Genomic DNA, 113,648 nt, shown 5'->3' with positions numbered 1-113,648 from the left:
CCCCCGGGCTCAGTGGCTGCTGGGCGGCGGCCTGGTTCTGCGCGCCGATCTCCAGGGCCAGGCGCACACCGGGTAGGCTGTTGAGCATGTCCAGCTCCGGATCATGGCTGGCCTCACTCAGCTGCGCCGGGGCGGCGCTGCCGACCAGCGCCGTCGGCAGCGGGGTCGCCGGCAGTGCTTCGTCCGGTGCCTCGGCGCCGGTACCGGTCGCCAGCGTCGTCTCGCCCGCCTCCTCGACCGGCAGCTGGCCGCTCAGGGCCATCAGCAGCAAGGGATCGACGGCGCCCTCCTCGCCCTCGGCCAGCTCGTCGTCCGGCAAGGCCTTGCCGCTATCGGCAACCGCCGACGCCTCGGCAGCCGCCTCGGCAGCCGCCGGCTCATCCGGCTTGCCGCTGTCGCTGCGCTCCTGGCCGGCCTTGGCGCCGGCCTCCTTGCGCTCCGCGGTCTTGCTCTGGCGCTCCTTGGCGTACACCTCGGCAAAGCTGGAAGCCTCGCTCTTGGCGGGCTCCGGCGCAGCATTCGGTGTTTTGGCCACGGCCGCCTTGGGCCTGACTTCGGGGGCGCTCTGCAGCAGGAAATCCGGTGCAACGGACATGGGTACTCTCCGTTCTGGTTGGGTCGTACGGAGATATAGCAAGCACCGGGCCAGGTTCACGAGAAGGTCTATGAGGCGACCGGGCAGCCTGCTAGCGGTAGCGCTGGCGCTCGGCGCGAAACAGGATACGCACGATGGCGAACTCGCGCTCGATCTGCTCGATCAGGGCCGGAGCCTCGTCCAGCCGCTCGCGCCGTGCCGCTTCCTCGAGCTGCTTGCACAGGCCGGCCAGCTGGGCGGCGCCCATGTTGCTGCAGCTGCCCTTGAAGCTGTGCGCCGCCAGGCGCAGCGCCTGGGCATCGGCGGCCTGCCGGGCCTGCTGCAAACCACGCAGGCGCTCGCTCGAGTCGGCCAGGAAGGTATCCAGCAGCACAGGGTATTCGTCCTCCATGACGTCCTGTAGCGTTAGCAGCACATTGCTATCGAGGTGGAGATCAGACACCTGTTCACTCCTTGATCAAGAGCCCCGATTATGCCTGAGCGGGCCAGCAGAACTCCACGCTTACGCTGCGCCCGTCCGGCGACCACTGGCAATCCCGGGACAGCTGGCGGACCAGGCTGAGGCCGCGCCCGCTGAGGCGGTCGAGCCGCTGTGGCGAACCCAGGGCGCCGCTGACATCGAAGCCGCTGCCACTGTCCTCGATGCGCACCCGCAACACCCCGCCATCGGCCCGTGGCTGCAACTCCAGATGAAAGCGCACATAGCCCTCGGCGAGCCCGGCCAGGCGCGCGCTGCGCTCCCGGTAGTAGCAGGCAAAGCCTTCGGCGTCGCACTTGAGCGAGGAGTCCAGGCCCAGCACGCCATGCTCCAGGGCGTTGGAGTAGAGCTCGGCGAGCACCGTATACAAGGCGCCGCCCTGGGCCCGCAGGCCCTGCACCTCGAGCAGCAGCTGCAGCAGGAAGGGCAGAGGATTGAAGCGCTTGAGGGTTGGCGCGCGGAATTCGAAGCTGGCCGACCAATCCAGCGGGCTGTTCAGGCCGCTGTCGGAGAAGGCCAGCGGCGGGCGGCTGAGCTGCCCCTCCTCGACCAGGCCGACTTCGATCATGCTGACGTCGTCCTGCGCCGCCCCGCGGAACGCCGCCAGCGCCTGCTGGATCTCGTCGAACAGCTGCGCCGGCGGACAATGGCCGTCGAAGATGGCCTGCAGGCGCTGCTCGCCGAACATCTGCCCGCCGCTGTCGCAGGTTTCCAGCACACCGTCGGAGAACAGGAACAGCCGGTCGCCGAGGCCCAGCGGGTGCACTTCGTAGCGGTCGTCGAAACTGGCCGGCTCCAGCACGCCGAGCGGCAAGTGCCGGGAAACCAGGGCGGTGCGCGTACCCGTGGCGGCATCCAGCAGGTAGCCGTCGGGCAAGCCGCCGGTCCACACCTCCACCACCCGCCGCTGGAAGCTGAGGTTGAGTACCGTGGCGCAGCAGAACACCCCCACCGGCAGGATGCGTTTGAGCTTGGCGTTCATCTCGCGGAGGATTTCCGCCAGGGAAAAGCCCTTGGCCGTCATGCCGTAGAACACCTCGGCCAGCGGCATGGCGCCGATGGCCGCCGGCAGGCCGTGGCCGGTGAAGTCGCCGAGCAGGATATGCATGCCGCCCGAGGGCTTGAACGCGGCCAGCAGCAGGTCGCCATTGAACAGGGCGAAGGGCGATTGCAGGTAGCGGATATTCGGCGCGTTGAGGCAGCCGGAGTGCGCCACCTTGTCGAACACCGCCTTGGCCACCCGCTGTTCGGTGAGCAGGTGTTCGTTGTGCTTGGCGATCAGGTCGCGCTGCTGCATGACGGTGTCCTGCAGGCGGCGCAGGCGATCCATGGCGCGGATCTTGGCTTCGAGAATGGTCCGGTTGTAGGGCTTGGCGAGAAAGTCGTCGCCCGCCTCCAGGCAGCGCACCAGCGCATCGCTCTCGGTCAGCGAGGTGAGGAAGATGATCGGTACCAGCGCCTCGCCGGCGCACGCCTTGATCCGCCGCGCTGCCTCGAAGCCATCCATTACCGGCATCAGTGCATCCATCAGCACCAGCTGCGGGCGCTCCTGTTCGAACAGCATGACCGCCTCCAGCCCGTTGCTGGCGGTCAGCACGCGATGGCCCTGACGGTTGACGATGGTGGACAGCAGCATGCGGTCCGCGGCGTTGTCCTCGGCGATCAGGATGGACAAGCGCGTCGGCATGGGGGCTCAGCCGATCTGGAACAACTGTTCGAAGTTGGAAATGGAGAGGATCTTGCGCACATCCGGGTTGCAGTTGACCAGGTTGATGCGCGCGTGGTCGCCACCGGCATGGTCGCGCAGCAGCAGGAGCATGCCCAGCGCCGAGCTGTCCAGATAGGTGGCGCCCTTGAGATCGACCACATAGCGTTTGGGCGTCATGTTCACCCGCTCATAGGCGTCGCGAAACTCCTGGTGCGCAGAAAAATCGAAACGCCCCTGAATCTGAATGGTCAGTTCCTGTCCGTCATCCGAGGGCAGTACGCTGATGGTCATGAAGCACTCCTTATTTTTTATACGTGCCGTGCTGCGACAGATTTAGCACTCGACGTCACAGGCGGCAACCGCGATCACGACTGATCACGCACAGGCAGGCGCTGGGCCAGCTCGTCGAGCAATTTCTGCTCGCGTTTGTCTTCAGCCAGGCGCGCCTCGTCGAGGTAGCGCTGCACCAGCTTGCGCAGGCCTTCCAGACGAGCATAGCGCTGTTGCCAGAGACTGCGCGCCTTGCCCAGATTTTCGCGGTGCCAGTTGACGCTCTGCTGCTGCTGGCCGATGGCGGTTTCCAGCTGCGAGAGAAACCGCTGGTAGTTCATCAGCCACTGCCCGGACACGCCCTGGCGGCCTTCGCTGAGCCACTGCTGCTGGTAATCGCCGCGGTAACGTTCGAGCTCGCCGAGCTGCGCCTCGGCCTTGCCCAGCAGGCCCTGGCAGTGGCCGAGCTGGCGCGCCGCCTCGCGCTCGGCGCGCTCGGCCATCTCGATCACCGGCGCCAGGCGCGCGGCGCGACTATTGGCCATGGCTTAGGCGCCGGGCGCCGAGGGGTTGAACACCTGAGCCAGTTGCGCGGCACTGGCCGCCAGGCCTTCGCTTTCCTGCAGGCCCTGGCGCAGATAGCGGGCCATGGCCGGCTGGCGGGCGATGGCCAGGTCGGTGTCGGCATCGCCCCCCGGCACATAGGCGCCGACGCTGATCAGGTCGCGGCTCTGCTGGTAGCGCGACCACAGCTGCTTGAAGCGCTGGGCCTGGCGCATATGCTCGGGGCTGACCACCTGCGGCATGACCCGGCTGATCGAGGCCTCGATGTCGATGGCCGGGTAATGCCCCTCCTCGGCCAGCCGGCGCGACAGCACGAAGTGACCGTCGAGCACCCCGCGCGCGGCGTCGGCGATCGGGTCCTGCTGGTCGTCGCCCTCGCTCAATACGGTGTAGAAGGCGGTGATCGAACCGCCACCGGCCTCGGCATTGCCGGCGCGCTCCACCAGCCGCGGCAGGCGGGCGAACACCGAGGGCGGGTAGCCCTTGGTCGCCGGCGGCTCGCCGATGGCCAGGGCGATCTCGCGCTGGGCCTGGGCGAAACGGGTCAGCGAATCCATCAGCAGCAGGACGTTCTTGCCCTTGTCGCGGAAGTATTCGGCGATGCGCGTGCAGTACATGGCCGCCCGCAGGCGCATCAGCGGCGCGTCGTCGGCCGGCGAGGCGACCACCACCGAGCGTTTGATGCCCTCCTCGCCGAGGATCTCGTCGATGAATTCCTTGACCTCGCGGCCACGCTCGCCGATCAGCCCGACCACGATGATCTCGGCCTCGGTGAAGCGGGTCATCATGCCCAGCAGCACCGACTTGCCCACGCCGGTGCCGGCGAACAGGCCCAGGCGCTGGCCGCGGCCGACTGTGAGCAGGCCGTTGATCGAGCGGATGCCGACATCCAGCGGTACGCTGATCGGGTGGCGTTTGAGCGGGTTGATGGTCGGCCCGTCCATCGGCACCCAGTCCTCGGCCTTCATCCCGCCCTTGCCGTCCAAGGCGCGACCGGCGCCGTCCAGCACGCGGCCGAGCATCGACATGCCCATCGGCAGGCGCCCGGTATCCGGCAGCGGCACCACCCGCGCGCCGGGGGCGATGCCGGTGAGGCTGCCGACCGGCATCAGGTAGATCTTGCCGGCGGAGAAGCCCATGACTTCGGCCTCGACTTGCACCGGGTGGTAACTGTCATCGTTGATCACCAGGCAGCGGCTGCCCAGCGCCGCGCGCAGGCCTTCGGCCTCCAGGGTGAGGCCGACCATGCGCAGCAGGCGGCCCTCGACCACCGGCTGGCTGGGCAGCGCGACAGCCTCGTGATAGCCGGCCAGGCGCTTGGCGAAGCTGGTGCGTTCAAGACGCATCGGGCGCTTCCAGATCGACGTGGATATCCGCCTCGGGCGGGCTGGTCATCTGCGTGCGCTGCTGCTCGAACAGCTGCTTGAGGGCCAGCGCCAGGCGCGTCTCGATGCTCGCGTCGATGCGGCTGTACTCGCTCTCGACCCGGCAACCGCCGGGCTGCAGCGACTCGTCTTCGAGAATCCGCCAGCTTTCCTCATGGCGTTCGCGCAGGGCCTTGACCAGCTCGAAATCCTGCGGATTGATGTGGATGCGGATATTGCTGGCGCCCATCGGCAACAGCTTGAGGGCCTCGCGCAGCACGCTGCGGATCTGGCTGGAATCGCTGCTCAGTTCGCGCTGGATCACCTGGCGGGTCATCTGGCCGACCAGGTTGACCAGGGCCAGCTCCAGCTCCCGGTCCTGGTTGGCGATCGGCTCCAGCAACTGGCCCATCAGCTGTTCCAGGCTCTGCACCTTGAGTGCCAGGGCCGCGTCGGCCTCCTGCTTGGCCCTGAGCTGGCCGGCATGGAAGCCGTCCTTCTCGCCGGCGGCGAAACCCTCGTTGTAGGCATCCTGGCGGATCGCCTCGAGTTCATCGAGCGTCAGCGGTTTGACTTCTTCGAGGGCGACCTCCTCGACCTGCACCGGCGCTTCCGGTGCGACGGCCACTGCCGGTTCCGGCTCGGCGACCGGCGCCACCTCGGGATCGAAGCTGGGCAAGGCCCAGCGGTCGAAGCCAGCGACATCCTTGGCGCGAATCAGCTCGCTGGGCGCATCCTTGGGAACCATGCTGCTATCCGCCTTAGATCATCGCCTCGCCGCCCGCGCCGCCGAGAACGATCTCGCCGGATTCGGCCATGCGACGAGCGATGGTGAGAATTTCCTTCTGCGCGGTCTCGACGTCGCTGACGCGAACCGGCCCCTTGGCGTCCAGGTCGTCGCGCAGCAGCTCGGCGGCGCGCTTGGACATGTTCTTGAAGACTTTTTCCTTGATCGCCTCGTCGGCGCCCTTGAGCGCCAGCACCAGCACGTCGGAGGACACCTCGCGCATCAGCGCCTGGATGCCCTTGTCGTCGACGTCGGCGAGGTTGTCGAAGACGAACATCAGGTCCTCGATCTGGCTCGACAGGTCCTCGTCCACCTCGCGGATCGAGTCCATCAGCTGGCCTTCGATCGAGCTGTCGAGGAAGTTCATGATATCGGCGGCACGCTTGACCCCGCCGAGGTTGGCGCGGGTGGTGCTGGCGCTGCCGGAGAACTGTTTCTCGAGGATCTGGTTGAGTTCCTTGAGTGCCGCCGGCTGCACGGTATTGAGCGAAGACACGCGCAGGACGATGTCCAGGCGCACCTTGTGGTCGAAGTGGCCGAGCACTTCGCCGGCCTGGTCGGGGTCGAGGTAGGCGACCACGATGGCCTGGATCTGCGGGTGCTCGTAGCGGATCACGTCGGCTACGGCGCGCGGCTCCATCCACTTCAGGCTGTCCAGGCCGCTGGTGCTGCCGCCGAGGAGGATGCGGTCGATCAGGTTGCCGGCCTTGTCCTCGCCCAGGGCCTGGGTGAGCATCTTGCGGATGTAGCCGTCGGCGCCGACGCCCAGACTGGTCTGGTCGCCGACGATGTCGACGAACTCGCTCATCACGCCCTCGACCTGTTCGCGCTGGACATTGCGCATGCCGGCCATGGCCACGCCGACCCGCTGCACTTCCTTGGGCCCGAGATGGCGCAGCACCTGCGCGGCATCGGTCTCGCCGAGGGACAGCAGGAGAATGGCGGCCTTGTCGACCTTGTTCAGCTTGGCTGAAGTGCGATTATCACTCATCGGCGTTGATCCACTCTTTCACCACCTGGGCCACGCGGCCCGGATCTTCTGCCACCAGGCTCTTGATGGCGTTCAGTTGCGCATCATACCCCTCGGACGGGCTGGGCAGCAGGATGCTTTGCGGGCCGCCGAGGCTCACCCGGTCGGCCGACAGCTCGCCATCCAGGCCGCCCATGTCGCCGAGGTCGACGTCGCCGGCACGACCGCCCCCGGAACCGCCCTTGCCGGCGGTGGTGATGTTGTTGAGTACCGGACGCAGCACGCCGAACACCAGCACCAGGATGAACAGCACGCCCAGCACCTGCTTGACCACATCCCAGAACCAGGGCTGCGAATAGAACGGAATCTCGATGGTTTCCTCGCCGATGTCGGCGACGAAGGCGGTATTGATCACGCTGACGCTGTCGCCGCGGCTGGCGTCGAAGCCCACGGCGTCCTGCACCAGGCGGGTGAAGCGCGCCAGTTCCTCGGCGCCCCAGGGCGTGCGGGTGACCTCGCCGGTCTCGGCGTTGGTGCTGACCTTGTCGTCCAGCACCACGGCCACCGACAGGCGCTTGAGGCGGCCCTGCTGCTGCTTGGTGTAGCTGATCGAACGATCCAGCTCGAAGTTGCGGGTGGACTGCTCGCGCTTGTCGGCCGGGTACGGCGCCAGCATCGGCAGACCGGTGGCCGGGTCCATGACCTGCTGGCCATTGGCATCCAGCAGCGGCTGCCCGGCGGCGATCGGCCCGGCCGGGCCGGCCTGGGCCGGCGCCGCCTGCTGCGGAGCGGCAGCCGCGCCCGGCGGCTGGTTGCTCAGGGCGCCCGGCACGCCTTGCGGCGGCAGGCTGCTGGAGCGCTGCTCGTTGACCTGCTGCTCGCTGCGCAGCGCCGGCTGGTCCGGGTTGAACATTTCCGAGGTCGATTCGACGGCGCTGAAGTCGACATCGGCGGAGACTTCCGCCTTGTAGCGGCCATTGCCCAGCACCGGCTGCAGGATGTTGTGCACGCGCTGGGTGAACAGGCTTTCCATGCGCCGGCTGTAGTCGAACTGCTTGCCGGCCATGCTCAGCTCGGACATTTCCTGCTGGTCGGAGAGCAGGTTGCCCTTCTGGTCGACCACGGTGATCTGCGACTTGGTCAGCTCCGGCACGCTGGTGGCGACCAGATTGACGATGGCCATCACCTGGCTCGGTTCCAGGGCGCGGCCCGGATACAGCTCGACCAGCACCGAGGCGCTGGGCTTGCGCTCGTCGCGAACGAACACCGAGCTCTTCGGGATGGCCAGGTGCACGCGGGCGGCCTTGACGTTGTTCAGGCTGGAGATGGTGCGTGCCAGCTCGCCTTCCAGGCCGCGGCGGTAGCGGGTGGCCTCCATGAACTGGCTGGTGCCCAGGCCCTGTTCCTGGTCGAGGATCTCGAAGCCGACGTTGCCGTCGCGCGGCGTCACGCCGGCGCTGGCCAGTTTCATCTGCGCGCGGCCGTAGTCTTCCGACTTGACCAGCAGGGCGCCGGAATTCGGTTCGATGGTGTAGGCGATATCGGCGGCGGCCAGAGCCTCGACCACCTGATTGGTGTCCATGCCCGCCAGGCTGCCGTACAGCGGCCGGTAGTCCGGCTGCTGCGACCAGAGCACCACGGCGAAGCCGATCGCCACGCTGGCGGCCAGGCCGACCAGCAGGCCGATCTGCCGCAGCATGGACATGTCGGAGAGGTTTTCCAGAAACGACAAGCCGAACAGCGGTTTCTTCGTTTCGGCCGCCGAGGTGGTGGCGGGTACGTTTGCAGCGACTGCTTCAGCCATGACTCAACTCCACCCCGTTAGACCGGCATCTGCATGATGTCTTGGTAGGCCTGGACCAGCTTGTTGCGCACCTGGGTCATGGCCTGAAAGGAGACGCTGGCCTTCTGCGAGGCGATCATCACATCGGTGATGTCGACGCCGCCCTGGCCCATCTCGAAGGCGTTGGCCAGCTGCGTCGAGGCCTGCTGGGTCTCGTTCACCTTGCCCACGGCCTGGCCGAGCATGTCGGCGAAGCTGGGCGCTCCCGGCTCCGCCACGCTGGCGACAGGCGGCTTCTGCTTGGCCATGGCCTCCATCTGCATGGAGCGCATTTCCAACATCAGGCGATTGAACTCGACACCTTGACTCATGATCGTTCTCCGACGGCCGCGGTTTTTTGACGCTACGCGGCTCTGTACAGAGGTACTAGCAACAAGGGTGCCAAAAAACGCAGGCCCGCACAGGGCGGGCCAAAGAGAGGGCTAGCGTGTGGCGTTCAGACCGTAGGATGGGTTAGCCGCAGGCGTAACCCATCAATCTGCCCGATGGCTATCGCTTCGCTCAACCCATCCTACGGGCTCCGCCGAGATCAACTGGCGAACAGGTAAGCCTCGACATCCATGCCGGCATCGCGCATCTGCGCGAGCTTGTAGCGCAGGGTGCGCGGGCTGATGCCCAGGCGCTCGGCGGCCTCCTTGCGGCGGCCACGCTCGGAACGCAGGGTGTCGATGATCACCTGGAACTCGCGGCGGCGCAGGTCCTCGCCCAGGGCGCCCCCCGCCTCCACCGGCGCAGCCGGCGATTCGACGGCCGCTACCGGCGGCGGCACCAGGCTCAAGGGCTGGGGCGCAGCCGGGGCCACGGCCATGCCGATCGGTGCGGTCAGGCACAGGTCCTGGGGCTGGATCAGCCCGCCCTGCTGCAGGATCAGCGCACGCTGGATGGCGTTATCCAGTTCGCGCACGTTGCCCGGCCAGCCGTGACCCACCAGCGCGGCGCGAGCCTGGGGCGAGAGCTGCACGGCGGCGTGATTCATTTTTTTGACGTGCTTGGCCAGCAGGCGCTCGGCCAGCGGCAGAATATCGGCGGGACGTTCACGCAGCGCACGCCAGGCCAGCGGGAACACCGACAGGCGATAGTAGAGGTCCTCGCGGAAACGCCCGGCCGCCACTTCGCCGGCCAGGTCGCGGTTGGTGGTGGCCAGCACGCGGATATCCAGGCTGATCGGCTTGCGCGCGCCGACCCGCTCCACCTCGCGCTCCTGCAGCACGCGCAGGAGCTTGGCCTGCAGGGCCATGGGCATCTCGGAGATCTCGTCGAGGAGGATGGTGCCGCCCTCGGCCAGTTCGAACTTGCCCGGCTGGGCGGCAATCGCCCCGGTGAACGCGCCTTTCTCGTGGCCGAACAGGGTGGCCTCGAGCATGTTGTCCGGAATCGCCGCGCAGTTGATCGCGATGAACGGCTTGCCGGCCCGCGGCGACTGCTGGTGGATATAGCGCGCCAGCACCTCCTTGCCGGTACCCGACTCGCCGGAAATCAACACGGTGGAATCGCTGCGCGCCACCCGCGCGGCCAGCTCCAGCAGCTGCAGGCTGGCCGGTTCGCAGGCCACCGGGCCGTCCTGCTCGGCCGCGCCGAGGCGGCCGAGAGCGTGGCGGGCCACCAGATCGAGCAGGGCCCTGGGCTCGAACGGCTTGACCAGGTAATCGGCGGCGCCCTGACGGATCGCATCCACGGCCCGCTCCACGGCGCCGTAGGCGGTCATCAGCAGCACCGGCAGCTGCGGGTAGCGCGAACGGATCAGCCCGAGCAACTGATGGCCATCCATGCCCGGCATGTTGACGTCGCTGACCACCAGACTGAAGGCCTCCTCGGTCAGCGCCAGCAGCGCGTCCTCGGCACACTCCACCGCACGCAACTCGTGCCCGCCGAGCAGCAGGGTGTCGGCCAGTGCCTCACGCAGGGCGCGGTCGTCTTCGACCAGCAGAATCTTGGCAGTCATGGCGTTACTCCTGATTAACCGATGGCACCGCGGGAAGCAGCGGCAGAACGAGGGTGGCGCAGGTGCCGCGGCCGACGCGCGAGCGCAGCTGCAGTTCGCCCTGGTGGGCGCGCGCCACCGCCTGGACCACGGCGAGGCCGAGGCCGGTGCCGGTGGTCTTGGTGGTGAAGAAAGGCTCGCCGAGGCGCGCCAGGGTATCCGGGGCGATGCCCTGGCCGTTGTCGCTGACGCACAGGCGCAGGCTGTTGCCGCGCGCATACAGATGGACCTTCAGGCGCGCCTCGCGACCGGCGGCCTGGATCGAGTTCTCGATCAGGTTGAGCACGGTGCCGACCAGGGTGTCGCGGTTGCACAGCAGCTCGCCGCCGCGGGCATCGCACTGCCAGCGCACGTTCAGGCCCTGTACATGCGACTCGGCCGCGCTGCGCAGCGCATCGAACAGCGCCGCCGGGGCGAGGCGATCCGGCAGGGGCAGCTCGCCCCGGGCAAACACCAGCATGTCGCGCACCTGGTGCTCCAGCTCATGCAGGCGCTCCTTCAGGCGCCCGGCGAAACGCTGCTGCTGCTCCAGCGGCAGCGCCTGTTCGGCCAGGTGACTGGCATACAGCAGGGCCGCCGACAGCGGCGTGCGGATCTGGTGGGCCAGCGAGGCGACCATGCGTCCCAGGGCCGACAGGCGCTCATGGCGCGACAGCTGATCCTGCAGGCGACGGGTTTCCGTCAGGTCGGTGAGCAATACCAGCTGCCCCGGCTCACCATGCAGCGAACGGGTGGCGATGGACAGCCGACGGCCATCCTTGAGGGAAATTTCATGGCCGTCATCCTCGCGCGGGGCAAAACTGCGCTGGATGACTTCGCGCCAGAGCATGCCGACCAGCGGCTTGACCAGCAGGTTGCGCGCCACCGGATTGGCTTCGCGCACCACGCCCTGGCCATCGATGACGATGACGCCGCCCGGCAGCAGGTCGAGCAGGCTCTGCAGGCGATGGGCCAGGCGCTCCTTCTCCGCCAGCTCCTGCATGCGCTGGGCGCTGACCAGCGCCAGCTGGCCCTTGAGCTCGGTGACCCGGGCCTCGAGCATGCTGTAGGAGGCCGTGAGCTGGGTCGACATCTGGTTGAACAGCTCAAACGCCTGCTCCAGACTCGCGCGGCTGGCTGGCTCGACGGGTGCCGGGGCTACGGATTGCGGGATTTGCGGCTGTTGGGCGGCCTGGCTCATGCTCTTCTCTCACTGGGCAGACCGTCAGCAGACGGTCAGTCAGAAGAGTCTTAGCAATACCCGTGCCTAAAAAAATAACGCTATTAATCAATCACTTAAAAAATAAAGCCGGAGCTAGCGTCAAAGCTCCGGCTCGGTTTGCCAGCAAGCTGGCTCCTACAGACGCAGTGTTCACTTGTAGGAGCCAGCTTGCTGGCGAAAGGGCCGTCAAGACGGTTACAACCAGACGGCATCCCACAGCGGATAGTCCCCAACCCGCCTCACCAGCCCGGCACGCAACGGGTTGGCTATCACATACCGAGCCACCGCCTGAATATCTTCATCGCGGCGCAATGCATGATCGTGGAAACCTTTCTGCCATAACCTGCCCTGCCCGCCACAGGCTCTATTGATCGCAATCGCGCTGCGCGAATTGAGCTGTCGCATGAGCTTATCGAGGGACAACTGCTGAAGTTCGATCAGCCAGTGCAAATGATCGGGCATGATCACCCAGGCCAAGGAATTCACTCTTCCATCGTCATGCAACAAACGCATTTCGCGGACCAGCAGGCGCCCCAGGCGCCAGTCTGCAAATACAGGAACTCGGTTTTGCGTGACACTGCTCAGGAGATAAATTCGACCGGCTTCGGAATACCGTCCCTTGCGCAGCGCGTGGCTGCCGGGAGGTTGATGCATGGACTCCATTCCAGGCTCTCCTTGCCCAACAATCGCCAGCAAGCTGGCTCCTACAGACGCAATGTTCACTTGTAGGAGCCAGCTTGCTGGCGAAAAGGCTCACCCTCAGTCTTCCTGGGCTTCATCCTCACGGCGGCTCATGCCGTACTTGCGCATTTTCTCGACCAGCGTGGTGCGGCGAATGCGCAGGCGTTCGGCGGCTCGCGCCACTACCCCGCCGGCATCATCCAGCGCCTGCTGAATCAGGCCCTGTTCCAGGTTGCCCAGGTAGTCCTTGAGGTCCAGGCCTTCCGGCGGCAGCATGGCGGCGGTAGACACCCCCGGCAGCCCGGCACCGATGGCGGCGCGCTCCTCGAACTCCTCGCGCAGGCTGGTTGCCAGCTGCTCGTCCTCGTCATCGACATGGCGGAACTTCTTCGGCAGCTCGCCCACGCCGATCACCCCGTAGGGATGCATGATCGCCATGCGCTCGACCAGGTTGGCCAGTTCGCGCACGTTGCCCGGCCAGTCATGCCGGCACAGCGACATGATCGAGGCCGAGTTGAAGCGGATGGAACCGCGCTTCTCGAACTCCATGCGCGAAATCAGCTCGTTCATCAGCAGCGGGATGTCTTCCACCCGCTCGCGCAGCGGCGCCATCTCGATGGGGAAGACGTTGAGGCGGTAGTAGAGGTCTTCACGGAAAGTCCCCTCCTCGATCATCTTCTCCAGGTCCTTGTGGGTGGCGGCGATGATGCGCACGTCGGCGCTCTGCGTCTTGTTGCTGCCGACGCGCTCGAAGGTGCGCTCCTGCAGCACGCGCAGCAGCTTGACCTGCATCGGCAACGGCATGTCGCCGATCTCGTCGAGGAACAGGGTGCCACCATTTGCCAACTCGAAACGCCCGGCCCGGCTGGTGATGGCGCCGGTGAACGCGCCCTTCTCGTGGCCGAACAGTTCGCTTTCCAGCAGCTCGGCCGGAATCGCACCACAGTTGACCGGCACGAACGGCGCCTCGCGACGCCGGGAGTGGTAATGCAGGTTGCGCGCGACCACTTCCTTGCCGGTGCCGGACTCGCCGAGGATCAGCACGCTGGCCTCGGTGTCGGCGACCTGCTGCATCATCTGCCGCACGTGATGGATGGCGCGGCTGGTGCCGACCAGGCTGCGGAACAGGTTGGGCTCGCGCTGGCGACCGCGCTCGCGCGCCTGGTCGTACATCTCGCGGTAGACCTGGGCACGGTGCAGGGAATCGAGCAGCTTGTTGTAGCTGGCCGGCATTTCCAGGCTGGCCAGCACGCGACGGCGCAGGTCTTCCGGCCAGTCCGCCGGCGCCGCTTCGCCGATCAGCAGCAACGGCAGGTTTTCATCCCAGGCCGTCAGCTGCTTGAGCAGCTCCAGGGCCCCACCCTTGACCGCCACATCGCCGAGCAGCACGCACAGCACGCTGCGACTGGAGTCCAGCGGCGCCACGGTTTCGCGCCAGCCGGCGCTGTCGCAGGAGAGGTGTTCTTCGCCGAGGAAATTGAGGATGACCGCCAAATCGCGGCGGCGCTCGCTGTTGTCGTCAATCAGCAGAATCTTGGTTTCACGCCACATCTTGTTAGGTTCTGACTCGCGAGCTGGAAATGAAATTGCCTGCCACTGCAGCAGGCAACACCGGCAATTGGCCACTAGTAAAGTCAAAAACAAGGCGCGAGTCAATTTAATGACGTGATTTTTCTTGCGTATTCGCGAGGAAAATCAGAATGAAGGGCAAAAACGCGTTCGACTCGGGTCGCCGAAGTCGAACTCAGGTGAACAGTTGGTAGACCTTGGCGCCCTGCTGCGACTGGTTCAGCTGCACCAGCTCACCGGCCAGGCGGCGTTGCTCGGCCTGGCACATGGTCACCAGCTCTCGATAGAGGTCGAGCAATTCCTGCATGCGTTCACGCAGCACGCCTTCATCGCGTACGGCCTCGACCATGGCGTCGTCGACGGCCTGCCGGCACTGTGCATCCAGCTCGCCGATGGCCGCCCAGTCCTGCCGGGCCAGGGCATCGCGCAGGGCACTGCCGGTGGCTTCCAGACGTTGTACGGATGAACTCATGAGATTCCCCTCTCGGCTGACGATATGCATCAGTGACTGATGGCATCCCAACCGGATTTCACATTACGCAGCAGGCCGGCCACTTCATCGATCAGCGCCACATCATTGTCCCGATTGGCCTTGAGCAGGCGGGACACCATGTACTCATAGAGTCGATCCAGGTTTTCCGCGATTTCGCCACCCTTGGCAAGGTCCAGCCCGCCGCGCAGGCCGCCAATGATGCCAATCGCCTTGCTGATCGACTCGCCCTTGCTCGCCACTTGGCCGTACTGCATGGCGCCCTTGGCCTGGGCCAGGCGAGTCAAACCACCCTCCATCAACATCTGGATCAGACGATGCGGGGTGGCATCGCTAACTTGGGCATTGGTATTGACGTTCTGATACTGCTTGAGGGCTGCCATTGCGTTCATGATTGCTCCGCTAAGTCATTGCCTGGATACAGTATTTGTATCGGCAGCGGCCGGCGAAGCTTTAACCCATTACGCGCCGTTTGCGGGCTCCACTTCGGGACCGATGGCCTCCCAGGCCTCGCGTATCCGCGACAACAGGCCAATCACCTCATCGAGACTGCGCGGCGTACTTTCCAATGCAACCCCTGCCAGTCGGCGCACCATGTAGTCGTACAGTGCATCGAGATTTTCTGCGATTTCGCCGCCCTGCTCCTTGTCGAGACTGGCCTGCAGCACGCCGAGAATGGTCAGACTGGAGCTGACTGCAAGCCCGCGAACCTCGACATTGCCCCCCTGCTGCGCCTGCCGCGCCAGAGTCAGGCGATTGTAGGCCCCCTCCAGCAAGAGCCGCACGGTTTGATAAGGGGAAACCTCCTGGCTAGTGGTCACCTGCTTATAGGTATCGATCGGCTTCTTGGTCATTGATTAGGAATCCTTCTTCACCACGCCAGGCAAACTGCCCAGCGCCTGGGTTAAGCGTTCGCCGGTCTGGTTCAGCTGGCCGACCAGCGAATCCATGGCCTGGAACTGCGCATACAGGCGTGCCTGCACCTGCTCGATCCGGCGACCCAAAGCCTCGCGCTGTTCGCCAACCGCCTTCAAGGTGCCCTGCAAGCCATCCATACGCTGCTGCAGGATGCCGCCGCTTTTGACGTAACCATCGATCTTGTCATTGAGGCGGCTCATCAAGCCCTTCTCGCCAAGGAGGTAACTGGCCACCGCCTCATAATTGTCGCTCAGGGCCGTGGTGAGCTTGCTGTCATCGATCTTCAGCGTGCCATCTTTCTGCGTGGTCACACCCAGCTCGGCCAAGACGCGAATGCTATCCTGACCGGCATATTCGACCAGCTCGCCGCGCAAGCCAGACAGCACCGAGCGCACCGAGGAATCGCCGACCAGACCACCTACCACAGGTGCCTTGCCCACACCGACCGGCGTCACGGCGGTCAGTTCATTGCTGGTGGTTATCAGTTTGTTATAGGTATCAACGAATTTCTTGATGCCCGAGGTCACGGCCGACTTGTCGATCGCCACCGTGACCTTGGTGTTTACCCCTACTTCCGCCTTGAGCAGGCTAAGGGTCACGCCGGAAATGGCATCGCTGACGCTATTGCTGCTGGAGCTCAGGGCAATGCCATCAATCTCGAGTTCCGCGTTCTTGGCCTGACTGATAAAGCCCGCACCGCTGCCCGCCGAAGCTAGCTCACCGACTCCGACAGCAACATTCAGCGTGCTCAGGTCAATGCTGGCGCCTGCGCTCATGCTAGTCGCCTCCAGCGCCACCGTCTGGCCTGCGCCCGTCCTGTCGGAGCTGAGCACCAGCCGCGCTGTGCCCGTTTGCGGATTGTTGACCACGGTCGCCGCAACACCTTTGCTGGCAACCTTGGCATTGATGGCTTCGGCCACATCCTGCAGCGTGGCGCCCTGGGCGATATCAACCACGCCGAGGCTGGTACCACCCAGCGCAACCGTCAGCTGGCCGGCATCGAACGTGGCGCTCGCCGCCCCCGCGACGGCGGCACTGGCCACCTTGCTGCTACTGGCCAGATTCTTGACCTGCACCTGGTAGCTGCCCGCCACGGCATCCTTGCTGGCCGTGGCACTCAGGCGCGAGCTGTCGGCAGAACTGGCACTGCGTTTCTGGAACAGGCTGGCGTCATTCAGGCCCTTGAGCGCCGTTTGCAGTTCACTGAGCGCACCCTTGAGCTGACCCAGCGCAGAAAACTTGGTAGTGGTGGTCTTTTCCAGGCGCGCCAGCTGTGCTTCCTTCGGCGCTTTCTGGGCGTTGACCATCGCCCCGACAATGCTGTCGATATCGATGCCCGAACCTAATCCGGAAATACCTGCCATGACCCTCACCTCACCAATAGATTGACGCCTAAGCACCTGGATGCTTCAGCAGTCAAGAATCGTGCCGCACGCGCGGCAGAACCTCAGAGCCTGTTCAAAGCCTCGCGAGCTAGAGTCAGGCAAGGCGCTACGTTAGTAACAGCCTGCGACTGGTCAAAACGCCGAGGAAGCAGAGTTTACGAGATGTAAATGAGCATGACTCGTTTCACTCGCCCTTCGGGTCGCGCTAAAGCGCGCTAGCGGCAAGCCGCTTTCTGATCCCGATTTCAACGCAGCCTGGCCGACGCGCAGCAGCGCTTTGAACAGGTTCTCAGGCTTCAGCCCTGAACAACAGGCTGCGCACCTCATCCAGGCTTTCGGCCAGTTTCAGCGCTTCTTCAGTCGGCATCTGACGAATGACATCCCCGGACTGGCTATCGGTAACCTTGACCACCACGCGCCCTGACGAGTCGTCTACCTGGAAGTTCAGGTTGCGCCTGACCGACTGAACGAAATCCTGAATGCTGGAGACCGCATGCTCAACCTGACCACGCGAAGGCACGGGCTGTTCGGCCTCGACCTGTTCGGCTTCGGCCTGAGCCGCCACGGCAGGGCGTTCGTTCTCGACCGACGGCAGATGAAGCACGCCCCCGGACGATGAATTTTTGACAGAACCGACTTCCATAATGGCTTACCTCTGATGGCAAGACGGGGGGAAGCGCCCAGCGCTCCCCCCCGCAGTCTAACGCAGACCTTGAGCCGTTACTGCAGGAGGCTGAGTACCGCCTGCGGCAGCTGGTTGGCCTGGGCCAGGATGGCGGTACCTGCCTGTTGCAGGATCTGGTTCTTGCTCAACTCCGAAGTCTCGGCAGCGTAGTCGGTATCGCGAATCCGGCTACGGGCAGCAGAGGCGTTCTCGGCGATGTTCTGCAGGTTGGAGATGGTGTTCTCGAAACGGTTCTGCACCGCACCGAGATCGGCGCGCTGGGAATCGATCTGCTGCAGAGCATCGTCAATCACCAGCACGGCTTCCTGAGCCCCAGCAGCATCAGTGATATCGATCTTACCCACAGTATTGCTAGTCGACGCTGTTGAATTACCAGTGACAGTGGCAAAGGCTGCACCAGTAGCAGTGCCCGCGGCGAAGGTGATGGAAGTGAGGGCGTTAGTCGTAGGGGTAGTGGCATCACCTTTACTGACCACCTGATAAGCCCCAGCAGAATCCTTGTGCACACCCACGCCCAAGTTGGCGTCGTTGATCGCGGCAGCCAGCTTGTCAGTGATATCGGCCGTCGTATCAGTAGTTTTCAGCGCAACATCCAGAACCACGTTAGCGGTACTGCCCGAAAAATCGAGAGTCAGAGTTGCGGTACCAGAGGCAGTGGCTACCGCGGTGGCGCTACCAAAGACGGTCTCGAAGAAGTTGCCCTTGAGCGACTCGGTGCTCGCCTCAGCGACGCTCACGCTGATGCTTTCGTTGGCTGCAGCGCCGACCTGGAAACTGGTCGTACCGAAAGAGCCATCCAGCAGTTTGCGACCACCAAAGGTGGTGGTATTGCTGATACGATCCAGTTCTTTCTTCAGCTGACCCACTTCATCGTTGAGCGCCTTGCGTTCGCTGGTGCTGTTGGAGCCGTTGGCCGACTGCAGGGACAGATCACGCATGCGTTGCAGGATGTTGGTCGACTGCTGCAGCGCGCCTTCAGCGGTTTGCGCCAGGGAGATGCCATCGTTGGCGTTGCGCACGCCAATCCCCAGGCCGTTGACCTGGCTGGTCAGGCGGTTGGAAATCTGCAGGCCAGCGGCATCGTCCTTGGCGCTGTTGATGCGGAAGCCGGTGGAAAGACGCTGCATGGAGGTATCCAGCGCCCTGGCAGAACCATTCAGGTTGCGCTGGGTGTTCAGAGAAGCAACGTTGGTATTGACGGTAAGAGCCATGGTGTTTGCCTCCAATAGGCGGGTACTAATAAGAAAACTGGGTTTCGCGAGCACTTGGGCGGTCAGCCTTGCTCAGGCACCCAGTTATTTCGCATTCAAGATTTATATCGGCGGCAACCATGCAAGCTTTAGGGGGGAATTAGAGAAATTTACTGAGCCTTTGTTTTTGGCATTTTACTCATGCCCAATCAGCCCACCCTCCGCCAAGATGAACCTATATCGGCCGCCGTGGACAAGATTTGAAGGAGATAAACGGCTGACCCGATCAATGGCGGGCCAGTCGTTTCACGTGAACCGGTCGGTGAAAACCTGCGTACCGATACTGAGATAAACCGGCTTCACAGCTGACGACTGCAGGTGCCCTGGCACGACACCTAGAGGCCCGGTAGCCAGGCCTTATGCCAGTCCTCCAGATTCGAACCTTCAAGCATCCAGCCCTCAAGCACCTGGGCACGCAATTCATCGCCAGCCTTTGCCGTGGCATCCAGATCGCTGAGATGCATACGGATCGCGTCAACCCAGTCGCGGAAGCGATTCTTGACTCTCGTCACCGGCAGCCCTCCCTGATAACAACGTACATCGCTGCTTATCACCGGGAAGCCACACGCGCCGTACTCCAACAGGCGCAGATTGCTCTTGCACTCATTGAACAGGTTCTGCTCCAGCGGGGCCAAGGCAAGGTCAAGGTTCAAGCTGGCCAATTTCGCCGGATACGAGTTGATCGCAACACCTGCATGAATTTCTTTGACGTAGGGGCGGATCTTCTCTGGGCATATGCCAAAGAAAACCCAATCGACTTCGTTGGCCAACTCGATGACCACATCGGCAATCAGCTCAAGATCCCCGGCATGGCCTAGGCCACCCGCCCAGCCAACTCGCGGCCGTGTGGACACTCTGCGTTCAGCCTGCAACCCTAGCCACCAGTGTGTCGGCAGGCAGTTTTCAACGACGCGAATTTCGCCGTGCATGTCGGCAAATGCCTCGGCCAACGCCTCAGTAGACACCACGAACCTGTCGACACAGGCGAGCCCGCGCCGCATGGACTTGAGAATATCCTTGGGCATGTGCTGCCTGTGGGCATTCTTGAGCGGCAGATTGGGTAGGTAGTCATCCAGTTCGTAGACTTTGAAGGCCCGCGAAAACGCTTTCATTCTGCGCATCGCCTCCAATCTCTGCTCGCCGATTTGCCGCTGCAAAATCACCACATCAGGATCGAAGCGCTCCAGCTCGGTCACCGGCAGCAAACCCGCAGTGACTATGCCCTCAATCAACCCTGCATCCTGCTGAGCCTTCAAGGGCTGCATCACTCGATAATGACCACAGCCAAATCGATCCGCAGGGTGCGCCAGCACTGTTGGCACAGGCTTCCACCCTTGCAGAGGACGCCAAGCCAATTGCCAATCGGCCAACAAGAAGCTTTTCCCCGAATTCAAGCCAAAGCCTGGGTTGTAGGCAGGATCGCGCGCCAGCTGAGGTAGCCAACGGGCATACATCGCGTCTTCCTCTTCCGCGGTGGGGTCTGGCAAGAGGGGGGCGTCCATCAGCAACTGCGCACGTGGCGTCCACACGTTCAGATAACCCGCCTGCCGCAACCTGAGGCACAGATCGACATCTGCCCAGCGCGATAGCAGGTGACTCTCATCGAACCCCCCCGACTCAATGAAGAGCTCCCTACGCAGCATCAGGCATTCGGCGCTGAGCGCTGAGTAGTTCTGCTCGACATGCAGGCGCTGCATATAGCCCGGCTCGTCGTGCCCTAACCCTTCAAAAGCACGCCCGGCCGGACCATCCAAGCCGAGCAGCAAACCAGCATGGTGAATCTTGCCATCGGCTGATAACAGCTTGCACCCGACCGCTCCAACCTCCGGACGCAACGCGTGATTGAGCAATTGCTGCAGCCAATCCCGCTCCAGAATGCCCCCGCCTGCCCCCAGCCACAGCAGCAGACCGCCACGCGCCTGCAGCGCAGCCTGGTTACACAGGGCTTCACGAGATACCTCGCTGCCAAAGCGCACAACCCGAATACGCTCGCTGCCCATCTGTTCAACAGCAGCCAACCAATTACAGACATCCACGACATCGTTACCGTGATCCAGCAGCATCACTTCGTAATGGGGATAGGCCGTATTTTCCAGCAAGGTATCCATGCACCGCTGGATCTGTGCCAGTTGCCCCTTGACTACAATGAGGATGCTTACCAGCGGTTGCTGCACATGCCCATAATCCAGCTGGTAGCAGCCAGGAATGCGAGCGCCCAGATGGGGCTGCTCGTAACCTCGCGCACGCAGATGCCGTTCGATCACTGCGCGCTCGTCTGCGCTGTCGCGCATTTTCAGGACATCGCTCGCCAAGAGCGGCTCACTGATATGCCCAATCCCTGCCAACCCCTGCTGTTCGATCAGGCGCAGCTGATACTCCAGCTCGAAGGCCTGGCCGAAGCCATCGGCGAAACCGCCCTGAGCTTGCAGCGACGCACAGCGGAACAGCCAGTGGCGGGACATACTGGCCGGGAAGCTGAGCAAAAGGTCGAGATTGAGATCCGGTCGCAGAGCGAGCCCCAACTCTCCGTCGTCCTGGCGCATCACTTCATCGGCATATACGGCCAGGCAGGACTCTGGCGCATCACCCAGATCCAGTGCCGCGATCAACAGGCCGCTGGCGGTGAACTCGACACCCGCCTCGACCAGTAGGATCCAGTCTGCCTGCAGATCGGCGATGGCTCGATTGAGACAGGCCACCCACTCACCTTCAGCGGACCTGTCACTGACACCTGCGGAGGTTGGTGAAGTGACAACCCTCACAACCATATTGCGATAAAGATTGGTGGTTTCCAGGCTAGCCAGGGTTAGCTCGACGGCCGCTTGCTCGCCCTCGCGCTCTACCAGCAAAATCGCGATGTGCGGTCCGCCGCCCAGCGCCTCGAGACGCTGTTCGATCAGCACCTGTTGCGCGTTGCTCGGTCGGCGCGCCTCCAGCCAGTCGGAGAGCGACACGCCGCCCAGACCACTGGCTCGCTGGATGGCCGCCAGCACGTCCACTGATTTGAATACGCGCGCCTTCAGATGAGTGATAGGGGCTACACGCACGAACCTGCTATCCCGCTCTGCCAAGAACCAGCCAAGCTCGCGAATGGAGCGACGGAAATCGGCATGTCCCTGGTCACCAATACCGAGCTGATCCCGACCGACCTGACTGAACTGATCCTGCGACACTCGGAAACTGGTCAGCGGCTTGGACAGGAAAGCCAGATTGCCCCGCTGCAGCAGCTTCGCGTACAGGGCCAGGTCACCCACCCAATGAATCAAGCAGCCATTGAGCGACATCAACTGGCCACCAATCTCCAGCAGATCGGCGCGGCGAGCCATTACGCAACTGGGCTCACCAATGAAGTTAATCGTGTACTCGGCGAGGAACGACACCAGTTCAGGGCCGTCGACAAGCACATTGTCGGAAAACGGGAAGCAGGTCGCCAGAATGTTTGGTAAAAGCTGGCCTTCGGCGTCGATGCGCTGGCGGCGCGAGGAGGCCATGGCGACGCTAGGATCGCTCTCCATTACGGCGACCAGCTCCGCAACGCAGTCGGGTTGCAGCACATCATCATCGTGCAGGAACTTGATGTACTTGCCGCGCGCCAGCTGGATGCCTTTCGCGGTGCTGCCATGCTCGCCCAAGCGGATTTCGTTCTTAAAATAACGAATCGGGAAGGATGCCAAGGCCTGTTTCTGCTCGGCCATTTCCGCGAACTGCCCACCGGCACTGTCATCACAGATGATCAGCTCCAAGGCTGGATAAGTCTGACCGAGTACGCTATCGAGTGCCTGCTCGAAATACCGGAACTTGTATACCGGCATAATGATGCTGACCAGGGGAGATCCACTACTCATACGAAAAACGTCTTCCTGTCGGGTTAAATGCCAGCGGACACCTAACGAAAAAAGAAACACCCATACCACAGCCGCAGGCGAAAGCTACGCAGAAATTAAGAAGCAACCACAAGCGAAGCGGAGAAATCGGCGCCTCGGGACAGTAACCGCACCGTTCTCCCGCACACCTGCATCCACTCCTTCAAGGCGGCCCACTCTCCCTCTTCCCAATTTGGATAAACAGCACTATCCCGCCAGTCGCAAAGCTCATCGAAGACGACCACCGTTCCGGGAATGATCAGGTGGTCGAGCGACTTCAGAACATAGATTGCGGAGGAGTACAGATCGGCATCGATATGGATAAGAGCAAGCGGCTCAGCATGCGAACTGAGCCATACCGGTAGCGACTCATCAAAAAATCCTGGATGAACCCTGACATTCCCGCCGTCGAACCTAGGCAACCTTCCGGTGGAAAAATGGCCTGTTTCATAGGTGGAACTCGACGATCTGATCCAGGGCTCGGGAAGACCGCGGAACGAGTCGAATCCATGGAAGCGTCGGTAGGGCTGATTTTCCGACATGGCCCGCAGGCTCCCGCCCTGGAAGACACCGAACTCTGTCACGTCCCCGGGCAAGGCCGCGCAACGCAAGCTCCAGAGCAGATTCTCTCGGTCATCGGCATGGCACTCCGGAAGCGCCCGGAAAGCGTCGATCGTCAGCGAGTGGCCACCCCATACCTTCCCCGGTATGGGACGCAAGTCCGGATTGGGACTCCAGTTCAACTCGGGAATATCGCCGTTGAAGTTCTGAGCCGGTCCTATCTCCACAGGGAAATAGCAGCTCAGCGCTTCGATATCCCCCGCATCCATCCTCAGGCGAGGCAAGACAGCACAGGCCTTTCTGACAATGACCGAGATGTTGTAGCCATAGCGCTTGATGACTGCATCACGGCAATCGAAGCCGGCGAGGATGAGGTTGTAGATCACCAGGCCGGCATTCCATATGGAAACATGGCCACCAACGATATTAGGTTTGGCCGGCGGTACAGTAATCGCCAACACTCCACCTGTTTTCAGCACCCGATAAATCTTTTTCAGAAACAGCTGAACGTTCAGCTGATGCTCCAGAACATGAGAGCACCAGATCATATCGAACGGCTCGCAGAAATCGTAATCACAAAATTCGCCGTGAATATCCGCGTCCCCCCAATGTCCGCTGGAGTCGATCGTCACAACTGACTTCAGAGCCTCCCGGAACACTCGAGCATGCAACCCCTCCCCGGATCCAATATCCAAAACTGTCTGGAACTGATATTTCTTCAAGACGAAGTCCAAGGCCTCATCGGCCAGAAAAACACCATCCACTTGACCACCCTCCAACCGTTTCGGCCTGAATATCACACCGGATGACGCCTGCCGAAAACCAGGATTAACCTTCCAAGGCTTTTAAGCGACTGCGCAGAGCCCCCCCCCTGCCCGCTCGAAAGCCTCGCAAGGTATCTGTCGCTCCCACGTCATAACTTTCGAGTAGTCCCACCACTGATCCAGCACCTCTCGCGCATGGTGATGGGCTAAAGGCGTCAGCATGCCGAGACGTGGCGACGTACGTTCGGGAGTCAAAATCTGGTGCCAGAAGGACGGAGAAACCCAGGTGTGGTAATGCACCTGTTGATAGTGGTCCAGCTCCATACGTTTCTGGCTTGCGAGGGGCACGAAAGGCTTGAACAGGGTATGGGCTGTCTTGTCAAACCAAGCCGCCTCCTGGAGCAGGCCGGAAGATATCCCCAGCAACTCGATGTCCTCTTCCGCACTAAGTATCTGGTAAGCGTTCTGGTGACAGGGCATCACTGGCTGCCCGGTGATGCCCGCCAATGCCGCCCTTTCCTCTTCGGCAAAACCACCAGCCAAAGGATGGGCCTTGTGCAGCAGCGGACGCCCTCTGACGAGTTCACGGATATGCTCGGCGAACTCACCACAGCGATGCGAGTTGCCATCAGGCGACAGCAGCGAGGCGTCATAGGGAGCCTGTCCAATGAAAACCAGGCACTCACCTAGCGAGAAGTCGAAGCGCCGCGCCTCCTCCAGACGCACCATTTGCATACGAACATTGGCTGCCAACTGCGAAGCCTCCAGGCGCAGTTCCTCGTCGATCACTACCGTTTCCGAGATGCGCCGGTAGTACTCTGGGTTCGATGCACGCAAGGCAACGTACAGATCGCGGCCAAAGCGCAGGGGGGATACGCGAATGTCCATAAAAGGAATCCCCATCTCCACACACAGATCGGTCAGCCAAGGTGGCATCTCGAAGGACAGCACGAGATCACAGTCTGGAAGGTGCTCGAGCAGGTAGCTCCGAGCACTTTCCGGAATCTGGTGAAAGGACCGAACCCAGTCGTACCCTGCGTCGGTGACCAAGCGTCGGAAGGTCTCGACATCGAAGCCTGGCAACAGGCTATGAGTTCTCTTGCCGCCGGGAGGAAAACCTATGCGGATGCCACAGCCCTGCAGGATGGGCTCCCGGACGAGGTCGAAGAACCCCTCGGGAAACGTTCGGGTACCGCGCAGCAGATCCGGTAAGAGAATGATTTTCGCGGTCACCTCATCCACCTGCAGCCGTTGGCCAGTCGACATAGAGGATTGTGTCGTAGAAAAACATCGAGTAATGCCTCAGGCGCAAACTGGCGCCAGGGCCAATCTGGTCGATGACGGCGACGATATCGAGAAGATCCAGAGCATGGTGGTAGCAAGTAATCGCCATGCGCGGGCGGCAGCGCCCGATCAGTTGAGCGCCACCACGAAGCACATTGGCTTCGTGACCTTCAACATCCATCTTCAGCAACGTCACGTCGTCGAGTACGTCGTCCAGCCGGATAGAAGGCACCTGGATATCGCCACCCTTCTCTGCGCGACTTCCCATGGTGCCCTTGGCCGCAAACGACAGAAAGCCATCAGTGTCGGAAACAGCCTGATGGTGCAGGACGAGCCCTTGCGCTGATGCATCACCCAACACGTCCTGCATGGCCTTGAAGTTTGCCGGGTCGGGTTCGAAGGCATGGATCGAGGCAAATTCATGGCGAACTGCAGCCATGAATTTCTTCACGGTGTCACCATCATAGGCGCCGACATCCACGTAATGCTCGTCAGTACGCAACTGGATGGGATGCTCGCCTCCACGATACAGGGAGAAATATTCCTGCTCCCCCGAGCACAGCACGTCCAGCAGGGACGCCCGGTTGCCGTCCATGCGCATACGCATGATCGCATCCAGCGTACGGCGGCTCAGGTCGTCCTCGAATCGCTCTCGCAGCGTCGCAAATTCGGCCTGATGCGCAAGTGTCTGAGAGCGGGTCACTGCACCGATCTGGTAAACCAGAGGAATGTCCAACAGATAGAGGAGTTCCGGAAGATCTACACACTCGCACTGAGCCGAAACGGCTATTTGCTGGAAGGTCAGCCAAGTTGGCAGGGAATAGGCGCAGTTCACCACGACCCCTCCCTTATAAGGATGTCCTTCCCTCAACTGCGCCAGTAGGATTACATCGTCGAAACCATAGGCCTCAGCCTTGTTTGCGAACAATACGTCATCGACGGCGATCAACCGGACCGACGGAATCCGTCGGGTCAGTTCAGCCACGACCAGAGGCCTGTAGATGCCCCCCAGGTAGGAACTGGGCGCCAGCAACAACACACTTCCGGCGCGTTTGCAGCACTCAAAGAAATCCGCCCTCTCGGGGCTCGTCATGATGGACACTAGCAAAACCCTCAATTGCTCAGGATACGTGCCCCTTCGGGCATCAGTCGGTCGTAAAAAGAGCGGTTCGGAAGAAACTCAGGAAGCACGCCGGGCAGAAACCATTCGCAATACCTTCCGATCTTCGTTCCTGCCAACGTTACGCTGCCGCTCCCCAGCGTGCTGCCGACGCCGATTTCCGTGCCTCCTCCCAACAACACTCCGGAATCCAGAGTGACGCAGCTTCCGAGACGACTGCCCGTCTCGATGACAACCTGCCTACTCAACCAGCTTCCCGTGCCCAGGCTGCACCGATCGGCCAGATTGCATCCCGGCCCGACGTAGACATTACCCAGCAGCCGGACATCGGCACTGACGATGGCCCGGGGCGAAACGATATTCAGAAGCCCGTAACCAGCCAGCCGTACCTCAGCGATCAGCTTGTGGCGAGCGAAATTGACGGCTCTCTCGTCCAGCGCAACGAAAACCTCGGTCTCGGACGCGACGTGACGCTCGAACAACGGGCTCAGATCGAAGTTATAGCGATCGGGAGAATGCAGCTCGATCCGCCGGCAATCCAGACCACTTTCGCGAGCCGTCGCATACGCCTGCCCAAGCGCCCTTCCTTCCCCTATAACGAGCAGGCGCTTCATTCGGTCACCTCCAGAACATGAGCCCGATACCATAGGTGCTGCTGCACCAGGTGCTCTTCATAATCGCCATGCATGAAGGACGCAGAATGTGCGCCGAGCCCGTCCTGCAGCCGCTCCAGCACACGCGTATCCTCAGCGATCACGGCCCGCTCGCCACGAATCAGGGTGCTGAGCAAGGCGGTGAAATCCGTGCGTACATCCTTGCGCCGGGCGCTCATCATCCAGAGGTGATAGTCGGTCTCTCCCGGCGATACCGGGTCGTACTGCTGCAGCAGAAAATGTTCGCCGCGAACGCTGCAGAAATTGACGTTCGGGTAGATGAACCAGTTGTAGTAGATGTGCTCGTCGCGATACGGCTCGCAAAGTTCGCTGAACCAACTTTTGTAAGGTTTGATAGGGGCGCGCGTCGGATAGCTGAGAGAACTGAGCGCAGGCGCTTCAGCCCTGGAGAGCAGCCCCTTCACCACGGATGGCGCCTCCGGCTCGGCGATGAGGGCCTTTACCGGCGACTCCATGACCGGCAGGAAGGTCTTGGGATGAACGAAAGGCACATGGTTGTAATCTTTCACGTTCTCCATGTTCAGCTTCCAGTTGTATCGCACCCGATGACAGCTGTAGATGATCTGCGAATCCAAATACAGAGACGCTTCGCGTAGCTGCTCAAGGTATTCGGGAGAGAATTGCTCGGGCAGCGGCAATGGTTGCTCAGCGAAGTTTATGAACAGCAACTGCCCCACCTCTTCGATATGCAGCTTGCGCAGGCAGATCTTTTCTCTTTCGGCGGCGGTGAACTGGTACAGGCCATGATTGGGTAAACCACGCAGTTCGCCCTCCACGCCGAAGGACCAGGCGTGATAAGGGCATACCATGGGGCGCTTTCCAGACGCCTCGGTCTGGATGACCGACAACCGATGGGGGCACTGGTTGATGAAGGCGCGTACTCCGGCCTCGGTGCGCTGCACCAGGATGGGGATGCCTGCAACCTTACGAGTGAAGAACTGGTTACGCTCTCGGACCATCGAGGTGAATCCCACGAAGATCCAGAGTCGGCCGAAGAGATAACGTTTTTCCTTCACTAGCGTATCGGGACTCGTGTAATGCTCGGCGTCCAGGACATGACGTGACATAAGTGACACTCTTGTAAAAAGAAGCGGAAAGGGGTTGGGGTTATCGGTGAAACACCACACGAGCGGGGTTACCCACCACCGTTGCGCCTGGCGGCACGTCCTTGAAGACCACAGCCCCCATCCCAACCACCGCTCCCTCGCCGATGGTCACGCCACGGGATATCATCGCGCCAGAGTTGATGACCGCTCCTTTTTCCACATTGACGTGACCGGCCAGCAGGCAACGTGGAGCGATGTGCACGAAGTCGCCGATCACAACGTCATGCCCCAGCATCGTTTGCTGATCGATGAAGCTGTACGAGCCGATCCGGCAATCGACACCACTGCTGACGTCATAGCCAAAAAAGGTCGAGCCATAGCTGGTTCGCGCCCCCAACTCGGTACGAGTACGCACAGAGATGAACTGCGCCCCCTTCTCCAGCAGCGGCAGGACTTGACGCTCGCGGCTTGAAGGATCGCCAACAGCCGCGACGAATATATGTCCCGACTGCGGTTCGAAGCTGTCCGGGTAGCCAAGCCAGGGGTAATACAGAACTTCCGGAACGACCTCCGGGCCACGCTCGTCTAGAAAACCCGCGATGACCCAGTCAATGCCATGACTCCGATCCACCTGAAGTTGGGCTAATGCCTGCCGCCCAAGGCCTCCTGCGCCGAGAATGACTACCTGCTTCATGCCTCACCTCAAGTAATGGTCAGCCCGCCGTCCATGACTAGCGTCGTACCTGTGACCCAGCGGCTAGCGTCGGACAGCATGAAAATGGCGGCATTGGCGACATCCTCGGGTTTACCGAAACCGAGCGGATAGTTGTTCCGTTCCGCTTCCATGGACCCGATGACCTTGGCCGTCGCCTCCAACAAAGGGGTTTCGACCAGGGCCGGCGATAGGCAATTGACGCGAATCCGGCGTTTGACCACTTCCATGGCCAGGCAGCGGGACATGGCGACCAAGGCGGCCTTGGAACCCGAATAGGCGCCGACTCCCGCCACGCCGATATGCGCTGCGATCGAGGCGATGAAAAGGATCGAACCGCCGCCCCCCACCAGATTCCGCTTCAGCAGCGCCTGAGTCAGCAGCATCGGAGCCTCAACGTTGATGGTCTGGACTTCGCGCAGATGCCCCTCGCTCATCATTCGCACCGGGCAGAGCCGCGAGATGCCGGCGCTATGCACGATGCCATTGATCTCGTTGCCAAGGGCAGCGACCAGTTCGGCGCGCTGCTCGGCGACAGTAAGATCGGCTTGGACCGACAGGTGTGGCAGATCGGAAATCGTCCGCAGCGCATCTAGGGCCAGCGTCAGGCGGTCCCGATCACGGCCGGTGACGACCAGTTCGGCGCCCATACGTGCGCAGCTCTGGGCGATTGCCAGCCCGAGGCCTGACGACGCCCCAGTGACCAGGATTCGTCTGCCGGACAGGTTGAATGGATTGAAACGGGTTTCATCGCTCACTTGCGTCATTCCAGGCTCATTGCGTTTCAGGGCTCAGGACTCGATCAGATCCGGAAATTTCGCCCCCTCGATATCGACCAGGCAGGTTCCCCATGACAGGCCGATGCCGAAGCCGGAGAGCAGCACGCGCTTGCGGCCAGCCTCCAGTTCCTTGTTGATTCGTGCGGTCATAGTCACCGGCAGCGAAGCACCACTGGTATTGCCAAAATCGCGCAGGGTCGACGGAACCTTTTCCACGGGCAGGCCGAGCTTCTTGCGAATGGTCTCGTTAATCATGCGGTTGGCCTGGTGGAAGATGAAGTAATCCACCTCATCCTTCTCCACGCCCGCATGCTCGAGGAGTTTTTCCACCGCCGGAGGCACTCGCTGGGTCGAGAAGCTGAGTACCGCCGGTCCGTCGAGCCGCAGGTCCAGTGCAGAGTGCCAATGGTCATCCTCATCGTCACGAAACGGAATCAAGTGCTGCATACCGACCGGCTCACGATGGCCGCCCACCGGCAGGATGATCGCTTTGTAGCCGCTACCGTCGCTGTTCAGGTCGAAGTACATCGGCGGAGCCCCCTCGCAGAACTCCAGCGCCGTCGCCGTTCCCGCATCGGAGAAGATCGGATCGTTGAGGGTGGCGCTCCGATCACCTACCAAAAGCAGCCCCTTCTTGACACCACCGGCAGTGATCATCGAGCCCAGCAGGTTGAGACCGAACGGGTAGGCTGAACACCCTAGATTGACGTCGAACGCCACCGTGGCATGGGGAAGTCCAAGGCGGTCCTGCAGGATGATCGCGGTAGCCGGGATCGGGTAGTCGGGGGACTGAGTGACGACAATCAGCGCATCGATTTCTTCGCGTTTCCACTCCAGACTTTCAAGCAGGCGCTCAGCGGCGTCGAAAGCCAGGTCGGAAAAGCATTGCCACTCAGGAGCCATGCGCCGCGTCTCGATGCCGATATTACGCACCAGGCGCTCGCGCTCGGAGCGAATTTGCGGCTTGCAGTCGGTCAGATTGGAAACGATGCGTTTGGGCACGCAGGTGGCCATGCCTGCAAAACGTACGTTATGGAGAGTGGAAGTCGGCATGATTACAATCCGAGCAGCTGGTAAAGATCGCCTACGGTGGTGACCTTCTCCAGGTCATCGCCGGTGATGACCTTGCCGTACTCCATGTCGAACATAACGATAACGCCGAGAGCTGCCAGCGAGTCCCACTCGGGCAACTCCCGCAGTACCGAACCCATGGTCACTTCGACAGGCTCCTGAAAATCCGTGGCAGACAGAAAATCGTCAATAAACTTCTCTTGAGCACTCATTTCTTATTTACCTTTCAAAACCCATGAAATGCATATTCAAGATATGCACCAACTCATCTCGATCGCCCGCTGACCACCGCTACCACTCTCGATGCGTCCGGGTATTCATCAAACTTGCGGCGGAAATCAGCCCCGCAATCCTTTCCACATCCTGCCTGCCCAGACCGGGATAGATCGGCAGACACAACACCTGCTCCGTGACAGCGCGCGCCACTGGCAGATTGGCCGGCTTGGCGGACGGCCGCCCATGGTACATGGGGAAGTCGCTGATCAACGGGTAGAAATAGCGACGTACCAGAATACCGTTGTCACGGAGGTAGTGATGTAACTCATCCCGAGACAGCGGGAAAGCCTCGCCGACGAGGATAGGGAAATAGGCATGATTGGCGAAAGCCTGGTAGCCGCACTCCAGACAGCACACGCCGGACACTCCCGCCAGAAGCTCACGATAGTGGCGATCGATACTTCTGCGCTGCTCTAAGGCACGGTCGATATGCTTGAGCTGCAGAAGCCCGAATGCAGCGCTGACCTCATTCATCTTGCCGTTGATGCCTGGCATCACCACGGTCACTTCATCGGCGAAACCAAAATTCTTCAAATGGTTAATGCGCTGCAGGGTCATCTCGTCTGGGCAGATGACCGCCCCACCTTCAAAGGTGTTGAACACCTTGGTGGCGTGAAAGCTGAGAATGCTGAGATCACCATGGCGCAAGATGCTGCCACCCTCATCCTTTACACCAAACGCGTGGGCGGCATCGTAGATCACCCGTAGCCCATAGGTGTCGGCAATACGTTGAATCGCATCCACCGCGCAGGGATTACCATAACAATGCACAGGCATGATTGCCGTGGTCCGCGGCGTGATGGCCGCCTCGACCTTCGCCGGGTCGAGATTCAGCGTGTGTGAATCGATGTCAACAAATACCGGTTCAAGGCCACTCCAGAGCAAGGAATGACTAGTAGCGACAAAGGAATAAGGAGTCGTTATCACCTCGCCGGTAATACGCAAGGCCTGTAGGGCGGCTACCAAGGCCAAGGTGCCGTTGGCGAACAACGCGACATGCTGAACTCCAAGGTACTCACAAAGTGCCTGCTCCAATGCTTGGTGCATTGTTCCGCAGTTGGTGAGGATGCGGCTCTTCCATATCTCTTCCAGATAGGGAATAAACTCCTCCAGGGGTGGAAGCAGAGGACTAGTGACCGGAATGGGCTTATCGCTCATGGCAAGGCCGGCATTGGCTGCTCCGTGTGGATGAAGGTGGCATCTTTATGGATGCCACAAAATGGGCGCATTTCATCCTCAAGGCCCCCTTGTAGATATTTCTGCGAATATCACATTGAAAACCATCATTACTCCGAAGACTACAGCACAGAGAACCTCTTCAAGCCGGACAAATACCGACTGTACCAGACACGGACGCCAAACTTCCGGCAACACCCCGCCCCCATCCAACGCAACCTTACCTCAGCTGGTTGAACAGGTTGAGGTTGCTGATCTTCACGTAACTCTGCTGGGCCGCTTCCAGGATGATCGACTGGAACGACAGGCGCGACAGCGCCTCGGCGTAGTCCAGCTCACGCAGGTCGGCCTGCACCGCCTTGTTGACCAGGCTGACTTCTTCGTTGTCGGTCTGCGACGACTCGATCACGTTCAGCCTGGCGCCGATCTCGCCGCGCCCGGCATCCACGGTGGTCATGCCATGATCGAGGTTGGACAGCGCTACGGCGACGGCATCGCGAATGGCCCGGTTGCCGGCCGGGGTATCCACCGTGGTTTCCAGGGTCATGCGCAGGGCCTTGACCGTTTCCAGGATGCCTTGCTTCTGCTGGGTCGGGTCCAGGGTGAATTCGAAGGTTTCGCTGCCGACGGGCGTGCCGTCGAACATCACGCTCACGCCGCGGAACACCAGCTGATCCGAGCTGTTAGGATCGTCATCCAGCTGACCGTTGGCCAACACATTGGGATCGACGAAGGGCGGCCCAGACACAGGAAAAGCCGGTGGGGCCGCCAGGTCGTACACCACATAGTCGGTGGCCGAGGTGAAATGAACACCGATGCCGGCATCCGGGAAGTTGTTTGGCGGCGCAGCGGAAAACGCCACTTCGTCCTGCACCAGCGGCGCGGAGGCGGTCAGGGTCGAGCCCGGCGGCAGCGCTGGCAGCGGCGCCGGTGGCGCCACGGCGAGGCCATCCAGGCGCCCGGCATTGATGATGTTCTCGAACAGTTTCTTGCCGTTGTCGTTGATCGGCAGGCTCAGCGAACTGGCGATCTGCAGTTCACGCTGGCCTTCGTCGCCGACATAGCTGTAGTTGCCCGCGGCATCGCGGACGAACGGCTGGGTCTTGCCCTGGAAGCCGGAGAACAGGTATTCACCACGGGCATTGCGCGAGTTGAACAGGGCGAAGAGTTCATCCTCGCGTTCACGCAGCTCCAAGGCGACGGACTGGCGATCGCCCTGACTGAGCGCACCATCACCGGCCTGCACAGCCAGCTCGCGCACGCGCTGGAGAATATTGTTGACCGCGTTGAGGGTGGACTCTTCCTGGGTCAGGCTGTTGGTGGCCGCCGTCAGGTTGTCCGCGTACTGGGTTAGCACGTTCTGCTGCTGTTCGAGCTGCAGCAGGCGCACCGAAGCGACGGGGTCGTCCGCCGGGGTGAGGATGCGGTTGCCGGTGCTGATCTGTTCCTGGGTGCGGGTGACGTTGCCGTAGTTGCGCTGCAGGCCTTGCACGCCGTTGTTGAATGCCTGGACGGTGGAAATGCGCATGCTTGAGCCTCTTGCTGCAACCGGCGAGCCCCGGTGGGTTCTGTAGGGTGCGCCGTGCGCACCAGACGGTTCATCGGTGCGCACGGCGCACCCTACGACTTATCAGAATGTGTTGATCAAGGTATCGAACAGACTGCGCGCAACTTGAATGATCTGCGCCGAGGCCTGGTAGTACTGTTCGAACTTGATCAGGTTGGCCGCCTCTTCATCCAGGTTAACTGCTGATAGCGAATCGCGATTATCGGTAGCCTGTTTGAGGATCGCGCCCGTGGCTTCGCTGTCCAGCCGAGTCTGGGCGGTCAGGGTGCCCACCCGTTCGACCAGATCGCCGTAGCCATCGGTCAGGCTGGTGCCGGTCGGGATGGTCGAAACGCTAGGGTCGACGCCAACGATCTGCGCACTCTGCAGATCGACCAGCTTGAGCGCATTGCGGTTGTCCGACACACCATTTTGATTGAAGTCGAGAGTGAAGGTATCACCGTTCTGCGGGACGCCGCTGAGAGTGAAGTCAAAGGTATAGGTGCCATCGCTGACCCGCAAAGTGTTCTGCTGACCGGGGACTATTGTGATGGGGCCGGCCGGTACAAAGTCAGCGCCAGAGCCCGAGCCGGCGATACTCAGTTGGTTGGTAGTCGCATCGAAGGTCAGCGTCAGACCATTACTGCCGAAGAAGCCCGCCGCGCCGTCCAGTGCAGCAATGGAAATAGGACTGGGAATGGGGCCGAGAGCATTGGTCAAGCCTGGCTGGCCGATTACGCCGGTACCACGGTTGTTCAACGTCGCCTCGGCCTTGGCTGGCGCGGCGAAAGCCAGTTGATCAGGCTGATCGAGCACCGTTTCAATGTCGGTAGCGCCACGGCGTGTCGGCTCCAGCATGAAACGATCGCCCGCCGCGGGCAGGCTGTCGAGGGTGATATTGAAGCCCTGGTCAATCAGATCGCCCTGAGCATCCGTATAGGTAAAATTCAAGGTCAGCGGGTAAGAGCCGGGCAAAGTGGGATCAGTTGCGAGCGGACTCGTGGTAACACCAATGGATGCGCCATCACTCAAACGCCGGGCGCTGTAGCTGGTGCCATTGAACTCCAGACGGTAATCGCTGGCCGTGAGCAGGCGGGTATCGGTAATGGTCAGCGCAGCATCGGCATTGGAAATATTGTCGGCATAAGGCCGCACACGCAGGTCAGCGAGTTGCGGATCATTGAAATCACCGAACAGCGCCGTGCCGACCTGCCCCTTGAGATCGAGGCCCTGCCCTAACTGCTCGTTGACCTCCGAGTTGAGCGCCAAAGCAAGGCGCCCCAGTGAGTTGAGAGTGGCATCCAGGGCCTCTCCCCGGTAGCGAATCAAACCTCCCAGCTCACCGCCGACCAGTTGCGTGGTCACGTTCTGGCGCGAGTTGCCGCTAACGAACTGGACCTCGAAACGCGTCGGGTCAGAAGTGCCGGGCACTGCTTCAAGGCGATTGACCTGGCTGCCCACGACCAGCGGCTGGCCACTGCCGACGAACAGATTGAAGGTATTGTCGTCCTGGGACACCACGGTGACGCCGATATACTCGGACAGCTGGCGAATCGACTCTTCACGGGCGTCGAGCAGGTCGTTCGGTGCATTGCCATTGGCGGCGGCCACGGCAATGGCCTCGTTGAGCTGGCCGATGCCGCTGGCCAGACGGTTGATCTGGTCGGTGACCGCCACCATCTGCTTGTTGATGAACTCATTCTGGTCGGCCAGGCGGTCGTAGACGGTATTGAACCGGCGCGCCAACCCCTCTGCCTCGGACAGCACCAGCTGCCGTGCGGGAATATTGGCGGGGTCCTCGGCGGCTGTCTGCAACGAGGAAAAGAACTTCTGCAGCGTAGGCGTGATACCGGTGGTGGAGCCGGCCAGCAGCGCATCGAGCTGATCGATCTGGCTCTTGTAAGCCTCGACATCGCCGCTGAGCGCGGTCGAGCTGCGCAACTGAGCCGTGAGAAACTCGCTGTAGCTGCGGCGAACGTCGGTCAGCGTGGTGCCCGAACCTATGTAGCCGGCGCCGCTGAACTGCGGGATGCGCGTGGCCTGCACCGTGTCCTGGCGGGAAAAGCCGGGGGTGTTGACGTTGCTGATGTTGTGGCCGGTGACCGCCAGCGAGGTCTTGTTCGCCGCCAGCCCGGACAGGCCAATATTCAGTAGGTCAGCCATATCTCAGTCTCAGGTCCTGGTGGTCGCGACGTCGACGGACGCTACCGCCTGGTAGGTCTGCATCTTGCGGGCGATCTGGGCAATCTTGCGGGCGTACTGCGGGTCGGTGGCATAACCGGCCTCCTGCAGTTCGCGCACGAAGCGTTCCGGGTTGTCGGTTGCGGCCAGCGCATCCTGATAGCGGCCGTTGCCCTGCAGGAAGCTCACGTAGTCGTTGAAGCTCTGCTGGTAGGAGTCGTAGGCGCGGAACGACGCCGCCTCCTTGACCGCCTCGCCGCCCTTGTACTCGGTGGTCAGCACCCGCGCCGACTCGCCCTGCCAGGTGCCATGGTTCTTGATGCCGAACAGGTTGTGGCTGCTGGAGCCATCCTGCTGGCGAATGATCGACTTGCCCCAGCCGGTTTCCAGGGCGGCCTGGGCCACCAGGTAACGGGCATCGACGCCGATCTTCTGCGCCGCCTGCTCGGCCATCGGCAGCATGGTGGCGATGAATTCCTCCGCCGACTGGAACGCCGACTTGCCCGGCGCCAGCGGCGGCTGGGCCAGGCGCCGACCGCTGAGGGCATCGCTGTCTTGCAGGTTCAGCGCCTGGCGCTCGTCGCTCTTGGCGACCTTGTTCGGCAACCAGTCGGCAGCCGCCAGCGGCTGCGTGTCAGCCTCGCTGCCGGCCGGCACGATGCCCGCCAGCAGGCGATCGGTGAGTTTGCCCGGCAGGCTCAGGCGGCGCTGGTTGAGCAACTTGGAGTCGTCACGCACGCTCCCCGCCTCGTCCTTGAAGCCTTGCGGGAGGGCCGCGACGGCGACTTGCTCGGCTACCTTGGCAAACGGATTGGGCCGCTCGCTGGGTCCTTTCAGCTTCGACAGCTGGCGCTCCAGCACATCGGCCAGGCCGATGCCGCCGCCACTCTTGGACAGGGTCACGGCCAGCTGCTGGTCGTGCATGTCCTGGTAGGTCTTGCTCTCGTTGCTGTTCATGAAGTTGCCTTCGGCGAATACCGCGTTCGCCGAGCGCATGGCCTTCATCATCTCGTTGAGGAACAGCGACTCGAACTCCTGCGCCACCTTCTTGATGTTGCCGTCGCTGTCGCCGTTGACCTTGAACTGGTTGAGCCGGTTCAGGTCGGTGTAGGCACCGCTGTCGAAGGGCTTGCCGCCGCCGAGGCCGGCTGAAAGTCGGGAATCCATGGCCGCCTCCGTCAGATCACGATCAGGTCAGCCTGCAGGGCGCCGGCTTGCTTGAGCGCCTCCAGGATGGCCATCAGGTCGGAAGGGGCGGCGCCGACCTGGTTCACCGCGCGGACGATTTCATCCAGGGTGGTGCCGGGGCCGAACTTGAACATCGGCTTGGCCTCCTGCACCGCATCGATCTTGGAGTTCGGCACCACCGCGGTCTGCCCGCCGGAGAAGGCTTCCGGCTGGCTGACGATCGGGTCTTCGGTGATGGTCACGGTCAGGCTGCCGTGGGTCACCGCGGCCGGCTGCACGCGTACGTTCTGGCCGATGACGATGGTGCCGGTGCGCGAGTTGATGATGACCTTGGCCACCGCCTGCCCCGCCTCGACTTCGATGTTTTCCAGCACCGACAGGTAATCGACGCGCTGGTTCGGGTCCAGCGGCGCGCTGACGCGGATCGAGCCGCCGTCGATGGCCTGGGCCACGCCCGGGCCGAGCAGGCCGTTGAGCTGGTCGACGATGTTCTTCGCCGTGGTGAAGTCCGGGCGGTTGAGGTTGAGGGTCAGGCTGTTGCCCTGCTCGAAACCGCTCGGCACCGGCCGTTCCACCGTGGCCCCGGCCGGGATGCGCCCGGCCGACGGCACGTTGACGGTGATCCGCGAGCCATCGGCGCCGCCGGCATCGAAGCCGCCAACCACCAGGTTGCCCTGGGCCACGGCATAGACGTTGCCGTCTATGCCCTTCAGCGGCGCCAGCAGCAAGCTGCCGCCGCGCAGGCTCTTGGCGTTGCCGATCGAGGAAATGGTCACGTCGATGGTCTGCCCCGGCTTGGCGAACGGCGGCAGCTCGGCGTGGATGGACACCGCCGCGACGTTCTTCAGCTGTACGTTGCCGCCACCGGGCGGCACCTTGATGCCGAACTGGGCCAGCATGTTGTTGAAGGTCTGCAGGGTGAACGGGGTCTGCGTGGTCTGGTCGCCGGTGCCGTTGAGGCCGACCACCAGGCCGTAGCCGATCAGCTGGTTGCTGCGCACGCCCTGGATGCTGGCCAGATCCTTCAGGCGTTCGGCCTGCACGGTGCCGGCGGCGAGCAGCAGGCAGATGACGGAAATCAGTCGCTTCATGATCGATACCTGGTCAGAACGGGAACAGCGGGCTCATGAAGAAACGGTCGAACCACCCTGGCTGGCTGGCATCGGCGAAGGCGCCGGTACCGGAATAGGTGATGCGCGCATTGGCCACCCGGGTCGAGGACACGGTGTTGTCGGTGGCGATGTCGTCGGCGCGGACCAGGCCGGCGATGCGCACCAGCTCGTCGCCGGTGTTGAGGGTCAGCCACTTCTCGCCGCGCACGGAGAGGATGCCGTTGGGCAGCACTTCGGCGACGGTCACGGTGATCGAACCGGACAGGCTGTTGCTCTGGTCCGCGGCGCTGTCGCCTTCGGTTTCGCGGCTGCCGCTGTACGCTGCATCCAGGCTCAGCTTGGCCGCATCGAGAGGATTCAGGTCGCTGTCAGGGTTGTCCACCGACACGCCGCCGCCGAACAGCGAGGTCAGGCCGATATTGGCGCTGCTGTCCTTGGCCATCTTCGAGCCGGCCGACTTGCTCGCCTGGGTCCGCTCGCTGAGGCTAATGGTGATGATGTCGCCCACCCGATAGGCCTTGCGGTCGTCGTACAGGTTGGTTTCGAAACCGGCCTGGTAGATGGCGCCGTTGCTCTGCGCAGCCGGCAGCGGAGTGCGCGGCAGCACCGGAGCGTAGTAGGGATCGTCCGGCTTCGGCGGTGGCGACACGCAGCCGCCCAGGGCGGCAGCGCTCAGCACGGTAAGAAGAGTCATCAGCCGGTTCATAACCACTACCTCACGGCGTTCTTGTTGCTTCAGGCGCTTGCCGGGCCAGGCCCGGCACGCGTGTTAAAGATTCTGGGTAATAAAGGACAGCATCTGGTCAGCAGTGGAGATGACCTTGGAGTTCATCTCGTAGGCGCGCTGGGTGGTGATCATGTTCACCAGCTCCTCGACCACGCTGACGTTGGAGTTTTCCAGGGTGTTCTGCAGGGTGGTGCCGAGGCCGGTCAGGCCCGGGGTGCCGACCTGGGGTGCGCCGCTGGCTGCGGTTTCCAGGAACAGGTTGTTGCCGATGGCCTGCAGGCCCGCCGGGTTGACGAAGTCGGCGGTCTGGATGTTGCCGACCACTTGCGGCGTCGGGTTGCCGACGGTGGTCACCGAAGCGGTGCCGTCCTCGCCGACGGTAAAGGTCTGTACCTCGGCCGGCAGGACAATGGCCGGCTCCAGAGCAAAGCCCTGGCTGGTGACGACCTGGCCATCGGAATCCAGATGGAAGCTGCCGTCACGGGTGTAGGAGACGGTGCCGTCCGGCAGCAGGACCTGGAAGAAGCCACGGCCGTTGATGGCCAGGTCGAGCGGCTGTTCGGTGGTCTGCAGGCTGCCCTGGGTGTGGATCTTCTGCGTGCCGGCAATCCGCACACCGGTACCCAGCTGCAGGCCGGTGGGCAGCTCGCTGTCCTGGCTGGACTGGCCGCCGGGTTGACGGCGGATCTGGTACAGCAGGTCCTCGAACTCGGCACGATCGCGCTTGAACCCGGTGGTCGAGACGTTCGCCAGGTTGTTGGAAATGGTGGTCAGGTTCATGTCCTGCGCGGACAGGCCGGTTTTGCTGACCCAGAGTGCCGGAAGCATAGTGTTCTCCTCGAGCGCCGGTTTTACGGCGCTTCGCGTTGGTAATTAGCTGAGTTGCATGACCCGTGCCATGGCCGTAGCGCCGTCCTCGGCGGTACGCATCATCTTCACGTGCAGTTCGAACTGGCGGGACAGCGAGAGCATGGCGGTCATCTCTTCGACGGCATTGACGTTGCTCGCCTCGAGGAAGCCGGAAGTCAGGCGCACATTGGCATCGGCCAGCTGCGGCTGGGTGGCGTCCTTGACCCGGATCAGGCCATCGACGCCCTTCTCCAGGGTCTTCGGGTCCGGGTTGACCAGCTTGATGCGGTCGACTTCGGCCATCACGTTCGGCGCCTCGCCGAGGGCGCGAATGCTGATGGTGCCGTCCTGACCGATCTCCACCTTCTGCTCCGGCGGCACGGCAATCGGCCCGCCGTTGCCCAGTACCGGCAAACCGTTGCCGGTGCGCAGCTGGCCGAGGGCATCGATCTGCAGGCTGCCGGTGCGCACATAGGCTTCGCTGCCATCGGCCGACTGCACGGCAATCCAGCCCTGGCCATCGACCGCCACGTCCAGGTCGCGCCCGGTTTCCTGCAGGGTGCCCGGCGTGAAGTCGGTGCCCGGGCGCTCGGTCATCGCATACACGCGCGCCGGAAAGCTGTCGCCGAACACCGGCATCGAACGCGCCTGCTCGAAGTCGCGATGAAAGCCGGTAGTGGAAATGTTGGCCAGGTTGTTGGCATGGGCACGCTGCGCCATGGTGTTCTGGCTGGCGCCCGTCATGGCAACGTAGAGCATCTTGTCCATGTTCTTCTCCGAGGGTCGGCGATTGCCGCTCGCAACTTCAATGCAAGCTACTCAGCAAACGCCGTGCCACTCTTCATAAAAAACAACAAGCTATTGATTTTATTAGTTTTAAATAAAAGAAAAGACTCCCGAAGGAGCCTTTGCAGGAACACAGCGGCGATGGCTTGCCGGCGGCGGCAAGCCATCGCCTGAGGGCGGCGAATCAGCGCAGGTTGATGATGGTCTGAGTGATCGCGCTCTCGGTCTCGATGGTCTTAGCGTTGGCCTGGTAGTTGCGCTGGGCCACGATCAGGTTCACCAGCTGGTCCGAAAGCTCGACGTTGGAGTCTTCCAGAGCGCCGGACTGCAGGGCACCGAGGGTGCCGGAGCGCGGCGTACCAACGACCGGCTCGCCGGACTGGAAGGACTGCACCCAGGCCGTCTTGCCCACCGGCGTCAGACCTTGCACGTTGGCGAAATTGGCCAGCACCACCTGCCCTTGCACGGTGGACTGGCCATTGGTGTAGCGAGCAAAGATCACCCCGGTATCGTCGATCTCCAGTCCGGAGAGCTGGCCAGTGGTGTAGCCGTTCTGGCTGACGCTGCTGACGGCAAAAGAACTGGCGTTCTGGGTCGTACCGCGCGGGTCGAAGGTGATGTCATCGGCACTGCCCAGGGCGCCGTTCCAGACGAAACCGGTGAGCGAGGCGCCAGTGGTGTCGACTGTCGCCGGGATCCAGCCACTATTGGGCACCGCCGGATCTCCGGAAACGAAAGTAATTTCATTGGTTAGCGGGTCGATCGAATAGCCGCCTCCGGCTGGGGGTACAGCCGGCACAGCAGTCGGATAGCCCGCCGAGTCGGTAATGCTGCTCAGCTGTCCCGAAGTATCAAAAGCGACGTTGAAGGACATCGGTGTATTGGCCGGATCCTGCGGGTTGAGTGGGTTAAGACCGTCGACCAGAACGTGCATGACCCAGCTGTTCTGCCCGCCGGAGGCCGCCGTCGCATCGTCCTTGACGAAGTACTGGGTCATCACATGGGAGTTGCCCTGGCTGTCATAGATGTTCAGCGAGGTCGACGAGTTGTAGGTCAGCGGATCGCTCGGATCGAAACTCGGTCCCGGAGTTGGAGGAGGGCCAGGAAGAGCAGCCGAAGTACCTGCATTAGCCGGGCGTATATTGGTCGAGTTGAGGTTGAACACCTGGGAAATCGACGAAGTCGCCTGGGGCTGCTGACTGGCGGTCTGGATCCGCAGATCATCCACCACGCCATTCTGCAGGTTGCCGCTGGCATCCACGGTGTAGCCCTGCAGGCGGTAACCGAAGTTGTTGACCATGTAGCCGTCGCGGTCGGTGCCGAAATAGCCGGCACGGGTATAGCTGACCTCGCCATTGTTGCTGGTCTGGAAGAATCCGTTGCCGTTGATCGCCAGATCCAAGGCGTTCTGTGTGTAGTTGATATTGCCCTGGTTGAACAGTTGCGACACATCGCCCAGCAATACACCACTGCCCTGCGGATTGGAGCCGCTGCCAAGCACCGAAGCCGCATAGACATCGGCGAACTCCGCCCGCGACTGTTTGAAACCTGCCGTGCCGGCGTTGGCAATGTTGTTGCCGGTGACGTTGAGATCACTGGTGGCCGCGCGCAGACCGCTGAGACCGATATTGAAACCCATGGAAGACTCCTTTGCCGTTACTGCCGGCGCTTAAAATCTATGCGTTATTGACCAATGACCTGCACCTGAGACAGCGGCACGCTGCCCAGGCCGGCGAGGTTGAGTGTCAGCTCACCGCCGTTCTGGCCGAGGGTGACGCTGTCGACGTTGGCCGGCAGCAGGGTGTAGAGGCCCTTGGTACCATCGGCGTAGCTGGCCTGTGCTTCGAACTTGTAGGCGCCGGGCGGCAAGACTTTGCCGCTGGCATCCTTGCCGTCCCACATGAAGCTGATATTGCCGGCCGCCTGCTGCCCCAGGTTGACGCGGTTCACCGCGGCCCCCGTGCTGTCGTAGATGTTGACGTAGACGTTACTGCTGCTCTCCGGCAAGACCAGATTGCCTTTGAACGTCTCGCTGGTATCCACCACCGCCTTCTCGGTCGGTACTATCACCTTGTGCCCGACCAGGGAGGAGGCCTGCAGGGCCTGCGAGGACTGATAGCCGGACAGCAGCGAGCCCATGCTGCCGTTGAGTTTCTCGATGCCCTCGACCTGGCTGAACTGCGCCAACTGGGCAATGAACTCGCCGTTACCCTGGGGCTCCAGCGGATTCTGGTTGTTCAGCTGGGCCACCAGCAGGTTGAGGAACTCGTTCTTGCCCAGTTCCTTGTTCTGGGTGTTGTCCTGCTTGAGCTGGTATTGATCCAGTGCCGCTGCACCGGTTGCGCCTATGCTGCTCATCCTTTATCCCCTTCTGCGGCTCACTGACCCAGGGTCAGTACGCGCTGCATCATCTGCTTGGCGGTGTTCATCATTTCCACGTTGGTCTGGAAGGCGCGACTGGCAGAAATCATGTCGGCCATTTCCTCGACCACGTTGACGTTCGGGTAGTACACGTAGCCCTTCTCATCGGCTGCCGGATGGTTCGGCTCGTAGCGCGGCATCAGGCTGCTCTGGTCCTCGACGATGCCCAGTACCTGCACCCCGCGCCCGGCCTCGTCCTGGTCGGCGAACAGCGAGCCACGATCGCCCTGCATGCTCGACTCGAACATGGTGGCGAACACCGGGTGGCGCGCGCGGTAGGTCTGGTTGATGCTGGAAGACACCGTCTCGGCGTTGGCGATGTTGCTGGAGATGGTGTTCAGGCGAGTGCTCTGGGCGCTCATGCCGGTTCCGGCAATATTGAAAACACTGGCGAGTGACATGCTAGGTATCTCCCTTATTCGCCGCGCAGGGCGCTGACCAGCCCTTTGAATTTGCTGTTGAGCAGGGTGAAGCTGGCCTGGAACTGCACCGCGTTCTCGGCGTAGTTGGACTGTTCCTGCTGGATGTCGACGGTGTTCTGGTCGATGGACGGGTGGAACGGGGTACGGAAGCGCAGCGCCGGATCGGCCAGCTGGATGCCTTCGGCGGCGATGTGCTGGCTATCGGTGCGCTGCAGGCCGACCGGCTGGCGCGCGCCCTTGGCGCTCTGCTCGGCCAGCACCGCGGCGAAATCCAGATCGCGCGCCTGGTAGTTCGGCGTGTCGGCGTTGGCGATATTGCTGGCCAGCACTTCGGCACGCTGAGCGCGAAAGCCGAGGGCCTTTTCGTGGATGCCGAGTGCGTTGTCGAAGCTGATGCTCATGACCTTGAACCTTTGCCGTTGGGCGATCTGGTGGTGCCGTGCCAGATATACAGCAAAGGCTATGCCAATTTTATTTATCGTTATTTTTCAATGACTTACTAATATTTTTCCGGCGATAAAGGCGGCAAGCGGCAAAGCTTTTCCGCTCCCGGCAGGGCAAGCGGCAAAGCCCGGCAAGGCTGGTTGCCGCCGCAAACGAAAACGGGAGGCCATTGGCCTCCCGTTTGCTGGAGCGTTGCACGTGCCCTACTTCACCTTGTAGATGATCCCCGGGCTGCACTGCACCATCTGATACAGATCCGGCAGCGCGTTGAGCGCCTCGGACGCACCGAGGAACAGGTAGCCCCCCGGCTTCAGCGTGGCATGGATACGCGTGAGGATGTCCTTCTTCACCTCGGCGGAGAAATAGATCAGCACGTTGCGGCAGAACACGATGTCGAACTTGCCCAGGCTGGCATAGCTGTCGAGCAGGTTGAGGGCGCGAAACTCGACGCGGCTCTTGATCGGCGCCTTGATCGCCCAGCGCCCCGGGCCCTTGGGGTCGAAATAGCGCTGCAGGCGCTCCTGCGACAACCCGCGGCCCATGGCCAGGCTGTCGTACTCGCCGGACTTGCAGTTGGCCAGCATCGACGGGGAAAGGTCGGTGGCAACGATCTGCACCCCCGCCTTCAACTGTCCCAGGTTGGTCTTTTCGAACTCATCAATGGCCATCGACAGCGAATAGGGCTCCTGCCCCGAAGAGCAGGCCGCCGACCAGATGCGCAGGCGCTGGTTCGGCGCCGCCTTGATCATCTCGGGCAGCACCTTGTTCTTCAGCACCTCGAAGGGGTAGGTGTCGCGAAACCACAGGGTTTCGTTGGTGGTCATCGCATCGACCACCTGCTCGCGCAGGCCGCCGCGCGGCTGCGCCTGCATCTTCTGCACGAGCTCACCGAGGGACTTGATGCCTTGTTGTTCCATCAACTTGTTGAGGCGGCTGGAAACCAGGTACTGCTTGTTGCTGCCCAATAAAATGCCGCAGGCCTTTTCCAGAAAGGTCCGGAACTGCTCGAAATCCAAATTACCTGAAGACACTAATGCCGCCTCACCATGCATAAAAATCCCTGAAGGCCCGCGCCTCAGTTGCCGTCCGCACTGCGGATTCGCTCCACCACGCGGGAAGCCAGGTCATCCGGGCGGAACTTCGCCAGGAAATCGTCCGCACCGACCTTCTTCACCATCGCCTGGTTGAACACCCCGGACAGCGAAGTATGCAGAATCACATGCAGTTTCTGCATCCGCGGATCCGAACGAATTTCCGCGGTGAGCGTATAGCCGTCCATCTCCGGCATCTCGATATCGGAAATCAGCATGAGGAATTCCTCGGCCGGCTGCCTGCCCTCCTCCACCATCTTGTGCAGGTAGTCGTAGGCCTGGCGGCCATCGTTCAGCGCCACCACCTCGACCCCGACGCTCTCCAGGCAGCGGGTGACCTGCTTGCGCGCAACCGAGGAGTCGTCGCAGATCAGCACCCGCTTGGACACCGCCCTGGCCTGGGTCTCGACATCCACCACCCCTTCGGAAATCGCCTCCGACATGGGCGCCACCTCGGCGAGGATCTTCTCCACGTCGATGATTTCCACCAACTGCTGGTCCAGCCGGGTCACTGCGGTCAGGTAGTGATCGCGCCCGGTACCCTTGGGTGGCGGATGGATATCCGCCCAGTTCATGTTGACGATGCGCTCGACCGAGCGCACCAGAAAGCCCTGAACCTTGGTGTTGTATTCGGTAATGATGACGAAGCTGTTCTTCAGGTCATCCAGCCCTCTGCGGCCGGTGGCCAGGGACAGATCGAGAATCGGAATGGTGCCGCCACGGATGTTGGCCACCCCACGCACCACCGGACTCGACTTGGGCATGATGGTGAGCTTGGGGCACTGCAGCACCTCCTTCACCTTGAACACGTTGATGCCATACAGCTGCGGCCCGTCGAGACGGAACAGCAGCAACTCCAGGCGGTTCTGCCCGACTAACTGGGTACGCTGGTTAACCGAGTCCAATACTCCGGCCATGCCCAGACTCCTTTTATTGTGTGTTACCTGGCGTTCCGCTCTAGCGTAGCAGGCGGCACGGGCCTTGCTTTGCACAGAGCATGAACGCAATAACGACGCTTTTCCGACACCGGATGGCAAAACGCCGCAAACTGGCTGGTGTTTTACCTGCTTTATGCCTAGCCGGCTACAGCTCGCTGCATGGCGCAGCGACAACCTTGCCCGAAGAACTTATCGGCGCCACCGAAGGCTTTCTTGAGTTCACCGTGGAAGACTATTTGCAGCGCAGCGAGATCCAGGCGCGCTACGAGATCCGCGTGAACCCGCTCGACCCACGCCTGCGCCTGGCCGCCTGCGACAGCGACCTGAGCCAGGCACTGGAAAGCCCCGCCCAGCCGGTCGGCCGGGTAACCGTGCGAGTCAGCTGCGAAGGCAGCACGCCCTGGACGATATTCGTGCCGGCCCAGGTCCGCCTGTTTCGCGAAATCGTCGTGGCCACCCGCCCGCTCAAGCGCGAGGCTGTACTGGGGCCGGCCGACGTCGCGCTGATCGAGCAGGATGTCGGCCCGCTGAGCCGCGGCTACCTGACCAGCGCCGAGCAGGCCATCGGCAAAAAACTGACGCGCCCCCTGCAAACCGACCAGGTTCTGACTCCATCCAGCCTGCAGCTGGCCGAATCGATCCGCCGCGGCGACCAGGTGGTGATCAGTGCGCGCAGCGGCGCCATCAACGTGCGGATGCCCGGCGAGGCCTTGTCCGACGGGGTTCTCGGACAACAGATCAGCGTCCGCAACCTGCGCTCGCAGCGTGTGATCCGCGCCCGGGTGGTCGGCCCGGGGCAGGTCGAGGTGGAGATGTAGGCATGATTCTTGTAGCGCAATGCGCTGACGATTTCCTACACTGTTAAACAACGCACACTTGTGCGCCCTAAAGTTTTGACGAATCCGGCCGAAAAGCTTTGTAAGCGTCCAGATACCGTCACGAGGTTAGAACCATGGTCATCGACTTCAACCGGCTGAACAACGCCGCCAACCCCGCCAATTCGGGGCGGGCCGGCAGCACCCAGTCCAGCGGCCGCAACGAAGCCGTCAGCAGCAATCCGCCTGCGGCTCAGCCGAGCGCCGAGCAACAAGCCGGCGCCGCCAAGAGCGGCGAATCCGTGCAGCTGAGCCGTGAAGCGCAGCAACTGCAGAAAGTCGCCGACAAACTGCGCGACCTGCCCACCGTGGACAAAGAACGGGTAGCCAAGCTCAAGCAGGCGATTGCCGACGGCAGCTACCAGGTCGACAGCCAGCGCGTTGCCGGCAAACTGCTCGACTTCGAATCCCAGCGCTAGTCTCAGGGCTGCGCTGGGGAGACTGGACGCCCAATCCCCAGAGCCAGCGATGCACGACACCAATCTGCTTCAACTCGTCAGTGAAGATATCGGCACCGCCCAGCAGCTGCTTGAGCTGATCGACGCCGAATACCAGGCCCTGGGCCAGCGCGACCTGCCGCGCCTGCAAGAGATCCTGGCGCAGAAACTGCCCCTGCTCAGCCTGCTCGACCAGCACGGCAACGCACGCAGCCGCCTGCTCGCCGAACAGCAACTGAGCAACGACCGCGCCGGCCTGCAGGCCCTGGCCGCGCGCCTGGCCGACGGCGAAACCCTGCTGGCGCGCAGCGACAAACTGAGCGAACTGCTCGCCAGTTGCCGCACCGCCAACCTGCGCAATGGCCGGGTGATCCGCGCCAACCAGGCCTCGCTGACCAGCGTACTGGGCATTCTGCGCGGCGGCGAAACCCCGGGGCTCTATGACAGCCGTGGCGGGGCCGCTAGAATCGCCCAGCAACGCCCGCTCAGCCAAGCCTGAACCCACGATTCAGCACGGCAGGACATACAGGCCATATGCCAGTATCCTAATGCCGCAAGACCTTGTGCCTGGAGATTCTTGGACCGTGTCCAACCCATTCGTCGACGAAGGTGGCCCGCAACCGCCCAAGGTGCTCAGCGCACCGCTGGAAGTGTTCGCCAACCTGCGCCAACTGCAGCAAAACCACGACCCGCTGGTCATCACGTTCAAGGAGCGCAGCCAGCGCTTTCAAAGCTACCTGGTCGAGGTCAATCGCGAGCGTGGCGTGCTGGCCTTCGATGAATTGATCCCCAACGACGGCGAGCGTTTCATCAAGGCCGGCGAACCCTTCCGGGTCGAAGCCTTCCATGAAGGGGTGCGGATTGCCTGGGAGTGCGAGGACCCGATCCAGATCGGCGAACTGCAAGGCGCGCGCTGCTACTGGAGCCACCTGCCGGAGCAGGTCCTCTACCACCAGCGGCGCAATGCCTTTCGCGCCCAGCTGCAGCTGGCCCAGCTGATCGGCGTCGAACTGTCCGGCAGCAAGCTGAGCCCCGCACTGAAAGGCCAGATGCTGGATATCTCGGCAACCGGCTGCAAGCTGCGCATCCCGGGCGACGTCACTGCCCGCCTGCAGCCCGGTCAGGTCTACGAAGGCCTGCGCCTGCAGCTGCCGTTCGGCGCTATGACCGTCTCGGCCGAGCTGCGCCACCTCTATTACGAGGAAAAGACCGCGGCGAGCTTCCTCGGCATGCGCTTCTACCGCATGAGCGGCCTGGAACAACGCCAGGTAGAGCGCTTCGTCTACCAGCTGCAACGCGAAGCCCGGCGCAACGACGACTAGCGCCGCCCGCCAGGGTGGCCAGGCAACGGGCCGGCCGCTTGAAATATCAAGCAGGCCGCCCCGGCCTAGCGCAGGAAATGCGCCACCTGTTCGGGCTCGAACGGCCAGTCCAGCTCGGCGCCATTGTCGCAGCGACGCAACACCGGGATGCGCAGGCCATAGGCCTCCACCCACTCCTCGCGCTCGGCTATATCGACCAGCTCGACCAGCAGGCCGTGCTCGACGAAAGGCATCAGCAGCCCCTCCGCCACCTCGCACAGGTGGCAGCCGAGGGTGCCGAGCAATTGGCATTCGGGAAGCATGACGGGCCTCTCTGGCTGGATTCAGAGAGGCAGTTTACACCGCCTTTCGGCTGGCTTGCCGATCCGCGACCGGCGCCAGCAGGCCTTGCAGGCCGTCGAGCAGGCGGGCATTGAGCACCCGGGCCTTGCCCAGCAGGGGTTCGTCGAACCGCTCGTCGAGGCTGAAGCCACCCTGCAGCAGCTGCTCGAGAGTGCCTCTGGCGTCGTCCGCCAGAAGATCGACGCTGCGCAGCGCCTCGAGCAGCCCCTGGGCATAGTCGGTCAGCGCCGGGTTGACCGCGCTGGCGGCCTGGCCGCCCTGCTCCGCCACCGCGCCGTAGGCATCGGTGGCCTGGCGCACACTGGTCTGGGTCAGACGCAGGGACATCGAGGCCAGCTGCGAACCGTCCATGTCCAGCTGCATGGCACGCTCGAAAGCGCCACCCAGGTCGCCGGCATAGAAGGCACTGGACAGCTCCTGCACCTGACCGAACAGATCCTCCAGCGCCGCCAGCTCCTCCTCGTCCAGCTCACCGGCCACCGCCACCTGCCAGGCGCCAATCTGCAGGCTGCCGGAGCGGCTGCTGGCGATCAGCGCCGAGCCGCTGCCGTTGCTGGCCGCGGCCACGCCGCTCTGCGACCAGCTGGCCGAGGCCTGGGCGATGGAGATGCGCAGGCGGTCGCCGTCGCGGGTCGTGACCTGCATCTCGAAGGTTTCCGCCCGGGCGGCAAACCGCTCGCTGTAGGTGGCCACGGCAGCCGAGCCGGCAAGCGGAGCCTTGGGCGCCAGGCCGCCCTGCAAGCCGTTCAGGCCGTCCTGGATCTTGTCGTAGGTGCTGTCGATATCCTCGGCCACCTTGCCTTGCAGCAGGCCCAGGCCGTCGAGGATCTTGCGCGCCTCGGCGAAGCCCCTTTCCACGCCCTCACGGGCCTGCTCGAGCAGCCCCTGCAGCTTTTCCGGAGCCGCACCGGCGGCCGCTTCGCCCTGCAGGCGCTGCTCGATGAAGCCGAGAACGCGCTCGGCGACCTTGTCCGGGCTGAACGCTTCGCGCGCGCCCTGCAGCGCCCCGGGCTCCAACCCCAGGCGTTCGGCCAGGCGATTGGCCAGGGCCTGCTGCGCATCGGCAGCAGCGCGCGAACCGGCCAGGTTGTGCAACGGCGCAGTACGGGACAGCGAGGGCGACAGGGAAGCCAGAGGGTTCATGGCGGTATACCAAGGCAGGATATCCATCGGGTTGGCGGCCACGCCGGTGAAAACTTGAAACCCGCGCGACCAACGGCCAAGCGGTTGCCCTGGATCAAGCCGCACGCATTGCGCATGGACGGCGGCCGACAGCTTGGGCATGCTCGCGCGCAGTCATAAGGAGAAATGCCTTGTTCACCGACCTGCTGATCATTCTCGCCAGCTCGCTCGTGGTCATTGCCCTGTTCCGGCGCCTGCGCCTGCCACCGGTACTGGGCTACCTGTGCGTCGGCCTGCTGGTGGGCCCCAGCGCCCTGAACTGGATCGGCTCGTCCGAGGACCTGCCGCACCTGGCCGAACTCGGCGTGGTGTTTCTGCTGTTCACCCTCGGCCTGGAGTTCTCCCTGCCGCGCATGCTCGCCCTGCGCCGCACCGTGTTCGGCCTCGGCAGTGCCCAGGTGGCGCTCTGCGGCAGCCTGCTGGGCGGCGCCCTGTACCTGTTCGGCCTGCCGCCGGCCAGCGCCATCCTGCTGGGAATAGGTCTGGCGTTGTCGTCCACGGCGATCGTTGGCAAGGAGCTGAGCAGCCTCGGCGAGGTATTCAGCCCCCACGGGCAGAACGCCATTGGCGTGCTGATCTTCCAGGACCTGGTTGCCGTGCTTCTGCTGACCCTGATTCCGACCATCGCCGGCGGCGGCGACGAGCCCTGGTACTGGGCCCTGCCGCAGACCCTGGGCAAGACCCTCATCCTCTTCGCCGGCCTGCTGCTGGCCAGCCGCTGGCTGTTGCCGCGCCTGTTCCACGAAGTAGCCGAGTCGCACTCGCCGGAACTGTTCGTCATGCTGGCGCTGGTCATCGTCCTGCTCACGGCCTGGCTGACCCACCTGCTCGGCCTGTCCATGGCCCTGGGTGCCTTCCTCGCCGGCATGCTCCTGGGCGAGAGCCACTATCGCCACCAGATCGAAGCCGATATCCGGCCGTTTCGCGACATTCTCCTCGGCCTGTTCTTCGTCAGCGTCGGCATGCTGATCGACCTGCGCCTGTTCAACGAGCATGGCTGGACCATTCTCGCTGCCACCTCCCTGTTGCTGGGCCTCAAGGGGCTGGCGGTGGCCATCCTGGTGAAACTGCGCGGCGACAGTGGCGAAACGGCCTGGCGCAGCGGCCTGGCGCTGGCCCAGGCCGGGGAATTCTTCTTCGCCCTGGTCACCCTGATGAGCCAGGTCAAGCTGCTCGACGGCGAACTGGGCAGCCTGCTGCTGACCGCCGCATTCTGCTCCATGGCCCTGACCCCGCCCCTGATGCGCGGCGCGCCCTGGCTGGCCCAGCGCCTGCGCCGCGGGCCTAACCAGCAGAGCAGCCTGGAGGAGATCGCCAGCTGCAGCGCGCAACTCAGTGGCCATGTGGTGATCTGCGGCTACGGCCGGGTCGGCCAGTCGATCGCCCGCCTGCTGCAGCGCGAGCAGCTGCCCTTCATCGCCCTGGATGACGACCCGGTGCGGGTCGAGGAAGCCAATGCCGGCGAGGAAAACGTGCACTACGGCGACTCGCGGCGGCGCGACCTGCTGGAAGCCGTCGGCGTTGCCCGCGCCCGCCTGCTGGTGGTGGCGGTGGACAAGGCCGATGCGGCCCTGGCGATTGTCGAGCAGGTACGCCTGCAATGCGCCGATCTACCGATTCTGGTACGCACCCGCGACGACAGTCGCCTGGCCGCGCTGCAGGCCGCGGGCGCCACCGAGGTGGTGCCGGAAGTGCTGGAGTCGAGTCTGATGCTGGCCTCCCATGCCCTGATCCTGCTGGGCGTGAGCGAGCGCCGGGTGCACATGCACATGGACGAGGTGCGCCGCAGCCGCTACCGCCTGCTGCATGGCTTCTACCATGGCGCCCAGAGCAATCTGCTGGATGCCCAGGGCCAGCCGCGCGTGCTCCTGCATGCGGTGAACCTGCCGCCCGAGGCCTACGCCTGCGGCCAGCGCCTGAACAGCCTGATGCTGGAAGACCTTCGCCTGGAAGTGCAGGCGGTGCGCCGCGACGGCAACAGTCTGCCGCTGGAGAGCAATCCGCAATTGCAGGAAGGCGACGCCGTGCTGCTCTCCGGCCAGTTGCAGGCGGTCGAGGCCGGCGAGGCCAAGCTGCTCAGCGGGCTGGACTAAGCCCGAGCCGCGCCGTTCAGCAGCAGCTCGGCCGCCGCCTTGGCTTCCAGCGCCTGGTTCGCCGGGCCCTGCAGGTGCGCCATGCTCAGCGCGCCCTCAAGGAGAAACTGCAGCTGGTTGGCCAGCGGCTGCGGCTGTGCCAGCCCCAGGCCCCGCAGCAGTTCGAGGAAATGCGCCGCAAAGTCCGCCTTCAGCGCCGCGGCCTGGCGGTGGATCGGGTGCTCGCGATCCTGGAACTCGGCGGCCGCATTGATGAAGCCGCAACCGCAGAAGTCGGCCTGGTGGATCAAGCCATGCAGGCCATCGAAAGTGGCCAGCAGCGCCTGGCGCGGAGGCAGTGCCTGGCGCAGGGCCTGCAACTGGTCGAGCAGTACCTGCTGGCGCGCCGCCAGTACCGCCAGGATCAGCTCGTCCTTCGAGCGGAAATGCTTGTACAGGGTCATCTTCGCCACCCCGGACTCGGCCAGGATGCGGTCGATGCCGGTGGCGTGATAGCCGACGCGATAGAACAGTTCCTGCGCGGTCTGGATCAGTTGCTCACGTTTACTCGAGGCCACGGGGCACTTCCTCCGGCGTGAAAAGATAATGCTGGAAATATACAGACCTGTCTGCCTATTATCCAGGCCAGACTGCAGACAATGCACCGCCCCCACCCATACTGCAAGGAGCCCCGTCATGCGCAGCGCAGCCGCCATTCTTCTCAGTGTTCTTCTGCCCCTGCTGAGCCTGCCAAGCCAGGCCGCCGGCCTGCGCTTCACCCTGGTCAAGACCGCCGAGACCGAAACCCGCGACGCCTTCACCATCGAGGACGGTGCCTGGAGCGAGAAGGTCATCGCCAACCACGTCGCCGTGCTGATCGAACACCATGCCGCCACCCTGCTGCTCGACACCTCCCTGGGCCGCCAGGTGGATCAGCAGTTCGAGGCGCAAATGCCCTGGTACGACAAGCCGCTGCTGCGCTACGGCCCGGTCACGCCGGTGCGTGACCAGATCGAGCGCGACGGCATCCGCGTCGACCGCATCCTCCTCAGCCACGCGCACTGGGACCACGCCTCGGGGCTGGCCGACTTCCCCGAGGTGCCGGTGTGGGCGCCCTACGAGGAAATCGAGTTCAGCCGCATCGCCACCCCGCCGGCCCTGCTGCCCAGCCAGTTCAAGCACCCGATCAAGTGGGTGCCCTTCACCTTCGCCAATCAGCCGTTCCTCGGCTTCGAGCAGAGCCACGACCTGTTCGGCGACGGCAGCCTGGTGCTGGTGCCGCTGTTCGGCCACACCCCGGGCTCGGTCGGCCTGTTCCTCACCCTGGACGACGGCCGGCGCTTCTTCTTCACCGGTGACGCCAGCTGGCGCCTGGAGGGCTTCACCGGACCCCGGGAAAAGTTCTGGATCAGCCGGAACATGGTCGACAACGACCGCGAAGCGACCCGCGCGCAACTGGACAAGGTCCATCAGTTGCTGCAGCGCGAGCCCGGCTTGATCGTGGTGCCGGCCCATGACGAGGCGGTGCAGCGCCAGCTCGGCTACTACCCGCACTGGGTCGAGTAATCCGACCAAGGTCTAAAGGCCGTAGCCGTTACGAAATGTTTTAGTCGCCTCGCTGTAACAGGGTGGTCATCCGCCCTGCCACCACCAGCCGAGGAAACAACAACAATGAGCAAGACCCTTCTCGCCCGCGCCGTGGCCCTCGCCACCCTGGGCACCAGCCTCACTCTGCCCGGCCTGGCCCATGCTGCCTTTCTCGAAGACAGCAAAGCCAGCCTGGAAATGCGCAACTTCTATATGAACCGCGACTTCCGCCAGGAAGGCGGCAACCCGAGCAACGGCCACGCCAAGGCCGAAGAGTGGGCCCAGGGCTTCCTGCTGCGCTACGAGTCGGGCTTTACCGAAGGCACCGTCGGCGTCGGCGTCGACGCCATCGGCACCCTCGGCCTGCAGCTGGACTCCGGCCGCGGCACCAGCGGCACCGGCCTGCTGCAGCTCGATCGCGATACCGGCGAAGCCCAGGACAGCTACGGCGACCTCGGCGTGACCGCGAAATTCCGCGTGTCCAAGAGCGTGCTCAAGGCCGGAACCCTGATGCCCAAGCTGCCGGTGGTCATGTCCAACGACTCGCGCCTGCTGCCGCAGAGCTTCCAGGGCGGCTCGCTGAACTCCATGGAGATCGACGGCCTGACCTTCGACGGCGGCCAGCTGAGCCGGGTCAACCAGCGCGACTCCTCCGACCACGAGGTCATGACCCTGACCTCCAGCAGCAATGCGGCGCGCGGCTTCACCGGGCACACCGGGGTCACCAGCGACGAGTTCAACTTCGCCGGCGCCAGCTACAAATGGAACGACCAGCTGACCACCAGCTACCACTACGGCAACCTCGACCAGTTCTACGACCAGCACTACCTCAACGCCGTGCACGTACTGCCGCTGGGCGACAAGCAGAGCCTGAAGAGCGATATCCGTTACGCCCGCTCCACCGACGATGGCCAGACCAACGTCGACAACAACGCCTTCGGCGCCATGTTCACCTACGGCCTGGGCGGCCACGCCTTCGGCCTGGGCTACCAGAAGATGAGCGGCGACACCGGCTTCGCCTACATCAACGGCACCGATGCGTTCCTGGTCAACTTCGTGCAGATCGGCGACTTCGCCTTCAAGGACGAGAAGTCCTGGCAGGCGCGCTACGACTACAACTTCGCCGCCCTGGGCATCCCCGGCCTGACCTTCATGACCCGCTACATCACCGGCGACAACGTCGACCGTGGCGCGAACAAGTCCGAAGGCGAGGAATGGGAACGCAACACCGACATCGCCTATGTGTTCCAGGATGGCCCGCTGAAGAACCTCGGCGTGAAGCTGCGCAACGCCACCGTGCGTTCCAACTTCGGTAACGACCTGGACGAGAACCGCCTGATCGTCAGCTACACCCTGCCGATCTGGTAAGCCGCCGCGCCCTCCCGCACAAACGGCTTCGGCCGCCAACCCGGGAACAACCAAAAAGCCAGCCAAATCAGGACGCATGAAAACGCCCAGATTGCAGGCCACAGCAACGCCCCGGCTGGCTCGGGGCGTTGCTGTTTCCGGGTACTGAAATGAGCCGAGTGCCGATCATCTGTTTGCGTGGCAGCCACCGGCCCGCCGCGCACTGGATGCAGCCCATAAACGACAATGCCCGTATCGATCGATACGGGCATTGCCTTCGGTTCGGCCGCAACGACCAGGTTTCACACAGCCTGACTTGGCGGGACTGCTTCGTTCAGCCGAGGATCAATCCTCGCGGTAGCGGCGCAGCTTCAGGGCCTTGCCGGCGACGCGGGTGTCCTTGAGCTTGCCGAGCAGGCGGTCGAGACCTTCTTCCGGCAGTTCGATCAGACTGAAGGTCTCGCGGATCTGGATGCGACCGATGGCTTCGCGGGCCAGGCCACCTTCGTTGAGGATCGCGCCGAGCAGGTTCTTCGCGGCGATGCCGTCGCGAGTGCCCAGGGCGGTACGGCAACGGGCACGGCCTTCGGCCAGCGGCACCGGGGCACGACGCTCACGCGGAGCGAAATCGCCGCCGCGCTCGCCATCACGCTCGCGACGCTCGCGCGGGGCACTGACGGTCGGCACCAGCGGCTGCTCGCGCTCGACGTCGGCCAGGTTCAGCGACTGGCCATTGGTGGCCTTGCGCAGCAGGGCCGCAGCCAGGGCACGCGGGCTGCAGCCGATATCGGCGATCAGACGGTCGAGCAGCTCGCCATGACTGGCTTCGGCATCAGCCACCAGCGGCGCCAGGCTGTTGGTCAGCTTCTTGATGCGCGCATCCAGTACCTGCTGGGCATTCGGCAGGCGCACTTCGGCAACTTTCTGCCCGGTCACGCGCTCGATCACCTGCAGCATGCGGCGCTCGCGCGGGGTGACCAGCAGCAGCGCACGACCAACGCGCCCGGCACGACCGGTACGACCGATACGGTGCACGTAGGACTCCGGGTCGTACGGCATGTCGACGTTGAGTACGTGGGTGATGCGCGGCACGTCGATACCACGGGCGGCCACGTCGGTGGCAACCACGATGTCCAGACGGCCGTCTTTCAGCGACTCGATGACGCGCTCGCGCTGGTTCTGCGCGATGTCACCGTTCAGTGCGGCCACCTTGTAGCCCTTGGCTTCCAGCGCGGAGGCCAGGTCCAGGGTGGCTTGCTTGGTACGCACGAAAGCGATCAGGGCGTCGAATTCCTCGACTTCCAGCAGGCGCGAAACGGCCTGGACCTTCTGGTCGGCATGCACCATCAGGTGCGCCTGCTCGATCAGCGAGACGGTCTGGGTCTTGGCGGCGATCTTGATGTGCTTCGGTTCGCGCAGGTGCTTCTCGGCGATGGTGCGGATCGAGGCCGGCAGGGTCGCGGAGAACAGCACGCTCTGGCGGCTGGCCGGCATGGCCTGGAAGATCACTTCCAGGTCATCCATGAAGCCGAGCTTGAGCATTTCGTCGGCTTCGTCGAGCACCAGGTGGCTGATGGTCGACAGCAGCTGGTCGTTGCGGCTCAGGTGGTCGACCAGGCGACCGGGAGTGGCGACGATGACCTGGGCACCCATGCGGATGGCCTTGAGCTGCGGGCCCATAGGCGCGCCGCCGTAGACGGCGACCACGTTCAGGCCGGGCATCTGCTTGGAATAGGTTTCGAATGCGGTGGCCACCTGCAGGGCCAGCTCGCGGGTCGGCGCGAGGATCAGCGCCTGCAGTTCACGCTTGGCCGGGTCGATCTTCGACAGGATCGGCAGGGCGAACGCTGCAGTCTTGCCGGTACCGGTCTGCGCCTGGCCGATCATGTCGTGGCCGGCGAGGATCACCGGGATCGCCTGGGATTGAATCGGGGACGGCTCTTCGTAGCCCACCGCGGTCAGCGCAGCGAGAATAGAAGGATGAAGGCCGAGTTCGGCGAAAGTGCCGGTTACTTCCTGGGTCATGGGTCTGCCTCTAGGTGCATCCGCAAAGACCCAAGTTCCAAAGCTGCACATGCCATGTAGGACCCGAAGGTCACCCTGGCAGCCGTGTAGGCGGGGATTTGCGAAAACTAAATGGATGAAACGTCAAGGATAGTCCGCTATGCGGACAAGCTGCCGAAGCAAGCGCTTCGTGAGTTTTACTACCTGAACGACGGCCAAGTTTGGCCGGGCGCGAATCATACAGGAAAAGCTGTCTACGTGGCAGATTTTTTACAAAACCGGCCCGCACCTTGCTAGCGATAACGCGCCAGACCCGGACGACGCCTGGCCATTGCACAGGCCGCTAAGCCGCGGCGACGCATGCTCCGTAGGGTACGCCGTGCGCACCAATGATCCTGTGCGGGGCCGTGGTGCGCACGGCGCACCCTACGAATCGCTTACCGCACCCCATCAACTGGCCGGGCGCAGCACGTCGATCAGCGGCTGCAGCGAATAGCCCAGGCGCGGCGCCAGCTCGGCGGCGCGGGCCGAGAGCAGTTCGGGCTGCAGTTCCTGCTCCAGATCGGCCGGCACCAGCAGGATGACGTTGCCCTCCTTAACCGGAATCTCCCAGTAATGGCGGTGGTAGAGGCCGCGCAGCAGTGCCGCGCCGAGCGGCTTGCCGTCGTCGGTACCCCACTGATTGATCACCAGCCAGCCGCCCGGGTTGAGCTTGGCCTGGCAGTTTTCCAGGAACTTCCAGGCCAGGTGACCGACCGCCGGACCGGTATCGGTGTACAGGTCGAGGAAGATCAGGTCAGCCGACTCGGCGCTGTCGAGCAGCTCCAGGGCATCGCCGATGCGGATGGTCAGGCGCGGATCGTCGGCCAGGCCGAGGTATTCCATGGCCAGGCGCGGCACGTCCGGGCGCAGCTCGATCACCTCGACATCGTCCAGGCTCAGGAAGCTCAGGCAGGCCTGGGTCAGGTTGCCGGCGCCCAAGCCGAGGAACAGCGCAGTCTCCGCTGCCTCATGGCACAGCGCACCGAGCAGCATGGCGCGGGTGTAGTCATATTCCAGCCACTTCGGGTCGCGAGTGAACACGCAGCTCTGCTCAATCGCATCGCCGAATTCGAGGAAACGGTAATCGCCGACTTCCAGCACCCGGACCAGGCCGAATTGATCCTGCACCTCGGCCAGCACCCGTTCTTCACGCAAATCACTCATTCACTCTGCCCCTGGCGAAACTGCCCTGGTGTCATGCTGCTCCAGCGGCGGAAGGCCTTGGCGAAAGCACTCTCATCGGAAAAACCCAGACGCTCGGCCACCTCGCTCAAGCGTGGCGACTCGCGCAACAACTGTTCGGCCATCTGGTACAGCACCTGCTCGCGCAGCAACTTGAACGTGGTGCCCTCCTCGGCCAGCTTGCGGTTGAGGTGGCGCCCGCTCAGCGCCAACTGTTCGGCGACGCGCTCCTTGCCCCAGCGCGGATGCTGGCGCAGCAACTGCTGCACGCGCACCGCCAGGCTCTGCGTACCCAGGCGCTCGAGCAAGCTGTCGGCGAGGCCGCGCAGGTGCTCGCGCATCAGGGCATTGGCCTGGATCAGCGGCACCCGCAGGTCGGCCTCGGCAAACAGCAGCGCATTGTCCGCGGCCTCGAATTGCAGCGGGCAATCCAGCAGCCCGGCATAGCTGGCGAGCTCGCCGCGGGCGGCGTGGCTGAAGCTCAGCTGCAACGAGCCCAGCTTGTTGCCGGCGATCCAGCGCGTCATGTGCAGCAGGCTGGCCAGCACCGCCTCGACCCGCTCCTCGCGGCGTACCTGGTAATGCGGCTGGTAGACCAAGCGTACCTGCCCGGGAACCCGCTGCAGGCTGAACTCGCCGCCCTCGCCGACTATCGGGTAGTACTCGAGCAGGGCTTCCAGCGCCTCGCCCACCGTTTCGCAGCTCATCAGCAAGGCGCCGACCATGTCCAGATGGCCGACCTGCAGGGCGCAGCCCAGGCGCAGGCCGATCAACGGATCGCTGGAGGCGCTACAGAAGGCCTCCCACAGGGCGTCCTGGCGCGCCAGCGGAATGCGCGCCTCGCCACCCAGCGCGCGCAGCTCGGCCGGCAGCGGCAAGGCCAGGCGCTCGGCGGCCTGGAGGATGGCCTGGGCGTAATGCACGGTGACGGAAGGGGTGCTGCTCATGGTCCTGAATTAACCGGGAAAGGTCCTGATTGAGCCGTTACGGCCTGCGCGGGGGTGCATATGCTCACGGAATAACTACAGAAAGACAATCGAGACGCCTTGCATGCACGCCATTATCGGAGCCGGCCCCATGGGGCTGGCGGCTGCCCGTCAGCTACAACGCCATGCTATCCCCTTTGTCGGCTTCGAGTTGCACAGCGATGTCGGCGGCCTGTGGGATATCAGCAACCCGCACAGCACCATGTACGAGTCGGCGCACCTGATCTCGTCCAAGGGCACCACCGCCTTCGCCGAATTCCCCATGCCCGCCGCGGTGCCGCACTACCCGCGGCACCAGCAGATCGGCCAGTACTTTCGCGACTACGCCGAACACTTCGGCCTGCGCCAGCACTACCAGTTCAACACCCGCGTGCTCAAGCTGGAGCGTCTCAACCAGGGCTGGCGTCTGCTCAGTGAATGCGCCGGCGTGCAGCGCGAATGGCAGTTCGACGGCGTGCTGATCGCCAATGGCACCCTGCACACCCCCAACCAGCCGGTTCTGCCCGGTCCGTTCGCCGGCGAGCTGCTGCACTCCTCGGCCTACAAGTCGGCGGAGGTCTTCGCCGGCAAGCGCGTGCTGGTGGTCGGCTGCGGCAACTCGGCCTGCGACATCGCCGTGGATGCCGTGCACCGCGCCGTCTCGGTCGACCTCTCGGTACGCCGCGGCTACCACTTCCTGCCCAAGTTCATCCTCGGCAAGCCCACCGACACCTTCGGCGGCGCGATCAAGCTGCCGCGCCGGCTCAAGCAGCTGGTCGATGGCCTGCTGGTCCGCGTCCTGCTCGGCAAGCCCTCGCAATACGGCCTGCCCGATCCGGACTACCGCCTGTACGAGTCGCACCCGGTGATGAACTCGCTGGTGCTGCACCATATCGGCCATGGCGATATCCAGCCGCGCGGCGATATCCGCAAGGTCGACGGCCATAGCGTGACCTTTACCGATGGCAGACAGGCCGACTACGACCTGATCCTCCAGGCCACCGGCTACAAGCTCGACTACCCGTTCATCGACCGTGCCGAGCTGAACTGGCCCCAGGGCGCCGGCGCGCCGCAGCTGTACCTCAACGTGTTCCACCCGCAGCACCGCGACCTGTTCATGCTCGGCATGATCGAAGCCTCCGGCCTCGGCTGGCAGGGCCGCGCCGAACAGGCGGAACTGGTCGCCCTGGTGATCCGCCAGCAGCTCGACGGCCATGCCTTGGCCGCGCGCTTCCACCAGCAGGTGCAGCAACGCTTCGCCCAGCGTCTGGACGGCGGCTACGCCTACCTGCCGCTGGAACGCATGGCCTACTACGTGCACAAGGACAGCTACCGCGCCGCGCTCAAGGCCCATAGCGCCGAGCTGCGCGCCGGCCTCGCGCCGCAGATACTCAGCAACAGTACGGCGCCACTGGCGCGGGAGGTCTGAGATGGGCGAGGTACAGATCCAGTTCGACCCCTCCAGCCTGATCCTGATCAACGTCATTCTGGCGGTGATGATGTTCGGCGTTTCCCTCGACCTGCGCGCCGAGGACTTCCGCCGCATCGTGCGCGAGCCCAAGGCACCGCTGATCGGCCTGCTGGCGCAGTTTCTGCTGCTGCCGGCACTGACCTGCCTGGTCTGCTGGGCGCTGCGCGTGGAGCCGCAACTGGCCCTGGGCATGATGCTGGTGGCGGCCTGCCCCGGTGGCAGCTTCTCCAACATCATGACCTGGATGGCCCGTGGCAACGTGGCGGTTTCGGTGAGCATGACCGCCGTTTCCAGCCTGGCGGCCAGCGTGCTCACGCCGCTCAACTTCACCTTCTATGCCTGGCTCAACCCGCACACCCGCGCCCTGCTCACCGAAATCTCGATCCAGCCCCTGAGCCTGCTGCTGATGGTGTTGCTGGTGCTGGGCGTGCCCCTGGTGCTGGGCATGATGATCGGCCGGCGCTTCCCCCTGCTCACCCTCAAGGTGGAAAAGCCACTGCGCATCTTCGCTCTGCTGGTGATGCTGGTGTTCGTCGGCCTGGCCTTCAGCCGCAACTTCGAACAGTTCCTTGAACACTTCCACCTGTTCTTCTGGCTGGTGGTGGCGCACAACGCCCTGGCCCTGCTGATCGGCTATGGCAGTGCAGGCCTGGCAGGCCTGCCGGTCGCCGACCGCCGCGCCATCACCCTGGAGGTCGGCATCCAGAATTCGGCCCTGGGCCTGGTGATCATCTTCACCTTCTTCCCCCAGGCCAGCGGCATGCTGCTGATCGCCGCGTTCTGGGGCTGCTGGCACCTGGTCTCGGGCCTCACCCTGGCCTGGCTGTGGTCACGTCGCACGGAACTGCCGGCATCCGCCCAGGAGGCCACACCATGAGCGTGGTGCTGATCACTGGCGCCGCCAGCGGCCTGGGCTGGGCCTTGGCCCGTGCCTGCCATGCCCGTGGCGACCAGCTGCTGCTCACCGATATCGACGCCAACGGCCTGGCCGCACGGGTTGCCGAACTGGGTGAGGCGCGAGTCCTGGGCATCGCCGGCGACATCTGCGATCCCGAGTTGCACCGCGCACTGCTCCAGGCTTGTCGCGAGCACTTCGGTCGCCTCGATGTGCTGCTCAACAACGCCGGCATCACCCATCGCTCGCCCACCGTGCAGACCGACCCGGCGGTATTCCGCAAGGTCATGGCGGTGGACTACCACGCACCGCTGGAACTGACCCTGAGCGCCCTGCCGCTGCTGTGCGAGAGCCGTGGCCAGGTCGCCGCCATCGGCTCCATGGCCGGCTGGATGCCGGTGCTCGGCCGCGCCGGCTACTGCGCGGCAAAGAGCGCCCTGAGCCAGGCCTTCGAAGTGCTGCGCGCGGAGATCGCGCGTGACGGCCTCCATCTGCTGATGGTCTACCCGAGCTTCCTCGACACCCCCATCGACCGCAACGCCCTGGGCGCCGACGGCAAGCCGGCCGGCCACGCGCGCTCGACCATAGGCCGGATCCGTGGTGCCGACTGGATGGCCGGGGAAATCCTCAAGGGCCTGGAGCAGCGTCGGGAGCGCCTGTTCCCCGACCGCGGCAGCTGGCTGGCCAGCCTGCTCTGGCGCCTGGCGCCGAGCCTGTACTACCGCAAGATGAGCCAGCGCTTCGCCGGGGAGATGGGTTGATGGCCTTCGCTCCCTACGCCCTAGGCGCCTTTATCCTGCTGGCCTACACCTTGGAAGCCATCACCGGCTTCGGCAGCATCGTTATCGCCTTATCGCTGGGTGCATTGCTGCTGCCGATCGACCAGTTGCTGCCGGTGCTGGTGCCGCTGAACATCTGCATGACCGGCTACCTGGTCAGCCGCCACTGGCGCATGATCGACCGCCGCCTGCTGCTCGGCACCATCCTGCCCGGCATGGTCGCCGGCACCCTGCTCGGCTACTGGCTGCTGCCCTGGCTGGACACCCAGGCGCTCAAGGTCGGCTTCGGCGCCCTGGTGCTGTGGTTCGCCGGCCGCGAGCTGTGGCGCCTGCGCCATGCCAGCGCGATGCCGGTACGGCCGACCTGGCTGACCCGCATCATCACCCTGGGCGCCGGCATCAGCCACGGCCTGTTCGCTTCCGGCGGCCCGCTGCTGGTCTACGGCCTGGCCGGCACCGCGCTGGACAAGGCACGCCTGCGCGCCACCCTGGTGACGGTGTGGTTCGCCCTCAACAGCCTGCTGACCATCGCCTTCCTGCTCGACGGCCGCCTGCTGCCGGCACTGCCACAGGTGGCGACCTACGCCCCGCTGCTGCTGCTCGGCGTATGGCTGGGCGAGCGCCTGCACCGCCGCTTCGACGAGCGCCATTTCCGTATTGCCATCTATTGCCTGTTGCTGATCACCGGCACCCTGCTGCTGTCGCCCTGGAGCCTGCTATGAGCTATGACATCATCATCAAGAACGGCCTGTATTTCGACGGCAGCGGCGCGCCCGGCGCACTGCGCCATATCGGCATCAAGGCCGGGCGCATCGATGCGGTCAGCCTCAGCCCGCTGGATGAAAACGGCTGCCCCGAAGTTCTCGACGCCGCCGGCAAATGGGTGACCCCCGGCTTCCTGGAAATCCACTCGCACTACGATGCCGAAGTGATCGCCGCGCCAGCGCTGAAGGAATCGGTGCGCCACGGCGTGACCAGCGTGACTATCGGCTCCTGCTCGATCAGCATGGTGCTGGCCGATGCCGAGGACTGCTCCGACCTGTTCACCCGCGTCGAGGCGGTACCGCGCGAGTACGTGCTGCCGATCCTGCAACAGAAGAAGACCTGGCGCGACGCCGCCGGCTACCGCGCCTTCTACGACCAGCACCCGCTGGGGCCGAACGTCAGCTCCTTCCTCGGTCACTCCGAACTGCGCGTGGCGGTAATGGGTCTGGAGCGTGCCACCCGCAAGATCAAACCGAGCGAAGCCGAGCTGCAGCGCATGGAGCAGCTGCTGGAAGAGGCGCTGGACGCCGGCTGCATCGGCCTGTCGGTGATGACCACCAAACTGGACAAGATGGACGGCGACCGCGCCTGGTCCAGCCCGCTGCCCTCGACCTTCGCCAGCTGGAGCGAGTTCTCCCGCCTGTTCGCCGTGCTGCGTCGGCGCGGCGCGGTGCTGCAGGGCGCGCCGGACGCGGTAACCAAGGTCAACGTGTTCGCCTTCCTGTATCAGGCCCATGGCTGGCTGCGCAAGCCGCTCAAATGCACCATGCTCACCGCCCTGGACCTCAAGTCGCAGCCGCTGCTGCACCGTTTCACCCGTCTCTCCGGCTGGCTGGCGAACAAAGTGCTGCGCGGGCATTTCCGCTGGCAGACCCTGCCGGCGCCCTTCACCCTGCGCCTGGAAGGGCTCAACGTGAACGCCTTCGAGGAGTTCGGCGCCGGCGAGATCCTGCGCAATATCAAGGATCCGGACCAGCTGTACGCCAAGGTCAAGGAGCCGGAGTTCCGCGCCCTGTTCAAGCAGCAGGTCAAGGCCATCCTCACCAAGGGCCTGTGGCACCGCGACTTCTCCGACTGCTGGGTAACCGAGTGCCCGGACCCCAGCCTGGTCGGGCAGAACTTCAAGCAGCTCGGCCAGGCCCGTGGCCTGGACGCGGTGGATGCCTACTTCGAGATCGCCTGCCAGTACCGCGAGGCGCTGAAATGGACCACCTGCTACGGCAACCAGCGCCTGCCGGTGATGCACAAGCTGCTGGCCAGCCCCTGGACCCAGCCGGGCTTCGCCGACTCCGGCGCGCACCTGCGTTCGATTGCCCAGTACAACTTCCCGCTGCGCTTCCTCAAGTACGTGCGCGACGCCGAACTGGTCGGCACGCCGTTCATGGACATAGGTCGCGCCGTGCACCGCCTGAGTGGCGAGCTGGCCGACTTTATCGGCGTGGACGCCGGCACCATCCGCGTCGGCGACCGCGCCGACCTGGTGATCGTCGATCCCGCCGGGCTGACCGATGAACTCGACGCCATGCATGAGGCGCCCATGGAGGTCATCGGCCTGCAGCGGGTGGTCAAGCGCAACGACGCGGCCGTGGACGCCACCCTGATCAACGGCCGCATCGCCTACCGCCGCGGCGCCGGGTTCCCCGAGGCGCTGGGCAAACAGCGCGGCTTCGGCTGCTTCCTGCCGGGCCGCGACGTATTGCCGCGCAGCGCTGCTGCTCAAGGCTTCAAACCGGCCACCGCCTGAGCGTAGCCAGCAGCCACACACCTGTAGGAGCCAGCTTGCTGGCGATCAATGCACCCGCAAACGGCTGATCGCCAGCAAGCTGGCTCCTACATACAGAGGCCTATCGCGCCGATCGGCTCACGCGCGCGGGCCGATCGGTTACCATGACTGTCTGCATGTACCGCTGATAGCCGAGAAGTCTGATGTCGCAAGCCTGGAGCCCCGAAAGCTGGAGAAGCAAGCCGATCCAGCAGCAACCCCAATACCCGGACGCCGCCCACCTGCAGCAGGTGGAAAAGACCCTGGCCGGCTATCCGCCGCTGGTCTTCGCCGGCGAGGCGCGCGAGCTGCGCCGCCAGTTCGCCGAGGTCACCCAGGGCCGCGCCTTCCTGCTGCAGGGCGGTGACTGCGCGGAAAGCTTCGCCGAGTTCTCCACCCTGAAGATCCGCGACACCTTCAAGGTGCTGCTGCAGATGGCCATCGTCATGACCTTCGCCGCCGGCTGCCCGGTGGTCAAAGTCGGGCGCATGGCCGGGCAGTTCGCCAAGCCGCGCTCGGCCAACGACGAAACCATCGATGGCGTGACCCTGCCCGCCTATCGCGGCGATATCGTCAACGGCATCGGCTTCGACGCCGCCAGCCGCGTGCCGGACCCGGAGCGCCTGCTGCAGGCCTACCACCAGTCCACCGCCAGCCTCAACCTGCTGCGCGCCTTCGCCCAGGGCGGCTTCGCCGACGTGCACCAGGTGCACCAGTGGAACCTGGACTTCATCGCCAATTCCGCCCTGAGCGAGAAGTACCAGCAACTGGCCAACCGCATCGACGAGACCCTGGCCTTCATGCGCGCGGTGGGCATGGACAGCGCGCCGCAACTGCGCGAAGTCAGCTTCTTCACCGCCCACGAGGCCCTGCTGCTGAACTACGAGCAGGCCTTCGTGCGCCGGGACAGCCTCACCGGCGGCTGGTACGACTGCTCCGCGCACATGCTGTGGATCGGCGACCGCACCCGTCAGCTGGACGGCGCCCATGTCGAGTTCCTGCGCGGCGTCGGCAACCCGATCGGGGTCAAGGTCGGCCCGAGCATGGATCCGGATGAGCTGATCCGCCTGATCGACATCCTCAACCCGGACAACGACCCCGGTCGCCTCAACCTGATCGTGCGCATGGGCGCCGACAAGGTCGAAGCCCACTTCCCGCGCCTGCTGCGCAAGGTGCAGGGTGAAGGCCGGCAGGTGCTGTGGAGCTCAGACCCCATGCACGGCAACACCATCAAGGCCTCCAGCGGCTACAAGACCCGCGACTTCGCGCAGATCCTGTCCGAAGTGAAGCAGTTCTTCGCCGTGCACCAGGCCGAGGGCACCTACGCCGGCGGCATCCATATCGAGATGACCGGGCAGAACGTCACCGAGTGCATCGGCGGCGCGCGGCCGATCACCGAGGCCGGCCTGTCGGATCGCTACCACACCCACTGCGACCCGCGGATGAATGCCGACCAATCGCTGGAACTGGCCTTCATGATTGCCGAGACGCTCAAACAAGTACGCCGCTGAAGACCACGACGTAGCGGGCGCCGCGCGGCGCCCGCTACGCCAAGTGAGACCTGTTTCAGCGCTCGCCCCAGGCACCTGTGCAACAATTCGCGCAGTCTGCGGGCTCCGGTGTCTTGAGTCCGGAACGTGATCCAGCGCTCTGCAAGCACCACCCAGCCGGGAATGACTCGCGGCTTATACCCCACCAAGGAAGATGACCGATGAAACTGCAACTCCCCCTCTCCGCCCTCGCCTTCGCCACCCTGCTCAGCGGCTGCCAGAACATGAGCCCGGACGCCATGCTGCAGACCGGCATGATGGCCATGCAGGCCGCCACCCTCAGCGATGCCGAAGTGAAGAGCCAGGCCGACCAGGCTTGCATGCAGATGGACGCCGAAGCGCCCATCGCCGATGCGGACAGCGAATACACCCAGCGCCTGAACAAGATCGCCGCCAACCTGGGCAGCCAGATCCACGGCACCCCGGTGAACTACAAGGTCTACCTGACCGACGAGGTCAATGCCTGGGCCATGGCCAACGGTTGCGTGCGCGTGTACAGCGGCCTGATGGACCTGATGACCGACAACGAAGTGGAAGGCGTGCTCGGCCACGAGATGGGCCACGTCGCCCTCGGCCACACCAAGAAGGCCATGCAGACCGCCCACGCCACTTCCGTGGCGCGCAATGCCGCGGCCTACTCGGGCAACAGCACCGCCGCCGCCCTGTCCAGCTCGCAGATCGGTGAACTGGGCGAGGCCCTGGTCAACGCGCAGTTCTCCCAGTCCCAGGAATCCGATGCGGACGACTTCTCCTTCGACCTGCTGACCCAGCGCGGCGTCAAGCGCGAGGGCCTGGTCACCGCCTTCGAGAAGCTGGCCAAGCTGGGCGGCGGCGAAAGCAGCATGTTCGACTCGCACCCGGCCTCCCAGGAGCGTGCCGAGCATATCCGCGCGCGCATCGCCGCCAACAAGTAAGCAACCGCTTTGTAGGGTGCGCTGTGCGCACCGGGGCACGCGTAGAACTCCTTGGTGCGCACGGCGCACCCTACAGAACGGCCCTCAGCCGCTCGGCCACCGGCGAGCGGCAATTCAAGGCCACCTCCGGCAAGCCCAGCCAGGCAGCCAGCGCCCGCAACTGCGCAGCCAGGGCCGCCAACGCCGCCTCGTCCAGCTCACCCTCCACATGCATGGCATGCACCGCCAGGCGCCCCTGCGCCCGCTCGCTGCGCAGGTCGAGCCGCGCCAGCAATCGTTCGTCATGCAGGAACGGCAGCACGTAGTAGCCGTACAGGCGCTTGTGCTGCGGGGTGTAGATTTCCAGGCGGTAGCGGAAGTCGAACAGCCGCTCGGTGCGTTCGCGCGCCCAGATCAGCGAGTCGAAGGGCGACAGCAGCGCGCTGGCCTTGATCCGCCGCGGCAGCTTTGGCTCGCCACGGCAGTAGGCCGGCTGGGTCCAGCCCTCGACCGCAACGCCCTGCAACTCGCCGGCTTCGACCAGCTCGGCGATGCGCGCCTTGGCGTCGGCGCTATCCAGCCGAAAGTAGTCGCGCAGGTCCTTCGCCGTCGCCACGCCCAGCGCGTCCGCCGAACGCAGCAGCAACTGGCGCTGCGCCTCGCCCTCATCCAGCTCGGGATGCTCGAACTGCGCCGCCGGGATCATCCGCTCCGGCAAATCGTACAGGCGCTCGAAGCCGCGCCGCCCGGCCACCGTCACCTCGCCAGCGGCGAACAGCCACTCCAGCGCATGCTTCTCCGCGCTCCAGTCCCACCAGGGCCCGGCCCGCTCGGTGCGGGTGCTCAGGCTGCCGGCACCCAGGGCGCCCTGCTCGCGCACACTGCGCAATACGCGGGCGATGACCTCGCGCTGCTGCCGGCCGAACTCGGCCAGTTGCCGGTAGATGCCCTGCCCGTTAGCAGCACGGCGCATGCGCCAGCGCAGCAACGGGTACAGCTGCAGCGGTAGCAGCGAGGCTTCATGCCCCCAGTACTCGAACAGCGCACGGCGCCGCGGCTGGCCCCAGGCCAGTTCGTCGAGCAGTTCGGGCCGGTACTGGCCGAGGCGCGAGAAACCCGGCAGGTAGTGCGAGCGCACCAGGGCATTGACCGAGTCGATCTGCAGCACGCCGAGACGCTCGATCTGCGCCAATAATTGGCGATGGCCGATGGCAGCGCGCGGCGTACGACCAAAGCCCTGGGCGGCCAGGGCCAGGCGACGGGCTTGCGACAAGGACAGGGAAAGGCTCATGGCGGCCTATGCTAGCCGCATTGGCCGGCAGCGCCAGCCCGCTCAGGTGCCGGGCTAGGCAACCGGGGCGGCAAAACGCTCGCGAAAGCTGAACGCCTGAGCCGTCGGCCCCGACCCACGCAGCAGACGCAGACGCTCGGCGGCCTCCTGCACATCCGGCAGATGCCCGGCCGGCACCCACCACAGCACCATGTGCGCCTCGCCCAGGCGGCTGAACCATTCGTTGCGCCGTTTGAGCATCTCGGTATGGGCGGATTTGTAGACGTAGTCGCCGAGCGACTCGACATCCTGCCAGAGCGACAGATTGACCAGCACCTGCTCGCCGAACGGACGAATCGCGGTGGCATCGCCGGCTTCGTCCTGCAGGCGCCAGACGAAGCCCGGCGAGCTCTCGGCCAGGGCATTGATACGCTCCAGATTGGCGACGAAGTCGGCCATGCCCGGCGATTCCAGGGGTTCCTTCATGCTGGCGATATTCAGTTGCGCCAGGTGGTAACGGGACATGCTCTCTCTCCTTGATTTCAAGCGACCACGATCAATCTGTTGTTCCTTCCTGCCTGGCCAGCCCTCGCCCGGCGAGCAGACGCTTGCGCACCCAGGCATGGTTGCTGACCAGCATGATGCCGGCCAGCACTAGCAGCGCGCCGATGACGAAGTTGCGGGTCAGCGGCTCATCGAGGATCAGCACGCCGAAGCTGACGCCGAACAGCGGGGTCATGAAGGAAAACACCGCCATGTTCGATGCCAGGTAGCGACGCAGCAGCCAGAACCAGGCCAGGTAGCTGAAGAAGGACACCACCACGCCCTGCAGCAGCACGCTGCCGATGCTGACCGGCGTCCAGCGGATCGGCCCCAGTTGCCCGATTGCCGCGGCATAGCCGAGCAGCAGCAGGAAGGCTACGGCCAACTGATAGAACAGGGTCAGGGTCGGCGGCGCCTCGGACAGCCGCGAGCCGCGCACCACCACGGTGGTCGCGCCCCAGGCCATGCCGGCCAGCAGGCCCAGGCCGTCGCCGAGCAGCAGGTTCCGGTCCATCCTGGCCCAGTCCAGTTCGCCGCCGAAGGCCAGGGCGATACCGCCGAAACACAAGGCAATGCCGCCCCACTGCAGGGGGCGCAGGCGCTCGCTGGGCAGCAGCAGGTGCAGGCCGAGGGCGGAAAAAATCGGTGCGGTATAGAGGAACACCGCCATGTGCGAGGCCGAGGTGTACTGCAGGCCGCGGGCGATGAAGAAGAACTCCAGGGCGAACAGGCCGCCGGCCAGCACCCCGGCGCGCCAGGTGCCGCGCAGCCAGCCCTGCCAGCCGCGCTGCCAGAACATCACACCGGCCACCAGCAGCGCAGCGATGCCCGAGCGCAGGGTCACCTGCAGCAAGGGCGCGATATCCGCCGCGGCCAGCTTGATCGCCACCTGCTGGATGCCCCAGATGGCGCACAGCAACAGCATCAGTTGGAACAAAAATGCATCGGCGCCCTGGCGCGTACTGCTCATGCCCGCGCTCCGGCCCAGATCGAAAACACCATTGCCACTCCTCGATAACACAACCATTCAACGCTTGAGCGGATCGTCCCAGAACGGCCGCTCGCTTTCCTGCAGCGCATCGGCACGGCTCAGGCCGATATCCTTGAGCGCAGACTCATCGAGCATGGCCAGCAGCCGGCGCTGCTCGGCCAGCTGCCACCAGCGCGCCACCTGGCGCCAGGCGGCCAGCAACAGCGCCAGCGGACGCACCCGCCCGGCACTGATCGATTGGACTACGGCATAACCTTTTTGACCTTTCATCTTGACGCCCTCCCTGTGGGGTTGGCGCCAGTCTCGCGCTGGGATTAAGATCAATCCAACGAATGTTTCTTATGCCAGACATCTGCGAGATTGATCAATGGTCAATTATCCGAGCATCGATACCGAACTGCTGCGCAGCTTCGTCGCCATCGCCGACCTGGGCGGCTTCACCCGCGCGGCCGAGGCGGTCAACCGCACCCAGTCGGCCATCAGCATGCAGATGAAGCGCCTGGAAGAGGATGTGCTGCAACGCCCGCTGTTCCAGCGCGACGGCCGCCAGGTGCGCCTCACCGCCGAAGGCCAGGTGCTGCTCGGCTATGCCCGGCGCATCCTCAAGCTGCACGGCGAGGTGTTCAACACCCTGCGCGAGCCGCACATGGTCGGCTCGGTGCGCATCGGCACGCCGGACGACTACGTGATGCGCTTCATGCCCGGTATCCTCGCCCGCTTCGCCCAGGCCTACCCGCTGGTGCAGGTGGAGCTGCACTGCGAACCGTCCTACCAGCTGCTGCAGCGCCAGGATCTGGACCTGACCATCGTCACCCGCGAGCCGGGCAAGGAAATCGGCCAGCTGCTGCGCCAGGAACGCTTCGTCTGGGCCGAGGCCATCGGCTTCAGCCCCCACGAACAGACGCCCATGCCACTGGCCATGTTCAACGCCGACTGCTTCTGCCGCGCCTGGGCCTGCAACGCCCTGGACGCCATGGAGCGCGAGTACCGCATCGCCTACACCAGCCCCAGCCTGTCGGCGATCTTCGCCGTGGTCAGCGCCGGCCTGGCGGTCACCGCCCAGCTGCAGAGCCTGATCACCCCGGACATGCGCATCATCGGCGAGACCGAGGGCCTGCCGACACTGCCGATGACCAGCATCGTGCTGCTGCGCAACCAGCACAGCCAGTCGCAGGTCACGGAAACCCTGGCCGAGCACATAGTCGAGGGTTTTCGTCTGTAAGCTCTGTGGGTCAGGTTCACTGCAGCAGCAGACCTGCCGAGCAGGCCAGCAGGAAGCCGCAGAACAGCAGGCGCAACAGCCTGTCCGGTACGGCATGGGCCATGCGCACGCCCCAGCTGATGCTCAGCAACCCACCACAGGACAGCGCCAGCCCCATGCCCCAATCGACCTGGCCGTGGGCGGCGAACGTGACCAGGGTCACCGCGGTACTCGGCAAGGCCATGGCCAGCGCCAGACCTTGCGCCAGCACCTGGCTCAAACCGAACACACTGGTCAGCACCGGCGTCGCCACCACCGCGCCGCCCACGCCGAACAGGCCGCCAGCCAGCCCGGCAACCGTACCCAGCAGCGCCAGCCGTCCCTTAGTGGGCGGGTGCGCCCCCTGCGCCAGCAGCAAGGGCCGGTACAGGCGCCAGCCGTTGTAGAGGATCAGCAGTAACAGGAAGCCGACAAACAGGTAGCGCATCAGGCTGTTGGAAAGGCTGGTGGCGACATTCGCCCCGATCAGCGCCCAGCAGAAGCCCGCCAGCGCCAGCACAGCCGCCCAGCGCCAGTTGAGGCGATTGCGCTGGTTGTAGCGCCACAACGCCAGCATCACGTTCGGCACCACCATGACCAGCGCCGTGCCCTGGGCCAGGTGCTGATCCAGGCCGAACAGCAGGCCCAGCATGGGAATCGCGACCAGGCCACCGCCGATGCCGAACAGCCCACCGATGGTGCCCAGGCACAGGCCCAGGCCGATATTGATCAGCACTTCACTCAACACCATGCGCCCTCCGCATTCAGAATGCGCCCATGCTAATCAGCGCTACTTGGATCGGAAACGCACAAAGATGCACAATGGCTGTGCCATAAACGCACAGGCATGCCATGAATCCGACCCAGCTCAGCGAGCAACTCGACCTCTTCCTCGCCGTGCTGGAAAGCGGCAGCTTCTCCGCGGCCGCGCGCCTGCACCAGCTGACGCCTTCGGCCGTGGCACGACGCATGGACAACCTGGAACAGGCGCTCGGAGTCAGCCTGTTCCTGCGCAACACCCACGCGGTACGGGCCACACAGGCGGGCGTCGCCTTCGCCGAACGCAGCCGACGCATTCTCGACGAACTGCGCCTGGCCCGTGCCGAGGCCGTCTCGCTGAGCAGTGCCCAGGAAGGCCTGATCCGCATCGACGCACCGAGCCCCTTCGGTCGCCGCCACCTGGCCCCGGCCATCGCCGACTTCCTCGCGCTGAACCCCGGCCTGGATGTGCAACTGCGCCTGATCGACAGCTTCATCGACCTGGACGGCGAGCACCTGGGCGAGGTCGATGTGGTGATCCGCATCGGCCCGCTCGGCGACAGCCGCCTGGTCGCCACGCCGCTGGCCTCGATGATGCGCATCGCCTGCGCCAGCCCGGCCTATCTGCGCCGACGCGGCACACCGCTGAGCCCGCAGGAGCTGGCTAGCCACGACGGCCTCGACTGGGACACCCTGGCGCCGCCCTACGCCTGGCGCTTTGCCCACCAGGGCAAGCTGCAGCTATGCCGCCCCGGCCGCCTGCGCATGACCAGCAACAACTGCGAAACCCTGATCCACGGGGTGTGCAACGGCCTGGGCATCGCCCACCTGCCAACCTGGCTGGCCAGCGAGTACCTGCTGCGCGGCGAGTTGCAGCCGCTGTTCTGCAACAACGGCCTGCCGCCCCCCGAACCCAGCAGCATCTACGCCCTGCGCCTGGAGCGCGAAACCAGCCCGCGCGTACGCCTGCTGCTGGCCTTCCTCAGCGAACGCTTCGGCCACCCGCCGCCCTGGGACCAGGCCCTGCACAGTCGCCTGCCGATTGGCAGCTGAAATGAAAAAGCCCGGCACAATGGCCGGGCTCTTTGTCACACGCGGTACAGGCGGAAGGCTTAGGCCTGCGGCGCCTGGGTGCGGCCCTTGTAGGAACCGTCGCGGGTGTCGATCTCGATCCAGTCGTCGATGTTGCAGAAGTCTGCAACCTTGACTTCGGTACCGTTGCTCAGCTTGGCCGGCTTCATGACTTTGCCGGAGGTGTCGCCACGGGCGGAGCCTTCGGTGTAGGCGATCTGGCGCACGATGGTGGTCGGCAGGTCGACGGAGATCACCTTGCCTTCGAAGAACACGGCTTCGCAGACGTCGGTCATGCCTTCTTCGATGAACGGCAGAACGCTTTCCAGGTCTTCTTCGCGCAGTTCGTAGGAGTTGAACTCCGGGTCCATGAACACGTAGTCGGTGCCGCTGATGTAGGACAGGGTCACTTCCTTGCGCTCAAGGATAACCGGCTCCATCTTGTCGTCGGCCTTGTAAACGGTCTCGGTCTTGGAGCCGTTGATCAGGTTCTTCAGCTTCATTTTGACGATGGCGCTGTTACGACCGGACTTGGTGAACTCGGCTTTCTGGATCAGCCAAGGTTGACCGTCGATCAGGGCCACACTGTTGGGTTTCATTTCTTGTGCGGTTTTCATACGAATATCCGGATTTTGATGGAGGTACGAATTTCTAAGCCGCGCATGATAGCCAATTTCGGTAAAACTCTGCCAGCGCCGCGGCAAGATCAGGACGAGAGGCTTGCTGCGCGGCCCAGCGCTCGGCCTGTTCGGCCACTTCTGGCCAGACCTGTTCCAGCGCCAGCCAGCTCTCGCCCATGCCCTGCCCGGCGTTCCACGCCCGCCACAAGCCGGCCACGGCGCTCGCCGCGGTCGGCGACAGCTCGGCCAGGTACAGCGCCAGGAAGGCTTCGAGCTTGTCCCAATGCGCCTGCTCGTCCTGCTCGTAGATGTGCCAGAGCAGCGGCCGCGCGGCCCACTGGGCACGCACGAAGGAATCCTCGCCGCGCACCGCGTTGAAGTCGCAGGCCCACAGCAGCAGGTCGTAATCCTCCTGGCGGAGGAACGGCAGCAGGTGGATGCGCAGGTTGCCGCGCTGCCAGGCGTGGCCGGGGCGCAGCTCGCCCTCGCCCAGCCAGCGCTGCAGATCGCCGAGGATGCGCCCTTGCGGCACCAGCAACTGGGTCGGCCGGGGCCCGGCGGCCAGCACGTCCAGCCATTCGCCCAGACCCGGATTCTCGTAGGCGAACAGCGAGATCAGCCGGGCCCCGGGCAGCGGTGGCACGCCCAGGCCGGCGAGAAAGGCCTGGCGCGCCTGCGCATCGGCCTGGAAGGCCTGGCGCCGGGCGAGCAGATCGCCTTCGCGCAGCAGCCCGCCGGTGTCGGCGCGAAAGCCAGGAAAGAAGAAGAACTTCTGCAGGCCGCCCGGCTGCGGTGACGGCAGGCCGTGGCAGCCGCCGACCCAGTCCTCGGCGCTCAGGTATTCCAGGTTCAGCCACAGCGGTTGGCGCGGGCGCGCCGCCATCGCCGCGGCAAAGGCCGCCGGCAGATGGCAGGCGAAGGCCTCGATCACCACGTCGGCGGGTTCCACCGCCGTCCAGTCGGCCGGCCAGTGGCAGACGGTGACGCCCGCGATGGACTGCTGCGCCGCCGCCAGATCGGCCTGCGGGCACAGGCGCTGCAGCGCCGCCAGGTCGTCGACCCACAGGCGCACGGTCGCGCCCTGCTCGGCCACCAGCTGGCGCGCCAGGCGCCAGGTCACCCCGATATCGCCGTAGTTGTCCACCACGGTGCAGAAAATGTCCCAGCGCGCCATCGGTCATCCCCAGCCAACAATCGGCGCACCTTAAGCCCTTGGCCCGCCCAGGGAAAGCCCCTGCTCAGGGCGCCAGGACAAAGCAACTGCGCCCCGCCTGCTTGGCCTGGTACAGGGCCTGGTCAGCCTTCTCCAGCAAGGACTGCACACAGGGCGTCTGCCCGTCGAGCATGGCCACGCCGATGCTGGTGGAAACCTGCAGCTGGTGCTGGCGGATGTGCAGCGGCTCGGCCATGGCATCGATGATCTTGGCCGCCACCTCGCAGGCATGCCCGACCGATGGCAGGTGCTGCAGCAGGATGACGAACTCGTCGCCGCCCAGGCGCGCCACCGCGTCGCTGGCGCGCACATGGCGCTCCAGGCGTGCGGCGAAGACCTGCAGCACCTCGTCGCCCACGGCATGGCCCAGGCTGTCGTTGATCTCCTTGAAGTGGTCGATGTCCAGGTACAGCAAGGCCAGGCCAAGGCTGCCGGGGCCGTGCTCGGCGAACGCGTGCTCCAGCGCCTCCATCAGGGCCGGCCGATTGAGCAGCCCGGTCAGGCTGTCGCGCAGGGCGCGCAGGCGGAATTGCTGCTCCAGCGCCCAGCGCTCGGTGATGTCCCAGAGAATCAGGTAGAAGCCGCGCACCTCGCCGCCGACATCCCGCTCCGGCACGTAGCGCGCCTCCAGGTAGCGCTCGTTGTCCTGCACCTTGAGCGCCCGCTCGAAGGAGGTCTGCTGGCCCGCCAGGGCCCGCTGCACATGGGGCTGGATGAAGCCGTACTCCTGGGCCCCGAGCAGTTCGAGCAGGGTATGCCCGAGGCACTGCGCCTCGATCTTGCCGAAGGTCTGCAGGAACGGCTTGTTGCAGTAGCGCAGCACCTCCCGCGTGTCGATGAAGGCCACCACGGCCGGAATCGCATCGGTGACCGAGCGCAGCAGCTGCTGGTTGAGCAGCACCTCCTGCTCGGTGCGCTTGCGCTCGGTCACGTCGCGCATGAAGGCGCTGAACTCGCGCTGCGCACCGCTGCCACTGGTGCTGATGGTGATTTCCACGATCAGCTCGCTGCCATCCTTGCGCAGGGCCGGCAACTCGACGCGCTGGTTGATCACCGGGCCCTGGCCGCTCTCGAGAAAGCGCGCCATACCCTGGTGATGCGCGTCACGCAGGCGCTCGGGGATGATTAGCGAGGTCAGCGGGCGGCCGATCACCTCGCCGCGCGTCCAGCCGAATATCCGGCTCGCCTCGGAGTTCCAGTCGCACACCACGCCCTGCGGGTCGATGCAGACGAAGGCCTCGTGGGAGCTCTCGATGATGCGCTGGGTGCGCTCCATGTTGGCGCGCAGCACCGCTTCGGAGGCCATGCGCTTGGCCACTTCCTCGGTGCGTTCGGCCAGCAGGCGCTGGTTGTTCTCGAAATCGACCTGGTGGCCCAGCTCCGAGCCGAGCAGGCCGGCCATCAACTGCAGGGTCTGCACATCGCTGGCGCTGAAGGCATTGGCCTGCTGCGCCATGATCTTCAGCACGCCCACCGCCTTGCCGGCCAGCAGCAGGGGCGCCACCACCATCGAGGCCACGCCGATCCGGCGGCAGGCGTCGCGGTCGACCCGCGGATCGTCCTCGGTATCCGGTGACATCAGTACCGAGGCCGAACGCACGCACAGCCCGGACAGGCTGTTGCCCAGCGCCAGGCGCAGGCCGACGAAAGGCGCCACGCTGCCACAGGCCGCGCGATAGACCATCTCCTCGCCCTCGACCAGCTCCACCACGACGCCCGAGGCCGGGGTCAGCGCCTGCATCTGCTGCACCATCAGCTCGAGGAACGGATCGAGGTCCAGCTCGGCCTGGGCCAGGCGGGTCTGGGTGGCGATGATCCGCGCCAGGTTGTCGCTGTGCGACTGCAACTGGCGCAGCAGGTACTCGCCCTTCTGCACCTCGGCCAGCAGGTGGGTGTTGACCCGCTCGATCAGCTGGGTGCGCTCATGCACCTGTTCCTGCAGGTGCTCCTGGATCTGGACCAGAGCCTCGGCGGCGCGCTTCTGGTCGTCGATGTCGGTACAGGTGCCCAGCCACTTGACGATCTGCCCGCCGGCCCCGCGCAGGGGCTCGGCACGCCCCAGGTGCCAGCGGTAGGTCTGGTCGGCGGGGCGCAGGAAGCGGTACTCCATGGCATAGGCCTCGCCACTGGCCAGGGCCTGCCGCCAGCGCGCCAGGGTGGGCTGCAGATCGTCCGGGTGGAGCATCTCCTGCCAGCCGGTTTCGCTCGGCGTGGCGGGCCTGGAGCCGATGTAGTCCCACCAGCGCCGGTTGAAATAGTCGACCACGCCATCGGCCCGGGCGGTCCACACGATCAGCGGCAGGCCATCGGCCATCTGGCGAAACCAGCGTTCGCCATCGACGTCATGCAGGGCCCGGGCGAAATCGGTGGCCAGGGTGGTATCGAAGTCAGCTTCGCTCATCGCGCATCCGCCGGGGCTGGATCAAGGCAGGGACTGGTGTTGGCTCTCCCTAACAGTAGTCCAGCATCCCCGGCCCGGCGCGGCGCCCTGCCCCGTTCAGCCGGGAGCGTCGGCCGCCGCGCACAGCGCCTGCAGGTGCAGGGTGCGTTCGCGCTGGCCGGCCAGCTGGGCGACGATGCGCAGCACGATCTCCTGGCGCGCCTGGGCCCCGGCGCGCATCTCGGCCATGGCCTGCAGGGCCGCGCCGGTGGTGCCCAGGCCGTTGCGGGTGGAGTCGGCGGCCTGCTGCATGCCGAGCCGCGCCTCGTCGGCCGAACGCTGCAGGCTGCCGGCGATCTGGCGGATCTGCTCGCTGGAGTCGTTGGCGCGGGTGGCCAGGTGGCGCACCTCGTCGGCGACCACGGCAAAGCCGCGGCCCTGCTCGCCGGCCCGCGCCGCCTCGATGGCCGCATTGAGCGCCAGCAGGTTGGTCTGCCGGGCGATGTCCTGGATGCCGCCGACCAGCGCGGCGATGCGCGTGGACTGCGCGCCCAGCTCGTTGAACAGCTGCTCCACCTCGCCCATGTAGCCGCTGAGCTGCTCGATGGCGGCCGCCGCGTCCTGGATGCTGGTCGCGCTGGCCTGCACCTTCTCGCCGCCGGCGCGGGCCAGTTCGGTGGCGTACTGCATGTCCGCCTCGCTGCGCTGGATGCTGTCGAGCAACTCGCCCAGCGGCCGGCCCAGATCCGGCAGCAGCGGCGCAGCCGGCGGCGGCTCGGCGCTGGGCGCAGCCGGCGCGGGAACCGGCACCTCGACATAGAAGGTCTGCGGCGCGGGCAACGGCGGTCGCCGGGCATAGGCGATGGCCGCCAGCAGGCCGCAGAGCAGCGCGGCGCCGAGCGCCCAGAAGGCGAAAACGCCCGGCCACAGGGTGCCCAGCGCGCACAGCGCGGCCAGGCCCTGCCACCAGGGCCCGTGGGAATAACGCAACATAATCACTCCTTGAATTGAACGGCGATGAGCCCATTGCATGTTGCAAGGGCAACCAGGCGTAGGTTGGGTTGAGGAGCAACGCGACGAAGCCCAACGAGCCAGCCCGTTGGGCTTCGCTGCGCTCAACGCCAACCTACGAGTAGGGTGCGCAAAGCCGACCAGCCGCTTACAGCAGGTTCCAGGTGTAGTTGAAGATCAGCCGGTTCTCGTCGATGTCGCTGCGGTAGTTGGAGCGCGCGGTGACGTTGCGCACGCGCACGCCGAGGTTCTTTAGCGGGCCGCTCTGCACCACGTAGCCGATATCCAGGTCGCGCTCGAAGTCCTCGCCCTCGAAGCCGCGGCCGGTGTCGACGTTGTCGCCCTCGATGTAGCGCACCCCGGCGATCAGCCCCGGCACGCCCAGGGCGCTGAAGTCGTAGTCGTAGCGCACCTGCCAGGAACGCTCGTCGGCCGAGGCGAACTCGTAGGTCGGCACCTCGTTGCCCAGCGGCGCGATGTTGGCGAACACCCGCGGGAAGGCGCTGTCGCCGTACATGGCCTGGTAGCCGAGGTAGAAGGTGTGGCCGCCGTGCTTGGCCGACAGCAGGGAAAAGAACGCCTGGTTGTCGATGTCGCCGAGCAGGCGGTCGCCGTCTTCCTGGGCGTCGTAGTAGCCGAGGTTGGCGCCGAGGGTCCAGGCGCCCAGCGGCTGGCTGTGCTTGAGGCCGAGGAAGCGCTGGTTGTAGATGTCCTCCAGCTGGCCGTACCAGGCGCTGGCGGTGCTGCGCGCAGCATTGAAGGCGTAGTCGCCGCCGGCATAGTTGAAGGCATCGCTGACCGCGCCGCGCTGCGGCAGGTGGCCGAGCATGGCGATCATCTGGTCGTCGCCAGCCTCGTTGCGCAGGCTGGTGGAGTTGAGGTGGCCGGCCTGCAGGGTCAGCCCGGCGATCTCGCTGGAGGTGAGGTTCACGCCCTGGTAGCTCGGCGGCAGCAGGCGGATATCGGAGAACGCCAGCACCGGCAGGTTCGGCTGCAGCTCGCCGACCTTCAGCTCGGTCTTGGACAGGCGCATCTTGCCGGTCACGCCCAGGCGGCTGTATTCGTCGGCCGCCTCGCCGTCGTCCTGCACCGGCAGCAGGCCGCTGTTGACCCGCCCGCGGCCGCTGTCGAGCTTGATGCCGAGCAGGCCGATGGCGTCCACGCCGAAGCCCACCGGCCCTTCCGTATAGCCGGACTTGAAGTTGAGGATGAAGCCCTGGGCCCACTCCTCTGCCTTGGACTGCTGGTTCGGCCCGACTATGTCGGAGAAGTCGCGGCTGAAGTAGTAGTTGCGCGCGTTCAGGGTCGCGCTGCTGCCGTCGATGAAGCCGCCTTCTGCGGCGCTGGCCAGGCCGGGAATCGCGGCGGCAATGGCCGTGCACAGAAGGCTGGAGTGGCGTTTGTGGTGGTTGTTCATGCAAGTACTCTTATTGTTATTACCAGGTTGCAGAAACCCGCCCCGGCCCCTGACGGGACCCGGCATCGCAAGATCGGGCGGGATGGAGCGCCGCCTGCGCACCCGCGCAGGCGGCCGATTCAGGGCTGGCGGGCCGGCGCGGCGGGCTCGGCCAGTGGCGTGGCGGCGGCCGCTGCCGGGCGTGTGCGCCAGCTCAGCAGCAGGTGCGCGGCGATGCCGAACAGCAGACCCCAGAAGGCCGCGGACAGGCCGAGGAAACTCATGCCCGAGGCGCTGACTAAAAAGGTGATCAGGGCCGCCTCGCGGTCATCCGGCTGGCCCATGGCACCTGCCAGTGCCGCACCGATCGCGCCGAAGAGCGCGAGGCCCGCCAGGGCGGCGATCAGCGCCTGGGGAAAGGCGGCGAACAGCGACACCAGGGTGGCGCCAAACAAACCGAACAGCAGGTAGACCGCGCCGCCGACCACCGCCGAGACATAGCGTTTGTCCGCCTGTTCATGGGCCTCGCGGCTGGTGCAGATGGCCGCGGTGATCGCCGCCAGGTTCAGCCCGTGGCAGGCGAACGGCGCCAGCAGCAGGCTGCCCAGGGCGCTGCCGGTGATGATCGGGCTGGCCGGGGTTTGGTAGCCGGCGGCGCGCAGCACCGCCATGCCCGGCACGAACTGCCCGGTGAGCGCCACCAGCACCAGCGGCAAGGCGATGTTGAGGGTCGCCGCCAGGCTGAACTCGGGGCTGATCCACAGCGGCGTGGCCAGCTCGAACACCAGCGCCTCCTGGCGCAGCTGGCCGCCGGCCAGGGCGATCAGGGTGCCGACCAGCAGCACCGCCATCACCGCATAGCGCGGCGCCAGGCGCCTGACCAGCAGGTAGGTGGCGAACATCGCCAGCACCAGGGCCGGCTGCTCGTCGATGGAGAGGAACAGCCGGGCGCCGAAGCTGAACAGGATGCCGGCGAGCATGGCCGCGGCAATCGCCCCCGGCAGCCGGCCGATGATGCGGTCGAAGGTGCCGGACAGGCCGACCAAGAGGATCAGCAGGTTGGCCACGATGTAGGCGCCGACCGCCTCGTTCAGGCTAACCTGCGGCAGCAGCGACACCAGCAGCGCCGAGCCCGGCGCCGACCAGGCGATGACGATGGGTACCCGGTAGCGCAGGCTCAAGGCGATGCCGAGCACGGCGCTGCCGATGGAGATGGCCCACACCCAGGAGGCCACTACGGCATGGGACAGGCCGGCGCTGTCGGCGGCCTGGAAGATGATCACCAGCGGCCCCGCGTAGGAGATGACCGTGGCGATGAAGCCGGCGACCAGCGCCGACAGGGAGAAATCGCGGAACAAGGCGTGCATGGGGCCTCGCAAGGTAGGCATGGCGTTCCTTGGGAAACGCTCTTGTTGTTTGTGGGACCCGTGCGCACGCACGGGGTCCACGTCGTAGGGTGCGCCGCGCGCACCATGGCAACGACACGCGGCATCATTGGTGCGCACAGCGCACCCTACGTTCCTCAGGCCTGCTGCAGGGCGCGCGGGCGGGCGCTACGCTGCTCGGCGGCCGGCGCCGGGGCCTTCTGCAGCTGGAAGTTGAATTCCAGGGTGGCGAAGCGGCTGCCTTCGAGGCCGCGGTCGCGGGCGCAGGCGGCGTCCTCGACGAACTGGATGTCGCCGACCAGACCGTCGCGGGTGGCGTAGGCGAAGTCGTCCCACAGGTACTTCTCGCCGGCCAGGTTGATCTGGGTGGTCAGGTGACGATGAGCCGGCGCGGAGATGAAGAAGTGGATATGCGCCGGGCGCTGGCCGTGGCGGCCGAGCAGGTCCAGGCATTCCTGGGTCGGGCCGTCCGGGGCGCAGCCATAGCCGCACGGCACGATGCTGCGGGCGCGGTAGCGGCCCTCGGCGTCGGTGACGATGCGCCGGCGCAGATTGTAGGCGCTCTGGCTCTTGTCGAAGTAGGAGTAGTTGCCCTGGGTGTTGGCATGCCACAGGTCGACCACCGCGCCGGCCACCGGCTGGCCGTCGGTGTCGCGCACCACGCCTTCGAGGAACATCACGGTGGCCTGGTCCAGCTCAGTGCCATCGTCCATCCGCGCCTCGCCCTCAACCAGCGGGGCGCCGGCCACGTACAGCGGGCCTTCGATGGTGCGCGGGGTGCCGCCGCTGAGGCCGGCCTGGGCATCCTTGGCGTCCTGCAGCAGGTCGAGGAAGTGTTCCAGGCCCAGGCCGGCCACCAGCAGGCCGACTTCGTGGCGCCCGCCCAGGCGGTTGAGGTAGTCGACGGTCTTCCAGAACTCGTCGTCGCTGATTTCCAGGTCTTCGATGATCTTCGCCGCGTCGCTGATGATGCGCAGCATGATCTGCTTGACCCGTGGGCTGCCCTGGTCGTTGTTGAGGCCGCTGGCCTCCTTGAACAGGTCCTGGACTTCGGCAGTGTGGGAGACTTTCACGGTCATGTCGGTATACCTCGGTTTGTTGTTGTCGGGGCTTAGCGGTCGTCGCTGTGAATCGACGAGGGATGGCGGCAGATGCCGTCGATTTCGATATCCATGTAGGGGAACAGCGGCAGCTGCAGCAGGGTGTCGTGCAGGGCCTCGACGCTGGCCACGTCGAATACGCTGTAGTTGGCGTAGTGCCCGGCGATGCGCCACAGGTGGCGCCAGGTGCCTTCGCGCATCAGGCGCTGGGCCAGTTCCTTCTCGTCGGCCTTGAGCTGTGCAGCCTTGGCCGGGTCCATGTCGGCCGGCAGCTTCACCGTCATCTTTACGTGGAACAGCATGGGTTCTCTCCTTCAGTCACTTGCGGGCGAAGAACGCCAGGCGCTCTTCGTCCAGGGTCAGGCCGAGGCCGGGGGTGCGCGGCACCTGCAGGGCGAAGTCGCGGTAGACCGGCGCCTCGGTGACGATTTCTTCGGTCAGCAGCAGCGGGCCGAACAGCTCGGTGCCCCAGGTCAGCTGGCGCAGGGTGACGAAGGCATGGGCCGAGGCCAGGGTGCCGATGGCGCCTTCGAGCATGGTCCCGCCGTACAGGGCGATGCCGGCTGCCTCGGCGATCTGCGCGGTGCGCAGCACGGCGCGCGGGCCGCCGTTCTTGGCGATCTTCAGGGCGAAGATGCTGGCCGCCCCATCAGCCGCCAGGCTGAAGGCGTCCTCGACGCTCTCGATGGATTCGTCGGCCATGATCGGCGCCGGGCTGCGCTGGTTCAGGCGCACCTGGCCGGCCCGGTTGATCCGCGAGATGGGCTGTTCGATCAGGTCGATGCCGTTGTCGCCCAGCACCTGGCAGGCGCGGATGGCCTGGGACTCGTCCCAGCCCTGGTTGACGTCAACCCGTACGCTGGCGCGCTCGCCCAGGGCCTGCTTGATGGCGATGACGTGCTTGAGATCCTGCGCCACCGGGTTGGCGCCGATCTTCAGCTTGAAGATGCGGTGGCGGCGCAGATCGAGCATCTGCTCGGCCTCGGCGATGTCCTTGGCGGTGTCGCCGCTGGCCAGGGTCCAGGCCACTTCCAGGCTGTCGCGCACGCGGCCGCCGAGCAGTTCGCTGACCGGCAGGCCCAGGCGCTTGCCCTGGGCATCGAGCAGCGCGCTTTCCAGGCCGGACTTGGCGAAGGTATTACCCTTGGCCGCCTTGTCCAGGCGCAGCATGGCGGCATTGATATTGGCCGCGTCCTGACCGACCAGCAGCGGGCCGAGATGGCTGTCGATGTTCCGCTTGATGCTCTCCGGGCTCTCGTTGCCGTAGGCCAGGCCACCGATGGTGGTCGACTCGCCGATGCCTTCGAGGCCGTCGCTGCAGCGTACGCGGATCACCACCAGGCTCTGCTGTTGCATGGTGTGCATCGCCAGCTTGTGCGGGCGGATGGTCGGCAGGTCGACGATCACCGCCGACACGCTTTCGATCAGGACTTGGCTCATTTCACGCTTCCAGTTAGAGGGTTAAGGCTCAGGCCTTGGCGCCGACCAGCGCCGCGCCTGCGCTCTGCCGGCGCTTGGCGCTGATGGCGAACACGCACATGGCGAGGGCGGCGATGGCGCCGGGGATGGCAAAGGCCATGAAGTTCAGTTGCAGCGGCAGGTTGATGCCCATCAGCGCGCCGCCCAGCAGCGGCCCGACTATGGCGCCGTTGCGGCCGATGCCCGAGGCCCAGCCCAGGCCCGTGGAGCGGATCGACAGGCCGTAGAACTGCGCGGCACCGGCGTACAGCAGGATCTGCGTGCCGATGGTGGTGGCGCCGGCGACGAAGATCAGGCCGTACAGCAGCGGCGTCGGGCTCTTGAAGCCGAGCAGGCTGATCGACACGGCGGCGGCGACGAAGAAGCCGACCATCACCTTGCTCAGGTTGAAGCGGTCGCCCAGCCAGCCGCCGAGGATGGCGCCGGCCATGCCGCCGAAGTTCAGGGCCAGGAGGAACGACAGGCTGGAACCCAGACTGTAGCCGGCGTTGGCCATCAGCTTGGGCAGCCAGGAACTCAGCGCGTAGACCATCAGCAGGCAGCAGAAGAACGCCAGCCACAGGCACAGGGTGCGCAGCGCGCGGCCGTCGCGGAACAGCTCGAACACGGCCACGCCCTTGCCCTTGGTCTCGCTCAGCAGCAGCTGATCATCGGCGCCGATTGCCCGTTCGCCATCGACCCGGTTGAGGATGGCGCGGGCCTGCTCGTGACGCCCCTGGCGTACCAGGAAGCCGACCGATTCCGGCAGCAGCCAGAGGATCAGCGGCAACAGCAGCAGCGGCACGGCGGCGGCGAAGAACATCGACTCCCAGCCGAAGCGCGGCAGCATGTAGATGCCGACGCCGGCCGAGAGCATGCCGCCCACCGAGTAGCCGCTGAACATGATGGCCACCAGGGTGCTGCGCAGTTTCTTCGGCGCGTACTCGTTCATCAGCGCCACGGCATTGGGCATCAGGCCGCCGCAGCCGAGACCGGCGAGGAAACGGCAGATGCCGAACTCGGTCGGGTTGCTGGCGAAGCCGTTGACGATGGTGGCGCCGGAGAACAGGGCGAAGCAGATGGCGATGCCCTTCTTGCGCCCGATCTTGTCGGCCAGGGTGCCGAAGCACAGGGCGCCGAACATCATGCCGAACAGCGCGTAGCTGCCCAGGGCGCCGGCCTGCAGCGGGGTCATGCCCCACTCCTTCATCAGCACCGGCAGGACCACGCCATAGATGAACAGGTCGTAGCCGTCGAAGATCAGCAGCAGTGCGCAGAGGCACATGACCATCCAGTGGAAGCGCGTGAAACGCGCGTTGTCGATGACTTGGTGTACGTCTATCTGTCGCATGGCAAGGTTCTCTCTGTTGTTTTTGTTGTGAACTGCGTTGTTTGCGCTGGGTAGGATGGGTTGAGCACAGCGATACCCATCGCCCGATCTGATGGGTATCGCCTACGGCTCAACCCATCCTACGAAGCTGTCAGCCCAGATCGCCGCCGCCCACCGGCAGGGTCACGCCGGTGATGTAGGAGGCCTCGTCGGAGGCGAGAAAAAGGATGGCGCCGACCTGTTCGTCGATGGTGCCGTAGCGCTTCATCAGGCTGCTGTCGACGGTCTGGTCGACGATTTGCTGGTACCAGCCCTGCTCCTGCTCGCTCGGCGCGGCGCTGTTGCGCGGGATGCGCCGCGGCGGTGCCTCGGTGCCGCCGGGGGCGGTGGCGTTGACGCGGATGCCGCGCTCGGCGGTCTCGAACGCCAGGCAGGCGGTCAGCGCGTTGACGCCGCCCTTGGCCGCGCCGTAGGGCACGCGGTTGACCCCGCGGGTGGCGATGGAGGAGACGTTGACGATGGCGCCAGCGCCCTGCTCCAGCATGTGCGGCAGCGCCGCGTGGCAGCACCACAGGGTGGGGAACAGCGAGCGACGCACCTCGGCCTCGATCTGCGCCGTTTCGTAGTGTTCGAACGGCTTGGCCCAGATGGTGCCGCCGACGTTGTTGACCAGGATGTCGAGGCGGCCGAAGCGCGCCACGGCGGCCTGCATCACAGCCTGGCAGTCGCCGGCCTGCTCCAGGTCGGCGGTCAGGCACAGTACGTTGCTGCCCAGTTGCTCATTGAGCTCATGGACCAGCTCGGAGCGGTCCACCGCCACCAGCAGACCGCCCTCGGCAGCGATGCGCTCGGCGACCCGGCGGCCGATGCCCTGGGCGGCGCCGGTGACCACGGCGACCTTGTCTTGGAAACGCTTGTTCATCTTGCCCACCTCACTCAATGGTGCGTCCGGCTCAGGCCGACGCGGCGAACTTCTCGTAGTAGAAATTGGCCGGGGCGATGCCCTGCTCGCGGATGAACCGGCTGACGGCCTCGACCATCGGCGGCGGACCGCACAGGTAGATGTCCACTTCGCCGTCGTTGAGGTGCTTGGGTTCGATGTGCTGGGTGACGTAGCCCTTGTGCGGGTACTGGCTGTCCGGGTTGGCCACGCAGGCGCTGTAGGTGAAGTTGGGGATGCGCGCGGCCAGGGCCTCGAGCTTGTCCATCTCGACCAGGTCGAAGTCGTTGGTCACCCCGTAGATCAGGTGCAGCGGATGCGCACTACCCTGCTCGGCGATCTTCTCCAGCATCGCGGTAAAGGGCGCCAGGCCCGTGCCGCCGGCCAGCAGCAGCAACGGCCGCTTGATCTCGCGCAGGTAGAAGCTGCCCAGCGGGCCAGCCAGGGTCATGCTGTCGCCGGCCTTGGCCAGGCCGGTGAGGAAGCTGCTCATCAGCCCGCCCGGCACGTTGCGGATCAGGAAGCTGACTTCGCCATCCTTGGGCAGGCTGCTGAACGAGTAGGCGCGGGTCTGCTCGCTGCCCGGCACCTTGAGGTTGACGTACTGGCCCGGCAGGAACGCCAGCTGATTGAGCGCCTCGCCCTTGATCGACAGGGCGATGGTGCTGTCGGACAGCTGGCGCACCGCGCTGATGGCCGCTTCGAAGCTGGCCTGCTGGGTCTTGCACAGGTCACTGGAAGCCGGCACGCGGATCACGCAATCGCTCTCGGCGCGCATCTGGCAGGTCAGTACATAGCCCTGCTCGGCTTCGTCTGCGCTGAGGGCGTCCTCGATATAGTCGTCACCGAGGTCGTAGCGGCCGCCTTCGGCGAAGCACTTGCAGGCACCGCAGGCGCCGTCGCGGCAATCCAGCGGGATGTTGATGCCCTGGCGGTAGGCGGCATCGGCGACGGTTTCGCCGACCTTGGCGTCGATGAAGCGGGTCACTCCGTCTTCGAAATTAAGGGCGATCTTGTGGCTCATGGCGCACCTCGCTAGGCAGTTTTGGCATGCAGCAACCCGTGACGGGAGCCCAGGGCTCCCGCCGGCAACGCTGCAGCGGACTTAAATGTGGTAAACGTCGATGACCTGTCTGACGTAGTCGTTCTTCAGGACCACCTTCTTGGCCTTGATCAGCGGGTTCTCGCCGCGGGTATCCAGGGTGTAAAAGCTGGTGCCGTAGAAGTGGTCGACGGTCTTGTAGCGGAAGCTCAGGGTGTGCCAGTTGAAGCGAACCCGGCACAGACTCTCCGCCTGCTCAACGATCTCGATGTTGTTGATGTTGTGCGAAGTGCGGGTGTCCGGAATGGTGGCGCTGGAGCGCTCGGTGCGGATGCGGAACACCCTGTCTTCCAGGCCGCTGCGGTTGCCGTACCAGATCAGCGAGATCTCGGTCTGCGGGTTTTCCACCAGCTCGTCCTTGTCGTCCCAGGCCGGCATCCAGAACTCGGCGTCCGGGGCATACAGCTCCAGCCACTCGTCCCACTGCTTGTCGTCCAGGTAGCGCGCCTCGCGGTAGAGGAAATCGCGCACGGCGTCATAAGTCAGGCTCATTTACGCGCCCTCCACGTGGATCAGCTGGTCCTGCTGCTTTTTCAGCGCCTCGATCATCTGCTGCTGCCAGTAGTGGTGCTGCAGCACGAACAGGCCCTCATCCTCGGTGCGCACGCCGCTCATCAGCGGGTGAAGGTCGATTTCCTGGGCCGACTCGTCGGCGCCGTCGACCCAGTGCTTGGCCCCGCGCGACATGTCGTTCCATTCCATGGCGCGGCCGGCAAAACCCTGCTGGCAGGCACGGAACTCTTCCAGGTCATCGGGAGTGGCCATACCGGAGACGTTGAAGAAGTCTTCGTACTGGCGGATGCGGCGGGAACGCGCCTCGGCGCACTCGCCCTTGGGCGCGATGCAGTAGATGGTCACTTCGGTCTTGTCCACCGACAGCGGCCGGGCCACGCGCAGCTGCGAACCGAACTGGTCCATCAGGTACAGGTTGGGGTACAGGCAGAGGTTGCGCGAATGGCCAATCATCCAGTCGGCGCGGGCCTCGCCGAACTCGGCGGCCAGGCGTTCGCGGTCGGCGAACAGCGGACGGTCCTCGGGGTTGTCCCAGCGGGTCCAGAGCAGCAGGTGGCCGTTCTCGAAGGAGTAGAAACCGCCGCCCTTCTTGCCCCAGCCGCCGGCGCTCATGGCGCGGATGTCGTCGCCCGCTTCTTTCAGCTTGCGCTGCTGCTGGGTGGCGGCGTAGTTCCAGTGCACGGCGGTGACGTGGTAGCCGTCGGCGCCGTTCTCGGCCTGCAGCTTCCAGTTGCCTTCATAGACGTAGGTGCTGGAACCGCGCAGCACTTCCAGGCCTGCGCTGGACTGGTCGCAGATCATGTCGATGATCTTGCGCGACTCGCCGAGGAATTCTTCCAGTGGCGCCACGTCTTCGCGCAGGCTGCCGAACAGGAAGCCGCGGTAGGACTCGAAGCGCGCGACCTTCTTCAGATCGTGGGAGCCATCGCAGTCGAAGCTGTCCGGGTAGCCGGCTTCCTTGGGGTCTTTGACCTTGAGCAGCTTGCCGTTGTTGTTGAAGGTCCAGCCGTGGAACGGGCAGGTGTAGGTGGCCTTGTTGCCGCTCTTGAAGCGGCAGAGCATGGCGCCGCGGTGGCTGCAGGCGTTGATGAAGGCGTTGAGCTCACCCTCCTTGTTGCGCGCGATGAAGATCGGCTGGCGCCCCATGTGGGTGGTGTAGTAGTCGTTGTTCTGCGGGATCTGGCTTTCGTGGGCCAGGTACAGCCAGTTGCCTTCGAAGATGTGCTCCATCTCCAGGTCGAACAGGCGCGGGTCGGTGAACATCTCCCGCTTGCAGCGGAAAATGCCCTGTTCTTTGTCTTCTTGCAGCAGGCCGTTCAGGTAGTCGAGTCCCAGGTTCATCGCCATGGCTCCGTTGTTATTGTGTCAACGGTATGAAGGCTATGACTTGGGACTGACGGGCAATATCCGCTTTGTGCAGGACCTTTATCCGTTTTCTGCAAAAACCGGCGCGGCTCGACCAAAGTCGTACAAGCCAGTGAATACGCGGCCTGCAGCGATTAACGGAGTGCCCGACCGGCCCAGGATGGGCCGACTAGAGAGGGTTGCGCAGGTTTGGATAGCCGTAGGGTGCGCCGCGCGCACCACAAGGCCCGTACATGGCCCCGGTGCGCACGGAGATAGGTTCAGGACTCGCGCCGGCGCAGGGTATCGGACGGCAGCTCGCCGAAGGCGCTCTTGTAGCTTTCGGAGAAGCGCCCGAGGTGAAGGAAGCCGTAGTCCAGCGCCACCTCGGTGACATTGCGTACCCGCGAGGCCGGGTCGCTCAGGCTGGCGCGGATCTGCTCCAGCTTCTTCTGGCGGATGAAGCCCTTGGGCGTGGTGCCGGTGTGCCGCTCGAACAGCGCATAGAGCGAACGCGGGCTGCTGTGGGCCAGCTGGGCCAGCTGCTCGACGCTGATGTCCTGCCTGAGGTTGTCCTCGATGAACTGGACGATGCGCTCGAAGCTGGCATCGCCCTGCCCCGGCAACACCCGGCTGACGTTGCTGCTGAGCAGCGCCAGCAGCTTGGTGGCGATGATGCGGGTGTACTGCTCCTGCACCTGCGCCACCGTCTGCGCGCTCTCGGCCTCGCCACACACCAGCTGCAACAGGCCGATGAAGCCGTCCAGCTGCTGCAGGCTGTGCCGCGGGGCGAAGCGGATGCCTTCGGCCGGGCGCAGCCACTGGCTGTCGCGGCAGGTCTTGTCGAGCAGGTCCGAGGGCAGCTTGACGATGAATTTCTCGCAGTCGTCCGAATAGGTCAGGTCGACCGGATCATGCGGGTTGATCAGCAGCAGCTCGCCCGGGCTGAAATAGTGCTCCTCGCCGCGCCCGCGCCACAGGCAATGGCCGCGCAGCAGCACCTGCAGGTGGTAGATGGTTTCCAGCGCCGGCGAGGTGACCCGCACGCTGCCGCCATAGCTGATGCGACACAGGTCCAGGCTGGCGAACTTGCGGTGATTGAGCGAGGCCTCCGGCCGCCCGACGGTGGGCAGGCGGATATCGTGGCAACCGACGTGCTGGTTGACGTAGCTCGACACCGCGTAGGGGTCGGCACGCTCGAACACACGGCTGCCATCACTCAGCAGGCAACTGTCCATGGGCAAGGCACTCTGTTTGTTGTTATGGGGCGGCGCGGTGTTTTGTCGCAGCCTCTTGTCAGATTGTCACCGATTCCGGGCCGGGCACCAGCCCCGGCGGGCAGGCAGGGGATGAACGGTTGCAGCCCCGGCGCACGGTCGAGCAACCGCGCACAGCGAGCACAGGCCCTGGAATCCGGGCCCGACACTAGAGATCGACGGCGCCCGGCGCAATTCGGGCGGCGCCCGAGTGTTCGATAAGCGCACACAGATTGCCTCGCGCCCTGCTGGAATGGCCGGTTACGCGGCTGGCGGCGACCCTGCGCCAGCAGCCGGGCCTACAGAGCCTGCCGGCGAATTGCCGACTGCGACCGATTACCGAACCAAAGTTCGCCAAGCGCAATTGACCGCCCTACGCGCGGCTCTTACCGTGACGGCGCCGTCGACACTCCCCATACGTCACTGGTCAGGTACCGGGGTGCCCGCGGCAGGGCAATGCTCACGAGGCGGCGCCCTCCTCCCCCGCCCTGGCCTCGCCAGCGGTGCGCTACCCGCGCGCCGCCGGCCGGCCTTCCCCTATCGCCCAGCGCTCGCCCCGCCGCCTTGCCAGCATCCCCCCAGGGGGGATAACCTGATGCCATCAACCAGGCACGCACGGGGCCCTCGATGGACACACCACCAGCACCGCACCTGCACCAGAGCCACGCGGCCATCATCAAGCGCCTGAAGCGCGCCGAAGGGCATCTGCGCAGCATCATCGGCATGCTCGAGGCCGACCGCCCCTGCGTGGATATCGCCCAGCAGCTGCATGCCGTGGAAAAAGCCGTCTGCCAGGCCAAGCGCACCCTGATCCAGGACCATATCGACCACTGCCTGGAACACAGCGTGGCCGCCCTCGGCAGCGGCGATCACGCGCCGCTGGAAGAATTCAAGCAAATCAGCAAATACCTCTAGGTCCCCATGTCGAATTTCGCTCAACTGCTGCAGCAGGGCACCGCCCAGGCCTGGCTGTATGTGCCCAGCGCCATCCTCCTGGGCGTGCTGCACGGCCTGGAACCCGGGCACTCGAAGACCATGATGGCGGCGTTCATCGTCGCCATCCGCGGCACGGTGAAGCAGGCCGTGCTGCTCGGGCTGGCGGCAACGCTGTCGCATACCGCCGTGGTCTGGCTGGTGGCGATGGTCGGCCTGTACCTGGGGCGCAACCTGGACGCCGAGACCACCGAACCCTACTTCCAGCTGGTATCCGCCGCCGCCATCATCGCCATTGCCAGCTGGATGCTCTGGCGCACCTGGCGCGGCGAACGGCTCTGGCACCTGGAGGACGCTGCCGGGCACGGGCACCACCACCACGGCGAAAGCCGGCGTATCGATACCGGGCATGGCCACATCGAGCTGTCGATTGCCGAGGACGACGCTCCGCCGCGCTGGCGCCTGCAAGCGCTTGGCGGCACGGCCTGGCCGGCCCGCGAAGTGCGCCTGCTGACCACCCGCCCGGACGGCCAGATCCAGGCCTTCCACTTCGCCGAACACGGCGGCTACCTGCAATCGCTGGACGAGATTGCCGAACCGCACCAGTTCAGCGTGCGCCTGAGCCTGGGACATGGCGGGCACAGCCATGACTACGAGCTGAACTTCGACGAAACCGGGCATGACCACAGCCATGACCCGCTGCCGGGCCTGGAGCTGAGCGCCGACGGCTACAAGGATGCCCATGAACTCGCCCACGCCAACGACATTCGCCAGCGCTTCAACAACCGCACGGTGAGCACCGGCCAGGTCGTCCTGTTCGGCCTCACCGGCGGGCTGATTCCCTGCCCGGCCGCCATCACCGTCCTGCTGCTGTGCCTGCAGGTCAAGGCCGTGACCCTCGGCGCGGTCCTGGTGCTGTGCTTCAGCATCGGCCTGGCCCTGACCCTGGTCACTGTCGGCGTGCTCGCCGCCATCGGCAGCCGCCATGCCAGCAGCCGCTGGCCCTGGCTGAGCAGCCTGGCGCGGCGCGCGCCCTACTTCTCCGGCCTGCTGATCATCGCCGTCGGCATCTATGTCGGCCTGCTCGGCTGGTCCGGCCTGCATGCCTGAGCCGCACTGATGTGGGACATCCCGACCTACCTGGGCCTGTTCCTCGCCGCCTTCGGCGCCGCCACCCTGCTGCCGCTGCAGTCGGAAGCGGTGCTGGCCGGCCTGCTGCTGGCCGGGCACCAGCCGATCGCCGGCCTGCTGCTGGTGGCGACCGCCGGCAATGTCCTCGGCTCGGCGCTGAACTGGCTGCTGGGCCGCTACCTCGAACACTGGCGCGAGAAGCGCTGGTTCCCGGTCAGCGCCGACCGCCTGCAGCGTGCCCAGCAGGCCTACCACCGCTACGGGCGCTGGTCGCTGTTGCTGAGCTGGGTGCCGCTGATCGGCGACCCGCTGACGGTGGTCGCCGGCCTCATGCGCGAACCCTTCTGGAGCTTTCTGCTCATCGTGCTGCTGGCCAAAGCCGGCCGCTACCTGGCACTGGCCACCCTGACCCTGGGCTGGGCCGGCCTGGCCTAAGGACCAACCTGCGGCGCCTCACAGGCAGCAGAAAGCAAAAAACCCCGAGGACTTTTCAGTTCTCGGGGTTTTTCGTGTAGCTATCTGGCGGTGAAGGTGGGATTCGAACCCACGATACGGTTTCCCGTATACACACTTTCCAGGCGTGCTCCTTCAACCGCTCGGACACTTCACCGGATCTCGGCAAACCGTCTGGTCTGTCGAGGCGCGCTAATGTAGCCGAAGAGGCGCCCTAAGGCAAAAGTTTTTTTCAGTGGATTCATGCGCTTATGCCGGGCGTCGGGTTTTATCGCGAGTTTGCGGCTCGGCCGGGGCGAAACGCTCGCCGCCGAACAGGAGCAACCCCTGGGAGATCAGCAGGCTGCAGACGAACAACTGCACCACCCCGGCCGGGTTGTGGCTGGCGCTGCTGGCAGCCAGCAGCATCAGCCCCGGCAGGCACAGCACCAGGCTGGCGCGCAGCAATAGATGAGCGATTCGCGGCATGACGGGCACTCCTCAGGTTGCCGACTAACCCAAGTCACCCACTGGCATAGCAGCCAATTGCCCAGTTCGAGGGCGGGCGATGACTGCGCGGTCAGTCAAAGCGCTTTACCCGCGGCGACTCGCTGGGTAACGTCAGCGCCACTTCAGCCCACTCCAGGACTAGGAACCCCGCCATGAGCGACCTGATCAGCTACCAACTCGAAGACGGCATTGCCACCCTGACCCTGAACAACGGCAAGGTCAACGCCATCTCCCCGGACGTGATTGCCGCTTTCAATGCCGCCCTGGACCAGGCCGCACAGGATCGCGCCGTAGTGATCGTCACCGGCCAGCCGGGCATCCTCTCCGGCGGCTACGACCTCAAGGTGATGACTTCCGGCCCGCAGAACGCCGTGGCCCTGGTCACCGCCGGCTCGACCCTGGCGCGACGCATGCTCAGCCACCCCTTCCCGATCATCGTCGCCTGCCCCGGCCACGCCATCGCCAAGGGCGCCTTCATCCTGCTCTCGGCCGACTACCGCATCGGCGTCGACGGCCCGTTCAACATCGGCCTGAACGAAGTGCAGATCGGCATGACCATGCACCACGCCGGCATCGAGCTGGCCCGTGACCGCCTGCGCAAGTCGGCCTTCCACCGCTCGGTGATCAATGGCGAGATCTTCAACCCGCGGGACGCGGTGGATGCCGGCTTCCTCGACAAGGTGGTGCCGGCCGAGGAGCTGATGACCACTGCCGTCGCCGTCGCCCAGCAGTTGAAGAAGATCAACATGACCGCGCACAAGAACACCAAGCTGAAAGTGCGCAAGGCCTTCCTGGAAACCCTGGACCAGGCCATCGTGCTGGATCAGCAGCACCTCGGCTAAGCCCCCGCCGGCAGAACCAAGCCCGACCTAGTGTCGGGCTTTTTCTTGGCGATATCTTCATTGCGTGTTGCAAAGGCGATGAGTCGTAGGCCGGGTTGACGAGCCGCGCGGCGAAACCCAACGATCCCGCCCCACTTGCCGGGCTTCGCTGCGCTCAACGCCAGCCCCCCCTTGCACATCGCGAAACACCGAGCCATCCACCCCAGCCCCGAGCCCGGCAATACAGGCATGGGACAAAAGCCTTTTCTTTGGCGTCGCCATAATGGCGCAACGCCACGGTCTGCATTATCGTGTAGCGCACAGCCACTCAGGGACGCGAGGCCACAACGACAAAAAATTGCCTGATAGCCGCAGGAGCTATGCCATGAAAATCGCCCACAAGGTCGGCCTCGCAGCCGCCGGCGTGCTCTTCCTCACCACCAGCCTACTGTCCCTCGCCCAAGTCAACCAAGTCCGCAGCACCTTGCGCAGCCAGGTGGAAGCGAGCATTTCCGAGTCGAGCAACGCCCTGGCGCGGCAGATCGAGAACTGGCTCAGCGCCAAGCTGAAGCTGATCGACCTGATGGCCGACAGCATCGACAGCAACTACAGCCCCGAAGAAGTCCAGCGTCTGGTCGACGCGCCGATGCTGAAGAACGAGTTCATCCTGGTCTTCGGCAGCCTCGAAGCGGATGGCAAGCCGATCAAGAACAGTGACGACTGGCAGCCCGCCGCCGACTGGGACGGGCGCCAGCGCCCCTGGTACGCCACCGGCAAGGCGGCCAGCACGGCCCTGCTGACCGAGCCCTATGTCGACTCCACCAGCGGCGAGATCCTCATCTCCGCGGTCGGCCAGATCCGCAACGGCGGCCAGTTCCTCGGCGCCTTCGGCGGCGACATCCGCCTGAAGACCATCGCCGACGCGGTCAACAACCTGGACTTCAACGGGGCCGGCTATGCCTTCCTGCTGAGCCGCAACGGCAACATCATTTCCCACCCTGACAGTGAGCTGAACAGCAAATCCTACAGCGCCCTGTTCGACGGCAAGAGCCCGGCCCTGAACAAGGACCTACAGGAGCTGCGCGGCGGCGGCAAGGATCTGCTGGTGTCCTTCACCCCCCTGCCCAACCTCAAGGGCATGGACTGGTACATCGGCGTAGTGCTGGACAAGAGCATCGTCATGGCCGAAGCCGACGCCCTGAGCTGGCGCGCGGTGATCGGCACCGTGCTGGGGGTGATCATCAGCCTGATCGTGCTCGGCGTGCTGATGAACAGCCTGCTCCGGCCGCTCGACCATCTCAGCGCCTCGCTCAAGGAGGTCAACAGCGGCGAAGGCGACCTCACCCGCCGCCTGCCGGCCACCGGCAACGACGAGATTTCCCTGGTTTCCCACGAATTCAACCGCTTCCTGCAGAGCCTGCAGACGCTGATCAGCGAGGTGATGGGCAGCTCCCACCAGGTCCGCGACAGCACCGCGCTGACCTCCAGCGAGGCCGACCAGGCCGCCGGACGCCTGCAGGAGCAGTTGCAGGAACTCGACCAGCTGGCCACCGCCATGCAGGAAATGGCCTCCACCGCCGAAGAAGTGGCGCGCAATGCCCAGGCCGCCGCCCAGGCCGCCATCGCCGCCAACGAAGAGACCGAGAACGGCGTGCGCGTGGTGTCCAAGTCCACCGAGGCGATCAAGCGCCTGGCCGACGAAATGGACGACACCGGCCAGGCGATCAACGAGCTGGCCAAGCTCAGCCAGAACATCGAGTCGATCCTCTCGGTGATCACCAGCATCGCCGACCAGACCAACCTGCTCGCCCTCAACGCCGCCATCGAGGCAGCGCGGGCCGGCGAGTCCGGCCGCGGCTTCGCCGTGGTCGCCGACGAAGTGCGCTCGCTGGCCTCGCGCACCCAGCAGTCGACCCAGGAAATCCGCCAGATGATCGACCAGCTGCAGACCGGCGTGCGCCAGGCCGAGGCACGCATGCAGCAGAGCCGCGACACCGCCAGCAAGACCGCCGAGGACGCCGGCGCGGCCAACGACATGCTCGGGCGCATCCGCGAGGCGATCACCCGCATCAACGACATGAACCTGCAGATCGCCACCGCCGCCGAGGAGCAGAGCGCCACCACCGAAGAGATCAACCGCAACACCACCAACATCCGCGATATCAGCCACGAAGTGGCCGGCGGCGCCGAGCAGCAGGTGCGCCAGTGCGCGGTGATGGTCGAACAGGTCGGCCAGCAGGACCGCCTGCTCGGCCGCTTCAAGGTCTGAGCCACGCCGCCGAACGGCCCACCCCGGCATCATCGGGTGGGCCACCCGGCGCGGGCCGACTTCGCCGCACAATAACTCCGCAATCTCCGCTAATAACCGCTGATCAACGTCAATTGCCGAAAGCAGTGCACGCCCGTACACTGCCCGCCTTTTTGTCTGCCTACAGGCCTACCCGATGCTTTTTCTCCCCCGCATGCTGCTGATGGGCCTGCACTTTATCGCTGCCGGAATCCTCGGCCTGCTGCTCGGCCTGTGCCGCCCCTTCAACCCGGACAACAGCCGCCTGTGCGCACGCCTGTATTCGCTGCCGGCCCTGCGCATCCTGCGCCTGCAGGTGAAGACCGAGGTGGCCAGCCTGTTCGACAAGAAGCCGTCCAGCGTGATCATCGCCAACCACCAGTCCAACTACGACCTCTACGTGCTCGGCCGCGTGGTGCCGCCGCGCACCGTGAGCATCGGCAAAAAGAGCCTGAAATGGGTGCCGTTCTTCGGCCAGCTCTACTGGCTGGCCGGCAACGTGCTGATCGACCGCGGCAACGCGCGCAAGGCCAAGCAGGCCATGCTCACCACCACCGAGACCCTGCAGCACCGCGACACCTCGATCTGGGTGTTCCCGGAAGGCACGCGCAACCTGGGCGATGGCCTGCTGCCGTTCAAGAAAGGCGCCTTCCAAATGGCCATCGCCGCCGGCGTGCCGATCATTCCGGTGTGCGTCAGCACCTATGCCAAGCGCCTCAAGCTCAATCGCTGGAACAGCGGACGCATCATGATCCGCTCGCTGCCGGCCATTCCCACCCTGGGCCTGACCCTGGACGACCTGCCGCAGCTGATGGAACGCTGCCAGCAGCTGATGCAGGAGTGCATCGAGCAGCTCGACCAGCAGCTGGCCAAGGCCTGACACTCCGCTGCAGGGCGGGCGCCGCTGGGTTAAGCTGCGCCATCGCCCAGCAGAGGAACTCCCATGGCCCAGGTCGTTGCCGCCGTTGCCTACAGCAAAGGCCGGAAAATCGCCGATTTCAGCCTGAACGAAGGCAGCCAGTGGGCCACCCGGCCCGAGCATTTCGTCTGGATCGGCCTGCGCGACCCCGGCAGCGAGGAGCTGCACTGCCTGCAGGAGCAGTTCAATATCCATGAGCTGGCCATGGAAGATGCCATCGCCCAGCACACCCGGCCCAAGCTGGAGATCTTCGGCGACGCGCTGTTCATGGTGCTCTACTCGCCGATCCGTAGCGAAGGCCGCCTGCAGTTCGTCGAGACCCAGCTGTTCGCCGGCAAGGGCTATGTGATCAGCGCCCGCTACGGCGATTCGGCGCCCTACTCCACTGTGCGCCAGCGCTGCGAGGCGCGCCCGCTGCTGCTGGAGCACGGCGAGGATTTCGTGCTCTACGCCCTGCTCAGCTTCGTCATGGAGAACTACCGGCCACTGATGGACTGCATCCACGGCGAGCTGGAGGACATCGAGGAAACCGTGCTCGGCCGCCCGCTGCAGCAGGCCGACGTGGAGCGCATCCACGGCCTGCGCCGCGACCTGCTGCGCCTGCGCCGCCAGGTCGCGCCCATGACGGAGATCTGCAAGGAACTGCAGCAGCTCGACTTCCCCTTCATCGACAAGCACATGCGCCCGTACTTCCGCGATATCGCGATCCACGTCAACCGCCTGCTGGAAGACCTCACCGGGCTGCGCGAGATGGCCGACCACGCCATCGAGATCGGCCTGCTGCTGGAGGCCTCCCGGCAGAGCGTGACCCAGCGCAAGTTCGCCGCCTGGGCGGCGATCCTGGCGTTTCCCACCGCGGTGGCGGGGATCTACGGAATGAACTTCCAGAACATGCCGGAACTGACCTGGCACTACGGCTACTTCGGCGTGCTCGGCATCATCGCCGTCGGCTGCGTCGGCCTGTTCGCCAACTTCAAGCGCATGCACTGGTTGTAGGGCCGCAGCCGGCCCCGGCCTCCTACGGAAAGGCCGTGTCCCGGTTGCGTGTGGCCACGGCGATGAGTCGCAGGCTGGGTTGAGGAGCCGCGCGACGAAGCCCAACGGGCCTGCCCCGGCTGTTGGGCTTCGCTGCGCTCAACGCCAACCTACCCAGGCGCGCCGCGCAATACAGGGCAATCCACGCTCGCCACGCCATACAACACATAAGAAGGACATAGCCCTACGGGAACGGCCTTGAACCTCAGGCGCCCTGCAGGTCGCGCTTGCCGTGGGCGACGAAGCGCATCATCCACTCCGCCACCGTCTGCCCCTGGTGTTCATGCTCCAGGCTGGCCACGGCCTGCTGGTAGGTCGGCTCGCCGATGCACTGCTGACGGATGTCCAGCAGGGCCCGCGAGTAGTCGTGGATGAACTCCGGGTGGCCCTGGAAGCACAGCACCTGATCGTCGATGCAGTAGGCGGCAATCGGGCAGAAGGGGCTGGAGGCCAGCAGCGTGGCGTTCTCCGGCAGGGCCGTGACCTGGTCCTGGTGGCTGATCAGCAGGGTCAGCTGCTCCAGCGCCGGGCTCATCCAGGCTGGCTGCTGCTTGACCTCGTAACGATGGATGCCCACGCCCCAGCCCTGCTCCGCACGCTGGGTATGGCCGCCGAACAGCAAGGCCAGCAGCTGGTGGCCGAAGCACACGCCGAGCAGCTTGTCGCCACGCTGGTAACGCTCCTGCAGGTAAAGCTTGAGCGTCTGGATCCACGCATCGCTGCCGAAGGAATCCGCCTTGCTGCCGGTGACCAGGTAGGCGTCGTACTGCTCGTCAGCAGCCGGGTAATCCCCCTGCATGACGTTGTACACGCTGAACTGCGCCGGAATCGGCTGACGTTCGAACAGGCGCTCGAACATGCGGCCATAACCCTGATATTGCTCGATCAGTTCGGGGCGAAGGACGTCGGTTTCCAGAATGCAGATGCGCAGTGACATGTAGGCGGATTACCTCACTCGACTGAGGGTGGGAGACAAGCTCTAAGCCTGCATCGAAGCACCCGCGAAGGCAATATCCATAAGGCCGCAAAGGCTTTGCAGGCGATAGTCGGCAGCCATCAGCACGGGTGATAGTCACCATGCCTGCCATTCACTTCTGTCGCCGGGGCGGCCGGTCAATCATGCAGGCCTCGGGTTCGAGCCCATTCGCCAGCAGGAGTCACCCCATGAGCAGTTTTGCAGCCATCGCCAGCCTGATCGCGGCCTCCGCCTTCCACAGCCCGGCAGCCGCCGCCAGCCACCAGGCCCAGGCGGCCGCCAAGCGCCAGTAACCCCCTTAGCGAGGACGTGACGATGACCATCAGCGAAGCCTTCGCCAGCAGGAGCAGCTACGGCGTGACCTACGCCAGCCTGGACGAGTCCGGCCTGCGCTTCGAATCGGAAGCCGCCGTACACTTGATCGACGGCAGCCTGCTGACCCTGGCCATGCCGACCCGCCAGGACGAGAAGCTGGCCATCCACGCCGTGCTGTGCCTGCAGCACGGCTGGTGCCAGGCGGCCTGACGCGCCTGACCGGCCGGCAGGGACTCAGCGCAGCCCCAGGCGCTTGAGCACTTCACGCACGCCGTCCAGCTCCGCCGCCGTCGCGCTGGCGATGTCGCCGCAGATGCTGTAGTCCAGGCGCGGCGCCAGCTGCAGGGGTTGCAGGTCGCGCGAGCGCAGCGGCACGTAGACCGATTCGACCACACCGACCTTGAGGGTGCGGCTCTCGATCTTCTCCTGATAGCCGATGCGCATGCCGCCCACCCGCACATCGATCTGGTCACAGCCCTGGTAACGCGGCTGGTCGCCGCCACGCATCAGCACCAGGGTCAGCTGCACCTCGCGGCTCTGCGGGTCGCTCATGCCGAAGAAGTTCAGGGTGACGCGCTGCGCCACCACCTCCTGCACGAAGCTCACCACCCGGGCACCGCTCTGCGGGTCGGTGCGCTCGCTGATCTTGCCCTCGGCCTGGGCCGCCACCGCAGCCAGGGCCGCCAGCAGGGCCGCCACCCTGCCCGCGTGCCTGCCACGCCGCTTCATGGCCTGTTCCATACCCCGCTCCCGCCGCTCGCAAGTCGGCTCAATGCACCTGGCCCACAGCCTACAGGGAAAGCCCGGCGCGGCGCAGCCTCAAGCGGTGGGCCAGGAGCAATGGCTTCACGGCTGAAGCCGCTGCCAGCCAAGCAGCCTGCCCCGCCCGGCCACATAGCGCCAAAAAAAACCGGCCCACCAGGGGCCGGTTTCATGGGCTATGGCTCACTCGCCATGCAGACTCAGAAGCCCTCGCCGCTGGCCGCCTTCTCCAGCAGCAGGGCCGGCGGCAGGAAGCGCTCGCCGTACTGCTCGGCCAGGTACTGGGCGCGGGCGACGAAGTCCTTGATGCCGTACTGGTTGATGAACTGCAGCGCCCCGCCGGTCCAGGCAGCGAAGCCAATGCCGAAGATCGAGCCGATATTGGCGTCGGCCACCGACTTCAGCACACCCTCCTCCACGCAGCGCACCGTCTCGATGGCCTGGATAAACAGGATGCGGTCGCGCACGTCCTCCTGGGAGATCTGCGCGTCGACCTTCTCGAAGCGTGCCTTGAGCTGCGGCCACAGGTGCTTCTTGCCACCTTCCGGGTAGTCGTAGAAACCGCCACCGGCGGCCTTGCCCGGACGCTTGTACTCCTTGAGCATCAGTTCGATGACGGCGAACGCCGGGTGCTGCGGGATCTGCTTGCCCTCGGCGGCCAGGTCGGCGACGGTCTGCTGGCGGATGTGCTCCATCAGGCTCATCGACACTTCGTCGCTGATCGCCAGCGGGCCCACCGGCATGCCGGCCTTGCGCGCCTCGGTCTCGATCATCGCCGCGCTGACGCCCTCGCCGAGCATGGCGATGCCCTCGTTGGTGAAGGTGCCGAACACCCGCGAGGTGAAGAAGCCGCGGCTGTCCTCGACCACGATCGGGGTCTTCTTGATCTGCAGCACGTAGTCGAAACCACGGGCCAGGGTCTCGTCGCTGGTCTTGGCGCCACGGATGATTTCCACCAGCGGCATCTTGTCGACCGGGCTGAAGAAGTGCAGGCCGATAAATTTGTCCTGCTTCTGCACCGCAGTCGCCAGGCCGGTGATCGGCAGGGTCGAGGTATTGGAAGCGATTACCGCGTCGCTCAGTGCGGCGCTTTCGGCAGCGGCGGTGACCTTGGCCTTGAGCCCGCGGTCCTCGAACACCGCTTCGATGATCAGGTCGCAGCCGTCGAAGTCGGCGTCGCTGACGGTCGGCTTGATGCGGGCGAGGAAGGCGTCGCGCTTCTCCGCCGTCATCTGGCCGCGGCTGACCTTCTTGTCGAGCAGCTTGGCCGAGTAGGCCTTGCCCTTCTCCGCCGCCTCGATGGACACGTCTTTCAGCACCACCTCGATGCCGGCCGCCGCCGACACATAGGCGATGCCGGCGCCCATCATGCCGGCGCCGAGCACGCCGACCTTCCTGGTTACGTACTGCGGGATGCCCTGCGGGCGCGAGCTGCCGGCATTGATCTCGTTGAGCTGGAACCAGAAGGTGCCGATCATGTTCTTCGCCACCTGGCCGGTGGTCAGCTCGGTGAAGTAGCGCGCCTCGATGATCTGCGCGGTGTCGAAGTCGACCTGGGCGCCTTCGACGGCGGCGCACATGATCTTCTCCGGCGCCGGGAAGCAGCCCTTGGTCTTGTCGCGCAGCACGCTCGGAGCGATGGCCAGCATCTGTGCGACGTTCGGCGAGCTCGGGGTGCCGCCGGGGATCTTGTAGCCCTTGACGTCCCACGGCTGCACGGCGCTCGGGTTGGCGGCGATCCAGGCGCGGGCCTTGCTCAGCATCTCTTCCGGGGTGGCGGCGAGATCGTGGATCAGGCCGGCCTTGAGCGCGGCGTCCGGGCGCACCTTCTTGCCTTCGGCCAGGTACGGCAGGGCCTTTTCCAGGCCGAGCAGGCGCACCATGCGCACCACGCCGCCACCGCCCGGCAGCAGGCCGAGGGTCACTTCCGGCAGGCCCAGCTGCACATGGCTTTCGTTCAAGGCGATGCGATGCTGGCAGGCCAGGCAGATTTCCCAGCCGCCGCCCAGCGCGGCGCCGTTGATCGCGGCCACCACCGGCTTGCCCAGGGTTTCCAGGCGGCGCAGCTGGCCCTTGATGCCCAGGACCATGTCGTAGAACGGCTTGGCGTCAGCCTTGGTGACCTTGATCAGCTCGCCCAGGTCGCCGCCGGCGAAGAAGGTCTTCTTCGCCGAGGTGATAATCACGCCGGCGATGGAGTCCTTCTCGGCCTCCAGGCGCGCGACGGTCTGGCCCATGGCCTCGCGGTACTGCGCGTTCATGGTGTTGGCGCTCTGGCCGGGCATGTCGATGGTCAGGACGACGATATTGTCCTGGCCCTTTTCGTAACGGATGGCGTCAGTCATTGTCTTGCTCTCATCCCAGGTAGGGGACGTAGGATGGGTTGAGCCCCGCGATACCCATCAAACGGGGCGATGGGTATCGCTTCGCTCCACCCATCCTACGGCTCAGATTCGTTCGATGATGGTGGCGATGCCCATGCCGCCGCCCACGCAGAGGGTGGCCAGGCCGTAGCGCAGCTCGCGCTTCTCCAGCTCGTCGAGCAGGGTGCCGAGGATGGCGCAGCCGGTGGCGCCCAGCGGATGGCCCATGGCGATGGAGCCGCCGTTGACGTTGACCTTGCTCTCCGGCACGCCCATGTCCTTCATGAATTTCATGACGACCGAGGCGAAGGCCTCGTTGACCTCGAACAGGTCGATGTCTTCTACCGAGAGCCCAGCCTTGGCCAGGGCCTTGCGCGTGGCCGGCGCCGGGCCGGTGAGCATGATGGTCGGGTCGGTACTGGTCACCGCCGTGGCGACGATGCGCGCACGCGGCTTCAAGCCCAGCTCCTTGCCCTTGGCCTCGGAGCCGATCAGCATCAGCGCCGCGCCATCGACTATCCCTGAGCTGTTGCCCGGGGTGTGCACGTGGTTGATCTGCTCCACATGGCTGTAGACCTGCAGCGCAGTAGCGTCGAAGCCCATCTGCCCCATCATCTCGAAGCTCGGCTTGAGCTTGTCCAGGCCCTCCAGCGTGGAATCGCCACGGATGAATTCGTCGTGGTCGAGCAGGACGATGCCGTTCTGGTCGGTGACCGGGATCAGCGACTTGCCGAACGAGCCATCTCTGCTGGCGCGCGCGGCCTTCTGCTGGGAGCGCAGGGCGAAGCTGTCGACGTCGCTGCGGCTGAAGCCTTCCAGAGTGGCGATCAGGTCGGCGCCGATGCCCTGCGGGGTGAAGTGGGTATGCATGTTGGTTTCCGGGTCCATCACCCAGGCACCGCCGTCGGAGCCCATCGGCACCCGCGACATGGACTCCACGCCGCCGACCACCACCAGGTCCTCGAAACCGGAGCGCACCTTCATCGCGCCCAGGTTGACCGCCTCCAGGCCCGAGGCGCAGAAGCGATTGAGCTGCACACCGGCCACGCTGACGTCCCAGTCGGCGACCATCGCCGCGGTCTTGGCGATATCGGCGCCCTGGTCGCCCACCGGGGTCACGCAGCCGAGCACGATGTCGTCGACCTGGCGGGTATCCAGGCCATTGCGCTGCTGCAGCGCGCGCAACAGGCCGGCCACCAGATTGACCGGCTTGACGCTGTACAGCGCGCCGTCCTTCTTGCCCTTGCCGCGCGGGGTGCGCACGGCGTCGAAAATCAGTGCTTCGGTCATGACGTCCTCGGTAACAGGCAGCGGCGGATGCCGGGTCGCCTAACCTTAGCCGTCCGCCCGCCGGACTCAATGACCGATGCGCTCAGGCCCATTGACCGTTCGGCTCAGACGGGCGGTCAGTTTGCCGCAAGCACCCGACACCGCCCGCGCGAGGGCTCTGGCTCAAGGCCTGGCCCCGGGTTGCCGGACACCGGCAATAACCACCGGGTTTTGTCCCGCAAACCCTAGAAACCAAGTGGTCTAAGCCAAGTGTGACGAAGCCCCTAGAGTTAGGCATGCAAGGGGCCGCCGCCGGGTTTTGCCGGGGCGGTTTTTATCTGCGCCACGGTGCGCGGCAGGAGCCCGACAGATCGTTCAGTGCGGACGGCAGCCAAAGCACCAACAAAAATAAAGGCAGTGGCAACATGTTCAAACAAGCCAAGTACCGGCAGGCGACCCTGATCGTCCTGGCCACCACCGTTATCCTGATCCTGCCCAACGTGACTCGCCTGGTCAGCTGATCATTCTTCCGCTGCCGTGGCCCGATGCCGTAGCTGCTCGGGCCACGGAACACCCTCTCCGATGACCCCAAGGCTGTGCTAGCGTGGCCTATCCTGCCCTGTCGGAGTGATGCCCATGCGCCCTTTCCTGCTTAACCTGGCCCTCGCCTGCCTGCTCATGCCGCTGGCCGCCGTGGCCGGCGAAATCGACCAGGCCCAGGCCCTCAAGACCCTCGCCCAGCCCGGCACGGTACTGATCGACGTACGCAGCGCCGACGAATTCGCCACTGGCGCCCTGCCCGGCGCCCAGCTGATCCCCCATGACCAGATCGGCGCGCGCATCCACGCCGCGGTACCGGACAAGAACACCCCCATCGTCCTCTATTGCCGCAGCGGCCGGCGCTCCTCCCTGGCCCAGGACGAACTGCAGGCCCTGGGCTACCGCCACGTGATCAATGCCGGCGGCTACGAGCAGTTCAAGCTGGCCAGCGGGCAGGACGCCCAGGAGCCCGCATGCAGCGACTGCTGAAACCGCTCCTGTGCCTGGCCCTGCTGGGCGCCCTGCACGGCACCCGCGTGGCGGCCGCCGAACTGCAACTGGAGCTGCCTGCCGGCACTCGCACCTGGACCAGCGCCGCCCTGCTTGCCCATCCCCTGGCCGAGGACATCCGCATTCCCGCCGATGTGGCCTACCAGCGCGCCATGCACTACCGCGCCGTGCCGTTGGCAGCCCTGCTTGAAGGGGTGGCCGCGGGTGATCACCTGCAGGCCGTGGCCCTGGACGGCTTCGCCGCCGAACTGGCGGCCGCCCCGCTGCTGGCCAGGCAAGGCGCGCGCGCCTGGCTGGCGGTGGAAGACCCGGCCCAACCCTGGCCGGCGCTGGCCAAGGGCAAACCCAGCGCCGGGCCCTTCTACCTGGTCTGGCAACACCCCGAAGCGGCGCAGATCGGCCCGGAACAATGGCCCTTCCAGGTCGCCCGCATCCGCCTGCTGGAGCCCCTCGCCCAGCGCTTCCCCGCCCTGCTGCCGGCGGCAGATGCCAGTACCGAGGTGCAAGCCGGCTTTGCCCAGTTCCAGAAGAACTGCCTGGCCTGCCACCGCCTCAACGGCGCCGGTGACTCGCAGTTCGGCCCGGACCTGAACATTCCGCACAACCCCACGGAATACCTCGGCGCAGGCTTCCTGGCGCAGTACATCCGCAACCCGCAAAGCCTCAGGCGCTGGCCCCAGGGGCGCATGCCGGGCTTTAGCCAGAGCGTTATCAGCGATAGCCAGTTGGAGCAGCTGATCGGCTATCTGCGGCACATGGCCGGACGCAAAGCCGAGTTGTAGAGCCCATCAATAAACCCGAAGCACGCCGAGCACGCCCAGGCTTTACCAATGCAGCAGCAGGCGTTAGCGTGCCGAACCCAACGAAAGGAATCGGCCCAAGCCAGGAGGCCAGCATGACAGCACCGCCCACCCCGTCTGAGCAGCAGCGCCAGCCCCGCCCAATCCCTTCGTTTGCCCCGCGCAGCCCGATGTCGCGTTTGCTGGACCGTCCTGTCGCGTTACCTCTGCGCCAGGCGAGAACAATCAAGCACTTGATCGGATTGCGGGAACATTATCGAACATCCTTCAGGATGTTATGCGACAGCAATGTCGTCTAATTATAGTTAGGGATAGACATGGCTCCGCGCGCTCTACTTCTTTTCACAATCTTTGTCTCTATTAGCGTCAATGCAGAAGAAGCCTCTGGAATTGACTGCACAAAGGCATTCTCCACACCAGATGTGGAGCAATGTATTGCTATCGAATTGGATAAAACCGAAACCAGTCTGAATCAAGCTTATCAAGGCCTTGTAAAACAACTTACTCAAGCCGACACAGCGCAAGACAACTACACCGAATACAGGAAAAAGCTTCTCATCGCCCAGCGTGCCTGGATAAAATTCAGAGAAGCAGATTGTGACACGCAATACGCAATGCATAAGTCAGGTACTATTCGCAACTCCATATATTTAAGCTGCAAGAAAGAGCGAGCGGAGCAAAGAATAAAAGAGCTAAACAATTATGCACCGTATTAACCCTAACAACTGGTATATGGACTCTCCCCACAAGCAGTGAGGAAAGCTTTTTTCGATCCTGTCGTCAGCGCGGTTGCATTCGTATATCCGGCCTTGTCACGGGCAGTGCCCTGGCCATTCTGTAGTTCCGTGGCCACCTTCACCGCCACCGACGAAGAAGACGGTGTTCCTGCGGTCGACTTCACGCCCGGCAGCAATGACGCCGGCTACTACGCCATCAACGGCAACAACGTGGTACTGACGGCGGCTGGCGCAGCCTTCGTGCAAGGCGGCGGCATCCTGCCGGCCGTTAACCTCACCGCCACCGACAGCGGCACCCCGGCCCTGACCGACAATGACAGTGCCACCCCAAGCGTCATCGCGCAGAACGATGCGCCGGTTGCCGTTAATGACGGCCCAATCGCCGTCACCGAGGACACCGCCGCCACCGGCAACGTCCTGGGCAACGACAGCGACCCGGAAAACGATGCCCTGAGCGTCACCCAGTTCACCGTCGCCGGTGATGCCACCGTCTACAGCGCCGGCAGCACTGCCACCATCGCCGGGGTCGGCAGCCTGGTGATCAATGCCAACGGCAGCTTCACCTTCACCCCGGCCACCAACTACACCGGCCCGGTGCCGACCGCCACCTACACCGTCAGCGACGGCAGCCTGAGCGACAGCGCCGAACTGAGCTTCGCCGACGTCAGCCCGGTCAACGACGCACCAGTCGCAATAGATGACATCAACGCCATTCAGCCGACAGCAGCCCCCCTGTATTACGCAGACAACCAGGGCAATGTTGGAGTTCTTGACCCGACAACGGGTGCTCGCACACCGATTGGCAATGCGGGTCAGGTCTTTACCGACATTGCGGTGGATGCCACTGGAAAGCTCTTTGGCATCACATTCACCAGCCTCTACAGCATCAACCCACTGACAGGAGCATCCAGCCACGTAGGGACTTTTGGTGGCAGCGTTAACGCCTTGGTCGGCAGCCCTGACGGTCGCTTGTTCGCCGCTGGCAATGACGGGACTCTATTCGAGATTTCAACTACTACTGGCGCAGCCACAACTCTCGGCAGTTTCGGGGCGACCTCTGCAGGCGATCTGTTATTCGCCGACAATGCACTCTATCTGTCGAGCAGCGCCGGAAGCATCGTCAAATTTGACTTGAGCTCCAACTCCGTCAGCACAGTGATTAGCGGGCTCCCAGCCACCCTCTATAACCTTGCACAAACTGCAAACGGAACTTACGCCAGCACTGCAGACGGCCAGATCTATCTGATAGATCTGGACTCAGGTGTGGCCACGAATACCGGCGTTGTCTCATCTGGTGCACAAATCTGGGGCTTTGCAACTGCACCAGTTGTCGATTCAATAGTGACCATCACTGGCGATGTCACACCCGGCACGGTAGGTCAGGACTATGACGTCGACGGCACCACATTTACAGTCACAGGCATTGCCGCAGGCAGCCCGAGTACAGCTCCCAACAGCGGCGTAGGTACTGTTATCAATGGCACCTACGGCACGCTTACTCTCGCTGCCGACGGCAGCTACAGCTACAGCCTAAACAGCGCCTTAGCAGCAGTAAAAAACCTTGCGGCTGGGCAAGTGGGCAATGATGTTTTCACTTACAGAATCACGGATGCCGACGGCGCGACTGATACCGCCACTCTGACTATCCGGGTCACCGGCAACAACGACGCACCGATTGCCGTTAATGACGGCCCAATCGCCGTGACCGAAGACACACCCGCCACAGGCAATGTACTCAGCAATGACAGTGATGCCGACGCCGGCAGCACGCTGACCGTACAGAGCTTCACCATTGCCGGCAGTAGCACCGTTTACAACGCCGGTAGCACTGCCACCATCACAGGGGTCGGCAGCCTGGTGATCAATGCCAACGGCAGCTTCACCTTCACCCCAGCCGCCAACTACACAGGACCTGTACCGAGCGCCACCTATACCGTCAGCGACGGCAGCCTGATCGACATTGCCGAACTCAGCTTCGCCAACGTCAGCGCAGTCAACGATGCGCCGATATCTCAAGCAGATCTGGACTTGGTTATAGAGGGCTCCAATAGCCTGCGCAGTTCGGTCTTGACCAACGATGGCGACATTGAAGGCTCCGGGCTGACCGTAGCCTTCGTCGCGACTAACGCCTCTGGAGCCGCAGTGGCTGTAGACGGTGTTCACAGCATCAGCACCGCCCTCGGCGGCACTGTGATAATGAATAGCGACGGCACCTTCCGCTATATAGCTCCAGTGGTCAGCCATAATGCCGCGAATACGCCGGTAGCCGATAACTTCGTGTACCGCGCGAGCGATGGCAGTGACGCTGGCAGCTGGACCACTGTGACCATAAACCTGAGCGACAGTACACCTGTTGCCGCCAACGACAGCGCCAGCGTTGCCTTCAATGAAACCGTCAGTGGCAGCTTGCTGAGCAACGACCGTGGTGTGGATGGCCCGCTTAGCATCACCCAGTTCAGCTTCGGTGGTACCACCGTCACGGTACCCGCTGGCGGCTCAAACTCGATCAACACCCCCGACGGCTTGCTGACCGTATCCTCGAACGGCAGCTATAGCTACCAATCGCAACTGTCGAGCACGGCGGTACTCACCGGCAGCAGCCTGGCCACCTGGGAGTCTTCAACCAATCTGTACGGCTTCACCAACACGGATTGGCAAGGAGCTGGCACAGCCCTCAATATCAGCGCACTGAACAGTGCGGCACAGGGCAAGGCTACCTATGTCAACGGTTCCAAGGATGGTATCGGGGTCAGTGGTGGTGGTAGCACTCTGGGTTTAGGTGAGCAGTTGATCGTTCAATTGCTGGAAACAACCACGGCGGCGACGATTGGCATTGCCCAATTGAACACCAACCAGAATTCGGCCAATGCCCACTGGTATGCCTACGATGCCAACGGCAATCAGGTTTCCAGCGGCACTTTCGCCAATGCGGCGTCCATATCGAGCGGCACCGAATACACTCTGGACATCAGTTCAAGCTCACCCTTTACCTATGTACGCCTCGAATGGGATAACACGTCCAATGGATTCGTACTCAGCTCATTGGACATCAGCCGGCTACCGCAAAATCACACCGAAAGCTTCAGCTATACCCTCAGCGATGCCGATGGCGACACCAGCAGCGCGACACTGACCATCACCCCCGGCGCAACAAGCGTAGCGCCAAGCACGCAGATCGCCGGCACCAACTCCGGCGAAACGTTGAGCGGCACCAGCGGCAACGACAACATCTCCGGCCTGGACGGCGATGATGCATTGCGTGGTTTTGCCGGCGATGACACCTTGAGCGGCGGGGCCGGCGTCGACTATCTCGACGGAGGTAGCGGCAACGACAGCCTGATTGGCGACAGCGGCAATGACATCCTGATTGGCGACAGCGGCAATGACATCCTGCTGGGCGGCAGCGGCAACGATGCGTTGACCGGCGGCAGCGGAGCCGACCTGTTTATCTGGAAGGCCGGCGATACCGGCAATGACGTGATCAAGGACTTCAATGCCGGCGAAGGCGACCGCATCGACCTCAGCGACCTGCTGAGCGGTATGGACGACTCCGCCGACCTGTCCCAGTACCTGGGCCTGGACACCGCCACCTCGACCCTGCTGATCAGCACCACGGGTACGCTGGCGACCGGTGCGGATGTCACCATCAAGGTGGAGAATGCCGGGGTCAATGTGCTGACGGCCAGCGACACCATCAACTCGCTGATTGCAGGTGGCGATAGCGCGCTGGTCAAGGTCAACCCGGACTGATGGCGGAGCCCCGCGCCCCTAGGCGCGGGGTTCACTCAGGGCGGTCAAGCATGTAAGGAGCAGTCGATGCTGTATGTGAAACACGACGCCTGGGGCAACCTGGAGCGGGTGGAGCCGGCGCCATTCGCGGGCATGGACGGCGAGCTGGCGGCCGATAGTCAGGAAGCCCAGGCCTGGTTTGCCAACCAGAGCGTGGAAAACAGCCTGCAGCAACTGCAGCAGAGCGATCTGGACATGATCCGCGTGCTGGAAGACCTGATCACCGCGCTGATCCAGAAAGGCGTGCTGCGCATCACCGATCTGCCGGAAGCAGCGCAAGCCAAGCTGGTGGGCCGCAGCAAGGCGCGGGACGCGCTGGGCGGCCTGCACCGGCTGATCAACGATGAAGAGTCCGGCCTGATCTAACCCGGCCTGGCGCAGGCATGCCCAAACCGGTGCCTGCCTCACGCCCAGCGGCGCCCTACCCGGTCGCCACTCCCGGCAACGCCGGGCTCAGACGCAAGGCTATAGCCCGCAGCAGGGCCCTCACTGCCAGGGCTGCGGCTCGCCGAACAAGCGCCCCTGTACGCCCTGAATCCCCATCGAGCGCAGCACCTGCCACTCGCCATCGGTCTCGACCCGCTCGGCGATCAACGGCAGGTCGATGCTGTTGGCGGCGCGCTGCATGGCCTCGATGAACAGGCGCTTGTCGTTTTCCTGGTCGATGGCGCGGATATGGCTGCCATCCACCTTGATGTGGCTGAGGCCCAGCTTGGCCAGGTTGCCGATCATGCTGAAACGCCCGCCGAAGTGCTGCAGGGCCATGCCGAACCCCAGCGCGTGCAGACGCTGGGCCAGGGCCTGCAGCGCGTCCTGATCGGGCAGCTGGTCTTCATCCAGCTCGATGATCAGGCGTGCGCCCAGCTGGGCGTGCTGGCGCAGCTTTTCGTAGAGCCCGGCCAGCGCCTGCGGGTCGCGCAGGGTGCTACCGGACAGGCTCAGCGCCACAGTGCCAGCGCATTCGTGCAGGTGCGCCAGCACCCGGTCGAGCATGCCCATGTCCAGCCGCGCGACCCAGCCGAAGCGCTCCAGCCAGGGCAGGAAGCTTCCTGCCGGCAGCAGATTGCCCTGCGCGTCGAGCAGGCGCGCCAGCACCTTGTGGTGCAGCACCCGCTCCGGCTGGTTGGCGTCGACCACCGGCTGCGCATACAGCTGCACGCGGCCCTCGCTGAGCGCCGTATCCAGCAGGCGATACCACTCCTGGCGCTCGTCGACGGACTGCTGCCCCTGGCCCTGTTCGCCACAGGCCCAGTTGCGCTGCGTCTGGCTGGCCGCCTGGGCCAACGCTTCGTCGGCGGCCTTGAAGATGGCGACGGCCTCGTCGCCGGGGGCGAAGGCGCTCAGGCCGATATGCGCCACCGGCAGGCTGTCGGCAATGCCGCTGCGCTGCAGGCCGCCCAAGGCCTGGTCCAGCGTCTCGGCCAGGTGCTCGGCCTCGTCGCGTTGCAGGCCGATGGCCAGCAGGGCGAATTCGCCGCCGCGATTGCGCGCCAGCACATGGCGGCCCTGGCTGAGCAGCTGCAGTTGCTCGGCCACGGCCTTGAGCAGCAGGTCGGTGCGCTTGCCGCCCAGGCGATGGTTGAGCCCGGCCAGGTCGTTGATCCGCAGCAGCAGCAGGAAGCCGCTGCTGGCCTGCTCGCCGCTCAGGCGGCCCTGCAGCTGCAGGTCGAAGTAGCGACGGTTGGCCAGCCCGGTGAGGCTGTCCTCGTAGGCGTCGGCGCGCAGTTTTTCGCTGCGCGCGGCCTCCTCGGCAAAGAGTGCCTTGAGCTTCTCGACCATCTGGTTCATCGCGCTGACCACCCGACGGAACTCGGGAGTCTTGGGCAGCGCCGGCAGGCTGAGGAACTCGCGCCGGGCGATGGCATTGGACTGTTCCACCAGGTATTCCAGCGGGCGCAGCTGACGCTTGAGGAACAGCACGCCCAGGCCCACGCAGAGCAGGCTGCTCAGGGCCAGCCACATCAGGGTGCCCAGGGCGCTCTGCCACAGTTTGCCGACGGCGAACAACGGATGGCTGACCACCTCGACGCGGGCCGCCTGGCGCCAGCCGTCACTGACGATGGCGTCGCCGCTGGCGGCGTCCAGATCGACCAGGCGGGCGAACCACTCCGGGGCGCTGGCGCTGACCGGCACGCCGCTGCGCTCGACCAGCAGCTCGCCGCTATCGGCGTCGAGCACGCGAATGCTCTGGAAGTAGCCGCTGTCGAAGATCGAACTGACCATCAGCTCCATCATCGGCACGTCGTCGGCGTGCGGGCTCAGCGACAGGCCCAGTGCCGTCGCCGCATCCTGGGCGTGCGCGCGCAGCTGGTTGACCTGCTGCTCGCGCGAGCCCTCGACGCTGACCAGGAAGCTGCCGGCGAAGTTAACCAGCATCAGCACGCAGATGGCAATGAACAGCTGTTTGAACAGTGACATGCATAAACCCCTCGGCCGTTATCAGGGAAATCCCTCGGCACGCATTTTTTTCAACAGGTCTTGCCAGCGCGACAGGCGCTTGGCATCGCCGACCTGCTTGCCGCCGCCCGCTCCGGGCAGCCACAAGCCTTCGGCATTGAAGGCATAGACCGGCACCAGGTCGGTCCGGCGGTTGGCCGGCTCGATGGCATCGATCAGGTTGTCCAGCACCAGCGGTATCGCCGAGGGCTGCGGGTAATAGGTCAGCACCATGTGCGCCTGGTTCTGGCGCAACGCCTTGACGTAGGTAATGCGCAGTTTATGGCTGGGCACCCCGAGCTGACGCAGGCTGAAGTACTTGGCGATGGCGAAATCCTCGCAATCGCCGGCGCCGCGGTACAGGGCCTCCACCGGGGTGGCCCAGTAGTCCTTGACCCGCCACAGCTGGATGTCGTCGCGAAAGCGCAGGCGCAGGTTGAAGAAGCGGTTGACCGCCTTCAGCTGTTGCAGCTCGGCCTGGCCCGCCTGCGCCTCGAACAGGCGCTGCCAGTCATCGATGCGCCCGCGTCCCTCGCCCAGCGGCCCGTAGAGTTTCTCCGCCTGCGAGCTGATCAGGCCGAAGTCCCAAGCGGCCTGCAGAACGCCGGCAACGGCCAGGCAGACCAGCAAAAAAACCACTTTCGCGGGCCTACCCGGATGCTGCGGAAAAGAGACGAGGCGACCGATCGGCAAAGCCGGTACATCCAAACCGATAAACGGCCGTCATGGTGAGTGGCGCAGGCTGAAAACACAATCCTCGGCCCGCTCGATCGGGCCTAACGGATCGCCAGATGCCGGCCATTACGGCTCGGCGCGGGCCTCAGTTGGCGATACGCCAGCCGCGCTGGCCATCCTGGTGCGACGAACGCTGCTGACGCTGCTCGTCGTGGCGACGCTCATGCTGGCGGCCCTCGTCGCG

Annotated in this window: 106 protein-coding genes, 1 tRNA gene and 2 pseudogenes (2 of these 109 running past the window's edge); 30 read left to right on the top strand and 79 right to left on the bottom strand. The window is 64.6% G+C overall.

The window, feature by feature from the left end:
- The 44 genes from GV001_RS09300 to GV001_RS09085 all read right to left on the bottom strand — a co-directional run.
- Positions 1-595, bottom strand: the 5' end (the start) of a protein-coding gene (locus GV001_RS09300) for a flagellar hook-length control protein FliK (protein ID WP_160079351.1). The gene continues 719 nt to the left of window position 1, outside the view; only the first 595 of its 1,314 coding nucleotides appear in the window; the start codon lies at positions 593-595; the stop codon falls past the left edge of the window.
- 91 nt (positions 596-686) lie between these two features.
- Positions 687-1,037, bottom strand: coding sequence for an Hpt domain-containing protein (locus tag GV001_RS09295; RefSeq protein ID WP_160079350.1), 351 nt, complete (start codon positions 1,035-1,037; stop codon positions 687-689).
- 28 nt (positions 1,038-1,065) lie between these two features.
- Positions 1,066-2,760 carry a fused response regulator/phosphatase gene (locus tag GV001_RS09290; RefSeq protein WP_160079349.1) on the bottom strand — a complete coding sequence of 565 codons (1,695 nt, stop codon included), beginning with the start codon at positions 2,758-2,760 and terminating at the stop codon, positions 1,066-1,068.
- 6 nt (positions 2,761-2,766) lie between these two features.
- The gene (locus GV001_RS09285) at positions 2,767-3,072 is read right to left on the bottom strand and encodes an STAS domain-containing protein (protein ID WP_160079348.1); all 306 of its coding nucleotides are present in this window, start codon (positions 3,070-3,072) and stop codon (positions 2,767-2,769) included.
- A gap of 74 nt (positions 3,073-3,146) precedes the next feature.
- The gene (gene fliJ / locus GV001_RS09280; RefSeq protein WP_160079347.1) at positions 3,147-3,596 is read right to left on the bottom strand and encodes a flagellar export protein FliJ; all 450 of its coding nucleotides are present in this window, start codon (positions 3,594-3,596) and stop codon (positions 3,147-3,149) included.
- A 3-nt stretch (positions 3,597-3,599) separates the two neighbouring features.
- Positions 3,600-4,961 (bottom strand): flagellar protein export ATPase FliI, encoded by a 1,362-nt coding sequence (gene fliI / locus GV001_RS09275; protein WP_160079346.1) that lies wholly within the window; start codon positions 4,959-4,961, stop codon positions 3,600-3,602.
- Positions 4,951-5,727, bottom strand: a complete 777-nt coding sequence (gene fliH / locus GV001_RS09270) for a flagellar assembly protein FliH (protein ID WP_160079345.1) — start codon at positions 5,725-5,727, stop codon at positions 4,951-4,953. The genes fliI and fliH overlap by 11 nt, the downstream gene beginning before the upstream one ends.
- Before the next feature lie 13 nt (positions 5,728-5,740).
- On the bottom strand, positions 5,741-6,757 hold the full coding sequence (gene fliG, locus GV001_RS09265; RefSeq protein ID WP_160079344.1) for a flagellar motor switch protein FliG: 1,017 nt from the start codon (positions 6,755-6,757) through the stop codon (positions 5,741-5,743).
- A complete protein-coding gene (fliF, locus tag GV001_RS09260) occupies positions 6,750-8,540 on the bottom strand; it encodes a flagellar basal-body MS-ring/collar protein FliF (RefSeq protein ID WP_160079343.1) in 1,791 nt (596 codons plus the stop codon). Before fliF ends, fliG begins: the two co-directional genes overlap by 8 nt.
- A 17-nt stretch (positions 8,541-8,557) precedes the next feature.
- Positions 8,558-8,890, bottom strand: a complete 333-nt coding sequence (fliE, locus tag GV001_RS09255) for a flagellar hook-basal body complex protein FliE (RefSeq protein WP_160079342.1) — start codon at positions 8,888-8,890, stop codon at positions 8,558-8,560.
- 218 nt (positions 8,891-9,108) lie between these two features.
- The gene (gene fleR / locus GV001_RS09250; RefSeq protein ID WP_160079341.1) at positions 9,109-10,521 is read right to left on the bottom strand and encodes a sigma-54-dependent response regulator transcription factor FleR; all 1,413 of its coding nucleotides are present in this window, start codon (positions 10,519-10,521) and stop codon (positions 9,109-9,111) included.
- Positions 10,522-10,525: 4 nt separating this feature from the next.
- Entirely contained in the window at positions 10,526-11,740 is a 1,215-nt protein-coding gene (locus GV001_RS09245; RefSeq protein WP_160079340.1) for a PAS domain-containing sensor histidine kinase, read from the bottom strand.
- 216 nt (positions 11,741-11,956) lie between these two features.
- Positions 11,957-12,415 carry a transposase gene (locus GV001_RS09240; RefSeq protein WP_160083262.1) on the bottom strand — a complete coding sequence of 153 codons (459 nt, stop codon included), beginning with the start codon at positions 12,413-12,415 and terminating at the stop codon, positions 11,957-11,959.
- Positions 12,416-12,520: 105 nt separating this feature from the next.
- A complete protein-coding gene (locus GV001_RS09235; protein WP_160079339.1) occupies positions 12,521-13,993 on the bottom strand; it encodes a sigma-54 dependent transcriptional regulator in 1,473 nt (490 codons plus the stop codon).
- A 193-nt stretch (positions 13,994-14,186) separates the two neighbouring features.
- Positions 14,187-14,483: a flagellar protein FliT gene (gene fliT, locus GV001_RS09230; protein WP_160079338.1), complete on the bottom strand. Its 297-nt coding sequence runs from the start codon at positions 14,481-14,483 to the stop codon at positions 14,187-14,189.
- A gap of 29 nt (positions 14,484-14,512) precedes the next feature.
- Positions 14,513-14,893 carry a flagellar export chaperone FliS gene (fliS, locus tag GV001_RS09225; RefSeq protein ID WP_160079337.1) on the bottom strand — a complete coding sequence of 127 codons (381 nt, stop codon included), beginning with the start codon at positions 14,891-14,893 and terminating at the stop codon, positions 14,513-14,515.
- Between the two features lie 69 nt (positions 14,894-14,962).
- A complete protein-coding gene (gene fliS, locus GV001_RS09220) occupies positions 14,963-15,355 on the bottom strand; it encodes a flagellar export chaperone FliS (RefSeq protein WP_160079336.1) in 393 nt (130 codons plus the stop codon).
- Between the two features lie 3 nt (positions 15,356-15,358).
- The gene (fliD, locus tag GV001_RS09215; RefSeq protein WP_160079335.1) at positions 15,359-16,783 is read right to left on the bottom strand and encodes a flagellar filament capping protein FliD; all 1,425 of its coding nucleotides are present in this window, start codon (positions 16,781-16,783) and stop codon (positions 15,359-15,361) included.
- Positions 16,784-17,093: 310 nt separating this feature from the next.
- Complete coding sequence (locus GV001_RS09210; protein ID WP_160079334.1) at positions 17,094-17,447, bottom strand: flagellar protein FlaG; 354 nt, start codon at positions 17,445-17,447, stop codon at positions 17,094-17,096.
- Positions 17,448-17,524: 77 nt separating this feature from the next.
- On the bottom strand, positions 17,525-18,700 hold the full coding sequence (locus tag GV001_RS09205) for a flagellin (protein WP_160079333.1): 1,176 nt from the start codon (positions 18,698-18,700) through the stop codon (positions 17,525-17,527).
- A 374-nt stretch (positions 18,701-19,074) separates the two neighbouring features.
- Positions 19,075-22,584: a glycosyltransferase gene (locus GV001_RS09200; protein WP_256664891.1), complete on the bottom strand. Its 3,510-nt coding sequence runs from the start codon at positions 22,582-22,584 to the stop codon at positions 19,075-19,077.
- Positions 22,585-22,679: 95 nt separating this feature from the next.
- Positions 22,680-23,927, bottom strand: coding sequence for a class I SAM-dependent methyltransferase (locus tag GV001_RS09195; protein ID WP_160079332.1), 1,248 nt, complete (start codon positions 23,925-23,927; stop codon positions 22,680-22,682).
- Between the two features lie 81 nt (positions 23,928-24,008).
- Positions 24,009-25,160, bottom strand: coding sequence for a hypothetical protein (locus GV001_RS09190; protein ID WP_160079331.1), 1,152 nt, complete (start codon positions 25,158-25,160; stop codon positions 24,009-24,011).
- Between the two features lies 1 nt (position 25,161).
- On the bottom strand, positions 25,162-26,304 hold the full coding sequence (locus GV001_RS09185) for an FkbM family methyltransferase (protein WP_160079330.1): 1,143 nt from the start codon (positions 26,302-26,304) through the stop codon (positions 25,162-25,164).
- A 20-nt stretch (positions 26,305-26,324) separates the two neighbouring features.
- Entirely contained in the window at positions 26,325-26,945 is a 621-nt protein-coding gene (locus tag GV001_RS09180) for an acetyltransferase (protein ID WP_160079329.1), read from the bottom strand.
- Complete coding sequence (locus tag GV001_RS09175; protein WP_160079328.1) at positions 26,942-28,072, bottom strand: aromatic ring-hydroxylating dioxygenase subunit alpha; 1,131 nt, start codon at positions 28,070-28,072, stop codon at positions 26,942-26,944. The genes GV001_RS09180 and GV001_RS09175 overlap by 4 nt, the downstream gene beginning before the upstream one ends.
- A 40-nt stretch (positions 28,073-28,112) precedes the next feature.
- On the bottom strand, positions 28,113-28,745 hold the full coding sequence (locus GV001_RS09170) for an acetyltransferase (protein ID WP_160079327.1): 633 nt from the start codon (positions 28,743-28,745) through the stop codon (positions 28,113-28,115).
- Positions 28,746-28,753: 8 nt separating this feature from the next.
- Complete coding sequence (locus GV001_RS09165) at positions 28,754-29,521, bottom strand: SDR family NAD(P)-dependent oxidoreductase (protein ID WP_218583059.1); 768 nt, start codon at positions 29,519-29,521, stop codon at positions 28,754-28,756.
- A gap of 33 nt (positions 29,522-29,554) precedes the next feature.
- Complete coding sequence (locus tag GV001_RS09160) at positions 29,555-30,595, bottom strand: ketoacyl-ACP synthase III (protein ID WP_160079325.1); 1,041 nt, start codon at positions 30,593-30,595, stop codon at positions 29,555-29,557.
- A gap of 2 nt (positions 30,596-30,597) precedes the next feature.
- A complete protein-coding gene (locus tag GV001_RS09155) occupies positions 30,598-30,825 on the bottom strand; it encodes an acyl carrier protein (RefSeq protein WP_160079324.1) in 228 nt (75 codons plus the stop codon).
- Positions 30,826-30,904: 79 nt separating this feature from the next.
- On the bottom strand, positions 30,905-32,047 hold the full coding sequence (locus tag GV001_RS09150; RefSeq protein WP_160079323.1) for a DegT/DnrJ/EryC1/StrS aminotransferase family protein: 1,143 nt from the start codon (positions 32,045-32,047) through the stop codon (positions 30,905-30,907).
- Positions 32,048-32,285: 238 nt separating this feature from the next.
- The gene (gene flgL / locus GV001_RS09145) at positions 32,286-33,593 is read right to left on the bottom strand and encodes a flagellar hook-associated protein FlgL (RefSeq protein WP_160079322.1); all 1,308 of its coding nucleotides are present in this window, start codon (positions 33,591-33,593) and stop codon (positions 32,286-32,288) included.
- A gap of 102 nt (positions 33,594-33,695) precedes the next feature.
- Complete coding sequence (gene flgK / locus GV001_RS09140) at positions 33,696-35,774, bottom strand: flagellar hook-associated protein FlgK (RefSeq protein ID WP_160079321.1); 2,079 nt, start codon at positions 35,772-35,774, stop codon at positions 33,696-33,698.
- A gap of 9 nt (positions 35,775-35,783) precedes the next feature.
- A complete protein-coding gene (gene flgJ / locus GV001_RS09135) occupies positions 35,784-36,959 on the bottom strand; it encodes a flagellar assembly peptidoglycan hydrolase FlgJ (RefSeq protein WP_160079320.1) in 1,176 nt (391 codons plus the stop codon).
- Positions 36,960-36,970: 11 nt separating this feature from the next.
- Positions 36,971-38,071: a flagellar basal body P-ring protein FlgI gene (locus GV001_RS09130; RefSeq protein WP_160079319.1), complete on the bottom strand. Its 1,101-nt coding sequence runs from the start codon at positions 38,069-38,071 to the stop codon at positions 36,971-36,973.
- A 13-nt stretch (positions 38,072-38,084) separates the two neighbouring features.
- On the bottom strand, positions 38,085-38,798 hold the full coding sequence (gene flgH, locus GV001_RS09125) for a flagellar basal body L-ring protein FlgH (RefSeq protein WP_160079318.1): 714 nt from the start codon (positions 38,796-38,798) through the stop codon (positions 38,085-38,087).
- Positions 38,799-38,861: 63 nt separating this feature from the next.
- Entirely contained in the window at positions 38,862-39,647 is a 786-nt protein-coding gene (gene flgG, locus GV001_RS09120; RefSeq protein ID WP_160079317.1) for a flagellar basal-body rod protein FlgG, read from the bottom strand.
- A gap of 45 nt (positions 39,648-39,692) precedes the next feature.
- On the bottom strand, positions 39,693-40,436 hold the full coding sequence (gene flgF / locus GV001_RS09115) for a flagellar basal-body rod protein FlgF (protein ID WP_160079316.1): 744 nt from the start codon (positions 40,434-40,436) through the stop codon (positions 39,693-39,695).
- A 202-nt stretch (positions 40,437-40,638) separates the two neighbouring features.
- Positions 40,639-42,093 carry a flagellar hook protein FlgE gene (flgE, locus tag GV001_RS09110; RefSeq protein ID WP_160079315.1) on the bottom strand — a complete coding sequence of 485 codons (1,455 nt, stop codon included), beginning with the start codon at positions 42,091-42,093 and terminating at the stop codon, positions 40,639-40,641.
- A gap of 44 nt (positions 42,094-42,137) precedes the next feature.
- Positions 42,138-42,812, bottom strand: a complete 675-nt coding sequence (gene flgD / locus GV001_RS09105; RefSeq protein ID WP_160079314.1) for a flagellar hook assembly protein FlgD — start codon at positions 42,810-42,812, stop codon at positions 42,138-42,140.
- Positions 42,813-42,832: 20 nt separating this feature from the next.
- On the bottom strand, positions 42,833-43,276 hold the full coding sequence (flgC, locus tag GV001_RS09100; RefSeq protein WP_160079313.1) for a flagellar basal body rod protein FlgC: 444 nt from the start codon (positions 43,274-43,276) through the stop codon (positions 42,833-42,835).
- A gap of 14 nt (positions 43,277-43,290) precedes the next feature.
- Positions 43,291-43,698 carry a flagellar basal body rod protein FlgB gene (gene flgB, locus GV001_RS09095; RefSeq protein WP_160079312.1) on the bottom strand — a complete coding sequence of 136 codons (408 nt, stop codon included), beginning with the start codon at positions 43,696-43,698 and terminating at the stop codon, positions 43,291-43,293.
- 246 nt (positions 43,699-43,944) lie between these two features.
- Positions 43,945-44,772 (bottom strand): protein-glutamate O-methyltransferase CheR, encoded by an 828-nt coding sequence (cheR, locus tag GV001_RS09090; RefSeq protein WP_160079311.1) that lies wholly within the window; start codon positions 44,770-44,772, stop codon positions 43,945-43,947.
- A 44-nt stretch (positions 44,773-44,816) separates the two neighbouring features.
- Entirely contained in the window at positions 44,817-45,749 is a 933-nt protein-coding gene (locus GV001_RS09085; protein ID WP_160079310.1) for a chemotaxis protein CheV, read from the bottom strand.
- Positions 45,750-45,829: 80 nt separating this feature from the next.
- On the opposite strand from GV001_RS09085, the gene flgA reads away from it, so the two are divergent.
- The 4 genes from flgA to GV001_RS09065 all read left to right on the top strand — a co-directional run bounded on the left by flgA (position 45,830) and on the right by GV001_RS09065 (position 48,404).
- Positions 45,830-46,588, top strand: a complete 759-nt coding sequence (gene flgA, locus GV001_RS09080) for a flagellar basal body P-ring formation chaperone FlgA (protein WP_160079309.1) — start codon at positions 45,830-45,832, stop codon at positions 46,586-46,588.
- A 134-nt stretch (positions 46,589-46,722) separates the two neighbouring features.
- On the top strand, positions 46,723-47,064 hold the full coding sequence (gene flgM, locus GV001_RS09075) for a flagellar biosynthesis anti-sigma factor FlgM (protein WP_160079308.1): 342 nt from the start codon (positions 46,723-46,725) through the stop codon (positions 47,062-47,064).
- A 49-nt stretch (positions 47,065-47,113) separates the two neighbouring features.
- Positions 47,114-47,581, top strand: a complete 468-nt coding sequence (locus GV001_RS09070) for a flagella synthesis protein FlgN (RefSeq protein ID WP_160079307.1) — start codon at positions 47,114-47,116, stop codon at positions 47,579-47,581.
- A gap of 85 nt (positions 47,582-47,666) precedes the next feature.
- Positions 47,667-48,404, top strand: coding sequence for a flagellar brake protein (locus GV001_RS09065; protein ID WP_160079306.1), 738 nt, complete (start codon positions 47,667-47,669; stop codon positions 48,402-48,404).
- A 65-nt stretch (positions 48,405-48,469) separates the two neighbouring features.
- Here the strand turns inward: GV001_RS09065 and GV001_RS09060 are convergent, their stop codons facing one another.
- Both GV001_RS09060 and GV001_RS09055 read right to left on the bottom strand, forming a co-directional pair.
- Positions 48,470-48,706: a glutaredoxin family protein gene (locus GV001_RS09060; RefSeq protein ID WP_160079305.1), complete on the bottom strand. Its 237-nt coding sequence runs from the start codon at positions 48,704-48,706 to the stop codon at positions 48,470-48,472.
- Positions 48,707-48,740: 34 nt separating this feature from the next.
- A complete protein-coding gene (locus GV001_RS09055; RefSeq protein ID WP_160079304.1) occupies positions 48,741-49,889 on the bottom strand; it encodes a DUF5610 domain-containing protein in 1,149 nt (382 codons plus the stop codon).
- 170 nt (positions 49,890-50,059) lie between these two features.
- On the opposite strand from GV001_RS09055, the gene GV001_RS09050 reads away from it, so the two are divergent.
- Entirely contained in the window at positions 50,060-52,021 is a 1,962-nt protein-coding gene (locus tag GV001_RS09050) for a monovalent cation:proton antiporter family protein (RefSeq protein ID WP_160079303.1), read from the top strand.
- On the opposite strand, the gene GV001_RS09045 is transcribed toward GV001_RS09050, so the two are convergent.
- On the bottom strand, positions 52,018-52,578 hold the full coding sequence (locus tag GV001_RS09045; protein WP_160079302.1) for a TetR/AcrR family transcriptional regulator: 561 nt from the start codon (positions 52,576-52,578) through the stop codon (positions 52,018-52,020). The genes GV001_RS09050 and GV001_RS09045 overlap by 4 nt on opposite strands.
- 118 nt (positions 52,579-52,696) lie before the next feature.
- Between GV001_RS09045 and GV001_RS09040 the strand changes: the two genes are divergently transcribed.
- Together GV001_RS09040 and GV001_RS09035 are read left to right on the top strand one after the other, a co-directional pair.
- Positions 52,697-53,566, top strand: a complete 870-nt coding sequence (locus GV001_RS09040) for an MBL fold metallo-hydrolase (protein ID WP_160079301.1) — start codon at positions 52,697-52,699, stop codon at positions 53,564-53,566.
- Positions 53,567-53,671: 105 nt separating this feature from the next.
- A complete protein-coding gene (locus GV001_RS09035; protein ID WP_160079300.1) occupies positions 53,672-54,955 on the top strand; it encodes an OprD family porin in 1,284 nt (427 codons plus the stop codon).
- 324 nt (positions 54,956-55,279) lie between these two features.
- Here GV001_RS09035 and GV001_RS09030 read toward each other — a convergent pair.
- From GV001_RS09030 to GV001_RS09020, 3 genes and pseudogenes are all read right to left on the bottom strand, one after another.
- Positions 55,280-56,993: pseudogene (locus tag GV001_RS09030) on the bottom strand (DEAD/DEAH box helicase).
- A 395-nt stretch (positions 56,994-57,388) separates the two neighbouring features.
- Complete coding sequence (locus tag GV001_RS09025) at positions 57,389-58,144, bottom strand: spermidine synthase (RefSeq protein WP_160079298.1); 756 nt, start codon at positions 58,142-58,144, stop codon at positions 57,389-57,391.
- On the bottom strand, positions 58,141-59,109 hold the full coding sequence (locus tag GV001_RS09020) for an AraC family transcriptional regulator (protein ID WP_160079297.1): 969 nt from the start codon (positions 59,107-59,109) through the stop codon (positions 58,141-58,143). The genes GV001_RS09025 and GV001_RS09020 overlap by 4 nt, the downstream gene beginning before the upstream one ends.
- Before the next feature lie 103 nt (positions 59,110-59,212).
- Between GV001_RS09020 and GV001_RS09015 the strand changes: the two genes are divergently transcribed.
- From GV001_RS09015 to GV001_RS08985, 7 genes are all read left to right on the top strand, one after another.
- Complete coding sequence (locus GV001_RS09015; RefSeq protein WP_160079296.1) at positions 59,213-60,556, top strand: NAD(P)/FAD-dependent oxidoreductase; 1,344 nt, start codon at positions 59,213-59,215, stop codon at positions 60,554-60,556.
- Position 60,557: 1 nt separating this feature from the next.
- The gene (locus tag GV001_RS09010) at positions 60,558-61,475 is read left to right on the top strand and encodes a bile acid:sodium symporter family protein (RefSeq protein ID WP_160079295.1); all 918 of its coding nucleotides are present in this window, start codon (positions 60,558-60,560) and stop codon (positions 61,473-61,475) included.
- The gene (locus GV001_RS09005) at positions 61,472-62,254 is read left to right on the top strand and encodes an SDR family NAD(P)-dependent oxidoreductase (protein WP_160079294.1); all 783 of its coding nucleotides are present in this window, start codon (positions 61,472-61,474) and stop codon (positions 62,252-62,254) included. The genes GV001_RS09010 and GV001_RS09005 overlap by 4 nt, the downstream gene beginning before the upstream one ends.
- Positions 62,254-62,994, top strand: coding sequence for a sulfite exporter TauE/SafE family protein (locus GV001_RS09000; RefSeq protein ID WP_160079293.1), 741 nt, complete (start codon positions 62,254-62,256; stop codon positions 62,992-62,994). The genes GV001_RS09005 and GV001_RS09000 overlap by 1 nt, the downstream gene beginning before the upstream one ends.
- Positions 62,991-64,781, top strand: a complete 1,791-nt coding sequence (locus GV001_RS08995) for an amidohydrolase family protein (RefSeq protein ID WP_160079292.1) — start codon at positions 62,991-62,993, stop codon at positions 64,779-64,781. The genes GV001_RS09000 and GV001_RS08995 overlap by 4 nt, the downstream gene beginning before the upstream one ends.
- A 182-nt stretch (positions 64,782-64,963) precedes the next feature.
- Positions 64,964-66,310 (top strand): class II 3-deoxy-7-phosphoheptulonate synthase, encoded by a 1,347-nt coding sequence (locus GV001_RS08990; protein WP_160079291.1) that lies wholly within the window; start codon positions 64,964-64,966, stop codon positions 66,308-66,310.
- Between the two features lie 200 nt (positions 66,311-66,510).
- Entirely contained in the window at positions 66,511-67,263 is a 753-nt protein-coding gene (locus GV001_RS08985; protein WP_160079290.1) for a M48 family metallopeptidase, read from the top strand.
- 70 nt (positions 67,264-67,333) lie between these two features.
- Here GV001_RS08985 and GV001_RS08980 read toward each other — a convergent pair whose 3' ends face one another.
- From GV001_RS08980 to GV001_RS08965, 4 genes are read right to left on the bottom strand one after another with little or no spacing between them, the layout of a single operon-like run.
- Positions 67,334-68,533: a winged helix-turn-helix domain-containing protein gene (locus GV001_RS08980; RefSeq protein WP_160079289.1), complete on the bottom strand. Its 1,200-nt coding sequence runs from the start codon at positions 68,531-68,533 to the stop codon at positions 67,334-67,336.
- A 54-nt stretch (positions 68,534-68,587) separates the two neighbouring features.
- Positions 68,588-69,037, bottom strand: a complete 450-nt coding sequence (locus GV001_RS08975) for a DUF3291 domain-containing protein (protein WP_160079288.1) — start codon at positions 69,035-69,037, stop codon at positions 68,588-68,590.
- A 31-nt stretch (positions 69,038-69,068) separates the two neighbouring features.
- On the bottom strand, positions 69,069-70,025 hold the full coding sequence (locus GV001_RS08970) for a DMT family transporter (protein WP_160079287.1): 957 nt from the start codon (positions 70,023-70,025) through the stop codon (positions 69,069-69,071).
- A gap of 57 nt (positions 70,026-70,082) precedes the next feature.
- Positions 70,083-70,316: a DUF1127 domain-containing protein gene (locus GV001_RS08965; protein ID WP_160079286.1), complete on the bottom strand. Its 234-nt coding sequence runs from the start codon at positions 70,314-70,316 to the stop codon at positions 70,083-70,085.
- A gap of 97 nt (positions 70,317-70,413) precedes the next feature.
- On the opposite strand from GV001_RS08965, the gene GV001_RS08960 reads away from it, so the two are divergent.
- On the top strand, positions 70,414-71,268 hold the full coding sequence (locus GV001_RS08960) for a LysR family transcriptional regulator (RefSeq protein WP_160079285.1): 855 nt from the start codon (positions 70,414-70,416) through the stop codon (positions 71,266-71,268).
- A 16-nt stretch (positions 71,269-71,284) separates the two neighbouring features.
- Here the strand turns inward: GV001_RS08960 and GV001_RS08955 are convergent, their stop codons facing one another.
- A complete protein-coding gene (locus tag GV001_RS08955; RefSeq protein WP_160079284.1) occupies positions 71,285-72,037 on the bottom strand; it encodes a sulfite exporter TauE/SafE family protein in 753 nt (250 codons plus the stop codon).
- A gap of 101 nt (positions 72,038-72,138) precedes the next feature.
- Between GV001_RS08955 and GV001_RS08950 the strand changes: the two genes are divergently transcribed.
- Positions 72,139-73,098: a LysR family transcriptional regulator gene (locus tag GV001_RS08950; RefSeq protein ID WP_160079283.1), complete on the top strand. Its 960-nt coding sequence runs from the start codon at positions 72,139-72,141 to the stop codon at positions 73,096-73,098.
- Positions 73,099-73,157: 59 nt separating this feature from the next.
- On the opposite strand, the gene GV001_RS08945 is transcribed toward GV001_RS08950, so the two are convergent.
- The 15 genes from GV001_RS08945 to GV001_RS08875 form a co-directional block, all read right to left on the bottom strand.
- Positions 73,158-73,733 carry an elongation factor P gene (locus GV001_RS08945; protein WP_160079282.1) on the bottom strand — a complete coding sequence of 192 codons (576 nt, stop codon included), beginning with the start codon at positions 73,731-73,733 and terminating at the stop codon, positions 73,158-73,160.
- A gap of 34 nt (positions 73,734-73,767) precedes the next feature.
- Positions 73,768-74,910, bottom strand: a complete 1,143-nt coding sequence (gene earP, locus GV001_RS08940) for an elongation factor P maturation arginine rhamnosyltransferase EarP (protein WP_160079281.1) — start codon at positions 74,908-74,910, stop codon at positions 73,768-73,770.
- A gap of 64 nt (positions 74,911-74,974) precedes the next feature.
- Complete coding sequence (locus tag GV001_RS08935; RefSeq protein WP_160079280.1) at positions 74,975-77,350, bottom strand: PAS domain S-box protein; 2,376 nt, start codon at positions 77,348-77,350, stop codon at positions 74,975-74,977.
- Between the two features lie 96 nt (positions 77,351-77,446).
- Entirely contained in the window at positions 77,447-77,914 is a 468-nt protein-coding gene (locus tag GV001_RS20345; protein WP_372238582.1) for a methyl-accepting chemotaxis protein, read from the bottom strand.
- A gap of 574 nt (positions 77,915-78,488) precedes the next feature.
- Positions 78,489-79,757 carry an OprD family porin gene (locus GV001_RS08925; protein ID WP_160079278.1) on the bottom strand — a complete coding sequence of 423 codons (1,269 nt, stop codon included), beginning with the start codon at positions 79,755-79,757 and terminating at the stop codon, positions 78,489-78,491.
- Between the two features lie 119 nt (positions 79,758-79,876).
- A complete protein-coding gene (locus GV001_RS08920; RefSeq protein ID WP_160083258.1) occupies positions 79,877-81,103 on the bottom strand; it encodes a benzoate/H(+) symporter BenE family transporter in 1,227 nt (408 codons plus the stop codon).
- A gap of 155 nt (positions 81,104-81,258) precedes the next feature.
- Entirely contained in the window at positions 81,259-82,200 is a 942-nt protein-coding gene (catA, locus tag GV001_RS08915; protein ID WP_160079277.1) for a catechol 1,2-dioxygenase, read from the bottom strand.
- 32 nt (positions 82,201-82,232) lie between these two features.
- Positions 82,233-82,523: a muconolactone Delta-isomerase gene (catC, locus tag GV001_RS08910; protein ID WP_160079276.1), complete on the bottom strand. Its 291-nt coding sequence runs from the start codon at positions 82,521-82,523 to the stop codon at positions 82,233-82,235.
- Between the two features lie 16 nt (positions 82,524-82,539).
- Positions 82,540-83,661 (bottom strand): muconate cycloisomerase family protein, encoded by a 1,122-nt coding sequence (locus tag GV001_RS08905; protein ID WP_160079275.1) that lies wholly within the window; start codon positions 83,659-83,661, stop codon positions 82,540-82,542.
- Positions 83,662-83,689: 28 nt separating this feature from the next.
- On the bottom strand, positions 83,690-85,030 hold the full coding sequence (locus tag GV001_RS08900; protein WP_160079274.1) for an aromatic acid/H+ symport family MFS transporter: 1,341 nt from the start codon (positions 85,028-85,030) through the stop codon (positions 83,690-83,692).
- 130 nt (positions 85,031-85,160) lie between these two features.
- The gene (locus GV001_RS08895; RefSeq protein ID WP_160079273.1) at positions 85,161-85,931 is read right to left on the bottom strand and encodes a 1,6-dihydroxycyclohexa-2,4-diene-1-carboxylate dehydrogenase; all 771 of its coding nucleotides are present in this window, start codon (positions 85,929-85,931) and stop codon (positions 85,161-85,163) included.
- A 31-nt stretch (positions 85,932-85,962) separates the two neighbouring features.
- Entirely contained in the window at positions 85,963-86,973 is a 1,011-nt protein-coding gene (benC, locus tag GV001_RS08890) for a benzoate 1,2-dioxygenase electron transfer component BenC (protein WP_160079272.1), read from the bottom strand.
- Between the two features lie 81 nt (positions 86,974-87,054).
- A complete protein-coding gene (gene benB, locus GV001_RS08885) occupies positions 87,055-87,543 on the bottom strand; it encodes a benzoate 1,2-dioxygenase small subunit (protein WP_160079271.1) in 489 nt (162 codons plus the stop codon).
- Positions 87,544-88,905: a benzoate 1,2-dioxygenase large subunit gene (gene benA, locus GV001_RS08880; protein WP_160079270.1), complete on the bottom strand. Its 1,362-nt coding sequence runs from the start codon at positions 88,903-88,905 to the stop codon at positions 87,544-87,546. It lies immediately after the preceding gene.
- Between the two features lie 284 nt (positions 88,906-89,189).
- Positions 89,190-90,146 carry an AraC family transcriptional regulator gene (locus GV001_RS08875; protein ID WP_160079269.1) on the bottom strand — a complete coding sequence of 319 codons (957 nt, stop codon included), beginning with the start codon at positions 90,144-90,146 and terminating at the stop codon, positions 89,190-89,192.
- A 645-nt stretch (positions 90,147-90,791) separates the two neighbouring features.
- On the opposite strand from GV001_RS08875, the gene GV001_RS08870 reads away from it, so the two are divergent.
- The 3 genes from GV001_RS08870 to GV001_RS08860 are packed head-to-tail and all read left to right on the top strand — an operon-like array spanning position 90,792 to position 92,663.
- Positions 90,792-91,079, top strand: coding sequence for a metal-sensing transcriptional repressor (locus tag GV001_RS08870; protein ID WP_160079268.1), 288 nt, complete (start codon positions 90,792-90,794; stop codon positions 91,077-91,079).
- Between the two features lie 6 nt (positions 91,080-91,085).
- The gene (locus GV001_RS08865; protein ID WP_160079267.1) at positions 91,086-92,207 is read left to right on the top strand and encodes a nickel/cobalt efflux transporter; all 1,122 of its coding nucleotides are present in this window, start codon (positions 91,086-91,088) and stop codon (positions 92,205-92,207) included.
- A gap of 9 nt (positions 92,208-92,216) precedes the next feature.
- Complete coding sequence (locus tag GV001_RS08860) at positions 92,217-92,663, top strand: YqaA family protein (protein ID WP_160079266.1); 447 nt, start codon at positions 92,217-92,219, stop codon at positions 92,661-92,663.
- An 85-nt stretch (positions 92,664-92,748) separates the two neighbouring features.
- Here the strand turns inward: GV001_RS08860 and GV001_RS08855 are convergent.
- Positions 92,749-92,838, bottom strand: a tRNA-Ser gene (locus GV001_RS08855).
- A 92-nt stretch (positions 92,839-92,930) separates the two neighbouring features.
- Positions 92,931-93,149 carry a hypothetical protein gene (locus GV001_RS08850; protein ID WP_160079265.1) on the bottom strand — a complete coding sequence of 73 codons (219 nt, stop codon included), beginning with the start codon at positions 93,147-93,149 and terminating at the stop codon, positions 92,931-92,933.
- Positions 93,150-93,322: 173 nt separating this feature from the next.
- On the opposite strand from GV001_RS08850, the gene GV001_RS08845 reads away from it, so the two are divergent.
- The 5 genes and pseudogenes from GV001_RS08845 to GV001_RS08830 all read left to right on the top strand — a co-directional run bounded on the left by GV001_RS08845 (position 93,323) and on the right by GV001_RS08830 (position 98,193).
- Positions 93,323-94,012: a crotonase/enoyl-CoA hydratase family protein gene (locus tag GV001_RS08845; protein ID WP_160079264.1), complete on the top strand. Its 690-nt coding sequence runs from the start codon at positions 93,323-93,325 to the stop codon at positions 94,010-94,012.
- Between the two features lie 262 nt (positions 94,013-94,274).
- A pseudogene (locus tag GV001_RS20340) lies at positions 94,275-95,402 on the top strand (cache domain-containing protein); the annotation flags it as partial.
- Between the two features lie 30 nt (positions 95,403-95,432).
- Positions 95,433-96,260 carry a methyl-accepting chemotaxis protein gene (locus tag GV001_RS20335; RefSeq protein ID WP_372238581.1) on the top strand — a complete coding sequence of 276 codons (828 nt, stop codon included), beginning with the start codon at positions 95,433-95,435 and terminating at the stop codon, positions 96,258-96,260.
- A 175-nt stretch (positions 96,261-96,435) separates the two neighbouring features.
- Complete coding sequence (locus tag GV001_RS08835) at positions 96,436-97,158, top strand: 1-acylglycerol-3-phosphate O-acyltransferase (protein WP_160079262.1); 723 nt, start codon at positions 96,436-96,438, stop codon at positions 97,156-97,158.
- Positions 97,159-97,221: 63 nt separating this feature from the next.
- A complete protein-coding gene (locus GV001_RS08830) occupies positions 97,222-98,193 on the top strand; it encodes a magnesium and cobalt transport protein CorA (protein WP_160079261.1) in 972 nt (323 codons plus the stop codon).
- A 244-nt stretch (positions 98,194-98,437) separates the two neighbouring features.
- Here the strand turns inward: GV001_RS08830 and GV001_RS08825 are convergent, their stop codons facing one another.
- Complete coding sequence (locus tag GV001_RS08825) at positions 98,438-99,169, bottom strand: amidotransferase (protein ID WP_160079260.1); 732 nt, start codon at positions 99,167-99,169, stop codon at positions 98,438-98,440.
- 354 nt (positions 99,170-99,523) lie between these two features.
- On the opposite strand from GV001_RS08825, the gene ptrC reads away from it, so the two are divergent.
- Positions 99,524-99,733 (top strand): type III secretion system co-regulatory protein PtrC, encoded by a 210-nt coding sequence (ptrC, locus tag GV001_RS08820; protein WP_160079259.1) that lies wholly within the window; start codon positions 99,524-99,526, stop codon positions 99,731-99,733.
- Between the two features lie 24 nt (positions 99,734-99,757).
- On the opposite strand, the gene GV001_RS08815 is transcribed toward ptrC, so the two are convergent.
- From GV001_RS08815 to GV001_RS08805, 3 genes are all read right to left on the bottom strand, one after another.
- Positions 99,758-100,252 carry a hypothetical protein gene (locus GV001_RS08815; RefSeq protein WP_160079258.1) on the bottom strand — a complete coding sequence of 165 codons (495 nt, stop codon included), beginning with the start codon at positions 100,250-100,252 and terminating at the stop codon, positions 99,758-99,760.
- Positions 100,253-100,485: 233 nt separating this feature from the next.
- Positions 100,486-102,630, bottom strand: a complete 2,145-nt coding sequence (locus GV001_RS08810; protein ID WP_160079257.1) for a 3-hydroxyacyl-CoA dehydrogenase NAD-binding domain-containing protein — start codon at positions 102,628-102,630, stop codon at positions 100,486-100,488.
- Positions 102,631-102,732: 102 nt separating this feature from the next.
- Entirely contained in the window at positions 102,733-103,938 is a 1,206-nt protein-coding gene (locus tag GV001_RS08805; RefSeq protein WP_160079256.1) for an acetyl-CoA C-acetyltransferase, read from the bottom strand.
- A gap of 615 nt (positions 103,939-104,553) precedes the next feature.
- On the opposite strand from GV001_RS08805, the gene GV001_RS08800 reads away from it, so the two are divergent.
- The 5 genes from GV001_RS08800 (at position 104,554) to GV001_RS08780 (ending at position 110,659) form a co-directional block, all read left to right on the top strand.
- Positions 104,554-104,946: a rhodanese-like domain-containing protein gene (locus GV001_RS08800; protein ID WP_160079255.1), complete on the top strand. Its 393-nt coding sequence runs from the start codon at positions 104,554-104,556 to the stop codon at positions 104,944-104,946.
- Positions 104,931-105,749 (top strand): cytochrome c, encoded by an 819-nt coding sequence (locus GV001_RS08795; protein WP_160079254.1) that lies wholly within the window; start codon positions 104,931-104,933, stop codon positions 105,747-105,749. The genes GV001_RS08800 and GV001_RS08795 overlap by 16 nt, the downstream gene beginning before the upstream one ends.
- A 335-nt stretch (positions 105,750-106,084) precedes the next feature.
- On the top strand, positions 106,085-106,483 hold the full coding sequence (locus GV001_RS08790; protein WP_160079253.1) for a lysozyme inhibitor LprI family protein: 399 nt from the start codon (positions 106,085-106,087) through the stop codon (positions 106,481-106,483).
- Positions 106,484-106,519: 36 nt separating this feature from the next.
- Entirely contained in the window at positions 106,520-110,254 is a 3,735-nt protein-coding gene (locus GV001_RS08785; RefSeq protein WP_160079252.1) for an S-layer family protein, read from the top strand.
- 66 nt (positions 110,255-110,320) lie between these two features.
- Entirely contained in the window at positions 110,321-110,659 is a 339-nt protein-coding gene (locus GV001_RS08780) for a tryptophan synthase subunit beta (RefSeq protein ID WP_160079251.1), read from the top strand.
- A gap of 120 nt (positions 110,660-110,779) precedes the next feature.
- Here GV001_RS08780 and lapD read toward each other — a convergent pair whose 3' ends face one another.
- The 3 genes from lapD to GV001_RS08765 all read right to left on the bottom strand — a co-directional run.
- Positions 110,780-112,711, bottom strand: coding sequence for a cyclic di-GMP receptor LapD (gene lapD, locus GV001_RS08775; RefSeq protein WP_160079250.1), 1,932 nt, complete (start codon positions 112,709-112,711; stop codon positions 110,780-110,782).
- Positions 112,712-112,732: 21 nt separating this feature from the next.
- The gene (gene lapG, locus GV001_RS08770; protein ID WP_372238520.1) at positions 112,733-113,359 is read right to left on the bottom strand and encodes a cysteine protease LapG; all 627 of its coding nucleotides are present in this window, start codon (positions 113,357-113,359) and stop codon (positions 112,733-112,735) included.
- A 190-nt stretch (positions 113,360-113,549) separates the two neighbouring features.
- Positions 113,550-113,648, bottom strand: the end of a protein-coding gene (locus GV001_RS08765; protein WP_160079249.1) for a hypothetical protein. It continues 414 nt past the right edge of the window; only the last 99 of its 513 coding nucleotides appear in the window; its start codon lies beyond the right edge, outside the window; its stop codon occupies positions 113,550-113,552.

Origin of the sequence: Pseudomonas sp. 8AS (assembly GCF_902506505.1) — a bacterium.
Lineage (GTDB): Bacteria > Pseudomonadota > Gammaproteobacteria > Pseudomonadales > Pseudomonadaceae > Aquipseudomonas.
Note: the sequence above shows the minus strand (reverse complement) of the source record. Positions and strands in the feature narration are given on the sequence as shown.

Excerpts from the sequence above, each read along its gene's own strand:
- GV001_RS08830 (WP_160079261.1), top strand. The coding sequence starts at position 97,222 with ATGGCCCAGGTCGTTGCCGCCGTTGCCTACAGCAAAGGCCGGAAAATC.
- fleR (WP_160079341.1), bottom strand. The coding sequence starts at position 10,521 with ATGACTGCCAAGATTCTGCTGGTCGAAGACGACCGCGCCCTGCGTGAG.
- catC (WP_160079276.1), bottom strand. The coding sequence starts at position 82,523 with ATGCTGTTCCACGTAAAGATGACGGTGAAGCTGCCGGCCGACATGGAC.
- earP (WP_160079281.1), bottom strand. The coding sequence starts at position 74,910 with ATGGCGCGCTGGGACATTTTCTGCACCGTGGTGGACAACTACGGCGAT.
- GV001_RS09180 (WP_160079329.1), bottom strand. The coding sequence starts at position 26,945 with ATGAAGCGCCTGCTCGTTATAGGGGAAGGAAGGGCGCTTGGGCAGGCG.
- GV001_RS09205 (WP_160079333.1), bottom strand. The coding sequence starts at position 18,700 with ATGGCTCTTACCGTCAATACCAACGTTGCTTCTCTGAACACCCAGCGC.
- GV001_RS09160 (WP_160079325.1), bottom strand. The coding sequence starts at position 30,595 with ATGCCGACTTCCACTCTCCATAACGTACGTTTTGCAGGCATGGCCACC.
- GV001_RS09040 (WP_160079301.1), top strand. The coding sequence starts at position 52,697 with ATGCGCAGCGCAGCCGCCATTCTTCTCAGTGTTCTTCTGCCCCTGCTG.
- flgL (WP_160079322.1), bottom strand. The coding sequence starts at position 33,593 with ATGCGCATTTCCACCGTCCAGGCATTCAACAACGGCGTGCAAGGCCTG.
- fliH (WP_160079345.1), bottom strand. The coding sequence starts at position 5,727 with ATGGTTCCCAAGGATGCGCCCAGCGAGCTGATTCGCGCCAAGGATGTC.
- GV001_RS09015 (WP_160079296.1), top strand. The coding sequence starts at position 59,213 with ATGCACGCCATTATCGGAGCCGGCCCCATGGGGCTGGCGGCTGCCCGT.
- fliS (WP_160079336.1), bottom strand. The coding sequence starts at position 15,355 with ATGACCAAGAAGCCGATCGATACCTATAAGCAGGTGACCACTAGCCAG.
- flgH (WP_160079318.1), bottom strand. The coding sequence starts at position 38,798 with ATGAACCGGCTGATGACTCTTCTTACCGTGCTGAGCGCTGCCGCCCTG.
- GV001_RS09020 (WP_160079297.1), bottom strand. The coding sequence starts at position 59,109 with ATGAGCAGCACCCCTTCCGTCACCGTGCATTACGCCCAGGCCATCCTC.
- flgC (WP_160079313.1), bottom strand. The coding sequence starts at position 43,276 with ATGTCACTCGCCAGTGTTTTCAATATTGCCGGAACCGGCATGAGCGCC.
- fliF (WP_160079343.1), bottom strand. The coding sequence starts at position 8,540 with ATGGCTGAAGCAGTCGCTGCAAACGTACCCGCCACCACCTCGGCGGCC.
- fliD (WP_160079335.1), bottom strand. The coding sequence starts at position 16,783 with ATGGCAGGTATTTCCGGATTAGGTTCGGGCATCGATATCGACAGCATT.
- flgK (WP_160079321.1), bottom strand. The coding sequence starts at position 35,774 with ATGGCTGACCTACTGAATATTGGCCTGTCCGGGCTGGCGGCGAACAAG.
- flgJ (WP_160079320.1), bottom strand. The coding sequence starts at position 36,959 with ATGGATTCCCGACTTTCAGCCGGCCTCGGCGGCGGCAAGCCCTTCGAC.
- GV001_RS08920 (WP_160083258.1), bottom strand. The coding sequence starts at position 81,103 with ATGCACGCCTTGTTCCGCGATTTCTCCCTGTCGGCGCTGGTCGCCGGC.
- GV001_RS08960 (WP_160079285.1), top strand. The coding sequence starts at position 70,414 with ATGGTCAATTATCCGAGCATCGATACCGAACTGCTGCGCAGCTTCGTC.
- GV001_RS08990 (WP_160079291.1), top strand. The coding sequence starts at position 64,964 with ATGTCGCAAGCCTGGAGCCCCGAAAGCTGGAGAAGCAAGCCGATCCAG.
- flgE (WP_160079315.1), bottom strand. The coding sequence starts at position 42,093 with ATGGGTTTCAATATCGGTCTCAGCGGTCTGCGCGCGGCCACCAGTGAT.
- GV001_RS09290 (WP_160079349.1), bottom strand. The coding sequence starts at position 2,760 with ATGCCGACGCGCTTGTCCATCCTGATCGCCGAGGACAACGCCGCGGAC.
- GV001_RS09025 (WP_160079298.1), bottom strand. The coding sequence starts at position 58,144 with ATGAGTGATTTGCGTGAAGAACGGGTGCTGGCCGAGGTGCAGGATCAA.
- GV001_RS09085 (WP_160079310.1), bottom strand. The coding sequence starts at position 45,749 with ATGGCCGGAGTATTGGACTCGGTTAACCAGCGTACCCAGTTAGTCGGG.
- GV001_RS09175 (WP_160079328.1), bottom strand. The coding sequence starts at position 28,072 with ATGTCACGTCATGTCCTGGACGCCGAGCATTACACGAGTCCCGATACG.
- GV001_RS09055 (WP_160079304.1), bottom strand. The coding sequence starts at position 49,889 with ATGAACCCTCTGGCTTCCCTGTCGCCCTCGCTGTCCCGTACTGCGCCG.
- GV001_RS09210 (WP_160079334.1), bottom strand. The coding sequence starts at position 17,447 with ATGGAAGTCGGTTCTGTCAAAAATTCATCGTCCGGGGGCGTGCTTCAT.
- GV001_RS08865 (WP_160079267.1), top strand. The coding sequence starts at position 91,086 with ATGTCGAATTTCGCTCAACTGCTGCAGCAGGGCACCGCCCAGGCCTGG.
- GV001_RS08965 (WP_160079286.1), bottom strand. The coding sequence starts at position 70,316 with ATGAAAGGTCAAAAAGGTTATGCCGTAGTCCAATCGATCAGTGCCGGG.
- GV001_RS08825 (WP_160079260.1), bottom strand. The coding sequence starts at position 99,169 with ATGTCACTGCGCATCTGCATTCTGGAAACCGACGTCCTTCGCCCCGAA.
- GV001_RS09245 (WP_160079340.1), bottom strand. The coding sequence starts at position 11,740 with ATGAGCCAGGCCGCCCAACAGCCGCAAATCCCGCAATCCGTAGCCCCG.
- GV001_RS08805 (WP_160079256.1), bottom strand. The coding sequence starts at position 103,938 with ATGACCGAAGCACTGATTTTCGACGCCGTGCGCACCCCGCGCGGCAAG.
- fliG (WP_160079344.1), bottom strand. The coding sequence starts at position 6,757 with ATGAGTGATAATCGCACTTCAGCCAAGCTGAACAAGGTCGACAAGGCC.
- GV001_RS09130 (WP_160079319.1), bottom strand. The coding sequence starts at position 38,071 with ATGAAGCGACTGATTTCCGTCATCTGCCTGCTGCTCGCCGCCGGCACC.
- GV001_RS08925 (WP_160079278.1), bottom strand. The coding sequence starts at position 79,757 with ATGAACAACCACCACAAACGCCACTCCAGCCTTCTGTGCACGGCCATT.
- GV001_RS09150 (WP_160079323.1), bottom strand. The coding sequence starts at position 32,047 with ATGAGCGATAAGCCCATTCCGGTCACTAGTCCTCTGCTTCCACCCCTG.
- GV001_RS08995 (WP_160079292.1), top strand. The coding sequence starts at position 62,991 with ATGAGCTATGACATCATCATCAAGAACGGCCTGTATTTCGACGGCAGC.
- GV001_RS08780 (WP_160079251.1), top strand. The coding sequence starts at position 110,321 with ATGCTGTATGTGAAACACGACGCCTGGGGCAACCTGGAGCGGGTGGAG.
- GV001_RS08875 (WP_160079269.1), bottom strand. The coding sequence starts at position 90,146 with ATGGACAGTTGCCTGCTGAGTGATGGCAGCCGTGTGTTCGAGCGTGCC.
- GV001_RS09170 (WP_160079327.1), bottom strand. The coding sequence starts at position 28,745 with ATGAAGCAGGTAGTCATTCTCGGCGCAGGAGGCCTTGGGCGGCAGGCA.
- GV001_RS08790 (WP_160079253.1), top strand. The coding sequence starts at position 106,085 with ATGGCTCCGCGCGCTCTACTTCTTTTCACAATCTTTGTCTCTATTAGC.
- ptrC (WP_160079259.1), top strand. The coding sequence starts at position 99,524 with ATGACCATCAGCGAAGCCTTCGCCAGCAGGAGCAGCTACGGCGTGACC.
- GV001_RS08870 (WP_160079268.1), top strand. The coding sequence starts at position 90,792 with ATGGACACACCACCAGCACCGCACCTGCACCAGAGCCACGCGGCCATC.
- GV001_RS08935 (WP_160079280.1), bottom strand. The coding sequence starts at position 77,350 with ATGAGCGAAGCTGACTTCGATACCACCCTGGCCACCGATTTCGCCCGG.
- GV001_RS08905 (WP_160079275.1), bottom strand. The coding sequence starts at position 83,661 with ATGAGCCAAGTCCTGATCGAAAGCGTGTCGGCGGTGATCGTCGACCTG.
- GV001_RS09010 (WP_160079295.1), top strand. The coding sequence starts at position 60,558 with ATGGGCGAGGTACAGATCCAGTTCGACCCCTCCAGCCTGATCCTGATC.
- GV001_RS08970 (WP_160079287.1), bottom strand. The coding sequence starts at position 70,025 with ATGAGCAGTACGCGCCAGGGCGCCGATGCATTTTTGTTCCAACTGATG.
- GV001_RS08835 (WP_160079262.1), top strand. The coding sequence starts at position 96,436 with ATGCTTTTTCTCCCCCGCATGCTGCTGATGGGCCTGCACTTTATCGCT.
- flgF (WP_160079316.1), bottom strand. The coding sequence starts at position 40,436 with ATGGACAAGATGCTCTACGTTGCCATGACGGGCGCCAGCCAGAACACC.
- GV001_RS09235 (WP_160079339.1), bottom strand. The coding sequence starts at position 13,993 with ATGTGGCGTGAAACCAAGATTCTGCTGATTGACGACAACAGCGAGCGC.
- GV001_RS20345 (WP_372238582.1), bottom strand. The coding sequence starts at position 77,914 with ATGGGCGAGGTGGAGCAGCTGTTCAACGAGCTGGGCGCGCAGTCCACG.
- GV001_RS09185 (WP_160079330.1), bottom strand. The coding sequence starts at position 26,304 with ATGACGAGCCCCGAGAGGGCGGATTTCTTTGAGTGCTGCAAACGCGCC.
- GV001_RS08800 (WP_160079255.1), top strand. The coding sequence starts at position 104,554 with ATGCGCCCTTTCCTGCTTAACCTGGCCCTCGCCTGCCTGCTCATGCCG.
- GV001_RS08950 (WP_160079283.1), top strand. The coding sequence starts at position 72,139 with ATGAATCCGACCCAGCTCAGCGAGCAACTCGACCTCTTCCTCGCCGTG.
- GV001_RS09155 (WP_160079324.1), bottom strand. The coding sequence starts at position 30,825 with ATGAGTGCTCAAGAGAAGTTTATTGACGATTTTCTGTCTGCCACGGAT.
- flgA (WP_160079309.1), top strand. The coding sequence starts at position 45,830 with ATGAACGCAATAACGACGCTTTTCCGACACCGGATGGCAAAACGCCGC.
- GV001_RS08955 (WP_160079284.1), bottom strand. The coding sequence starts at position 72,037 with ATGGTGTTGAGTGAAGTGCTGATCAATATCGGCCTGGGCCTGTGCCTG.
- fliE (WP_160079342.1), bottom strand. The coding sequence starts at position 8,890 with ATGAGTCAAGGTGTCGAGTTCAATCGCCTGATGTTGGAAATGCGCTCC.
- GV001_RS08900 (WP_160079274.1), bottom strand. The coding sequence starts at position 85,030 with ATGCGACAGATAGACGTACACCAAGTCATCGACAACGCGCGTTTCACG.
- GV001_RS08895 (WP_160079273.1), bottom strand. The coding sequence starts at position 85,931 with ATGAACAAGCGTTTCCAAGACAAGGTCGCCGTGGTCACCGGCGCCGCC.
- fliI (WP_160079346.1), bottom strand. The coding sequence starts at position 4,961 with ATGCGTCTTGAACGCACCAGCTTCGCCAAGCGCCTGGCCGGCTATCAC.
- GV001_RS09000 (WP_160079293.1), top strand. The coding sequence starts at position 62,254 with ATGGCCTTCGCTCCCTACGCCCTAGGCGCCTTTATCCTGCTGGCCTAC.
- GV001_RS08985 (WP_160079290.1), top strand. The coding sequence starts at position 66,511 with ATGAAACTGCAACTCCCCCTCTCCGCCCTCGCCTTCGCCACCCTGCTC.
- GV001_RS08795 (WP_160079254.1), top strand. The coding sequence starts at position 104,931 with ATGCAGCGACTGCTGAAACCGCTCCTGTGCCTGGCCCTGCTGGGCGCC.
- fliJ (WP_160079347.1), bottom strand. The coding sequence starts at position 3,596 with ATGGCCAATAGTCGCGCCGCGCGCCTGGCGCCGGTGATCGAGATGGCC.
- GV001_RS08980 (WP_160079289.1), bottom strand. The coding sequence starts at position 68,533 with ATGAGCCTTTCCCTGTCCTTGTCGCAAGCCCGTCGCCTGGCCCTGGCC.
- GV001_RS09005 (WP_160079294.1), top strand. The coding sequence starts at position 61,472 with ATGAGCGTGGTGCTGATCACTGGCGCCGCCAGCGGCCTGGGCTGGGCC.
- fliS (WP_160079337.1), bottom strand. The coding sequence starts at position 14,893 with ATGAACGCAATGGCAGCCCTCAAGCAGTATCAGAACGTCAATACCAAT.
- GV001_RS20335 (WP_372238581.1), top strand. The coding sequence starts at position 95,433 with ATGGGCAGCTCCCACCAGGTCCGCGACAGCACCGCGCTGACCTCCAGC.
- GV001_RS08850 (WP_160079265.1), bottom strand. The coding sequence starts at position 93,149 with ATGCCGCGAATCGCTCATCTATTGCTGCGCGCCAGCCTGGTGCTGTGC.
- lapD (WP_160079250.1), bottom strand. The coding sequence starts at position 112,711 with ATGTCACTGTTCAAACAGCTGTTCATTGCCATCTGCGTGCTGATGCTG.
- GV001_RS08810 (WP_160079257.1), bottom strand. The coding sequence starts at position 102,630 with ATGACTGACGCCATCCGTTACGAAAAGGGCCAGGACAATATCGTCGTC.
- GV001_RS09060 (WP_160079305.1), bottom strand. The coding sequence starts at position 48,706 with ATGCTTCCCGAATGCCAATTGCTCGGCACCCTCGGCTGCCACCTGTGC.
- benC (WP_160079272.1), bottom strand. The coding sequence starts at position 86,973 with ATGAGCCACAAGATCGCCCTTAATTTCGAAGACGGAGTGACCCGCTTC.
- benB (WP_160079271.1), bottom strand. The coding sequence starts at position 87,543 with ATGAGCCTGACTTATGACGCCGTGCGCGATTTCCTCTACCGCGAGGCG.
- flgB (WP_160079312.1), bottom strand. The coding sequence starts at position 43,698 with ATGAGCATCAGCTTCGACAACGCACTCGGCATCCACGAAAAGGCCCTC.
- GV001_RS09035 (WP_160079300.1), top strand. The coding sequence starts at position 53,672 with ATGAGCAAGACCCTTCTCGCCCGCGCCGTGGCCCTCGCCACCCTGGGC.
- GV001_RS09070 (WP_160079307.1), top strand. The coding sequence starts at position 47,114 with ATGCACGACACCAATCTGCTTCAACTCGTCAGTGAAGATATCGGCACC.
- GV001_RS09240 (WP_160083262.1), bottom strand. The coding sequence starts at position 12,415 with ATGCATCAACCTCCCGGCAGCCACGCGCTGCGCAAGGGACGGTATTCC.
- GV001_RS08815 (WP_160079258.1), bottom strand. The coding sequence starts at position 100,252 with ATGAAGCGGCGTGGCAGGCACGCGGGCAGGGTGGCGGCCCTGCTGGCG.
- fliT (WP_160079338.1), bottom strand. The coding sequence starts at position 14,483 with ATGAGTTCATCCGTACAACGTCTGGAAGCCACCGGCAGTGCCCTGCGC.
- flgM (WP_160079308.1), top strand. The coding sequence starts at position 46,723 with ATGGTCATCGACTTCAACCGGCTGAACAACGCCGCCAACCCCGCCAAT.
- GV001_RS08845 (WP_160079264.1), top strand. The coding sequence starts at position 93,323 with ATGAGCGACCTGATCAGCTACCAACTCGAAGACGGCATTGCCACCCTG.
- benA (WP_160079270.1), bottom strand. The coding sequence starts at position 88,905 with ATGAACCTGGGACTCGACTACCTGAACGGCCTGCTGCAAGAAGACAAA.
- GV001_RS08945 (WP_160079282.1), bottom strand. The coding sequence starts at position 73,733 with ATGAAAACCGCACAAGAAATGAAACCCAACAGTGTGGCCCTGATCGAC.
- flgD (WP_160079314.1), bottom strand. The coding sequence starts at position 42,812 with ATGAGCAGCATAGGCGCAACCGGTGCAGCGGCACTGGATCAATACCAG.
- GV001_RS09200 (WP_256664891.1), bottom strand. The coding sequence starts at position 22,584 with ATGAGTAGTGGATCTCCCCTGGTCAGCATCATTATGCCGGTATACAAG.
- GV001_RS08860 (WP_160079266.1), top strand. The coding sequence starts at position 92,217 with ATGTGGGACATCCCGACCTACCTGGGCCTGTTCCTCGCCGCCTTCGGC.
- flgG (WP_160079317.1), bottom strand. The coding sequence starts at position 39,647 with ATGCTTCCGGCACTCTGGGTCAGCAAAACCGGCCTGTCCGCGCAGGAC.
- catA (WP_160079277.1), bottom strand. The coding sequence starts at position 82,200 with ATGACCGTGAAAGTCTCCCACACTGCCGAAGTCCAGGACCTGTTCAAG.
- GV001_RS08975 (WP_160079288.1), bottom strand. The coding sequence starts at position 69,037 with ATGTCCCGTTACCACCTGGCGCAACTGAATATCGCCAGCATGAAGGAA.
- GV001_RS09285 (WP_160079348.1), bottom strand. The coding sequence starts at position 3,072 with ATGACCATCAGCGTACTGCCCTCGGATGACGGACAGGAACTGACCATT.